General features: G+C 72.4%; 103 protein-coding genes, 3 pseudogenes and 1 riboswitch (2 of these 107 running past the window's edge). Of the genes and pseudogenes, 51 read left to right on the top strand and 55 right to left on the bottom strand.

Translation table 11 applies throughout. The features are described 5' to 3' along the window. Together ACNJ93_RS29540 and ACNJ93_RS29535 are read left to right on the top strand one after the other, a co-directional pair. Nucleotides 1-127, top strand: the 3' end of a protein-coding gene (locus tag ACNJ93_RS29540) for an antibiotic biosynthesis monooxygenase family protein (protein WP_360641535.1). 221 nt of this gene lie to the left of the window's left edge; the window shows 127 of its 348 coding nt (coding positions 222-348); the start codon falls outside the window, past its left edge; it ends in the stop codon at nt 125-127. A gap of 64 nt (nt 128-191) precedes the next feature. Further along, a pseudogene (locus tag ACNJ93_RS29535) lies at nt 192-428 on the top strand (IS1182 family transposase); the annotation flags it as partial. A 109-nt stretch (nt 429-537) separates the two neighbouring features. Here the strand turns inward: ACNJ93_RS29535 and ACNJ93_RS29530 are convergent. Both ACNJ93_RS29530 and ACNJ93_RS29525 read right to left on the bottom strand, forming a co-directional pair. After that, nucleotides 538-1209: a DUF2238 domain-containing protein gene (locus tag ACNJ93_RS29530; RefSeq protein ID WP_418960510.1), complete on the bottom strand. Its 672-nt coding sequence runs from the start codon at nt 1207-1209 to the stop codon at nt 538-540. Nucleotides 1210-1454: 245 nt separating this feature from the next. Continuing rightward, nucleotides 1455-2390, bottom strand: coding sequence for a LysR family transcriptional regulator (locus ACNJ93_RS29525; RefSeq protein ID WP_418960509.1), 936 nt, complete (start codon nt 2388-2390; stop codon nt 1455-1457). 102 nt (nt 2391-2492) lie between these two features. Between ACNJ93_RS29525 and ACNJ93_RS29520 the strand changes: the two genes are divergently transcribed. The 7 genes and pseudogenes from ACNJ93_RS29520 to ACNJ93_RS29490 all read left to right on the top strand — a co-directional run bounded on the left by ACNJ93_RS29520 (nt 2493) and on the right by ACNJ93_RS29490 (nt 10493). Beyond that, nucleotides 2493-3437, top strand: a complete 945-nt coding sequence (locus ACNJ93_RS29520) for a DMT family transporter (RefSeq protein WP_418961574.1) — start codon at nt 2493-2495, stop codon at nt 3435-3437. Between the two features lie 41 nt (nt 3438-3478). Continuing rightward, complete coding sequence (locus ACNJ93_RS29515) at nt 3479-5053, top strand: leucyl aminopeptidase (protein WP_418960508.1); 1575 nt, start codon at nt 3479-3481, stop codon at nt 5051-5053. Further along, nucleotides 5050-5949, top strand: coding sequence for a PhzF family phenazine biosynthesis isomerase (locus ACNJ93_RS29510; RefSeq protein WP_418960507.1), 900 nt, complete (start codon nt 5050-5052; stop codon nt 5947-5949). The genes ACNJ93_RS29515 and ACNJ93_RS29510 overlap by 4 nt, the downstream gene beginning before the upstream one ends. A gap of 347 nt (nt 5950-6296) precedes the next feature. Beyond that, nucleotides 6297-8167 (top strand): annotated as a pseudogene (locus tag ACNJ93_RS29505) (ATP-binding cassette domain-containing protein). A gap of 10 nt (nt 8168-8177) precedes the next feature. After that, nucleotides 8178-9146 carry a class I SAM-dependent methyltransferase gene (locus tag ACNJ93_RS29500; protein WP_418960506.1) on the top strand — a complete coding sequence of 323 codons (969 nt, stop codon included), beginning with the start codon at nt 8178-8180 and terminating at the stop codon, nt 9144-9146. Next, nucleotides 9043-9735, top strand: a complete 693-nt coding sequence (locus ACNJ93_RS29495) for a class I SAM-dependent methyltransferase (RefSeq protein ID WP_418961573.1) — start codon at nt 9043-9045, stop codon at nt 9733-9735. The genes ACNJ93_RS29500 and ACNJ93_RS29495 overlap by 104 nt, the downstream gene beginning before the upstream one ends. A gap of 50 nt (nt 9736-9785) precedes the next feature. Further along, on the top strand, nt 9786-10493 hold the full coding sequence (locus tag ACNJ93_RS29490) for a hypothetical protein (RefSeq protein ID WP_418960505.1): 708 nt from the start codon (nt 9786-9788) through the stop codon (nt 10491-10493). A 580-nt stretch (nt 10494-11073) separates the two neighbouring features. On the opposite strand, the gene ACNJ93_RS29485 is transcribed toward ACNJ93_RS29490, so the two are convergent. Both ACNJ93_RS29485 and ACNJ93_RS29480 read right to left on the bottom strand, forming a co-directional pair. Further along, nucleotides 11074-11631, bottom strand: a complete 558-nt coding sequence (locus ACNJ93_RS29485; protein ID WP_418960504.1) for a GNAT family N-acetyltransferase — start codon at nt 11629-11631, stop codon at nt 11074-11076. Between the two features lie 103 nt (nt 11632-11734). Further along, nucleotides 11735-11946 (bottom strand): annotated as a pseudogene (locus ACNJ93_RS29480) (IS256 family transposase); the annotation flags it as partial. A gap of 226 nt (nt 11947-12172) precedes the next feature. Here ACNJ93_RS29480 and ACNJ93_RS29475 point away from each other — a divergent pair. Then, nucleotides 12173-12904, top strand: a complete 732-nt coding sequence (locus tag ACNJ93_RS29475) for a dienelactone hydrolase family protein (RefSeq protein ID WP_418960503.1) — start codon at nt 12173-12175, stop codon at nt 12902-12904. Here the strand turns inward: ACNJ93_RS29475 and ACNJ93_RS29470 are convergent, their stop codons facing one another. Both ACNJ93_RS29470 and ACNJ93_RS29465 read right to left on the bottom strand, forming a co-directional pair. Then, nucleotides 12905-13045, bottom strand: a complete 141-nt coding sequence (locus ACNJ93_RS29470; RefSeq protein WP_418960502.1) for a hypothetical protein — start codon at nt 13043-13045, stop codon at nt 12905-12907. Next, complete coding sequence (locus tag ACNJ93_RS29465; RefSeq protein WP_418960501.1) at nt 13042-13422, bottom strand: tautomerase family protein; 381 nt, start codon at nt 13420-13422, stop codon at nt 13042-13044. The genes ACNJ93_RS29470 and ACNJ93_RS29465 overlap by 4 nt, the downstream gene beginning before the upstream one ends. A gap of 64 nt (nt 13423-13486) precedes the next feature. Here ACNJ93_RS29465 and ACNJ93_RS29460 point away from each other — a divergent pair, with 64 nt between their 5' ends. After that, nucleotides 13487-13975 carry a MarR family winged helix-turn-helix transcriptional regulator gene (locus tag ACNJ93_RS29460; RefSeq protein ID WP_418960500.1) on the top strand — a complete coding sequence of 163 codons (489 nt, stop codon included), beginning with the start codon at nt 13487-13489 and terminating at the stop codon, nt 13973-13975. A gap of 149 nt (nt 13976-14124) precedes the next feature. Here the strand turns inward: ACNJ93_RS29460 and ACNJ93_RS29455 are convergent, their stop codons facing one another. Both ACNJ93_RS29455 and ACNJ93_RS29450 read right to left on the bottom strand, forming a co-directional pair. Then, nucleotides 14125-14589: an ArsI/CadI family heavy metal resistance metalloenzyme gene (locus ACNJ93_RS29455; RefSeq protein ID WP_418960499.1), complete on the bottom strand. Its 465-nt coding sequence runs from the start codon at nt 14587-14589 to the stop codon at nt 14125-14127. 32 nt (nt 14590-14621) lie between these two features. Beyond that, entirely contained in the window at nt 14622-16019 is a 1398-nt protein-coding gene (locus tag ACNJ93_RS29450; RefSeq protein ID WP_418960498.1) for an FAD-dependent oxidoreductase, read from the bottom strand. Between the two features lie 378 nt (nt 16020-16397). Here ACNJ93_RS29450 and ACNJ93_RS29445 point away from each other — a divergent pair, with 378 nt between their 5' ends. From ACNJ93_RS29445 to ACNJ93_RS29425, 5 genes are all read left to right on the top strand, one after another. Then, on the top strand, nt 16398-17135 hold the full coding sequence (locus ACNJ93_RS29445) for a dienelactone hydrolase family protein (RefSeq protein WP_418960497.1): 738 nt from the start codon (nt 16398-16400) through the stop codon (nt 17133-17135). Between the two features lie 117 nt (nt 17136-17252). Continuing rightward, nucleotides 17253-17618, top strand: coding sequence for an ArsR/SmtB family transcription factor (locus ACNJ93_RS29440; RefSeq protein WP_418960496.1), 366 nt, complete (start codon nt 17253-17255; stop codon nt 17616-17618). Nucleotides 17619-17629: 11 nt separating this feature from the next. After that, nucleotides 17630-18115, top strand: a complete 486-nt coding sequence (locus ACNJ93_RS29435; protein WP_418961572.1) for an N-acetyltransferase family protein — start codon at nt 17630-17632, stop codon at nt 18113-18115. A 111-nt stretch (nt 18116-18226) separates the two neighbouring features. Further along, complete coding sequence (locus ACNJ93_RS29430) at nt 18227-19039, top strand: TSUP family transporter (RefSeq protein WP_418960495.1); 813 nt, start codon at nt 18227-18229, stop codon at nt 19037-19039. A 257-nt stretch (nt 19040-19296) separates the two neighbouring features. After that, the gene (locus ACNJ93_RS29425; RefSeq protein WP_418960494.1) at nt 19297-19875 is read left to right on the top strand and encodes a hypothetical protein; all 579 of its coding nucleotides are present in this window, start codon (nt 19297-19299) and stop codon (nt 19873-19875) included. A 58-nt stretch (nt 19876-19933) separates the two neighbouring features. Here ACNJ93_RS29425 and ACNJ93_RS29420 read toward each other — a convergent pair whose 3' ends face one another. The 3 genes from ACNJ93_RS29420 to ACNJ93_RS29410 are packed head-to-tail and all read right to left on the bottom strand — an operon-like array spanning nt 19934 to nt 22609. Then, nucleotides 19934-20962: an NAD(P)/FAD-dependent oxidoreductase gene (locus ACNJ93_RS29420; RefSeq protein WP_418960493.1), complete on the bottom strand. Its 1029-nt coding sequence runs from the start codon at nt 20960-20962 to the stop codon at nt 19934-19936. Further along, nucleotides 20959-21507, bottom strand: a complete 549-nt coding sequence (locus ACNJ93_RS29415) for an isoprenylcysteine carboxyl methyltransferase family protein (protein ID WP_418960492.1) — start codon at nt 21505-21507, stop codon at nt 20959-20961. Before ACNJ93_RS29415 ends, ACNJ93_RS29420 begins: the two co-directional genes overlap by 4 nt. 7 nt (nt 21508-21514) lie before the next feature. Further along, nucleotides 21515-22609 (bottom strand): type III polyketide synthase, encoded by a 1095-nt coding sequence (locus ACNJ93_RS29410; RefSeq protein WP_418960491.1) that lies wholly within the window; start codon nt 22607-22609, stop codon nt 21515-21517. 78 nt (nt 22610-22687) lie between these two features. On the opposite strand from ACNJ93_RS29410, the gene ACNJ93_RS29405 reads away from it, so the two are divergent. From ACNJ93_RS29405 to ACNJ93_RS29395, 3 genes are all read left to right on the top strand, one after another. Further along, nucleotides 22688-23602, top strand: coding sequence for a UbiA family prenyltransferase (locus ACNJ93_RS29405; RefSeq protein ID WP_418960490.1), 915 nt, complete (start codon nt 22688-22690; stop codon nt 23600-23602). 192 nt (nt 23603-23794) lie between these two features. Further along, nucleotides 23795-23936: riboswitch (SAM riboswitch) on the top strand. Between the two features lie 226 nt (nt 23937-24162). Next, entirely contained in the window at nt 24163-24885 is a 723-nt protein-coding gene (locus tag ACNJ93_RS29400; protein WP_418960489.1) for an IclR family transcriptional regulator, read from the top strand. A gap of 114 nt (nt 24886-24999) precedes the next feature. Continuing rightward, complete coding sequence (locus tag ACNJ93_RS29395) at nt 25000-25311, top strand: hypothetical protein (RefSeq protein WP_418960488.1); 312 nt, start codon at nt 25000-25002, stop codon at nt 25309-25311. A gap of 45 nt (nt 25312-25356) precedes the next feature. On the opposite strand, the gene ACNJ93_RS29390 is transcribed toward ACNJ93_RS29395, so the two are convergent. Next, complete coding sequence (locus ACNJ93_RS29390) at nt 25357-26058, bottom strand: helix-turn-helix domain-containing protein (RefSeq protein WP_418960487.1); 702 nt, start codon at nt 26056-26058, stop codon at nt 25357-25359. A gap of 111 nt (nt 26059-26169) precedes the next feature. On the opposite strand from ACNJ93_RS29390, the gene ACNJ93_RS29385 reads away from it, so the two are divergent. Beyond that, on the top strand, nt 26170-27804 hold the full coding sequence (locus ACNJ93_RS29385) for an amidohydrolase (protein ID WP_418960486.1): 1635 nt from the start codon (nt 26170-26172) through the stop codon (nt 27802-27804). 54 nt (nt 27805-27858) lie between these two features. On the opposite strand, the gene ACNJ93_RS29380 is transcribed toward ACNJ93_RS29385, so the two are convergent. Beyond that, nucleotides 27859-28332 (bottom strand): MerR family transcriptional regulator, encoded by a 474-nt coding sequence (locus ACNJ93_RS29380; protein ID WP_418961571.1) that lies wholly within the window; start codon nt 28330-28332, stop codon nt 27859-27861. Nucleotides 28333-28393: 61 nt separating this feature from the next. Between ACNJ93_RS29380 and ACNJ93_RS29375 the strand changes: the two genes are divergently transcribed. Then, a complete protein-coding gene (locus tag ACNJ93_RS29375; RefSeq protein WP_418960485.1) occupies nt 28394-29164 on the top strand; it encodes a methyltransferase domain-containing protein in 771 nt (256 codons plus the stop codon). A gap of 151 nt (nt 29165-29315) precedes the next feature. Continuing rightward, entirely contained in the window at nt 29316-31982 is a 2667-nt protein-coding gene (locus ACNJ93_RS29370) for a SpoIIE family protein phosphatase (RefSeq protein WP_418960484.1), read from the top strand. 58 nt (nt 31983-32040) lie between these two features. On the opposite strand, the gene ACNJ93_RS29365 is transcribed toward ACNJ93_RS29370, so the two are convergent. From ACNJ93_RS29365 to ACNJ93_RS29355, 3 genes are all read right to left on the bottom strand, one after another. Beyond that, entirely contained in the window at nt 32041-32625 is a 585-nt protein-coding gene (locus ACNJ93_RS29365; protein WP_418960483.1) for a DinB family protein, read from the bottom strand. Between the two features lie 106 nt (nt 32626-32731). Next, nucleotides 32732-32950, bottom strand: a complete 219-nt coding sequence (locus ACNJ93_RS29360; protein WP_418960482.1) for a hypothetical protein — start codon at nt 32948-32950, stop codon at nt 32732-32734. Between the two features lie 331 nt (nt 32951-33281). Further along, the gene (locus ACNJ93_RS29355; RefSeq protein ID WP_418960481.1) at nt 33282-33755 is read right to left on the bottom strand and encodes a hypothetical protein; all 474 of its coding nucleotides are present in this window, start codon (nt 33753-33755) and stop codon (nt 33282-33284) included. Between the two features lie 102 nt (nt 33756-33857). Between ACNJ93_RS29355 and ACNJ93_RS29350 the strand changes: the two genes are divergently transcribed. The 3 genes from ACNJ93_RS29350 (at nt 33858) to ACNJ93_RS29340 (ending at nt 35634) form a co-directional block, all read left to right on the top strand. Beyond that, a complete protein-coding gene (locus ACNJ93_RS29350) occupies nt 33858-34313 on the top strand; it encodes a VOC family protein (RefSeq protein ID WP_418960480.1) in 456 nt (151 codons plus the stop codon). 37 nt (nt 34314-34350) lie between these two features. Beyond that, on the top strand, nt 34351-35049 hold the full coding sequence (locus tag ACNJ93_RS29345) for a nucleotidyltransferase domain-containing protein (RefSeq protein ID WP_418960479.1): 699 nt from the start codon (nt 34351-34353) through the stop codon (nt 35047-35049). A gap of 144 nt (nt 35050-35193) precedes the next feature. Beyond that, on the top strand, nt 35194-35634 hold the full coding sequence (locus tag ACNJ93_RS29340; protein WP_418960478.1) for a DUF6892 domain-containing protein: 441 nt from the start codon (nt 35194-35196) through the stop codon (nt 35632-35634). Nucleotides 35635-35704: 70 nt separating this feature from the next. On the opposite strand, the gene ACNJ93_RS29335 is transcribed toward ACNJ93_RS29340, so the two are convergent. Both ACNJ93_RS29335 and ACNJ93_RS29330 read right to left on the bottom strand, forming a co-directional pair. Next, nucleotides 35705-37525 carry an ABC transporter ATP-binding protein gene (locus ACNJ93_RS29335; protein ID WP_418960477.1) on the bottom strand — a complete coding sequence of 607 codons (1821 nt, stop codon included), beginning with the start codon at nt 37523-37525 and terminating at the stop codon, nt 35705-35707. An 85-nt stretch (nt 37526-37610) separates the two neighbouring features. Beyond that, entirely contained in the window at nt 37611-39530 is a 1920-nt protein-coding gene (locus ACNJ93_RS29330; RefSeq protein WP_418960476.1) for an ABC transporter ATP-binding protein, read from the bottom strand. Between the two features lie 135 nt (nt 39531-39665). On the opposite strand from ACNJ93_RS29330, the gene ACNJ93_RS29325 reads away from it, so the two are divergent. Beyond that, nucleotides 39666-40301 (top strand): TetR/AcrR family transcriptional regulator C-terminal domain-containing protein, encoded by a 636-nt coding sequence (locus ACNJ93_RS29325; protein ID WP_418960475.1) that lies wholly within the window; start codon nt 39666-39668, stop codon nt 40299-40301. Between the two features lie 158 nt (nt 40302-40459). On the opposite strand, the gene ACNJ93_RS29320 is transcribed toward ACNJ93_RS29325, so the two are convergent. From ACNJ93_RS29320 to ACNJ93_RS29300, 5 genes are all read right to left on the bottom strand, one after another. Next, entirely contained in the window at nt 40460-41836 is a 1377-nt protein-coding gene (locus tag ACNJ93_RS29320) for a hypothetical protein (RefSeq protein ID WP_418960474.1), read from the bottom strand. Further along, the gene (locus ACNJ93_RS29315; RefSeq protein ID WP_418960473.1) at nt 41833-44241 is read right to left on the bottom strand and encodes a hypothetical protein; all 2409 of its coding nucleotides are present in this window, start codon (nt 44239-44241) and stop codon (nt 41833-41835) included. Before ACNJ93_RS29315 ends, ACNJ93_RS29320 begins: the two co-directional genes overlap by 4 nt. A 96-nt stretch (nt 44242-44337) precedes the next feature. After that, a complete protein-coding gene (locus tag ACNJ93_RS29310) occupies nt 44338-44562 on the bottom strand; it encodes a hypothetical protein (protein ID WP_418960472.1) in 225 nt (74 codons plus the stop codon). A 120-nt stretch (nt 44563-44682) separates the two neighbouring features. Next, nucleotides 44683-45858, bottom strand: coding sequence for a serine hydrolase domain-containing protein (locus ACNJ93_RS29305; protein WP_418960471.1), 1176 nt, complete (start codon nt 45856-45858; stop codon nt 44683-44685). A gap of 43 nt (nt 45859-45901) precedes the next feature. After that, a complete protein-coding gene (locus ACNJ93_RS29300) occupies nt 45902-46996 on the bottom strand; it encodes an alpha/beta hydrolase (protein WP_418960470.1) in 1095 nt (364 codons plus the stop codon). Nucleotides 46997-47145: 149 nt separating this feature from the next. On the opposite strand from ACNJ93_RS29300, the gene ACNJ93_RS29295 reads away from it, so the two are divergent. Further along, nucleotides 47146-49791, top strand: coding sequence for a helix-turn-helix domain-containing protein (locus ACNJ93_RS29295; protein WP_418960469.1), 2646 nt, complete (start codon nt 47146-47148; stop codon nt 49789-49791). A gap of 61 nt (nt 49792-49852) precedes the next feature. Here ACNJ93_RS29295 and ACNJ93_RS29290 read toward each other — a convergent pair whose 3' ends face one another. Together ACNJ93_RS29290 and ACNJ93_RS29285 are read right to left on the bottom strand one after the other, a co-directional pair. Next, complete coding sequence (locus tag ACNJ93_RS29290; RefSeq protein ID WP_418960468.1) at nt 49853-50383, bottom strand: GNAT family N-acetyltransferase; 531 nt, start codon at nt 50381-50383, stop codon at nt 49853-49855. 76 nt (nt 50384-50459) lie between these two features. Further along, nucleotides 50460-51683: a PQQ-binding-like beta-propeller repeat protein gene (locus tag ACNJ93_RS29285; protein WP_418960467.1), complete on the bottom strand. Its 1224-nt coding sequence runs from the start codon at nt 51681-51683 to the stop codon at nt 50460-50462. 299 nt (nt 51684-51982) lie between these two features. Between ACNJ93_RS29285 and ACNJ93_RS29280 the strand changes: the two genes are divergently transcribed. Then, nucleotides 51983-52555, top strand: coding sequence for an antibiotic biosynthesis monooxygenase (locus tag ACNJ93_RS29280; RefSeq protein WP_418960466.1), 573 nt, complete (start codon nt 51983-51985; stop codon nt 52553-52555). A 31-nt stretch (nt 52556-52586) separates the two neighbouring features. Here ACNJ93_RS29280 and ACNJ93_RS29275 read toward each other — a convergent pair whose 3' ends face one another. From ACNJ93_RS29275 to ACNJ93_RS29255, 5 genes are all read right to left on the bottom strand, one after another. Continuing rightward, a complete protein-coding gene (locus ACNJ93_RS29275; RefSeq protein ID WP_418960465.1) occupies nt 52587-53255 on the bottom strand; it encodes an MSMEG_1061 family FMN-dependent PPOX-type flavoprotein in 669 nt (222 codons plus the stop codon). Nucleotides 53256-53375: 120 nt separating this feature from the next. After that, nucleotides 53376-54467: a LacI family DNA-binding transcriptional regulator gene (locus tag ACNJ93_RS29270; RefSeq protein WP_418960464.1), complete on the bottom strand. Its 1092-nt coding sequence runs from the start codon at nt 54465-54467 to the stop codon at nt 53376-53378. Between the two features lie 123 nt (nt 54468-54590). After that, nucleotides 54591-55424 (bottom strand): ATP-binding cassette domain-containing protein, encoded by an 834-nt coding sequence (locus ACNJ93_RS29265; RefSeq protein ID WP_418960463.1) that lies wholly within the window; start codon nt 55422-55424, stop codon nt 54591-54593. Beyond that, complete coding sequence (locus tag ACNJ93_RS29260) at nt 55421-56416, bottom strand: ABC transporter permease (RefSeq protein WP_418960462.1); 996 nt, start codon at nt 56414-56416, stop codon at nt 55421-55423. The genes ACNJ93_RS29265 and ACNJ93_RS29260 overlap by 4 nt, the downstream gene beginning before the upstream one ends. 70 nt (nt 56417-56486) lie before the next feature. Beyond that, nucleotides 56487-57503, bottom strand: coding sequence for a sugar ABC transporter substrate-binding protein (locus ACNJ93_RS29255; RefSeq protein ID WP_418960461.1), 1017 nt, complete (start codon nt 57501-57503; stop codon nt 56487-56489). Nucleotides 57504-57820: 317 nt separating this feature from the next. Here ACNJ93_RS29255 and ACNJ93_RS29250 point away from each other — a divergent pair, with 317 nt between their 5' ends. Both ACNJ93_RS29250 and ACNJ93_RS29245 read left to right on the top strand, forming a co-directional pair. Continuing rightward, the gene (locus ACNJ93_RS29250) at nt 57821-58792 is read left to right on the top strand and encodes a carbohydrate kinase family protein (RefSeq protein WP_418960460.1); all 972 of its coding nucleotides are present in this window, start codon (nt 57821-57823) and stop codon (nt 58790-58792) included. Between the two features lie 215 nt (nt 58793-59007). Next, entirely contained in the window at nt 59008-61563 is a 2556-nt protein-coding gene (locus ACNJ93_RS29245) for a GH32 C-terminal domain-containing protein (RefSeq protein ID WP_418960459.1), read from the top strand. A 321-nt stretch (nt 61564-61884) separates the two neighbouring features. On the opposite strand, the gene ACNJ93_RS29240 is transcribed toward ACNJ93_RS29245, so the two are convergent. Together ACNJ93_RS29240 and ACNJ93_RS29235 are read right to left on the bottom strand one after the other, a co-directional pair. Further along, nucleotides 61885-63840, bottom strand: coding sequence for an amino acid transporter (locus ACNJ93_RS29240; RefSeq protein ID WP_418961570.1), 1956 nt, complete (start codon nt 63838-63840; stop codon nt 61885-61887). A gap of 403 nt (nt 63841-64243) precedes the next feature. After that, on the bottom strand, nt 64244-64663 hold the full coding sequence (locus ACNJ93_RS29235) for a MerR family transcriptional regulator (protein WP_418960458.1): 420 nt from the start codon (nt 64661-64663) through the stop codon (nt 64244-64246). A 115-nt stretch (nt 64664-64778) separates the two neighbouring features. Between ACNJ93_RS29235 and ACNJ93_RS29230 the strand changes: the two genes are divergently transcribed. Both ACNJ93_RS29230 and ACNJ93_RS29225 read left to right on the top strand, forming a co-directional pair. After that, a complete protein-coding gene (locus ACNJ93_RS29230) occupies nt 64779-65828 on the top strand; it encodes an aldo/keto reductase (protein ID WP_418960457.1) in 1050 nt (349 codons plus the stop codon). A gap of 175 nt (nt 65829-66003) precedes the next feature. Beyond that, nucleotides 66004-66948 (top strand): SMP-30/gluconolactonase/LRE family protein, encoded by a 945-nt coding sequence (locus ACNJ93_RS29225; protein WP_418960456.1) that lies wholly within the window; start codon nt 66004-66006, stop codon nt 66946-66948. A 31-nt stretch (nt 66949-66979) separates the two neighbouring features. Here the strand turns inward: ACNJ93_RS29225 and ACNJ93_RS29220 are convergent, their stop codons facing one another. Then, nucleotides 66980-67924 (bottom strand): LysR family transcriptional regulator, encoded by a 945-nt coding sequence (locus tag ACNJ93_RS29220; protein WP_418961569.1) that lies wholly within the window; start codon nt 67922-67924, stop codon nt 66980-66982. Between the two features lie 114 nt (nt 67925-68038). Between ACNJ93_RS29220 and ACNJ93_RS29215 the strand changes: the two genes are divergently transcribed. Next, the gene (locus tag ACNJ93_RS29215) at nt 68039-68881 is read left to right on the top strand and encodes a serine hydrolase (protein WP_418961568.1); all 843 of its coding nucleotides are present in this window, start codon (nt 68039-68041) and stop codon (nt 68879-68881) included. Between the two features lie 84 nt (nt 68882-68965). Beyond that, nucleotides 68966-69982, top strand: a complete 1017-nt coding sequence (locus ACNJ93_RS29210) for an MBL fold metallo-hydrolase (RefSeq protein WP_418960455.1) — start codon at nt 68966-68968, stop codon at nt 69980-69982. 4 nt (nt 69983-69986) lie between these two features. Here ACNJ93_RS29210 and ACNJ93_RS29205 read toward each other — a convergent pair whose 3' ends face one another. Genes ACNJ93_RS29205 through ACNJ93_RS29195 form a run of 3 tightly spaced genes read right to left on the bottom strand, consistent with a single transcriptional unit; the run spans nt 69987 to nt 73403 of the window. Beyond that, on the bottom strand, nt 69987-70733 hold the full coding sequence (locus tag ACNJ93_RS29205) for a succinate dehydrogenase/fumarate reductase iron-sulfur subunit (protein ID WP_418960454.1): 747 nt from the start codon (nt 70731-70733) through the stop codon (nt 69987-69989). Then, on the bottom strand, nt 70730-72676 hold the full coding sequence (locus tag ACNJ93_RS29200; RefSeq protein ID WP_418960453.1) for a fumarate reductase/succinate dehydrogenase flavoprotein subunit: 1947 nt from the start codon (nt 72674-72676) through the stop codon (nt 70730-70732). Before ACNJ93_RS29200 ends, ACNJ93_RS29205 begins: the two co-directional genes overlap by 4 nt. 1 nt (nt 72677) lies before the next feature. Continuing rightward, nucleotides 72678-73403, bottom strand: a complete 726-nt coding sequence (locus ACNJ93_RS29195; protein WP_418960452.1) for a succinate dehydrogenase — start codon at nt 73401-73403, stop codon at nt 72678-72680. Nucleotides 73404-73475: 72 nt separating this feature from the next. Here ACNJ93_RS29195 and ACNJ93_RS29190 point away from each other — a divergent pair, with 72 nt between their 5' ends. The 3 genes from ACNJ93_RS29190 (at nt 73476) to ACNJ93_RS29180 (ending at nt 75843) form a co-directional block, all read left to right on the top strand. Continuing rightward, nucleotides 73476-74381: a LysR family transcriptional regulator gene (locus ACNJ93_RS29190; RefSeq protein ID WP_418960451.1), complete on the top strand. Its 906-nt coding sequence runs from the start codon at nt 73476-73478 to the stop codon at nt 74379-74381. A 144-nt stretch (nt 74382-74525) separates the two neighbouring features. Further along, nucleotides 74526-75293 carry a S1 family peptidase gene (locus tag ACNJ93_RS29185; protein WP_418960450.1) on the top strand — a complete coding sequence of 256 codons (768 nt, stop codon included), beginning with the start codon at nt 74526-74528 and terminating at the stop codon, nt 75291-75293. Nucleotides 75294-75435: 142 nt separating this feature from the next. After that, on the top strand, nt 75436-75843 hold the full coding sequence (locus ACNJ93_RS29180) for a hypothetical protein (RefSeq protein ID WP_418960449.1): 408 nt from the start codon (nt 75436-75438) through the stop codon (nt 75841-75843). A gap of 109 nt (nt 75844-75952) precedes the next feature. Here the strand turns inward: ACNJ93_RS29180 and ACNJ93_RS29175 are convergent, their stop codons facing one another. From ACNJ93_RS29175 to ACNJ93_RS29165, 3 genes are all read right to left on the bottom strand, one after another. Further along, nucleotides 75953-78127, bottom strand: coding sequence for a putative bifunctional diguanylate cyclase/phosphodiesterase (locus tag ACNJ93_RS29175; protein WP_418960448.1), 2175 nt, complete (start codon nt 78125-78127; stop codon nt 75953-75955). Beyond that, nucleotides 78124-78936, bottom strand: a complete 813-nt coding sequence (locus ACNJ93_RS29170; protein ID WP_418960447.1) for an SAM-dependent methyltransferase — start codon at nt 78934-78936, stop codon at nt 78124-78126. The genes ACNJ93_RS29175 and ACNJ93_RS29170 overlap by 4 nt, the downstream gene beginning before the upstream one ends. 211 nt (nt 78937-79147) lie before the next feature. Further along, nucleotides 79148-80131, bottom strand: coding sequence for an SCO0930 family lipoprotein (locus ACNJ93_RS29165; RefSeq protein ID WP_418960446.1), 984 nt, complete (start codon nt 80129-80131; stop codon nt 79148-79150). Nucleotides 80132-80375: 244 nt separating this feature from the next. Between ACNJ93_RS29165 and ACNJ93_RS29160 the strand changes: the two genes are divergently transcribed. The 3 genes from ACNJ93_RS29160 (at nt 80376) to ACNJ93_RS29150 (ending at nt 82532) form a co-directional block, all read left to right on the top strand. Further along, nucleotides 80376-80951 (top strand): hypothetical protein, encoded by a 576-nt coding sequence (locus ACNJ93_RS29160; RefSeq protein WP_418960445.1) that lies wholly within the window; start codon nt 80376-80378, stop codon nt 80949-80951. A 93-nt stretch (nt 80952-81044) separates the two neighbouring features. Continuing rightward, the gene (locus tag ACNJ93_RS29155) at nt 81045-81809 is read left to right on the top strand and encodes a hypothetical protein (protein WP_418960444.1); all 765 of its coding nucleotides are present in this window, start codon (nt 81045-81047) and stop codon (nt 81807-81809) included. A 165-nt stretch (nt 81810-81974) separates the two neighbouring features. After that, nucleotides 81975-82532 carry a hypothetical protein gene (locus ACNJ93_RS29150; RefSeq protein ID WP_418960443.1) on the top strand — a complete coding sequence of 186 codons (558 nt, stop codon included), beginning with the start codon at nt 81975-81977 and terminating at the stop codon, nt 82530-82532. 81 nt (nt 82533-82613) lie between these two features. On the opposite strand, the gene ACNJ93_RS29145 is transcribed toward ACNJ93_RS29150, so the two are convergent. Then, nucleotides 82614-83129 (bottom strand): hypothetical protein, encoded by a 516-nt coding sequence (locus ACNJ93_RS29145; protein ID WP_418960442.1) that lies wholly within the window; start codon nt 83127-83129, stop codon nt 82614-82616. A gap of 324 nt (nt 83130-83453) precedes the next feature. On the opposite strand from ACNJ93_RS29145, the gene ACNJ93_RS29140 reads away from it, so the two are divergent. Then, nucleotides 83454-84113, top strand: a complete 660-nt coding sequence (locus tag ACNJ93_RS29140) for a class F sortase (RefSeq protein ID WP_418960441.1) — start codon at nt 83454-83456, stop codon at nt 84111-84113. A 34-nt stretch (nt 84114-84147) separates the two neighbouring features. Here ACNJ93_RS29140 and ACNJ93_RS29135 read toward each other — a convergent pair whose 3' ends face one another. Together ACNJ93_RS29135 and ACNJ93_RS29130 are read right to left on the bottom strand one after the other, a co-directional pair. Next, complete coding sequence (locus ACNJ93_RS29135) at nt 84148-85023, bottom strand: polysaccharide deacetylase family protein (RefSeq protein WP_418960440.1); 876 nt, start codon at nt 85021-85023, stop codon at nt 84148-84150. 118 nt (nt 85024-85141) lie between these two features. Next, nucleotides 85142-86341, bottom strand: coding sequence for a CapA family protein (locus ACNJ93_RS29130; protein WP_418960439.1), 1200 nt, complete (start codon nt 86339-86341; stop codon nt 85142-85144). Nucleotides 86342-86626: 285 nt separating this feature from the next. Here ACNJ93_RS29130 and ACNJ93_RS29125 point away from each other — a divergent pair, with 285 nt between their 5' ends. From ACNJ93_RS29125 to ACNJ93_RS29115, 3 genes are all read left to right on the top strand, one after another. After that, entirely contained in the window at nt 86627-87187 is a 561-nt protein-coding gene (locus ACNJ93_RS29125) for a sigma-70 family RNA polymerase sigma factor (protein WP_418960438.1), read from the top strand. Between the two features lie 4 nt (nt 87188-87191). Continuing rightward, nucleotides 87192-87620, top strand: a complete 429-nt coding sequence (locus tag ACNJ93_RS29120) for a PaaI family thioesterase (protein WP_418960437.1) — start codon at nt 87192-87194, stop codon at nt 87618-87620. Between the two features lie 199 nt (nt 87621-87819). Next, complete coding sequence (locus ACNJ93_RS29115; protein ID WP_418960436.1) at nt 87820-88368, top strand: hypothetical protein; 549 nt, start codon at nt 87820-87822, stop codon at nt 88366-88368. Nucleotides 88369-88385: 17 nt separating this feature from the next. Here ACNJ93_RS29115 and ACNJ93_RS29110 read toward each other — a convergent pair whose 3' ends face one another. The 4 genes from ACNJ93_RS29110 to ACNJ93_RS29095 form a co-directional block, all read right to left on the bottom strand. Then, nucleotides 88386-89594, bottom strand: a complete 1209-nt coding sequence (locus tag ACNJ93_RS29110) for a histidine kinase (RefSeq protein WP_418960435.1) — start codon at nt 89592-89594, stop codon at nt 88386-88388. Beyond that, nucleotides 89591-91333, bottom strand: coding sequence for a cation acetate symporter (locus tag ACNJ93_RS29105; protein WP_418960434.1), 1743 nt, complete (start codon nt 91331-91333; stop codon nt 89591-89593). Before ACNJ93_RS29105 ends, ACNJ93_RS29110 begins: the two co-directional genes overlap by 4 nt. Before the next feature lie 7 nt (nt 91334-91340). Beyond that, nucleotides 91341-91691 carry a hypothetical protein gene (locus ACNJ93_RS29100; protein WP_418960433.1) on the bottom strand — a complete coding sequence of 117 codons (351 nt, stop codon included), beginning with the start codon at nt 91689-91691 and terminating at the stop codon, nt 91341-91343. Between the two features lie 65 nt (nt 91692-91756). Then, the gene (locus ACNJ93_RS29095; RefSeq protein WP_418960432.1) at nt 91757-92503 is read right to left on the bottom strand and encodes a LytR/AlgR family response regulator transcription factor; all 747 of its coding nucleotides are present in this window, start codon (nt 92501-92503) and stop codon (nt 91757-91759) included. Between the two features lie 75 nt (nt 92504-92578). Between ACNJ93_RS29095 and ACNJ93_RS29090 the strand changes: the two genes are divergently transcribed. The 4 genes from ACNJ93_RS29090 to ACNJ93_RS29075 all read left to right on the top strand — a co-directional run bounded on the left by ACNJ93_RS29090 (nt 92579) and on the right by ACNJ93_RS29075 (nt 95771). After that, complete coding sequence (locus ACNJ93_RS29090; protein ID WP_418960431.1) at nt 92579-93181, top strand: hypothetical protein; 603 nt, start codon at nt 92579-92581, stop codon at nt 93179-93181. Nucleotides 93182-93246: 65 nt separating this feature from the next. After that, on the top strand, nt 93247-94008 hold the full coding sequence (locus tag ACNJ93_RS29085; RefSeq protein WP_418960430.1) for a maleylpyruvate isomerase family mycothiol-dependent enzyme: 762 nt from the start codon (nt 93247-93249) through the stop codon (nt 94006-94008). Between the two features lie 84 nt (nt 94009-94092). After that, complete coding sequence (locus ACNJ93_RS29080) at nt 94093-94902, top strand: alpha/beta fold hydrolase (protein ID WP_418960429.1); 810 nt, start codon at nt 94093-94095, stop codon at nt 94900-94902. A 23-nt stretch (nt 94903-94925) separates the two neighbouring features. Then, entirely contained in the window at nt 94926-95771 is an 846-nt protein-coding gene (locus tag ACNJ93_RS29075; protein WP_418960428.1) for a helix-turn-helix domain-containing protein, read from the top strand. Here ACNJ93_RS29075 and ACNJ93_RS29070 read toward each other — a convergent pair. The 3 genes from ACNJ93_RS29070 to ACNJ93_RS29060 all read right to left on the bottom strand — a co-directional run bounded on the left by ACNJ93_RS29070 (nt 95764) and on the right by ACNJ93_RS29060 (nt 98530). Then, nucleotides 95764-96624: an Fpg/Nei family DNA glycosylase gene (locus ACNJ93_RS29070; protein WP_418960427.1), complete on the bottom strand. Its 861-nt coding sequence runs from the start codon at nt 96622-96624 to the stop codon at nt 95764-95766. The genes ACNJ93_RS29075 and ACNJ93_RS29070 overlap by 8 nt on opposite strands. A 96-nt stretch (nt 96625-96720) precedes the next feature. Continuing rightward, nucleotides 96721-97383 carry a response regulator gene (locus ACNJ93_RS29065; protein ID WP_147977719.1) on the bottom strand — a complete coding sequence of 221 codons (663 nt, stop codon included), beginning with the start codon at nt 97381-97383 and terminating at the stop codon, nt 96721-96723. Next, nucleotides 97358-98530: a sensor histidine kinase gene (locus ACNJ93_RS29060; protein WP_418960426.1), complete on the bottom strand. Its 1173-nt coding sequence runs from the start codon at nt 98528-98530 to the stop codon at nt 97358-97360. The genes ACNJ93_RS29065 and ACNJ93_RS29060 overlap by 26 nt, the downstream gene beginning before the upstream one ends. Nucleotides 98531-98705: 175 nt before the next feature. Here ACNJ93_RS29060 and ACNJ93_RS29055 point away from each other — a divergent pair, with 175 nt between their 5' ends. Further along, nucleotides 98706-100970, top strand: coding sequence for an MMPL family transporter (locus ACNJ93_RS29055; RefSeq protein ID WP_418960425.1), 2265 nt, complete (start codon nt 98706-98708; stop codon nt 100968-100970). A 101-nt stretch (nt 100971-101071) separates the two neighbouring features. Here ACNJ93_RS29055 and ACNJ93_RS29050 read toward each other — a convergent pair whose 3' ends face one another. Further along, entirely contained in the window at nt 101072-102850 is a 1779-nt protein-coding gene (locus tag ACNJ93_RS29050) for a M14 family zinc carboxypeptidase (protein WP_418960424.1), read from the bottom strand. A 344-nt stretch (nt 102851-103194) separates the two neighbouring features. Here ACNJ93_RS29050 and ACNJ93_RS29045 point away from each other — a divergent pair, with 344 nt between their 5' ends. Beyond that, on the top strand, nt 103195-104160 hold the full coding sequence (locus ACNJ93_RS29045) for a helix-turn-helix transcriptional regulator (RefSeq protein WP_418960423.1): 966 nt from the start codon (nt 103195-103197) through the stop codon (nt 104158-104160). A gap of 61 nt (nt 104161-104221) precedes the next feature. Here ACNJ93_RS29045 and ACNJ93_RS29040 read toward each other — a convergent pair whose 3' ends face one another. From ACNJ93_RS29040 to ACNJ93_RS29030, 3 genes are all read right to left on the bottom strand, one after another. Continuing rightward, nucleotides 104222-105562: a wax ester/triacylglycerol synthase family O-acyltransferase gene (locus ACNJ93_RS29040; RefSeq protein ID WP_418960422.1), complete on the bottom strand. Its 1341-nt coding sequence runs from the start codon at nt 105560-105562 to the stop codon at nt 104222-104224. A gap of 77 nt (nt 105563-105639) precedes the next feature. Continuing rightward, on the bottom strand, nt 105640-107649 hold the full coding sequence (locus tag ACNJ93_RS29035; protein ID WP_418961567.1) for a SpoIIE family protein phosphatase: 2010 nt from the start codon (nt 107647-107649) through the stop codon (nt 105640-105642). Between the two features lie 168 nt (nt 107650-107817). Then, a complete protein-coding gene (locus ACNJ93_RS29030) occupies nt 107818-108972 on the bottom strand; it encodes a DUF6777 domain-containing protein (RefSeq protein WP_418960421.1) in 1155 nt (384 codons plus the stop codon). A gap of 154 nt (nt 108973-109126) precedes the next feature. On the opposite strand from ACNJ93_RS29030, the gene ACNJ93_RS29025 reads away from it, so the two are divergent. After that, nucleotides 109127-110551 (top strand): lipase maturation factor family protein, encoded by a 1425-nt coding sequence (locus ACNJ93_RS29025; protein ID WP_418960420.1) that lies wholly within the window; start codon nt 109127-109129, stop codon nt 110549-110551. Nucleotides 110552-110648: 97 nt separating this feature from the next. Here ACNJ93_RS29025 and ACNJ93_RS29020 read toward each other — a convergent pair whose 3' ends face one another. Together ACNJ93_RS29020 and ACNJ93_RS29015 are read right to left on the bottom strand one after the other, a co-directional pair. Beyond that, the gene (locus tag ACNJ93_RS29020) at nt 110649-110819 is read right to left on the bottom strand and encodes a hypothetical protein (RefSeq protein WP_418960419.1); all 171 of its coding nucleotides are present in this window, start codon (nt 110817-110819) and stop codon (nt 110649-110651) included. 273 nt (nt 110820-111092) lie between these two features. Continuing rightward, nucleotides 111093-111335, bottom strand: the 3' portion of a protein-coding gene (locus ACNJ93_RS29015) for a hypothetical protein (RefSeq protein WP_418960418.1). The gene runs 615 nt beyond the window's last position; only the last 243 of its 858 coding nucleotides appear in the window; its start codon lies beyond the right edge, outside the window; the stop codon is at nt 111093-111095.

Raw genomic sequence — 111335 nt, 5'->3', positions numbered from 1 at the left:
CTGGCGGGGTCACGCGGAGCACGCGCTGACCCGTGCACACGGGCGCGAGCACTGGTATGCCTCGTTCGCGGTCCACGTGGCCAAGGTTGAGCGCGCCTACGGGTTCCTCCGCCCGGCAGATCTGTAGGTGCCACGGCCCGCCCTCGTCATCTTTCGCGTGGAATGATGACGGTATGCGTGGTGGGGACGGGCTGTTCGAGGTCGAGCCAGTCGGGAAGAAGCCGCAGGTCCGTCCGGCGGCGGACAAGCGGTTCAGGGCGTTCGACCCGCACCAGGTTCTGCTGCTGCCACCGTCGCTGGACGACTGGCTGCCCCAGGACCACCTGGCCCGGTTCGTGGCCGAACTGGTCGACGAGGCCCTGGACCTCGGGCCGGTCCCGGCCGACCACACCGACAAGCGCGGCTACCCGCCCTACGACCCGAGGCTGCCATCGATCACGGCCAGCTGACCGCTTACCCGTTACTGGGGCACGCTCCTAGAGGTTGGGCACCAGGGCGTGCTCGGGTCCGTACACCGCTCCAGGCCGAGGGGGCGGTTCAGTCCTTCACGGGGGGCGTGAGGCGGCCGAGGCTGCGGTCGTGCAGGCGGCTGAGGAGTATCAGTGAGCAGGTGGCGCCGATCAGGGCGCAGAACATGTCCCACTGGGTGTCCCACACGTCGCCCTGGGTGGCCAGGAACGCGTCGGCGGCCTGTCCGCCGATCACGGCCGCCGCCCACTCCAGCATCTCGAACACGGCGCTGAAGGCGAGGCAGCCGCAGACGGCGAGCGGGGCGAGCCAGCGGCTGCCGCGCAGCGGTGAGGTACGGACGAGGAGTTCGCGGACGAGGACGGCCGGAACGAAGCCCTGCATGAGGTGGCCGAAGCGGTCGTAGGGGTTGCGCTCCAGGCCGAGCCAGTCGCGCACCCAGTCACCTGCCGGGACCTCCGCGTACGTGTAGTGCCCGCCCACGACCAGGACCAGAGCGTGCACTGCCAGCAGACCGCACAGCAGGCCGCTCAGCGGAAATCTCCGACGCAGCAGGATCACCAGCGGCAGGCCCACCATCACCCACACCGTCTCCAACAGCCACGTGGTCGAGTCCTTGGCACCCCACGCGGACAGCGCAAGCGCCGCGGCGACGCCGACCGCGAGAACGGCAGGCAGCCGGCGGCCGGGGTGCGGTCGTGCGTCCTGCACCGGGCTGACGGTCGGGTGGGTGGCGGACATCGTTGGCTCCTCGTGATTGGGGTGTGCTCATCCTTGGGTCAGCCGCAAATTCCTGCCATGAGTGCACGTACTCAAGCGCCCGGCGCGGGTACCCAGTTGGAGCTCAACAAGAAGCGGGGGAAGCACCCAGGCTCGCGAACCGGCCTCACGGCCTGCTGACCCAGAAACCGACGGAGGTGCTCCCGTGCTGGGTTCAGCCGGTACCCCGCGCGGGGTGTGCGGGCCGGGTCCGGTCCGAATGGTGACTACGAGGCTTGTTCCTCGCGGCCTTCGCCCCTGGCCGCGCTTCCCGGACCGGCCGACTCTCGGAGGGCGTCGAGGAGTGTGCGCAGGACGGGCTGGTCCAGGGAACCGGTCCGGATCACGGCGTGGATCGCCCTGGCCGGCTCGGGGTGTCGAACGCGGCGGACGGCGACGCCGGGGTGACGGGCGCTCAGTCCGAGCCGCGGGACGAGGCTGACGCCGAGGCCCGCGGCGACGAAGCCCTGCGCAGTGGCGTAGTCCTGCGACGTGGCCGCGAAGTCCGGGCTGAAGCCGGCCGCGGCGCAGGCGTCGGTGACCGGGGTGAGGCAAGGGCCCGGAGGCTCGCTGCGTACCCAGGGCTCACCGGCGAGGTCGGCGAGGTCGAGGACGCGCTTGGCGGCGAGCGGATGCCCGGTGGGCAGCACCGCGCGGTACGGGTCGTCGAGCAGGTGCACGACCTGGACGCCCTGCCGGGACGCGTCGGGCGGCGGCTGGACGACCAGGGCCAGGTCGGCGTCGCCCCGGTACACCTCCGCCAGCGCGTCGTCGGGATCCGCCAGCCTCGGGTCGATCGCCACCGCCGGGTGCTCGCGGCGCACGCGGGCCAGGGCGGGCGCCAGCAGGGTCGGCCCGACGGAGGCGAAGTAGCGGACGGTCAGGCGGCCCTCGCGCCCGGCGCGCAGATCGGCCAGGGCGGTCTCGGCCTGGGCGAGGTGCTCGCTGATGACGGCCGTGTACTGGGTGAGCAGCAGTCCGGCCGCCGTGGGCCGTACCCCCCGGCCGACCCGTTCGAGCAGCGCGATCCCCGCCTCCTTCTCCAGCGCCGTGATCTGCTGGCTGATCGCGGAGGGCGTGTAGCCGAGATGCGCGGCCGCCGCCGTCACCGAGCCGCTGGTGATCACGGCGCGCAGGACCTGCATACGTCTCACATCAATCATGTAGCTCAGCTTAAGGGAGCTGCAGAACCTTTCGCTTGTCCTTCGGGGTCGGCTACGGGAGCGTTCGTAGGGACCGATCGGGAGGTGGTCGTGAACGGTGTCATGGACAGAAGCCGGGCCTGGGTGCGCATCGGCGTGCTCGCGCTGCTCTGGGGCTCGACGTTCCTCTGGATCGAGGTGGCCCTGGAGGCGCTGACGCCGGTGCAGGTGACGTTCGGCCGGTGCCTGCTCGGGGCGGTCACCCTGCTGGCCCTGTGCCGGGTCTCCGGTCGCCGGCTCCCCCGCAGCCCGGCCGTCTGGGGCCGGGTCTTCGTTGCCGCCTTCTTCTGCAACGCCCTGCCGTTCGCCCTCTTCAGCTTCGGACAGCAGAGCATCGACTCGGGTGTCGCCGGCGTCCTGAACGCCACGACCCCGTTGTGGTCCCTCCTGCTGGGCGTGGCCGTCGGCACCGAGGGCGGTCCGAGGCCGGCGCGACTGGCCGGACTGCTCCTGGGGTTCGCCGGAGTGGTGCTGATCTTCGCGCCGTGGCAGGCCGGGGAGTCGGTCGGCTGGGGAGCCCTGGCCATCGTCGGCGCGGCGGCCGGTTACGCGGTCGGTTTCCTGTTCATGAGCCGCCGGCTGGTCGGCAAGGGCATCCCGACCATCGCGCTGTCCGCGGCCCAGCTCGCCGCCGCGACCGTCCTCACCGCGCCGACCCTGGCGGTGGGCGGTCTGACACCGATCGACATCACCCCGAGGCAGCTGATCGCCACCGTGATCCTCGGCGTCGTCGCCACCGGCGTCACCTTCCACCTCACCTACCGGAACATCGCGGCCGAGGGCGCCACCAACACGGCCGCCGTCGGCTACCTCCTGCCCGTGGTCTCGGTGGCCCTCGGTGTCGTCGTCCTCCACGAGGACTTCAGCCTCCGGATCGCCCTCGGGATGGTGGTCGTCCTCGCCGGCGTGGCCCTGACGCGTCGATCGGCATCGGCCGGGCGGTCGTCGCCGGCCGGCCCTCCGCTTCCCCGTCCTCTCTCCCGACACGAACAAGGCGTACGACAGTGACAGCAGAGATAGGAGCGACAGCAGAGATGGACACGCCGTCGATGGCAGAGCCGACGGTCGCCGTCGAGTCCGTCCCCTCCGTGCCCGTCGATTGCGTGGTGATCGGCGTCGCACAGAGCGCCGACGGGCCGGGGCCTGTGCCGGTGCTGGGCGCGTGGGTGAAGGAAGCGTTCGGCGACAGCCCGCCCCGACTCCTCGCCGCGTTCGGCGTCACCGGCGCCCAGGGCGAAGCGGTCCGGCTGCCCGCCCCCGCCGGTGTCCAGGCCGGCCTGGTCCTCGCGGTCGGCCTCGGGCCCGTGGTCCATGACGGTGCCGGCTACGACGCCGAGGTGCTGCGCCGGGCCGCCGGAGTCGCCGCACGCACCCTGGCCGGCGCGGACCGGATCGCCCTCGCGTTCCCGGTCACGACCGGCGAGGCCGTGGAGGCGGTGGCCCTGGGCGCCCTGCTGGGTGCGTACGAGTTCACCACGTACCGCACCACCCGTCGGACAGCACCGGTCCGTGAGGCGACCGTCCTCGTGGCCCCGGCCCTCCGGACGTCCGCGGAGGACGCCGTCCGGCGCGCCCGCATCCTCGCAGAGGAGCTGAACCGGGCCCGCGACCTCGTCAACACCCCCGCCAACGACCTCTATCCGCAGACTTTCGCCGACGCCGTGGCCGCCGCGGGCCGGGAACACGGAGCGGCCGTCCGGGTCCTGGACGAGCAGGCCCTCGCCGCGGGCGGCTACGGCGGAATCCTGGGCGTCGGCCAGGGGTCGGTACGACCCCCGAGGCTGGTACGGATCGCCCACACCCACCCGGAGGCCTCGACGACCCTGTCCTTCGTCGGCAAGGGCATCACCTACGACTCGGGCGGCATCTCGCTCAAGCCCGTCGGGGCCAACGAGATCATGAAGCGCGACATGTCCGGCGCGGCAGCCGTGTTCGCCGCGGTCCTGGCCGTCGCCCGGCTCGGCCTCGCCGTCGACGTCACCGGCTGGCTCGCGCTGGCCGAGAACATGCCCTCCGGCTCCGCCTTGCGCCCCGGGGACGTCCTGCGGATGTACGGCGGCCGTACGGTCGAGGTGCTCAACACCGACGCCGAGGGACGCCTCGTGCTGGCCGACGCGCTCGTACGGGCAGGCGAGGAACAGCCGGACGCCCTCGTGGACGTGGCCACCCTGACCGCCGCGACCCGGTTCGGCCTGGGCGACCACGTCTTCGCGGTGATGGCCGACGACGACGCCTTCCGCGAGCACGTACTGGCCGCCGCTCGAGCGGCCGGCGAGCGGGCATGGCCGATGCCGCTGCCACCCGAACTACGCCCCAGCCTGGACTCGGGCGTGGCCGACCTGGCCAACTACGGGGCCCGGATGGGCGGCGGGCTGGTGGCCGGTCTCTTCCTGCGGGAGTTCGTACCGCCCGGCGTCCCCTGGGCGCACCTCGACATCGCCGGACCGGCCTTCAACGAGGGCCGGCCGCACGGCTACACACCCAGCGGCGGCACGGGCTGCGCCGTGCGCACCCTGGTCCGGCTCGCAGCGGCCGCCGCGACCGGATTCCCCACGCCCGAGAACGGCATCCCTGGGCGGTGGCTCCAGCCGGCGACTCCCGGCCGCGGAACGGAGGACCGATGAGCGTCCTGTACCAGGTCGACGCCTTCACCCGTACACCCTTCAGCGGCAATCCGGCCGGGGTGGTGCTGACCGCCGACGGCCTGACCGACGCGCAGATGCTCGCGGTCGCGCGCGAACTGAACAACTCGGAGACCGCCTTCGTCCTCGGCTCCGACGGCCCCGACCACGATGTGCGGGTACGGTTCTTCACACCCACGACGGAGGTGCCGACCTGCGGACACGCCACAGTGGCCACGCACTTCGCCCGCGCCGTCGAGTACGGGCTGTCCTCCGGCTCCCTGGTGCAGAAGACCGGTACCGGCCTGCTCCAGCACGTACGGGTCCACCGCGACGGCGACCACGTGCGGATCACCATGCGGCAGGGCGAGGCCGTCTTCGGTCCCGAACTGGACGGCGACCAGGTCGGAACGCTCCTGCGCGCCCTCGGCGCGGCCCGTCGGGACCTCGCGGACGCCGGCCCCGTGCAGATCGTCTCCACCGGACACGCCAAGGTCCTGGTCGAGCTCCGCGACCGCTCCACTGTGGATTCTCTGCGGCCTGACCCCGCCGCGCTGACGGCCCTGAGCCGCGAGATCGACACCAAGGGCTTCTTCGTCTTCACCCGGGACACCCGCGAGGAGCACCTGCTGACCTGGTCCAGGATGTTCGCCCCGGCGATCGGCATCCCCGAGGACCCCGTGACGGGAAACGGCCACGGCCCTCTGGGGGCGTACCTACTGCGACACGGCATCGTTCCCGCTCCGGACGGCAGACTGTCCTTCACGGGGCGGCAGGGAGCGGCCATGGGACGGCCCGGGGACGTGCGTGTCGATGTCGAGACGGCGGCCGACGGGGGGCTCCTCGTCTCGATCAGCGGAACCGCGGTGACGGCGTTCCGCACGGAGCTGCCTGTGTGAACCGGCGGCGGCGAGGAGGCAGATGGCCGGCTCAAGGTGGCCCGCGCGCCCGCACGCCCCCCCCGCGCGCCCGCACGCCCGCAGGGGCTTGATCGGCGTTTCGGCCAATCACCGTTCGCCGTACTCCTGTTGTGGGTGGCGGGTCGATGTACCCCTCACGCTCCCTCGGCCCCACCATCCCGGGATTTCGTGCCCGACCGAAATACACACGTTCGATATCCCAGCCGGCTCGTTGAGCTTCGTGAACCGCCCCGCCGACGAGACAGGGGGACAGCTTGACCGTGGAAAGCGGATCTCAACAGGCGCAGGCAGGCGAAGCGGAGGGAACTCGCGCGGACGACTCGGGCATCGCGCAGGAGGAGGAGTTCCGGTTCCGGGACGAGTCCCGGCTGCGTGCCGGCGAGCAGATGACGACCGCCACGATGGCACGGCGCCTGCCCTCCTTGGTACGGCGGTCGTTGGCCATGGCCTGGCAGGTGGACCGGGCTGCGACGGCCGGGCTGCTGGCGTGCCAGGTCGGCTCCGGCGTGCTGGCCGCCCTGGGCCTTTTCGCCGTCACCGGGACGCTTACGGCGCTGATCGCCTCCGGTGACATCACGGAGCGGCTGCGGGAGGCGGCTCCGCAGCTGGCTGTCATCGCCGCGGCCACCGGCCTGCGCGCCCTGTTGGGGATCACCGTGACGTGGCTGACCGGCCGGCTGCGTCCGGTGCTCGCGAGGGCCGCGGAGGTGAGCATGGTCGAGGCGGCGCTGGGCGCCGAGGCCGCGGCGAACAACAAGCCCGGTTACAACGACTCGTACGACATCGCCGACCGTGGCGCCCAGGTCACCCCGGATCTGTGGAGGAGGCCCAGGACGTGCTGGCCGCCACCGCGAGTCTCGCCGCCGGAGCGACCGTCCTCGCCGTGATTCACCCCGTGCTCCTTCCCCTGCTGCTCCTGGCGTGCCTGCCGCAGGCCGCCGCATACGTGCGGGCCGCGCGCGTGGTGTACCTGGCGGGTCTGGAGACCTCGGGGCGCCGGCGGATGCTGCACAAGTTGCGGTGGCACATGTCGTACATGGAGTCCAGCGAGGAGATGCGTGCGTGCCTGGCCGGTCCGTTCCTCCTCGGCCGCTACCGGCGCCTTGCCGCGTCGGTCAACGCCGCCGAGCGCAAGGCCGCCGGCACCGGGGCCTGGATGGGCCTGGTCGGGGCGGCGGCCGGCGGAGTCGCGTCGGCGGCGGTCTGGGCGACGCTGCTGTGGCTCCTGGTCTCCGGCCGGATGGATCTGGCGGCCGGGGGCGGCGCGGTCTTCGCCCTGCAGACGGCTACCAGCTCCGTGCGGGGCATCATCAACGGCGGGGCCCGGCTGGTGCGCACCGGCTGGTACGTGCAGGACTGGCAGAACTTCCTCGACAACGCCCACGGGCAGGCGATGACGGCCTCGCGCGGTTCCGAACTGCTGCCGGCGGCGCCGGAGCGGTTCGAGGTCCGTGGCGTCACCTACCGGTACGACGGCGCGGAGAAGGACAGTCTCACCGGGGTGTCGCTGCAGGTGCGGCGCGGGGAGATCGTGGCACTGGTCGGGGAGAACGGGTCGGGCAAGACGACGCTGTCCCGGTTGATCTGCGGCCTGCTGCTGCCGACCTCCGGAGAAGTCGCCTGGGACCACGCGACCACGGTGCGGCTGGAGCCGTGGGAGGCGTGGAAGCACGTCGCGCTGGCTCCGCAGAGGTTCACCTACCTGCCGCTCACCCTCCGGGACAACATCACTCTCGGGCAGGGCGACACGAGTGACGCCGCCCTCATGGCGGCCTGCGAGGCGTCGGGGGCCGCGGACATGCTGCCAGAGCTGCGGTCCGGGCTCGACACGCTCCTGACGTCCGAGTGGTTCGGCGGCCACCAGCTGTCCGGCGGGCAGTGGCAGCGCGTGGTCCTGACCCGGGCGTTCCACCGGCAGGCCGCCCTGCTCGTGATGGACGAGCCCACGGCCGCTCTCGACGCCCGTGCGGAGCACCATGTCTTCACCGGCCTGCGGCAGTTGGCGAAGGACCGGGCCATCCTCCTGATCACGCACCGGCTCGCCAATGTCGCCGTCGCCGACCGGATCGTCGTACTCGACCGGGGGCGCCTCGTGCAGGAGGGGACGTACGCACAACTCACCCGGGAACCAGGGCTGTTCCGGACACTGTGGGAGCTCGAACGGCGCACCGGCCATGAGGTGAACCGCCCTGCGTGACCCCAGGGCCATGGCTCTGGGCCTGCGCCGGGGACGGGGCCTGGGCTTGGGCCGCCCCAGCCGGCAACGGCCGGGGGCTCTGCGCCGCGATGCCCGTCCGCGCGCCCGTGCCGCCTCCCCGCGAAGGAGCCTCATGACCACCATGTCCACCGCGGCCGCAACCTACTGGGAGCGGCTCTGGTCCGCGGGCCGCCGCTACCGGCAGCTCGACGACACCGAGAGCCGGCTGCTGGAGGACCACCTCGGCCCTGGCCGAGGCCGCCCGGCCCTCGACCTCGGCTGCGGCGACGGTTCGCTGGCCCGACGCCTCACCCGGCTCGGCTACCGCACGACCGGCGTCGACTGCTCCCCCACCGCCGTCGCGCTCGCCGCGGCCCAGGACACCGAGGTCGGCCACGAACCGGTCTGGAGGTGCATGGACTTCGTCACCGACGACCTCAGCGCCCTCCCGGAGCCGGCGTACACGGTCATCACCTGCCGCCTGGTCTACCGATGGATCGACGACAAACCGGCCCTCCTCGACCGCGTCCGCCACCTCCTCGCCCCGGGCGGCACCTTCTGGGTGTCACCGAGATCTCCGGGCGCCGCGCCGATACCGACCCCCTGCAGGACCTCGGAATCACGCCCGCCCAGGCCGAGATGCTCGCCGCGGGGTGGTCCGCCGTCCACACCGCCGACCTCGACGTCCTCCGCTGCTACGCCCTACGCCCCTGACCCGCACCCACCCCGGCCACCCGAGCCACCCGAGCCACCCGAGCCACCCGAGCCACCCGAGCCACCCGAGCCACCCGAGCCACCCGAGCCACCCGAGCCACCCGAGCCACCCGATGGAGAACCCTGTGAACACCGACTCGGACACCGTCGAGACCTGGAACATCTACGGCGCGCACCAACTCGCCCGGAACGTACAACTGCCCGAGCTGGACCGGTGGGACTGGGGCATCCCGGACGCCGGCCCCGGCATCGAAGCCCTCGGTGACGTGAGCGGGCTGCGCGTACTCGATCTCGGCAGCGGGCTCGGCCGGCACGCCGCCCACCTCGCCGCCCTCGGTGCCGACGTCACCGCCGTGGACGCCTCCCCCGCCCAGCACCAGCGCGCCACCACCCGCTACCCGAACACCCCGGGCCTGCGCCTGGTGTGCGCCGACGCCATGGCCCACCTGCGCGACGCCGACCCGTACGACCTGATCTACTCCGTCGGCTCCATGCCGTACTTGGACCCCGACCGGCTCCTCCCCGTCCTGGCCAACGGCCTCAAACCGGGCGGACGCCTGGTCTTCTCGGCACTGCACACCAACTCCCACGGCACTGGCCCGTCGGCCCAGGTGGCCCCGCGGCCCGAGATCCTGCGGCTGCCCGGCACCACCGACGACCACCCCGTGGACATGTGGGTCCTCACGCCCCAGCTGTGGGAGGACCTCATGCTCCAGCACGGCCTCACCATGGACTCGGTCACCGCGATCGACTCCCCGAAGCCGGACAACCACGTCTCCTACCGGCTGTACGCCGCCCACCGCTCCGATCGCGTACCGAGCCGCCCCCGCCGAGAGCTCGGTGAGGAAGCCTGACTCGTGCCGCGGGACGCACTGCCCGGCCCGCGGTCCGTACCGAGCGACCAGTGCCTGACAGCGTGGATCCCGGCCCTTCCTCTCGACCACGGGGCCATCCCGACTGGTATGAACCGGATCGTGCCGCCCGTGGTCTACGTGCCCTTTCCGAGGCATCGAACCTGGTACAGGCGGCAGAGGCCGGCTCGCAGCTCCGCGGCGGTGGAATTGTTCACGGCCACAGCGCCGCGGTGTTCCCAGCCGCTGTGGTTGCGGCCCCGCTGCTCCTGGACATCGCCCAGCGGGGTCACCCGGCGGCACAGGACACCGCATTGGGGCTGCTTGATGAGGCTCTGTCGTGCTATCCGCATGCCGGGTACACACGGGTGGCGGCTCCTGACGGCACCGCGGTTCCCGTCTGCTGTGCCATCGCCCACCATCTGCGAGATCACACCGATTTCCTTGTCGGGCTGGGCAAGAGGGGGAAGTCATTGCCGGCCGACTCGGCCGCGCACGGGCGCTTCGAGGTCCGAGAGTGCGTCGCGGACGGCGGCGACATGGCGGCCTTCGGCATCTTGGCCGGCTGCCTCCCCGACGGCGTACACGCGGCGGAAATGCATCTCGCTGGCGCCATCACCGTGCTGAGCGAACTTGCCCTCGAGTACCCGCCCGCCGAGGGCTCTCTCGAAGCATGCCTGCGGGTGTTCGCCCGGCATCCGGGCGAACTGCCGCCGGATGCCGTGCTGTTTCCGGCGGAGTGTGGGGACCGCGTGCACTGACTGGCTTCACTGCTTCAGCGATCTTCCGGTGCAGGGACCGGCTGCTGTCGCGACGCAGCAAGCCGCCTCCAGCAGATCAGGGCGCATCCGAGGGTGAGGGTGGCGAAGCCCTGTTGACCGGGGCAGGGACGGCGGCGCCGAGGGCGGCCGCGCGGACGGAGTTCTGAGCCCGGCGACCACGCCCCCGCATTCGAGAGAAAGGCACGACCATGACCCCGCCCCCACCTGGTGCATTCCGCCCGTCCCTTGTGGGCGCCTTCGCCCAGCATGCCGCTGCCGGAGCCCGCTTGGCGGTCGTCACCGCCACCTGGGCCCGGACAGCCGACGCTCACACGAACTCGCCGACACCGGCATCGCGGCGGGCGACTCCTGTGTTGTGGACGACCGGCGTCCGCCGAGTAGAGCCACCGTTAGTGGGCGGCAGCAAGGACAGAGACGATGTCCTGCTCTCGTGATCGATGAACCGGCCTATCTGCCGCTGCGCGGCGACGACGACCCGTTCTCTTCCAGGTGATCAACCAGGGGTACCCGAAGTCGAGCACGATCCTCGTTCAAGAGTTGTGGACGGGGTCGTCGAGATCTACCGCTGTTCCCATTGGGTCCGGGTGAGTGCGTACTCGACTTCACCGTGTTCGGAGCCCTCGATCGCCTCCGGCCAGTCCCCGGTGAAGGTCCGGACGAAGGACAGGCCCGACTTCTCCATGACACGGCGGGAACGGGTGTTGACGGCCATCGTGTTCGCCGTGACCCGCTCGACCTCCAGGTCCGTAAAGCCCTTGTGGATCAGTGCCTGGGACCCCTCGGTGGCATAGCCGTGCCCCCAAGCCGCCCGGTTCAAGCGGTAGCCGAGTTCGACCACGGCGGAACTGTGCTCGTCCAGCGGCCGGAAGTGGAACCAGCCCAGGAAGGTGCCGGTGGTCCTCTCCTGCGCGGCCCAGTAGCCGCGGGTATTCCAGCACGGGTAGTCATGCATCAGTCGTGGCAGGACCCGCGTCTCCATCGCCTCGCGGCTGGTGGGGCGACCTCCGTTGATGAAGCGCATGACCTCGGGGTCGCCGTCCAGGGCGAGCAGGTGGTCGGTGTCGGCCGTCGTGAACGCGCGCAGGACGAGCCGGTCGGTCTCAAGGAAGTAGGTCATGCCGTGATCTTCACCGCTGGTCGGCCCGGCCGGCCACCGGTTTCTCGGCCGACGGTCGTCGGTGGTTTTCATGGCGCGCGGGCCGCGCATCGCTCGTCGGGATACCCCGCTCGAAGCGGGCTCCTGCACGGACCAGTGCGACGCGATGCGGCGCGCTCACTCCACGAGTTCGAAGACCATGACCGAGGCAGCGGCCGCACTGCCGGCGCCCTTCGTGACCTACGTGACCTACGTGACCTTCGTTCGGAGCCGAACCACCGCGAAGGCGGACTCGATGGGGTTCGTGGTGCGCAGGCGGGTCCAGCGTCTACAAGGGAGCATCGGGATTCGTCGCGCACCGAGACCGTTTCATCAAACAACGCCTCCCTGTCGTCGTCACCAGCCCCGGACCACGGTGGAGGCCTTCGTGATAGGTTCCTGCCGCCGTGCATCCATGCGAACTGAGGAGGTGAGACCGATCAACGCTGTGACAGGTCGGACCTCCCTCCCTCGCATGGCCTAGGGAGCGTCCGCAGAGGCATCCCGAAAGGCATGAACCGCTATGCGCTTCATCTCTGAGACGTCGTCCGACGGCGTCCGCGAACAGCTCTTCACCCTCGGCGAGATTCCTGGCGTGCTGTGGACGCCGGAAGGCGCCGTCGGCACTCGTCCGCTCGTCGTGATGGGACACGGGGGCGGTCAGCACAAGAAGGCCCCCGGCGTTCTGGCTCGTGCACGCCGCTTCGTGACCGATCTCGGTTACGCGGTCGTCGCGGTCGACGTTCCCGCCCATGGCGACCGGCCGAAGGTCGAGGAGTACGACCGGATCGTGACCGAGAACCAGGCACGGGTGGAAGCCGGTGAGGATCTGGCCCCGCTGATCGCCGGCTTCCAGGCGCTCGTGGCCCGCCGGACCGTGCCGGAATGGCGGGCGGTCCTGGACGCGGTCCAGCAACGCGAGCACGTCGGCACCGGCCCCGCGGGCTACTGGGGCGTCTCACTGGGCTGCGGACTCGGTGTTCCGTTCGTCGCTGCCGAACCGCGCGTCCGCGCGGCGGTACTGGGCCTGGGCGGGGTGGCGGCGTCGGCCGAGGCCGCCGCGCGGATCACCGTCCCGGTGGAGTTCTTGGTGCAGTGGGACGACGAGCGGGTGCCACGGGCTCAGAGCCTGGCGCTGTTCGACGCCTTCGCCTCGACCGAGAAGACGTTGCACGCCAACCCGGGCAAGCACGGGGAGATCCCGGCGTACGAGCTGGAGAGCACGCTGAGGTTCTTCGCCAGGCACCTCGGCTAGTCACGGCCCACCACGCGCCGATCGGGACCGGATCCCGATCGGCGCGTTCAACGCATCGTAGGGACCATCCGCCGCCGGCACCGGGCCTGTGCTGAAGAAGCCTTGGTTGTTACCCCAGAGGCTCAGCAGCGCGAACGTCACGCGGCCAGGGTGCCGCCGACGAAGGTTCGTTCCGGCGGTGACGCCACGAGTTCGACCATGGTCCCGTCGCGGAGGTCCTCGCCGACGACGCGCGTGATCGCGTCGGTGAGCCCGGTGCCGAGACTCTGGGTGATCTGGGCGGCGTCGGGGCGGTCGAAGACGCCGGCGCGGACGCCCAGGACCACCGAGGCGTTCGTGTCCACGGCCTTGCCTCCCTGCGCTGAACGGCCCGCGGGTACTCCGGCCAGGCGGACGCTCACGAGGTCGCGGGCCCATGCGCCGTAGACGTCGACGATCGCGTCGGTCAATGCGGCGATGAGCTCGGGCTCCTTGCCGGTCAGCCTGTTCTCTGGAAGGTGGACGGTCAGATGCGGCATAGTGGACCTCGTTCCCTTTGGCTCCAAAGGCTTTGCACTTAAAGGTATCTGCAGGAGGTCTTGGATGTCCACGGAATCGGACGGTCCCGCCGTGAACGAGGCCGTCCGCACCCTGCTGTTGCTCATGCCACGGCTCGTCGGCCGCGCCAAGCGCCTGCCCATCCCTCCGGCGCTCCAGGGCCTGGACCTGGCACCGCGGCATCTCGCGCTGCTGGCCCACCTGGAGTACGACGGCCCCACCAGCGTCAACGACCTGGCCGCCCGGCTGGAGGTCGCCCCCACGACCGTCAGCCTCATGGTCAGCGAGCTGTCGCGGCCGGGCGTCCTGCAGCGCACCGCCGATCCCGCCGACCGCCGCCGCCGCATCATCGCCATCGCCCCCGCCTACGCCGCGCCGATCGGCGAATGGCTCTCCGGCAGCGCCTCCGCCTGGGAACGCGTCATGCACGGCCTCGCCCCCGCGGACCGCGCCACCGTCATCAACGCCCTGCACGCCTACGAGGCCGCCTTGGAGCAGGCGAGCGACCAACACGGGAACGCGCAGCCGCGTTAGTGGGACGGTGCGTCGTACGGCGCACCTCGGCTCGCCGGTCGGATCCTCGGCGCCGCTGCCGTCCCACGGGCAGCACGGCGCGGGGCCTCGGCCGGTCCCCGGTTCCGGTCGTGACCCCGCGGGTGTGGTGTCGTTCGGTCGTCGCAGGGTCAGCAGCAGCCGCCTGCGGAGAGCGGTGGGCGCTCATCGGCGCCGGCGTCGGCCGGACCGGTGCAGCACGCACTGTCCTTCTGCTTGGTCAGGGTGTCGGCGTCGGCTTTGACGACGTACACCTCCCACGGCTCGCGGCCGGGGCCGTGGACCCAGACCTTGTCCTGGAGGGCATAGCAACAGCGGGTGTCGTTCTCCTCCGTCGTCGTCAAACCCTCTTCGTTCAGCCGGGTGGTGGCGGCGTGGACGGCGTCGGTGCTGTCGACTTCCACGCCGAGGTGGTCCATGTGCGTGTCCTCGTCGGCGGTGCCTTCGATGAGGACGAGCTTGAGCGGCGGCTCGGCCACGGCGAAGTTGGCGTAGCCGTCGCGGAGTTTGGCCGGCTCGGTGCCGAAGAGCTTGGTGTAGAAGGCGACGGACGCCGCCAGGTCCGGGACACGCAGGGCGAGCTGTACGCGGGACATCACGTTCCTCCTGGAGTGGTTGAGGGGGCGAGTCAGCAGCCGCCCGGGGCGGCCGGCGCATCGACGCCGAGCTGAACCAGGGCGGGGGCCGGAGCGCAGCAGCCGCCGCCGTCCGGCGCGGCATCGGCTTCCGCCTGGTCGAAGAGGCCGGCTCCGCCGCACACGCCGGTCTCCGGCAGGACGAGTTCGACGCGCTCGGCGGACTCGCGGTCGCCGGCGATCGCGGCGACGACGGAGCGGACCTGCTCGTAGCCGGTGAGGGCGAGGAAGGTCGGGGCGCGGCCGTAGGACTTCATGCCGACCAGGTAGACGCCCGACTCCGGATGCGAGAGCTCGTTCACGCCGTGCGGGTAGACGGTGCCGCAGGAGTGCCGGTTGGGGTCGATCAGCGGGGCGAGCGCGAGCGGGGCCTGCAGTCGCTCGTCGAGGCCGAGGCGGAGTTCGTCGAGGAAGGAGAGGTCGGGGCGGAAGCCGGTGAGCACGATGACCTCGTCGACCGGAGCGAGGCGGCGGCCGTCCTCGGCGACGAGGACCAGGCGCTCGCCGTCGCGGTGGATCGCCTCGGTGCGGAAGCCGGTGACGGCGTCGGCGTGGCCTTCGTCGACGGCGGCCTTGGCGGCGAGGCCGAGGGCGCCGCGGGCGGGGAGTTGGTCGGCGGTGCCGCCGCCGAAGGTGGAGCCGGAGATGCCGCGGCGCAGGATCCAGGTGGCGTGAGTGCCCGCGCCGTCCGCGGACTTCGCGAGGTCGGCCAGGGAGGCGAGCGCGGTGAACGCGGAGGCGCCGGAGCCGATGACGGCGACGCGCTTGCCCGCGTAACGGGCGCGGACGGCCGGGTCCTTGAGGTCGGGGACGCGGTACGAGATCCGGTCCGCGGCCGCGCGCTCACCGAGGGCCGGGAGGCCGTCGCCGCCGGCGGGGCTCGGGATGCCCCACGTGCCGGAGGCGTCGATGACGGCGCGGGCGAGGATCCGCTCCTCGCGGCCGTCGGCGTACGTGACGTGGACGGTGAACGGCTGCGTGTCGCGGTCGGCGTCGACGATCCGGTCGCGGCCCGAGCGGGAGACGCCGGTGACACGGGCGCCGACGCGCACCACCTTGTCGCCCAGGGCGTCGGCGAGGGGCTGCAGGTACTGCTCCGTCCAATCACCGCCGGTGGGGTACGTCTCGGCGTCGGGCTTCGCCCAGCCGGTCGGGGCGAGGAGCTTCTCGGCGGCCGGGTCGGTGACCTCGCCCCAGGTGGAGAACAGCCGGACGTGCGCCCACTCGCGCACCGCCGCACCCGCCTGCTCGCCGGCCTCCAGGACCAGCGGCTCCAGGCCCCGCTCGACGAGGTGTGCCGCGGCGGCCAGACCGACGGGACCGGCCCCGATCACGAGGACGGGGAGCTGGTCGGCGGTGGCGGTGGCGGTGGCGGTGGCGGTGGCGATCATGGCGAGTCCCCTTGTGTTTCGACGTCTGTCGATCTCTTGCACTCTCAGCATGGCATCGCATATCGATGAACGTCAACATAGACCTCTATCGAATTAGGGCGCCGATTCGCAGAGCACGTCGTTGTCGCCGACGTCATCCGGGTGGACAGTCGGGCTTTGCCTCACCCCACACTCGCCCGCCAGTCGCCGCCATGCCGAGGCTCTGGGCACCGACATCCCCATCAGCAGCAGAGCCACCGCGCCCATAGGCCCGGCCGGCGACGGCTTCGTGACGGCTTTTGTGAGCCCTCGCCGTATTTCAGAGAGACCCCGCGCCGCTCTCTGCCTGCGGCAGAAGAACGACCGGAGCGGGCTCGACGATCACTACAGTCCCGTCTCATGACGACGACGATCACGACACGTACGGTCGAGTACCCGGCGGACGGCTTGACGATGATCGGGCACCTCGCGCTCCCGGCCGGCACCGACCGCCGGCCCGCGGTGCTGCTCGGACCAGAAGGCATGGGACTCAGCGACGTCGAGCGCCGCCGGGCCGATGCTCTCGCCGAGCTGGGATACGTGACGCTGGCCTTCGACCTGCACGGCGGGCGCTATCTGAGCGATCCCGAGGAGATGCTGGCCCGTTGCCTGCCCCTACTCGCCGACCCCGACCGGATGCGGGGCATCGGCCACGCGGCACTCGACGTGCTGCGCACCGAACCGCGGACCGACCCCGACCGGATCGCCGCCGTCGGATACGGCACCGGAGGCGCCATCGGGCTGGAACTCGGACGTGACGGCGTCGACCTGCGCGCGATCGGAACGGTCAACGCAGTGACCACGGGCCGACCGGGCGAGGCAGCACGCATCCGCTGCCCCGTGTGGGCCGGAGTCGGGTCGGAAGACCCGATCATGCCGCCCGCACAACGCAACGCGTTCACCGCCGAGATGCAGGCCGCAGGCGTCGACTGGCGCCTCGCCGTCTACGGCGGCGCCCTGCACGCCTTCCACCACCCGACCGTCGACCACCCCACCGTCCCCGGCGTCGGCTACCACCCCCAGCACGCCCAGCGCGCCTGGCGCGACATCGTCGACCTCCTCGCCGAGTGCCTGCCCGGTGACGGAGTGAGGATCTAGGGGCATGACCCGGCCCCCGCCATCGGGCCGGCGCCTTGCTCATCCACCCCCTCACCCCCGTCGGGCGGCCCGCCCCCCTGCTCCCTACCCTGGTTCGACATGTGTCAACATAGATGCATGTCGAATGCGAAGGCGTTGCCGCTGCTCCAGCCCGGCGAGGTCGAGCCGTGCTGCCCGCCGCTCGCCGAACGCCCGTTGACGGCGGACGAGGCCGAGCGGACGGCGAAGATGTTCAAGGCGCTCGGCGACCCGGTCCGACTGCGGCTGTTCTCGGCGGTCGCCTCCCACGAGGGCGGGGAGGCGTGCGTCTGCGACATCTCCGATGTCGGCGTCTCGCAGCCCACGGTCTCGCACCACCTGAAGAAGCTGAAGGAGGCCGGGCTGCTGTCCTCGGAGCGGCGCGGCACCTGGGTCTACTACCGCGTCGAGCCGGCCGTCCTCGCCGCGATGGGCCAGCTGCTGACCAAGGCGGCGGCCGCGTGACCGCCTCCGTCATGGTCGTCCCCCTCACCGCCGCGCACGCCGACGAGGTGCTCGCGATCTACCAGGCGGGGATCGACGAGGGCGACGCCACCTTCGAGACCACCGCCCCGACCTGGGCGGAGTTCGACGCGGCCAAGCTGCCCGAACACCGCTTCGCCGCCGTCGACGAGACCGGCCGCGTCCTCGGCTGGGTCGCCGCCACGGCGGTCTCCGACCGCTGCGTGTACGCCGGCGTGGTCGAGCACTCCGTCTACGTCCACCCCGACGCCCGCGGGCGCGGCGTCGCGTCCGCCCTGCTCAAGGCGCTCGTGGACTCCACCGAGGCGGCGGGGATCTGGACGATCCAGTCCGGGATCTTCCCGGAGAACGCGGCGAGCCTGGCCGTCCACGAACGGGCCGGCTTCCGCGTCATCGGCCGGCGCGAACGCATCGGCCGCCACCATGGCCGCTGGCGCGACACCGTCCTCGTCGAACGCCGCAGCAGCACCGTGGCATAGGCCCCAGGGTTCGGAGCTCCCCACCAACTGCGCGGGGGTTGCCGGTGTCTTCGGCCGAAGGAGGAGCCGGCCCATGGCGAGCGGGGCATGAGGCAGGCAAGGATCATGGCCATGGCCGTGGACAAGGACCTCGTCTCGACGCCGACGTACTCAGCCCCATGGGTGTTCGCCGCGGGCGGGGCCGTGGGCGTGCTCGGCGGGATGATCGGCCTGGGCGGCGCGGAGTTCCGACTGCCGCTGCTGATCGGCGTGTTCGGGTTCGCCGCGCTGTCAGCCGTGATCCTGAACAAGGCGATGAGCCTGGTCGTCGTTCTCGTCGCGCTTCCCGCCCGTTTCGCGGCGGTGCCGCCTCCCGAGGTCTTCGGGCACTGGCCCGTCGTGGTCAACCTGCTGGCGGGGAGCCTGCTGGGCGCGTGGGCCGGGGCGTCGTGGGCGGTACGGATGCGGAGCGCCACCCTGTACAGGGTCCTGGCCGCGCTGATGGTCGTCATGGCTGCGGCGCTGGTGGCGACCCACGCCACGACCCTGGGATCGCTCGTCTTGCCCCTGTGGGCCCAAGTGCTTTGCGGCGTCCTGGCCGGCTTCGGCATCGGGGTGGTCGCGGCGCTCATGGGCGTGGCCGGCGGGGAACTCCTGATCCCCACGATCGTGCTGCTGTTCGCGGTGGACGTCAAAGCGGCGGGCAGCCTGTCCCTGCTGGTGTCCCTGCCGACCATGCTGGTCGCGTTCGCCCGCTACAGCCGAGACGGCAGTTTCGCGGTGCTCGGTACCCACGTCCGCTTCGCGCTCACCATGATCGGCGGCTCTGTCGCCGGTGCGCTGGTGGGCGGGCTGCTGCTCGGGGTCGTCCCGGATGCGGTACTGATTCCCGCCCTGGCCCTGGTCCTGCTCGTCTCCGCCGTCAAGGTCGCCCGGCACGATTGACCGCTGCCGCGATGTCGCCCTGCTTCCGTCGCGAACCAGCTGCACGAGAAGCTGCGTTCGGTCTCGACCGGATCCGAGTGACTGCCCGGCGGGGCCGGGAAACGATCCATGGGGGCACAGGGGCACATGCACCCGACACCATGCGCACTCGCTGGTCAGCGAGTTCCGCCGATGACCCGCGATGCCATCCCGATCCAGAAGCCAGGCCCCCGAAATCCCGTGGTCCCCCTGATGCACAGGGCGCAGAATCCGTCGGTATGGGAACCGACATACACGGCTTCTTGGAGTGCCGTACCAACTACCGCACGCTTGACGCCGAGGACATGACCGGCTGGCACGGGGCCGTCGACCTGGACCTGCTGTACAGCGGGCGGGACTACGACGCCTTCGGCTGCCTGTTCGGCGTACGGAACCTCGCGGGCTTCCGGCCCCTGGCCGCGGAGCGGGGGCTGCCGGGGGATGTCTCTGAGGAGGCCCGGCGGAGGTACGAGGGCTGGGGGCGGGACGCGCACGACGCGACGTGGATCGGGTGGGACGAGCTGTCACGGGTGGATGGGGACGAGTTGGCCGAGCAGGTGGACGAGCGCGTCCACATGTTCACGCGCGTGGCCTCCGGAGACTGGGTGCTGACCGGGAAGGGGTTCTGGGATCACGCCGACAGGCCGGAGGGTGACGAGTGGATCCAGGACGGCCGGCTGTTCCGCGTCGTACGCACGAGCCGACGGGATGCCGTACCGGAGGGCGGCGAATGGGCTCCGGTATGGGCGACGATGCGGGCCTTGGCCGACGTCCACGGCGACGAGCACGTCCGGCTCGTCGTCTGGTTCGACAACTAGCGCCCTCTAGGACGACGTTCGCCCTTTCCGCCGAGCAGGTCGCCCGGGGTCGGTCCCGTCAGCCGATCAGGTTCACGGCGCTCTGGAACAGGCCGGGAAAGCGGGCGGCGGCGGGCGTGATCAGAGGGGCCAAGGGTGGCTGGTTCCGCGCCCAGAGGAGAGAACTCGTCAGGAGGCGGTAGCTGCGGGACAGGCGGAGCCAGGCGGATTCGTACGCCTCCGGGCGGCCGTCGTGGAGGCAGCGTACGAGGGTGTCCGCCGCTGTCAGGGCGAGGGTGAGGCCCTCGCCGGTCAGCGCGTCGACGTACCCGGCGGCGTCGCCCACGAACAGGACCCGGCCGGCCACCCGGGTGCGGGCCTGCTGGCGCAGCGGTCCGGCGCCCCTGACCGGTGTGCCCTCGGCCGTGCGCAGACGGGCGGCCAGTGCGGGGAAGCGGGTCAGCTGGTCGTCGAAGGGCAGGTGGCGGGAGGTGAGGATGGCGACGCCGAGCTGCCGGGGTCCGAGCGGAGTCACGTATGCCTCGCAGTCGGCGGACCAGTACACCTCGACCAGGTCGGTCCACGGCTCGACGGCGTAGTGCCGCCGCAGGCCGTAGCGCGGCACGTGTCGCCGGGTGGCCGGCCGCACGGTCAGGCCCAGGGTGCGCCGGATGGGCGAGTGCAGTCCGTCGGCCGCCACGAGGTAGCGGGCGGTGATCCCGTCCGCGGTCACGTACCCGTCGGAGGGGGTCACCCGTCGGATGCGGTGCGGGATGACCGGGACACCGAGCTGGGCGGCCCGGGCGGCGAGTGCCTGGTGCAGCGTGGTCCGGCGGACGCCGAGACCGGATCCCGTGCGGAAGCGGGCTTCGGCGCGCCGGTCGCCGGCGGCGTCGACGTAGCGGATGCCCCGGAGGTGCGCGCCCGGCACCTGCACGCCGAGGGAGCTCAGGGCGCGTACCGCCGTCGGCATCAGTCCCTCGCCGCAGGCCTTGTCGATCGGCGCGGGCCGGGGCTCGGCGACGACGACGTCGAAGCCCCGCCGTGCTCCGTGGATCGCGGTGGCCAGGCCCGCCGGGCCGCCGCCGACGACGAGGATGTCGATCACGACACGGCACCGGTGGGCGGCAGCGCGCGTGAAGGCGCCAGGGCCGAGTTCTCGCAGCGGATGCGGACGGTGATCAGCGCCGCGTTGAGGAGGGAGAAGGCCAGGGCGGTCAGCCAGGCGGTGTGGACGAGCGGCAGGGCGGCGCCCTCGACGACGACCGCGACGTAGTTGGGGTGCCGGAGGTGGCGGTACGGGCCCGAGGCGACGAGAGGAAGGTCCGGGACGATCAGCACCCGCGTGTGCCAACGGGGCCCGAGCGTGCCGATGCACCACCAGCGCAGCGCCTGGGCGGCCAGCACGAGGGCGAGGGCGACCCAGCCGAGCAGCGGCACGAAGGGCCGGTCGGCCGCCCAGGGTTCGACGAGGCAGCCGAGGAGCAGTGCGGTGTGCAGGACGACCATGACCGGGTAGTGCCCCGCACCGTACTCGCGGGCGCCCCGGGCGCGGCTCCAGGCGCCGTTGCGGCGCGCCACGGCGAGTTCCGCGAAGCGTTCGGCGGCGACCAGCAGGACCAGCACGGTGTACGACGTCTCGGTCAGGGTCACGGCAGCCTCACCAGGCCAGGAGGACGAGTTCGGACGAGAAGCCCGGCCCGAAGGCGATCATCAGGCCGATCGTTCCGGGTGGCGGCCCGTCGGCCTGCGTGGCCTGCAGGATCTGCAGCACCGACGCGGACGACAGGTTGCCGTGGCCGGCCAGGGCGCGGCGGCTCGCCGCGAGCGCCGCGTCCGGCAGGCCGAGTCCGTCGGCGAGCGCGTCCAGGATCTTCGGGCCGCCGGGGTGGCAGATCCACGCCGTGACGTCCGCGGGCTTGAGGTCGTGCTCGGCGAGGAAGGACTCGACCTCCTCCGTCACGTGCAGCCTGACGAGCTCGGGGAGTTCCGGGCCGAGGACCATGCGGAAGCCCCAGTCGCCGACGTCCCAGCCCAACAGGTGCTCCGTCCCCGGGTACAGGCGGCTGCGCGTCGCCGCGACCGTCGGCCCGGGAGGACCGGACGCGGGGTGGGACGCGGGGTGGGACGCGCCCGGTTCCGTACGGGGCCGGTCACCGCCGACGGCCACGAGTGCGGCGGCCCCGTCGCCGAACAGGCCGCCCGCCACCAGGTTCGCCGTCGACAGATCGGCTCGCTGCAGGGTGAGCGAACACAGCTCGGTGGACAACAGCAGCGCGGTGCCGCCGGGCCGGCCGTCGAGGAAGTCGTGCACCCGGGCCAGGCCGGCCGCGCCCGCCGAGCAGCCGAGCCCGAACAGCGGCACGCGCCTGACATCCGGGCGCAGACCGATCCGTTCGGCCAGACGCGCCTCCAGGGAGGGGGTCGCGATGCCGGTCACGGTCGTCGAGACGACCAGGTCGACGTCTTCCGCGCGCACGCCGGCATCGCGGAGCGCCCGCTCGACGGCTTCGGCGCCCAGCGCGGTGGCCCGTTCGACGAACAGGCGGTTGGTCTCGCCGAAGGTGCCGAGAGCGCGGTAGCGGTCGAGGGGCAGCGCGAGATGACGGCTCTCCACGCCGGCCGCCGCATGCAGCCGGCGCACGAGATCCCTGCCGGATCCCGGCGGCAGACCGGAGACGAGGTCTTCGGTGATCTCGTGCTGCATGTGGCGGTGCGGCGGGAAAGCCGTGCTCACCGCGAGGACGCGGGTCATTGCTCCAACATAGGGACGGTAGGACGCCGACGCCCTCAACCCGGCGGTCGTGGGCGCGCCGTCGCCTAGCGTGGTGCGGTGCGCCCCACCACGGACAAGGGAACTCCCCGCCTCGCCGCTCCGGCCGCCGTTCCGGGTTCGGAGCAACGCCGAACTGTCGTCGGCCTGCTGAAGGCAAGTCACCCCGTGCCGGCGGCGGCGGTGACGGTCCTCGCCGCGCTGCTGGCCGTCGCGTCCGGCCTCGGCGCGGCCTCGGCGGCCGAGGCGGTGGCGGCGGTCGCAGCCGGTCAGCTGTCGATCGGCTGGTGCAACGACCTTCTGGACCGGCGGCGCGACCGGGCCGCGGGCCGCCGTGACAAGCCGCTGGCCACGGGCGCCGCGCGGCCGGGCGCGGTGGAAGCGGCGGCCGTCGTCGCGCTGCTGCTCTGCGTGCCGCTGTCGCTCGGTTGCGGGCTCCTGGCCGGCGTGGTGCACCTCGTCTGCGTCGCCTCAGGCTGGACGTACAACCTGTGGCTCAAGCGGACGGTCCTCTCCTGGCTGCCGTACGCGGTCGCCTTCGGGCTGCTGCCCGCGTTCCTGACACTGGCGCTCCCCGGCCGCCCGTGGCCACCCCTGTGGCTGACCGCCGCGGCGGCGCTGCTGGGGACCAGCGCCCACTTCGCCAACGTCCTGCCGGACCTGGACGACGACCTCGCGGGCGGGGTGCGCGGGCTCCCGCAGAGAGTGGGTCGGCGCGGGTCCGTGGCGTCGGCCGCGGTCCTGGCCCTCGCCGCCTCCGTGGTGCTGACGGCCGGCCCGGCGGGGCCGGTGTCCCCGGCGGGAATGGGCCTGACGGGAGTGACCTCCGCGCTCTGCCTCGTGGCGGTGGCCGGACCGTCCGCGTGGGTGCGCGGGCGCGTGCCCTTCGTCGCCATCATGGTCATGGCGGGCCTCGACGCCACGCTTCTGGTACTGGCCGGAGGCGCGCCGACCGGCGGTCAGGTCTGGCCCTGACCGAAGCCGACGCCGCCGGGTCCTGTCCCCGCGCGGCTCGCTCGCGTACTGCTGCACCTCGTCACAGGCCCGCCCCGGCGTCCGAACGGATTCGGTTCCGCCGCCGGCGGCGTCGCGGGCCGCCTGACCTGCCGCTCGCGGAGCCGGGCAGCCGTTGGCAGGGAGCGCCCGGAGTCTTGTATGGTTCCTCGCGAATCATCCAGAGGGGTGGAGGGACCGGCCCTACGAAGCCCCGGCAACTCCCCGTTCGACCCGGCGCTCCATGTTCGCGCCGCGCCGTCGGGATCAGTGCCAACTCCGGCCCGCGCCAACGTGGCGCGGGAAAAGATGAGGAGACACGGTGCTCTCTGTGCTGACCTTCGCCCCGCTTCTGTCTGCCCCGGGCTTTCCGCGTACCCGCGTATCCGTCTCGTGATCACCGCGGCGCATCGGCCGACCGCTTCGGCCCTTCCCCACTGATCTTCCCTGCCCTCCGCCTGGGCGCGGTTCCCGCGACGCATGCCTCGCATGCCTCGCACGCCTCGCATGCCTCGCGGGTCGAGACTGGAGCACCTCTTCTCATGGATATATCGGATATTTCTAGCGGTGTCGGCGTCCTCGACAAGACCGCAGTGATCCTGGGCGCGCTGGCGTCAGGGCCCGCCACACTGGCGGGGTTGGTCACCGCCACGGGACTGGCCCGGCCCACAGCCCACCGGCTCGCCACCGCCCTCGAACGCCACCGCCTCGTCGCCAGGGACCTGCAGGGCCGCTTCGTCCTCGGCCCCCGGCTCGCCGAACTCGCGACCGCGGCGGGCGAGGACCGCCTGCTGGCCGCGGCGGGCCCGGTACTCACCGCCCTGCGTGACACCACCGGCGAAAGCGCGCAGCTGTACCGCCGGCAGGGGGAGATGCGCGTCTGCGTCGCCGCCGCCGAACGCGCCTCGGGCCTGCGTGACATCGTGCCCGTCGGTTCCGCACTCCCCATGAAGGCCGGCTCCGCCGCCCAGGTCCTGCTGGCCTGGGAGGAACCCGAGCGCTACCACCACGGTCTGCAGGGGGCCCGCTTCACCGCCACCACCCTCAGCGGCGTACGACGCCGGGGCTGGGCCCAGTCGACCGGCGAACGCGAACCCGGCATGGCGTCCGTCTCGGCGCCGGTGCGCGACGCGGCCCATCGCGTCGTGGCCGCCCTCACGGTCACAGGCCCGATCCAACGCCTCACCCGCAACCCCGGCACGCTGCTCGCCCAGGTCGCCGTCGACGCGGCCGAACGCCTCACCGAAGCCATCCGCCACCCCTGACACCGGCAACGCCACCAAGCCCTGCGCCCTCCCCCGGCTCAGGCCCGGCACGCGGTGCACCCACGCACGCACCTGGCCTCCGCATCCCGTGCGCCGACGATGTTGGATGGCTCCATGGGGAAACGACCGCAGGCCAAGAAGAAGCGGACTCCCTTCGGCATGCCGAAGGCCGTCGTCCTGCTGGCGACGCCGGAGGGCTGGCGCCACACGGTCCTCACCGCCGAAGGCGGAATGCTCTGCGGGCGGCTTCCCGACGCGCCGATCGACGCCGACCCCGCCGAGGCGCGGGGCCGCGCGGAAGCCATGGTCGTAGGACTCGCGCGCGACTTCCACGAAGTCGACGTCGAAGTGGTCTGGGATTCGCCCCAGGAACCCTCGTCCTGGACCGGTCACGTCACCCCCCACCGAACGCCGGGGACTGCCTGAAGCATGGCGTCGCCGAGTCCTCTTCCTGGAATTCGCCATCAGGCGTCAGGCGTCAGGATGGAGTGTTGCCGCCGCCGCGAGGGTGAGTTCGAGGGCGAAGGGGTAGCCGCTGTGCCGCATTTCGGCGGCGAGCAGCGGGTACGTGGCCGCGATGTTCGGGTGGGTCCGGGCGGGCAGGCGGCCGTACGCGGCGTGCCAGACTTCGGCGTCCGCCTCCGCCGCCGCCTCGGGCAGGGCCGCGGCCGCGGCGTCCTGGGCGGCGAAGGCCAGGGCCTGGTCGACGAAGGCATGGTAGATCCGTACGGCCAGGGCGTCGGGGAAGCCGCCGTCGCGCAGGATGCCGAGGATCGTCTCGACGGCCCGTGTCTCGTGCGGGCGGCCGGTGGTGCGGTGCGCGGCCAGCAGGGCGGCCTGCGGCTGGGCCAGGTACGCGGCGTGGATGCGCAGGCCCAGGGCGCGCAGGTCCGCGCGCCAGTCGCCGGTCGGCCGCCAGCCCTCCTGGGCGCGGCCGATCATCTCGTCGGCCAGGGCGAGGAGCAGGGCGTCGGTGTTGCGGAAGTAGCGGTACAGGGCGCTGGGGTCCGCGCCGAGGGCGGCGCCCAGCCGCCGTACCGACAGGGCGTCCGCGCCGTGTTCGGCGACCAGGCGCAACGCCGTCTCGACGATGAGGCGTTCGGACAGGACGGCGCCCTGCTTCGTCGGCCGGCGCCGCCGCCGGGCGCCTTCGGGGACCACGCGATCGGACATGGCCGCACCTTATGTCAACACCATTGACCTGTAAACCGCCGACAGGCTTGCATGGCGTCCTGTCCGCCGCCCCGCGCCCGCCCGGCGCGCCGCACGCAAGGGAGCCGCCGTATGCCCCACGCCGATCTGGTCTTCACCGGAGGACCCGTCCTCACGATGGACTCCGCCCGGACGCGCGCGAGTTCGCTCGCGGTCACCGGGGAACGGATCACGGCCGTCGGCCACGACGAGGTGCGCGAGCTGATCGGCCCCCGGACCGAGGTCGTCGACCTGACCGGCCGGCTGCTGCTGCCCGGCTTCCAGGACGCGCACATCCACGCCGTCGGCGGCGGCAGCGAGCTCGCCCAGTGCGACCTGACCGGTGTCGTCGACGTCGACTCGTGCCTGGAGCGGATCCGCGCCTACGCCGAGGCGCACCCGGACCGGGAGTGGATCACCGGCGGCGGCTGGTCCCTGGAGACCTTCGCCGGCGGGCTGCCGACCCGGCACCTGCTCGACACGGTCGTACCGGACCGGCCGGTACTGCTGTCCAACCGGGACCACCACGGCGCCTGGGCCAACTCCCGCGCCCTGGAGCTCGCCGGGGTCACCGCCGCCACCCCGGACCCGGCCGACGGGCGCGTCGAGCGGGAGGCGGACGGGTCGCCCAGCGGCATGCTGCAGGAGGGTGCGACGGGACTGGTGTCGCGCCTCGTGCCGCCGAGCACCCCTGAGGAGCGGCTCGCGGCTCTGCTGCGGGCGCAGAGGCTGCTGCACTCGCTGGGCGTGACCGGCTGGCAGGACGCGCTGCTCGGCGCGTTCAACGGCATGCCCGACCCTTCCGGCGCGTACCTGGCCGCGGCGCGGGACGGTTCGCTGACCGCGCGGGTGACGGGGGCGCTGTGGTGGGACCGCGAGCGCGGCGCCGAGCAGATTCCCGAACTCGTGGCCCGCCGCGAGGAGTTGACGTACGGGAGGTTCCGGGCCGGCTCGGTCAAGATCATGCAGGACGGCATCGCGGAGAACTTCACCGCCGCGATGACCTCCCCGTACCTGGACGGCTGCGGCTGCGCCACGGCCAACTCCGGGCTCAGCTTCGTCGACCCCGTCGCCCTGCGCGACCACGTCACCGCGCTCGACGCCCTGGACTTCCAGGTCCACTTCCACGCCCTCGGCGACCGCGCCGTGCGCGAGGCGCTCGACGCGGTGGAGGCCGCCGTGGCCGTCAACGGGCGGCGCGGCAACCGCCACCACCTGGCCCACCTCCAGGTCGTCCACCCCGACGACGTGCCGCGGTTCGCGGCGCTCGGCGCCCTCGCGAACATCCAGCCGCTGTGGGCGGCGCACGAGCCGCAGATGGACGAGCTGACCATCCCGTTCCTCGGGCCCGAACGCGCCGCCTGGCAGTACCCGTTCGGCGATCTGGTCCGCGCCGGGGCCACCCTCGCCGCCGGCAGCGACTGGCCCGTCTCGAGCCCCGACCCCCTCGCGGGCCTCCACGTGGCCGTCAACCGCCGCGAACCGGGCACCGACGACCACCGGGTCTTCCTGCCCGAGCAGCGCCTCGACCTGCCGACGGCCCTGGCCGCCTACACCGCGGGCGCGGCGCACGTGAACGGCCACGACGACGCCGGCAGCCTGCGCCCCGGCCACCTCGCCGACCTGGTGGTGCTCGACCGCGACATCCTCGCCGCGCCGCCGGAGGAGATCGCCGAGGCCCGCGTGGAACGCACGTACGTGGGCGGCGCGCTCGTCCACCAGGTCTGAGCTACCGACGCGGCGTCGACGACCGCTCGCGCCAGGGGCATGCGGGCGGCTCTCTCATGAGGTCGGTGTCGCCGCCTCCCTCACCGGCTCTCCGGCCGGAGCTCGGGAGGCGGTCCGCTCGGCGATGAGCCGCCCGTAGTTCGGGCACTGGGTGACGTCTTCGTGCGCGCAGTTCATGCCGCCCTCGATCAGCTCCAACGAGGCCTGGGCCGCGGCGATCCTGGCCCGGAGCTCCTCGGCGACGGGGCGCAGGATCTCGTGCCGGGTGGTGCGGTCCGCCGTCGCGGAGAGACTCCTGATGGTGTCCAGGCCGAGGCCGGCCTCCTTCATGACGAGGATGGTCGCCACGCGGGTGACGTCGTCCGGGCCGTAGCGCCGCCGCCCGCCGGCGTCCCGTACGGGGTGCAGCAGGCCCACGGCTTCCCAATGGCGCAGCACGTGCGTGGCCAGGCCGAACCGGGCCGCGAGGGCCCCGATGCTCACCATGCCGACGCCGGTGCCCACGACGCCGACGCCGGTGCTCACCATGCCGACGCCGCTGCCGGCTTCGCTTGACTTCATGTCGACATTAAGTCGCAGCATGGCGTCCATGTCCATGAACCCCGAAGCGGTGGCAGAGCACCGCGACATCGCATCCATGCTGGCCGTACTCGACGCCGCGGACCGGCTGCCGGACGCCACCCGGCTCCGGGCCCGCTCCTACGAACTGCTGTCCCTCGTCCCGGACTCGACCGTCCTGGACGTCGGCTGCGGCGCCGGACGAGCCGTCGCCGAGCTGGCCGAACGCGGCGTGCGCGCCGTGGGTGTGGATCCGAGCCCGGTGATGCTGGCCGCGGCCCGGAAGCGGTGGCCGGAGGCCGAGTTCCTGGAGGCCGGGGCGGAGGAGTTGCCGTTCGCCGACGGAAGCGTGCGCGGCTACCGCGCCGACAAGGTCTTCCACGTCCTTCAGGAGCCGGCGCGCGCCGTGGCGGAGGCGCGACGGGTCCTCTGCCCGGGCGGCAGGATCGTCCTGGTCGGCCAGGACTGGGACGCCATCATGATCGACTCGGACGACCCAGCGCTCACCCGCACGATCGTGCACGCCCGCGCCGACCTCCTGAACGCGCCCCGCGCCGCCCGCGAGTACCGCAGCCTGCTCCTGGCCGGCGGCTTCGACGACGTCACGGTCGAGGCGCACACCAGCGTGTTCACCGACCCCGCGATGCTCTCGCTGCTCGCGAGGCTCGCCGAGCCGGTCTGCGCCGCCGGCACCGTCGACCGAGACCGGGCGGAGGAGTGGCTCGCCGAACAGCGCCGGCGCGCCGAGACCGGCCGCTTCCTCGTCGCCCTTCCGTTCTTCGTGGCCTCGGCCTCCGCCTGAGCGACCTCCGGCGGGGAGCGGCCACGACAAGGGGGATCTATCGTCCGCTTATAGCCCCATCAGCATGTCGGATGCTAAAAAGGACAGCGTGATCAGGCGCTTCGACCGCATACGGGGCGTGTCGCTTCCGCCACTGATCGACAGACGCCCCATGAGCGTCGCCGGACAGGTCTTCGCCCTCCAGGTGGCGGTCGTGGTGTTGCTCGCGCTGGGGGCGATCCTGGCGCTGGTGCTGCAGACGCAGCAGTCCAGCCAGCGCGAGGCGCGGAATCGTTCCGTCTCGGTCGCGCAGACGTTCGCCCACTCCCCCAGCCTCCTGGACGCGCTGAAACAGCCGGATCCGTCCGCGGTCCTGCAGCCGCTCGCCGAGGAGACCCGGCGGACCGCCGGGGTCGACTTCATCGTGGCGATGGACACCCGGGGCATCCGCTACACGCACCCCCAGCCGGAGCGCATCGGAGGCCGTTTCGTCGGCTCCATCGAGCCGTCCCTGCGGGGCGAGGTCCTGACCGAGAGCGTGGACGGCCCGCTCGGCGAGGAGGTGCAGGCGGTCGTCCCGGTGCGGGATCGCAGCGGAGAGGTCGTCGCCCTCGTCTCCGCGGGGCTCACGGTCGCGCACGTGAGCGCCCCGGTGCACCAGCAGCTGCCCGTCATCCTCGGCACCGGCGCGGCCGGCCTCGCCGTGGCCACGGCCGGCACCGCGCTGACCGCCCGGCGGCTCAAGCGCCAGACCCGCGGCCTGGGCCCGGCCGAGATGACCCGCATGTACGAGCACCACGACGCGGTCCTGCACTCGGTACGCGAAGGCGTGGTCATCGTCGGGGGCGACGGCCGGCTGCTGCTGGCCAACGACGAGGCCCGACGGCTGCTGCACCTGGGGCCCGACGCCGAGGGCCGGCCGGTCGAGGAGTTGGCGGACCTCGAACCGAGCGTGGCCGAGCTGCTCGCCTCGGGCCGGTGCGCCACCGACGCGGTGCTGCTGGCAAACGGGCGCCTGCTGGTGATCAACCAGCGGCCGACGGACGCCGACGGCGGCCCGAAGGGCACGGTGGCGACCATCCGCGACTCCACGGAGCTCCGGGCCCTGGCGGGGCGGGCCGAGGGCGCGAGCCGGCGGCTGGAGCTGCTGTACGACGCCGGTGTGGTCATCGGTACCACCCTCGACGTGCGGCGGACCGCCCAGGAGCTGGCCGAGGTGGCCGTCCCGCGGTTCGCCGACTTCGTCACCGTCGATCTCGCCGCCCCGGTCCTCACCGGCGAGGAACCCGAGGGCGGCGAGCTGGACCTGCTCCGCGCCGCCGTCCACGGCATCCGGGACGACCACCCCCTGTACCCCCAGGACCGGCTGATCCAGTTCCTCCCCTCGACGCCGATGGCCCGCGGCTTCGGCACCGGCCGGGCGGTGCTGGTCGAGGACCTGTCGAGCGCGCCGGGCTGGCACGCCCAGGACCCGGAGCGGGCGAGCCGGATCGTCCGGTACGGCATCCACTCCCTCATCACCGTGCCGCTCCAGGCCCGTGGGGTCGTCCTCGGCGTCGCGAATTTCTGGCGCTCGGAGAAACCCGGGCCGTTCGAGGCGGAGGACCTGACCCTCGCCGAGGAACTCGTCGCCCGCGCCGCCGTGGCCGTCGACAACGCCCGGCGCTACACCCGCGAACACGCCCTGGCCGTCACGCTGCAACGCAGCCTGCTGCCCCGTACGCTGCCCGAGCACAGCGCCGTCGAGGTCGCGCACCGCTACATGCCCGCGCAGTCCGGTGTGGGCGGCGACTGGTTCGACGTCATCCCCCTGCCGGGCAGCCGCGTCGCGATGGTGGTGGGCGACGTCGTGGGCCACGGCCTGCACGCCGCCGCGACGATGGGCCGGCTGCGCACCGCGGTGCACAACTTCTCCACCCTCGACCTGCCCCCGGACGAGCTCCTCGCGCGCCTCGACGACCTCGTCGGCCGCATCGACCAGGACGCGGCCTCCGGCGACGGCGCCCTCGCCATGACGGGAGCCACCTGCCTGTACGCGGTCTACGACCCGGTGAACCGGCGGTGCGCCCTGGCGCGCGCCGGACATCCGCCGCCCGCCCTGGTCCGTCCCGACGGCCGGGTCGAGTACCCGCAGCTTCCGGCCGGCCCGCCGCTGGGCCTCGGCGGCATGCCGTTCGAGACGGCAGAACTGGAGCTGGAGGAAGGCAGCCAGCTCGTCTTCTACACCGACGGCCTGATCGAGGACCGCACCAGGGACATCGACGTCGGGATGGACCTGCTGCGCACGGCCCTCTCCCACGCCGGCAGCTCACCGGAGGAGAAGTGCCGGGCCGTCCTGGAAGCGCTCCTGCCGACCCGGCCCAAGGACGACGTGGCCCTGCTCATCGCCCGTACCCGCGCCCTCGGCCCCGACCACGTCGCCCAGTGGGACGTGCCCAGCGACCCCAGCGCGGTGTCCGAGATGCGGGCGGCGGTCGTCAAGCAGCTGGAGGTCTGGAACCTGTCCGAGCTGGTGTTCAGCACGGAACTGATCCTGAGCGAACTGGTGACCAACGCCATCCGCTACGGCACGCAGCCCATTCGCGTACGCCTGCTGCGGGACGAGTACCTCACCTGCGAGGTGGCGGACGGCAGCAGCACGTCCCCGCACCTGCGGTACGCCGCGACGACGGACGAGGGCGGCCGCGGACTCTTCCTGGTCGCCCGACTCTCCGAGCGCTGGGGCACCCGGTACACGCCCGAGGGGAAGATCATCTGGGCCGAGCAGCCCGTCGACGGTTCGGCGCAGGACCCGGACGGCATGCCCCAGCTCGACTTCTTCGCCGAGGAAGGGCTCTGACGGCTCTGACGCGGCTTTCTGACGCGGCACGACCGCCAACATGTCGCATGGGCAACCTCTAGGCCTTGATCGGTGCGGCCGATCTGGCGGCCTGCTCGATCTTCGCGCAGTACGCTGCGCGGGCTTCCTCGTCGATCGGCTGCTCGTGTTCGGGGCGCACCCCGGTCCGGCCGTCGAGGCCCTCGCGCAGGATGTCGGCGTGCCCGGCATGCCGGACGGACTCGCCGAGGACATGCACCATGACGGCGAACAGGTTCGTGTGGGGATACGGCTCCGGCCACCACGGCACGTGGCCGGGGGCGTCGAGGGGAAGCTCGTTGATCGTCGCGTCCGAGTGTTCCCACGTGCGCCGGTAGAACCCGATGATCTGATCGCGGGTCTCGTCCTCGGTCGCCCACAGATCGCCGCCGTCGTGGTCCTGCCACCGGGGCAGCGGTTCCGGGGAAGGGCGGTCGAAGACCTCGCCGAAGTACCTGGCCTCGACGGTGGCCACGTGTTTGACCAGCCCGAGGAGGTTGGTCCCGGTCGCGGTCAGAGGACGGCGTGCGTCGTATTCGGACAGGCCGTCGAGCTTCCAGAGCAGCGCCTCGCGGTCCCGCCGCAGTCTCCGGTGCAGGTTGTCCTTCGCGAATCCATCGATCATGCGGCACGAGCCTGCCACGGGCTGCGCACAGCCTCAAGATCCCGTACGCAGCCCGTCGGCGACGACCGGCAGAGCCGAGGCCCGACCATGCCCGCCATCCTGACCGCTACAAACGTGGGTCCGGCGGGCCCATGAAAGCGTCGAGCTCGTCGACGATCTTGCGGAGCTCGCGGGCTCCGCGGCGCGACATTGCTCGCATCGCGCTGTCGAGGAGGGCCCGGCCTTCGAGAGGGTTGCCGCAGCAGTACCAGTGCACGTTGCCGAACTCGTCGTCGTGCCAGAGATCGCGGGTGGGCCTGTGGACGTAGGCCTTCCACAGGCGCAATGCCGCGTCGATGTCCCCCGGTCGGAGGTAGTTCCGCGTACGTTCGAGGCGAACGATCTCGGACAGTGCTCGCGGGGAGAGGCGGTCGATGGCCGGCCTCGGGCGGTGTGACTGCTGCCGGTCCGGCATTGCGGCCCGGATGCGTCCTGGCCGTCTACGCGGCATGGGCCTTTCGGTCGGTCGTCATGCCGCACATGGTGCCACAAGGTCGAACGGCGTCTCGAACGAATTCGCTCGCCTGAGATCGGTCCGCCGTGGAGGCGGCCTCGGTCCGATCACGTGCTCCGACCAACGAGCTTGTTGATGGCCTCCCAGAGGATTCCGGTGTGCCTCAGGCGGTGTCCACGCCCCAGCGCCAGAGGAGTTGCCCACCCACGGGGACCGCTGCCCAGCGGGCGCCGGCGGCGTCCAGAGGCGGTCCCGTCCGCGCCAGGGACTCCTCGTCCAAGGGAGCCGGTCCGACGCCGCGGCCCTGGGTGGGCAGGCCGCGCCACACCCGGTAGGCCCAGTTCACGGCGAGCTCGGCGGCCATGACGGCGTCGCCGCCACGGCGCAGCACCTTGAGCCCCGACCGACGGTGCCGGCCCGGGGTGACGAGCTCGAAGCCCTCGAACGTGGCACCGCGCGCCATCGCCCCCCAGAAACCGTCGTCGATGCCGAGGGCGGTCTCCACGACGGCGTGGACCAGGTCGTGCGGCATGGTCGGGCCGACGGGCTGGGCGGGCAGCCTGACGTCCGGCCCTTTGCGGGCCCGGACGATGATCTCGTGCTGATTGTCCGGCAGCTTCCGGAATTCCATCTCCATCAGGGGTGACAGTAGGACCGGGAACGCCCGATGCCCATCGGATTATCCGTGAGCACACCGCCTTCACGGTCGTCTGTCGGACCTGGGTGGGATGCTCCGAGCATGGAGATGACCGTGCAGCTGACGATCGACTGCTCCGATCCTCAGAGAATGGTGGCGTTCTGGGCCGAGGCCCTGGGCTATGTGCCGGAGCCGGCGCCGGACGGACACGCCACGTGGCGTTCCTACTGGGCGGCGATGGGGGTGCCCGAGGCAGAGTTGCCCGCCGGTGCGGGGGACGTACCGGAGTCCATCATCGATCCCGCAGGGCGCGGACCCCGGGTGTGGTTCCAGCAGGTTCCCGAGGCGAAGGTCGCCAAGAACCGGTGGCACTTCGACCTGAAGGTCGGCGGCGGCCGTGACGTACCGCTGGACGTCCGCGCTCAGCGGGTCAACGCCACGGTGGGACGACTGGTCAAGGCCGGTGCCACCGTGCTGCGGATCAGGGACGAGCCGGACATGGGGTTCTACGCCGCGGCCATGCAGGACCCCGAGGGCAACGAATTCGACGTCGTCTGAGGGGCATCGCACCGAGGGCGGCACTTAGGCTGCGATCATGGCTGACCCCGTGCTCACCGCCCGCGAACTGGTGCGGGACCGATTCCCTGCCGCCCGGGCGGCCTTCCTTGCCGGCAGCGTGCTGACCGATCGCAGGACGCCCACCTCCGATCTGGACATCGTGGTCCTCCTGGACGGGCCGCCCGCCCCCAGCCGGGAGAACCTGGTGTACCGCGGCTGGCCGGTGGAGCTGTTCGTGCAGACGGAGGCCGTCTGGCGCAGCTTCGCCGACCGGGAGACGGCGAAGCGGAGTTCGCCGCTGCTCGCCATGTGTGCGGGCGGGATGCTCCTGGTGGACTCGGACGGGCTGGGCGCTTCTCTCCAGGCGGAGGCGCGAAGGCGTTGGGCCGCCGGCCCGCCGCCGCTCTCGGAGGGTGAGCGTGACTACCAGCGGTACATCCTGACCGACTTGCTCGACGACCTGCGCGGCTGCACGGACGCCGCGGAGCGGATGTACCTGGTTTCGCACATGCTGCAGCGCGCCTCTGAACTGGTCCTCCTGGTCGGTGGGCACTGGCTCGGCGGAGGCAAATGGCTGTCGAGGCGGCTGGCAGCCGCGGACCCCGCGAAGCACCGCGCGTTGTCCGAAGCCGCCCCGCAGGCGATCGCCGGGGATGTCACTGCCTTCGCCGCGGCCGTGGCAGACGTGCTCGACCTGGCCGGCGGCCCCTTGTGGGACGGGTACGCCATCCGATGAGTCGGTGCGGCGCCGACACACCACCAGGGGGTAGCCGAGTGCCGGAGTTGCTTGGCTGCCTGCCCTCGGTGGCGGTCCGTGCCGAGTGCCGGAGGACGCGGGATGCCGGGCAGCCGTGTCGTAGCTCCGTGGTACTCATGTCGCATGAGCCAGTTCCGCGACTTCAACCTCAAGCTGCTCGTCATCGAGGAGCTCATGTACGGCCCCGAGCCGCTCCTTCCGGTCTTCGACCTGCGCGCGCGGCTGGCCGAGCGGGGCATCGGCGACCCCGCCTCCTATGTGCTGGGGAACGGGCTCCACGCGGAGGTGCTGCCGGAGGCCCGGGCCCATTTCGAGGCCCTGGAGATCCCGGCCGAGCTGCTCGCCCGCGTCGAGGAGCTGTGCTTCGACGCCGGAGCGGAGGTCTTCCGGCACTGCGCCCCCGCCTGGGACGGCGAGGACGACCTGTTCGACGTCCGCTCGCTCGACGACCTCGCCCTGCTGCCGAGCCTCCGCGAGGTCACCTTCGTGGAGGACGGCGTCCTGGCCGTACCGGACGCGGCCGAGGTCTTCGCCGCACGCGGCATCGACGCCGACTTCGACTGACCCCGGCCGGCGGCCCGCCGCCCCGGCGGGGCTTCGGAGGCACGCCGGAGCAGGCCGGACACACCTGCCGTCACGCGGATGCCTCAGCGTCGACGGCAGCTCCGCCGCGTTCACCGGCGTCGGCACCGGACCGCAGGCGTCGGCGCCCGCCGGCGCCTTCCGTCGGCTCGGAGATCCCCGTCGTCGCCGTCGTCGCCTGGGACAGGTTCCAGAAGTCGGCGTAGCGGCGGCCGAGGCCCAGGAGTTCGTCGTGGGTGCCCTCCTCGACGATGCGGCCGGCGTCGAGGAAGACGATGCGGTCGGCGTGGCGGACCGTACGCAGCCGGTGGGCCACCATCACCACCGTCCGGCCTGCCATCAGGCGCTCGATGCCGGCGTGGACGGCCGCCTCGTTGACGGGGTCGAGCGCGGAGGTGACCTCGTCCAGCAGCACGATCGGCGCGTCCTTGAGCAGCGCCCTGGCGATGGAGACGCGTTGGCGCTCGCCGCCGGACAGTCGTGCGCCGCCCTCGCCGACGTCCGTCGCCCATCCGTCGGGCAGGCGCTCGACCACCTCGTCCAGGCGCGCGGCGGCCGCGGCCTCGCGTACCTCGGCGGCGGTGGCGTCGGGACGGCCGAGCCGTACGTTGTCCTCGATCGTGCCGTCGAAGAGATAGACGTCCTGGAAGACGATCGCGAACTGCGCCATCAGCGCCTCCGGGCCGATCGCGCGCACGTCCGCCCCGCCGACGCGCACGGTGCCGGCGTCCACGTCGTAGAACCGTGCGAGAAGCTGCAGCAGGGTGCTCTTGCCCGCACCCGACGGCCCCACCACGGCCAGCCGTTGCCCCTCCGGGACGGACAGGGACAGGTCGTCGAACACGGTGTGTCCGTCGTGCCGGAAGGTGACGGCCTCCACGTCCAGTGCGTGGCCGCTCTGTTGGGCCGTTCCCGGGATCTGCGGGAGCGGTTCGGTGCTCAGGACCGCTTCGAGGCGGGACAGTTCGCCGCGCGCGGCGCGCAGTTTGCCGCTGAGGTCGGCCAGGGACAGCAGCGGATCCGCGCAGCGGGCGGCAAGCACCAGGATTGTCAGCAGCTCCGCCGCACCGACGTTCCCGCCGAGCGCTTGGTACGCCCCCAGGGCGAGCACCGCGGTGAAGACCGCCTGCACGGTCAGGGTCAGGCCGAGCACGCCGGGCAGCGCCGACAGCGTCGAACGGCGGGAGGCGCGCTGGACCTGCTGCAGGGCGTCGTCGAGGAGCCGGAAGCGCTCGGCGGTCCGGCCGCCGGCGCGCAGCACAGGTTGGGCCTGGAGGTATTCGACGACCCTCGCGGTGGCCTCGCGGTCGCGCGTGGCGCGCTCCTCGTCCTCGGCCGCCGTCGAACGTCCGGTCAGGATCTGGATCACGGCCACGACGGGGACTGCGGTCAGCGCCGCCAGGCCCAACTGCCAGTCGAGGGCGAGGATCACGGCCACGATCGTCAGGGGCGTCACGGCGGCGGAGACGAACGGTGCCAGCAGGTGCGCGATCACGCTCATGGCCTGCAGGACGCCTGGGCCCGCCAGGACGGACACCTCTCCCACGCGGGCCGAGCCGTACCAGCCGAGCGGCAGCCGGGCCAGGTGGTCGCCGAGCCGGTGGTACACGCCGCGCAGCAGCGCGGTGCCGACGCGGAAGCCCGACAGGTCACTGAGGTAGCGCAGCACCGCGTAGGCCGCCAGCGCGGCCCCGAACGCGGCCAGCCAGGGCCAGGCGCGCTCCGGTGTGCCGCCGAGCAGGGCGCGCAGCACGGGTGCCAGCAGGGCGTACGACAGACCCTCCACGACCGCGGTCGTGGTCATCAGGGCGAGGGTGCGCTGCATCGGGCGGGAGTACCGGGGGCCGAGTACGCGCAACAGCATGCGGATCATCGAGGGTCGTCTCCTTGCGGGTCGAAGGGGGTTCGCGGGCGCGACTCGTGCGGGTCGTGCGGGTCGTCCGGGCCGTGGGTCGTCGTCACAGCCGCTCGCCCTCTTCCACCTCTGCTGCCACTGCTGCCACTGTTGCCGCTGCTGCCTCTGTTGCCTCCGTTGCCTCCGTTGCCTCTGCTGCCGCTTCTCCGGATTCCGCGGAGTCCGCGGCGTGCCTGGTGCGCCACAGCGCCGCGAACCTGCCGTCGGCGGCGAGCAGTTCGCCGGGCCTGCCGTGTTCGACGATCACACCGTCCTCCAGGACCGCGACGGCGTCGGCGCCGGCGACGGTCTCCAGGCGGTGCGCGATGACCAGGACCGTCCGGTCCGGCCGCTGCGTGCTGAGGGCGCGGCGTACCGCCTGCTCGGTGGCCGGGTCGGCGAACGAGGTCGCCTCGTCGAGGACCAGCACGGGGGTGTCGGCCAGCAACGCGCGGGCGAGCGCGAGCCGTTGGGCTTCGCCGCCCGACAGTCGTGCGTCCTCGCCGATCACCGTGTCGTAGCCGCGCGGCAGTTCGAGAATGCGGTCGTGGATGTTCGCCAGTCGGGCGGCGCGGACCACCTCGTCCGGGTGGGCGTCGGGCGCCGCCAGGGCGATGTTGTCCGCAACGGAGGCGCGCAGCAGGCGGACGTCCTGGAAGACGAAGGAGACGTGCCGGTACAGCTCCCGGCTGCTCAGCTCGCGCAGGTCGACGCCGCCCAGCCGGACCGAGCCGCTCGTGGGGTCGGCGAACCGCGGCAGCAGCTGGACCAGTGTGGACTTGCCGCCGCCCGACGGGCCGACGAGCGCGGTGACCGTTCCCGGCTCCAGCGTGAGATCCACGCCGCACAGGACGTCGTGGCCGGGTTCGTAGGCGAAGCGGACGCCGCGCAGCTCCACCCGGTGGCCGTGCGGCGCGACGGGGTTCGCCGGCTCCGGCAGCGGCGGCACCGCGAGCACGTCGCGGATGCGGCCGACGGCGCGGCGGGCGGCCTGCAGTTCGTCGAAGCCGTGGCCGAGCGCGGCCACCGGGGCGGTCAGGCCGATTCCCAGGAGAAGGAACGGCAGCAGGTCGGCCGGTGGCATGCCGCCGCCGGTGATCAGTGCCGCGCCGCCGATCAGGACGATCAGCAGCACGAACGGGGGCGACAGGGCGAGTTGCATCCCCGCGGCGATCGGGGAGATGCCGTGCACCCAGCGGCGGAAGGCTCCGACGAAGTCGTCGGCGGCATCGCGGAACGCGCGGTGGGCGCGCTCGCCGCCGCCGAATGCCTTGACCACCGCGATGCCCTGGACGAACTCCACGGCAGAGCTCCCGATCCGTGCCATCGCCGCGTCGAAGTCGGCCTGTTCGCGCAGGCGGGCCGGAGTCATCATCAGGGGCACCAGCGCCAGCGCCGTGACGACCGGGATCAGCGTGATCAGCGTCAGCCGCCAGTCCACGGCGAACAGGTAGACCAGGGAGATCAGCGGTACGACGAAGGCCGAGGCCAGCTCGCCGGGCGTGTGGGCGATGAACGGGTGCACCGCTCCGACGTCCTCACCCACGAGTTTGGCCAGCTCACCGCTGCGTCGGCGCGAGAGCCAGCCGATCGGCACCCGTCCGAGCCGCGCGGCCAGCCGGCGGCGTAGCGTCAACTGCACGCGCCCGTCGAGCAGATGACCGAATCCTGCCGAAGCTGCCGTGAACAGCAGCTTCACGAACAGGCCGGCCGCGCCCGCGACCACGACGAACCGGACATGGCCGGGGTCGATCGGCCCCGGCGCGAGCAGGGCCCGGCCCAGCTCGACGACCGCGAGCAGCGGCGCCAGCCCCGCCGCCGCGCCGATCACCTGCAGGCCGACGACGGCGGCGAAGCCCGCGGCGTACGGTCGCAGCGCCGCCGCCAGACCCCGCTCGCGCGGAAGCGGCTCCTGCGCGGGACGCGCGTCGTCCGGCGATCGCGTGAACTGGTGTCTCGCCTCGGCGAGTTCGTTGGTGGTCATCGCCCTCTCGTCCTCGTCAGCCCTGGGCGACCCTCAGGGATTCTTACGATGTAAGACAACGCGAGGGACGTTATACTTACGGCGTAAGAATCGTCAATCGGATCGCGCGGCGGCCGGAACGGAAAGCGAGGCGCCATGGCAGCCAACAGGGCCCGCGGGCAGCGCGCGGGGCTCACCCGGCAAGCAGTCCTGGAGGCGGCCCTACGGCTGGTCGACCGGGAAGGGCTGAAGGCCCTGTCCATGCGGCGGCTGGGCGCCGAACTGGGCGTGGAAGCGATGACCCTCTACCACCACGTACCGAACAAGACCGCCCTGCTCGACGGGGTCATCGAACAGGTCGTCGCCGAGGCCCTGCCCCCGCAGTTCGGCGCCGCCACCTGGCGGGCGGACCTGAGCGCCTATGCGCACGCGCTGACCTCCGCGCTGGACGCCCACCCGAACGCCGTGCCGCTGCTGCTCGCCCAACCCGCCATGACGCCCCGTCTCCTGGGGACGATGGAGGCGGTGGTGGGGATGCTGCACGAAGCGGGGTTCCCGCTGCCCAGGACGCTGGACGTCATGTACTCGCTGACCAGTTTCGTCGTCGGCCACGCCGCCGCGCAGGCGGGTGGGGTCGGCGGGGCCGACAGCATGGCCTCGCTGGACCCGGACACGTACCCGCTCCTGGTCGGCGCCGCGCGCGAGTCGGGCGACGACGCGGCCCGGGCCCGGTTCGACTTCGCACTCGACGCGCTGCTGACCGGATTCGAGCGCGAACTGGCCCGTGGCTGACAGCCCCGCCCCCTCGCCCTCCAGCCGACGCTCGGCCGGCGCGGACGAACGACCCGTGCCGCACAAGCACTCATCGTGCGGCACAGGCCGTCGTTCGGGTCACGTCACCGTCACCGGAGGTTCAGGAGGGGACGGTCACCGTCACGCCTCGCGACATGTCACGTTCGGTCACCGGGTACGGGGCTTCCCGGCGGCGTGGGCGTGGCGAACCACGTGGTGGACGTGCGCGAGATCAGCAGGACGAAGACGGCGACGCATCCGACGACGGCGAGAGCGGAGCTCAGGTAGACGGCGGAGTACGACCACTCGGGGTAGATCTCGTCGATCCTGGGGAACGGGTCCTCATATCGGACCCCGGCCAGGCTGTCCTTGAGTCTCTGCGAGTCCGCCGCGATCCGCCGCAACGTGGCCTGTGTCGTCATGCTCAGCAGGGCCCGGGCGGTGGCCAGCGGTGCGAGGAGCCCGACGGCGACGAGCGCGACCGTACGGGCCTTCGGCCGGGGCGACCCGATGGCGTGTGCGAGGGCGCCCAGGGCCGTCGCGATCGCCACGAGGGCTCCGACCACGATGACGGTCGGCCCCACGGCAGAACGCGGAAGCCGGGGAAGGGCCACGTCGGCGCCCCACTGGGAGGCGAGCCGCTGGAGGTCCCTCTCGTACGTGTCGAGCTGGTCCACGAGCGCGCGGTACGTCTGGATCTCCACCACGGCAGCCGCGATCGCGAGCAGGGCCATGCACAGCAGGACGACCATGGCGGCCGTGACGGCAACGGGCCGGCGTGTCCCCCGGGGCGTCCGGGGCGTCCGCGGTGGGTGACCGGGCGCGGGCGGGTAAGCCGGCGGCGGGTACGCGGGAGGGGGCGGGAGGGGGCGGACTGGATGCGGGGCAGGCACTGCGCGTGTGACAACCCACGGCTGCCCAGGGCGGTGGTCCGGCGGGTGCGGTGTGACCGCCGGCTGCCCAGGGCGGCGGTCCGGCAGGGGCGGTGTGGCCCACGGCTGCCCAGGACCTCGATCCGGCAGGGGTGGTGTGACCCACGGCTGCCCAGGACCGCGATCCGGCAGGCGGACTCGGAAGTACCCGTGCGCCGAGGGAAGAGCCAGAAGGGTGACCGAACCGGTGGTGAGCAGGAGCATCCCGACGGCCACGGTCCGGGTCATGCCCGCGTACCAGGGCACCGGCTCGTAGGCGTCGACGGCGAGCAGTCCCACGTTGAAGCAGACGGCCAGAGCACCGACGATCCAGGTGAGGACCCGGGCCGGGTTCTTCCCGCGTCCGTCGAGGAGAGCCAGGAGCAGGCAGACGGCGCCGAAGGCGATCGTCAGCACGGCGAACGCGGTCAGCGCGACCGCGGCGAGCGAGCCCGCCGTGCCGTCGCCCGCCTGCTCGCTCCGGTAGTGGCTGAACTCCGGGATGGCGAAGCACGTGCCGACCGCGGAGACGAGGGCCAGCGCCGCCACGCCGGCGAAGAGGTAGCTCGCGGCGAGCACGGTGCCCGGAGCCGCCGGCGGCCGTTCCTGACGTGCTGTGGTCATCGGACCGCTCCCGTCGGCTCGGCCGCCCGGCGGCGGCGCAGGAGAACGGCGCCGGCGGTGAGCCAGCCGAGCAGAGGCAGGGCCGCCAGGGCGTGGAACCATGGGTTCGATGTCGCCGGTACGGGTCGGGCGTACGCCTCGGGCAGTGGCTTGGAGCTGGTGAGGCCGCCGAGCCAGACCTCGCGGCCGGTCCCCGTCGGCGCGTGCAGCGCGTTGCGCGTCGAAGTCGCCAGCCCGGGATGGCGCTTCGCGAAGGCGGCGGCGGTCAGCCGGTTCTGGTCGATCCGGGTGAAGTCCACGCCGCCGTAGACGTAGGTGCTGGTGTAGATGTAACGGCCCTTCGTGGTCCGGTGCCTGACCTTGAACTCGCCGTTCTTGTACGACTGGACGTAGCGGTCGAAGACCTCCCGGGGCGTCCACTTCTCCCGCGACGCCCAGCGGCTGATGTCGCCCTTGCCGATGACGTCGGAGTACGCGGTGTGCTTGGTGGCGCCGCGCTTGCGGAACCACTCGGCGGCGACCCGGCTCGCGTAGACCCGGCGCAGATCGGCGTACTCGGGCGCGGAGTTCACCGCCTTCCGGACCTGCGGCAGGATCGTCGTGCGGTAGAGGGACTCGTTGTGCGCGGTGGTGGCCTTGTCCTGGAGGGGACATCCGTTGGCGCCCGCGACACCCGCGGCCTTGACGACGTCCGATTCCATCTTCACCTGCAACGGTGCGTCCAGGATGTACAGTTCGTCGCCGTTCTCGCGGACCGTGGCCGTGTCGGGCACGATCCACTGGCGCATCTGCAGGCATTTGGTCTTGCCCCGCAGCGATTCCCAGAACTTCTTGCCGCCGGGGGTGTCGGGGTGGATGAACTTCGCGACCGACTTCTTCATGGCCAGGTCCGCTTCCAGCAGCACCCGTCCGGCGTCGGTCCTGCCGAACCTGGCGTCGATGATCCGGTCGGGCTCGTCCGGGTTGAGGTTCACGGTGAAGGCGGTCGGCGGCAGCGCCAGCCAGACGAAGAACGAGTCCGAGGCGAGCCGGGCCGCACGTCGCCCCCCGAAGGACTGCCGGCCGGTGGTCACTCGGTCGGCCTTGAACGCGTACTCCACGCCGGAGCCGTTGTGGTAGGTGTCGGAGACGTAACGCAGTTCGAGCGTGGAGAAGTCGACACCGCCGAGGTCGGGCTGGGTGACCGCCGGGACGTCACCGTCCGCGGCGAGGTTCTCGGTGTGCCAGTCCTGGATCAGCCCGGTCCGGATCGCCTGCTGCAGCGAGTCGGGAGAGGCCTCGACGGCCTCGGTCATCGGGCTGTCGGCGGGCAGCTGGCCGGGCGCGGCAAGGACGTCCGGGACGGCCGCGTCACCGGCCGGTCCGCCCTGCGGCCCGCCGGGCGGGGTGGTGGGCGCCGGGGCGGCGGCCCCGCCGTCGGGGCTGGGGGCCGGCGAGCCGTTCAGGGAGCCGGGCGGCACTTTCTGCCCGACCGCGGGAAAGTACCGGACGTCGACCTGGACGCGGTGCTTCGCCGCCAGCTTCTCGATCATCGTGACCGATTCCGGGGTGGGCCGCTCGCCGAACACGACGATCACCCGGCAGCCGGTCGCCTTGGCGATCTTCATCAGGTCCTGGAACTGCTTCCGGCCCTCCTTGGTGTCGACGTCCTTGCCGGACTTGATCTCGAGGATGACCTTGAGCCTCTCGAAGTCCGCCGCGTCGAGCGGGCGGTCCTTCTTGTGCAGCCGCAGGCGCGCGAGCAGCGGGAGGAGCTTCCGGGGCACCCGCTGGCCGAAGCGCCAGTGGCCCTCCGGGTTCAGTCCCTCCTTCTCGACGTACTCGGTCCGGACCAGGGGCTCGAACGCCGCGCCCTTGCGCTTGCTGTTGAAGGCGTTCACGTACCCCGTGCGCCATTCCTTCCAGTCCGGTACCGAGCTGCCCTCCTTCTGCACCTTCCAGTGCGCGAACATGAAGTTCGTGGTGGCCCAGGTGTATTGGTCCGGGGCTCCGATGCCCTTCAGCACCTGCTCCGAGGGCTCGGGGACCGAACCGAGCACGCCGGGTTCGTTGAAGACGATCTTCTCGAACCGCGCGCGGAACTTGTCCCAGGTCGTGCCCTTCTTGCTGTACGTCTTCCAGCGCGCGAACAGGTGCTCCCGCGTGCCTCGGGTGTAGTTCTTCTTGTCCCCGATCGGGGCGAGGTCCGCCTGCGTGGGCTCGGGGACGGTGTGGAGTGCGTCGGCGCTCTCGTACGTGTACACGCCCCTGGAGTGCGTGTCCTGCGTCGGCTCGACGCCCGGGAGCGGGAAGTCCTCGGCCGCCGCGGCGGTCGGCGCGGACGGGCCGGCGAGGCCCGCCAGGGTGACCAGTGTCAGGCCCGCCGCAAGGGCGAGCGTACGGATCCGGAGCATCGACTCGGTCATGCTGATCCCTTCGCTGGATGGGAACGTCCATGAGCGCGTCCATGAGCGCGTCCATACGTGCGTCCATGAGCGCGTCCGCGGACGGCGGTCCGCGTGCTACCTCTGGCACGAGGCGATGATCAGGAACAGGAAGAACGCGACGCCGAGCACCGGAAGGCAGCCGGGCGAGTGGGGGTTCTTTCTGTTGACCTCGACGCTGCCGCCGGGAAGGAGTCCGGGGTGGCGGTCGGCGTAGTGCGCGATCGCCAGGTCCTCGGCCTCGGATTCGGTGCTCCAGCGGGTGGAGAACCCGCATTCGCCGCACCGGTAGCGGAATGCCATGTGTCGACTCCTAGTCGCGCGATCGGACGGGGCGGGGCGCGGCAACGGCGCCCCGCGAACGCGCCGGCCGGGTTCGCGGGGGCGCCGCCACTGCCGCGCCGAAGGGATGGATCCACCGGGTCAGGGGCTCGGTACGGTGTCCTTGCACAGGGCCGTGTCGAGGAGGGCGTGGAACTTGCCGTCCGGTCGGTTGACCTGGAACAGCACGTTGGTCATGACGGATGCGTGCCGGCCGTCCTCGGTGACGAGGGTCTGCGAGAAGTAGCCCGGCACTCCGCCGCTGTGGCCCCAGGCCACGGCGCCGCAGGAGAGCGTGAACTTGCCGAGGCCGAGGCCGAGGCCCATGCCGCTGTCGCCGCCGGTCCCGGGTTCGGCCTCCCAGATCTTCTGCATCTCGGCCAGGCTCGCGGCCGAGACGACCTTGCCCGCGAGCAGCGCCTGGTTGAACGTGGTGAGGTCCTTCAGCGTGGAGATGATCGCGCCGGCGCTGCTGTAGAGGGACGGGTCGTAGGTGAGGGCCGGGGTCCAGAAGTAGAAGCCTCCGACCCGGACGCCGTGGTAGCCGTTGACGGCGGGGGTGGGCAGGGCGCGGTCGCCGGGGGCGGGGAAGACGGTCCGGGTCAGGCCGAGCGGCTTGATGACGCGGTCCGTGATGGCCTGATGCACCGGCTGCTGGGTCACCTTCTCGATGAGCATGCCGAGGACGAGGTAGTTGGTGTTGGAGTACGTGATGCCGGCGCCGGGTGCGGAGACCGGCGGCCGGCTCAGGCCCTTGCGCACTGATTCGGCCAGGTCGTACGTGCCGTCCGGGTTGGCCTTGGGGGTCTCGGTGACCGGGTACGGGTTGTAGGCGGCGAAGCCGCTGGTGTGCTGGAGCAGGTGGCGCACGGTGACGCGGGTGCCGTCGTAGCCGTTGCCGGTGACGACGCCGGGCAGGTGGTCCGCGATGGGGGCCTCCAGTGCGACCTTGCCCTCGTCGACGAGTTGCAGGACCACCGCCGCGGTGAAGGTCTTGGTCTGGCTGCCGATGCGGAAGTGCTCGTCGGCCTGGATGGGGCGGTTGGCGTTGACGGTGCCCGTGCCGGCGGACAGCGTCCAGGAGCCCCGGGCGTCCCCCGCGTGGACCGCCGCGCCCGGGCCCGCTTCCGCCTGGAACGCCTTGAGAGCCGCGAGGGTGGCCGGGTGGTCGTCCGCGGCCGTCCCGGCGTACGCCGCCGGGCTCGACAGCGTCAGCAGGGCCGCGCATGCGGCGCCGACGACGACGGGAAGGCGCTTTGCGGAACGTTTGATCGCCATGGTGTGTGTTCTCCTCGCTCGGTGAAAGGCCGCTGTGTCGTCGTCAGTTCGTCGCGGACGCGGCGAAGGCCGCTTCCAGGCGCGGGACGTAGTCCGCGAACGCGGGTGCCCAGCAGCCGTAGTTGTGGCCGCCGTCGCAACTGGGCGAGAGGGACGTACCGTTGGTGTAGTTGACGAGGCGGCTGGGGATGCCGATCCGGTCCAGACGGGCCTTGACGGTGGCGGCGGCCCTCGCGGTGTTGGCGTCGATCACGCCCTGGTCGCCGGTGTAGAGGGTGATCTTCGTGTCGGCGAGCTTGGACAGGTTCGCCGGAGCAGCGGGGTCGTACGCGTTCCAGATGCGGTCGGCGCCGAACACCGGGTACGGGGAGCCGAAGATGGCGTCGCTGTCGACGTACGGGCCGTAGCCGGTGCACGTACCGCTGCCGGAGGTGCTGGAGGAGTTGCTCACCGCGCACCAGGCGCCGGTGAGGTTGAGCTCGGTGGCGAGGACGGCGGCGCGCACCTCGGCCATGCCGAAGTCGATCCCGCCGGACAGCGAGGCGGCGTGGCCGAACAGGTCCGGCCGGGCCTGGGCGTAGTGCAGCGCGCCGGAGCCGCCCATGGACAGACCGGCGACGGCTCGCTGCGTCCGGTTCGGGACGGTGCGCAGGTTGGCGTCGATGAACGGGACCACCTGCTCGAGGTGGAACGTCTGCCAATTGGCCTTGCCGACCGCGGTGTTCTGCATGAGCCAGTTGGCATACCAGCCCTTGAGCCCGCCGTCCGGGACGACGGTGATCATCTTGTCGGAGCGCAGGGCGGGGGCGGCCGCCGCGTCGTCCACGTTGCCGCCGCCTCCGTGCAGGAAGTACGTCACGGGCCAGCGCTTGTCCGGCTGGGCCGCGTATCCGCTCGGCAGGAAGATGCGGATCCTGTGCGGGCCGGCGACCTGCGGTGTGGTCACGGTGATCGTGAAGTCGGTGCTGGAGCGCACCTCGGTCGCGGCATCGACCTGTGTCAGCCCGAAGCCGTCGGCGAAGTCCGGTATCGGGGGCGGCGTCTCGGCCCGTGCGGCGGGACCCATGAGCGCGGTCAGCCCCAGGGCCGCGAGGAGCGCGGCGGCGGTACGAAGCCGGCGAGGCAGTGGTGATCTCATCGTCCGTGTCTCCATGCTCGTGATGTGACCGGCGAGGCCGCCGGCTCGACCACCATGGAGTTTTCGCAGCTCAGACAACAGGCCAGACGACCGGCCATACGTGACCGGTCGTCGCGCTACGCTCGGGGCTGCCGCCGTACCCGTACGACGTGGGAGCCGAATTGACGGACGAACTGGGCACGCTGCTGCGCCGCTTACGCAAGCGGGCGCGACTCACCCAGGAGCAGTTGGCGGAGCGGTCCACGGTGAGCGTGCGCACCATTCGCAGACTGGAGACCGGCAAGTCGGCCGACCACCGGATGACGACCCTGCACCTGCTGGCGGACGCTCTCGGTGTCGACGCGGAGGAACGACGGCAGCTCACCGATTCATGGAGCGGGCCGGCGTCGGACGTTCCGTCCGGTGGGGCGGAGCGGCGGGGCGGGGCGTCGGCCGGCGTGTCGGGCGGGGCGACGGTGGGTGCGTCGGGCGGTGAGAGGGGGGCCGTATCGGGCGGTGAGACGGCGGTTGCATCGGGCGGTGCAGCGGCGGTCGCATCGGACGAGCAGTCCGTCGTCCCGCCTCCCCCCTCCCCGCCGGCTGCTCCGCAGGTACCTCCGGCCGTCGCCGCGACCGTCGCCGCGACCGTCGCCCCAGCCGTCCCCATGCCGCGCTCCCCCACGCCCGTCCTCGCGGACGCAGCCGCGTCGCTGGCCAGTGAGGTCGGGCGTCGCTGGCGACGCGAGGAGGGGCAGCGACGCGTCCACGATCCGTTTCCGCTGCCCGTACGGTGGCAGCCGCTCGCCCGCGAGTTGACGGACCATCCGGAGAACGTCCAGCGTCTGCAACCGGGCCACGTGGCCGACGGCCTGGACCTGACCGGCGACGTACGGAGCGTCGTCGACACCTACCGGAGCATCGCGTCCGGCAGGCTGGTGATCATCGGGCGGGCGGGCTCGGGCAAGTCGATCCTGGCCATCAGGTTCGCCCTCGACCTCCTCGCCGCCCCGGAGGCTCCCGCCAGGGTTCCGGTGATCTTCAGCCTCGGCTCCTGGGACCCGGCGGCCACCACGTTCCGGGACTTCCTGATCGACCGGCTGCTCCAGGACCACCCCCACCTGGCCCGCCGGGTCGCCAGCGGGTCCACGCTGGCCGCCGCGCTGGTGGACGCCGATCTGATCCTGCCGGTCCTCGACGGCTTCGACGAGATCGCCGAGGGGCTGCGCGGACCGGCGCTCGACGCCCTCAACGCCACGTCCCTCCCGCTGGTCCTGACCAGCCGCCGGGACGAGTACGCGCGCGCGGTCCGGGCAGCGCACACCCCCCTCGTATGGGCCGCCGGCATCGAACTCACCGACCTCACGGTCGAGGACCTCGCCGCCTACCTGCCCCGGGCCGACCGGTCCGTCCCCGCCGACACCGACACCGACACCGGCACCGGTCGCGCGGGAACGTGGGACGCGGTCCTCGACCGGTTACGGAGCGGCGACGCGCCGGAGAACGTCCGCCTCGCCGAGGTGCTGCGCACCCCCCTCATGGTCGTCCTGGCGCGGACGCTGTACAGCGAGGTACCGGGGAAGGACCCGGCGGAGCTGCTCGACGCCGCACGGTTTCCCACGACGAGCCACCTCGAGGAGCATCTGCTGGCCGGCTTCGTCCCGGCGGTCTACCAGTACCGCGCTCCGGAACGGAACGACGACGGCACCAGGCAGCGGAACTGGGACCCGGACCGGTCCGAGCGCTGGCTCGGCTATCTGGCCCACAGCCTGACCCAGGGCGCGTCCGAGCGGCGGGACCTCGCCTGGTGGAGGCTCGGCCACACGCTGCGGGTCCCGTCGCGCATCGTGTACGTCACGCTGGTGTGCGCGCTGTGCATGGCCGTGGCCACCTGGCTCGTGCAGCTGCTCGCCCTCCCCTCGGGCGCCCTCGGACCGATGCGGGTGGAAACCGTGTTCCTGCAGGGAGCGCTGGTCGGGCTGCTCACCGGCGTCGCCTTCGGCCTCGCGTACTCCCTCCTGAACGCGTTCCGCCGGACGGATGCAGTCCCGTCCCGGGTACGGCTCCGGCTGCCGGCGGCGGACCGCCGGATCGGAGGACGGCCGGTCCGTGCGTTCACGGTCCGCTTCGGGTTCATGATGCTGGGCGGCTCCGTGCTGGGGGTCGGGTACGCCTGGGCGGTCGCGCTGCTGCGGGCGCTGGACTACGGGCTCCCCCGGTCGGACACCGCGTTGGTCAGGGACGCGCTCGTCAACATGCTGCTCTTCGCGCTGATCTTCGGCCTGTCGTCCGGGCTGGTCTTCGGGATCCTGGCGGCGTTCGAGGCCCCCATGGACATCACCGCCGCGGCCACTCCGCTCCGGATGCTGTCCGTCAACCGCGCGACCGTGGGCCAGCAGTTCCTCGTGCTCGTACCGATGCTCACCGCCGGGATCGCCCTCTGCGGGTACGTCGTGACCGACCTGCTCCAGGACCTGGTCGGCCCACTGCTCTGGCCGCTGGAGGGCGCGCTGCTCATCGGGGCGGTCGCCGGGTTGGGCGGCTCGACGTCGTACGTGTTCGCCTTCACGGCGTGGGGGCAGTGGCTGACGCTGTCCCGGGTCTGGCTGCCGCTCACCGGCAAGCTCCCCTGGGACACGGTCGCCTTCCTCGAAGACGCCTACCGCCGCGGCGTCCTACGGCAGGCGGGCGCCGTCTACCAGTTCCGCCACATCCGACTCCAACGCCACCTGGCCCACACCTACCGTCACCGTCACGGGCACGGTTCGCACGGCGCCTCCCCGTCAAAGGAGCCTGCGGCGTCCCGTCTCCCCTCTTGACCGGCGGTACGGAGCGGCATCGCCTCCCTGCCGCTCGGCGGTGCCGCACTGCCCCGCGCCGTCAGTCGACTCGTTGGGCCAGTACCTGGCCCGGCCAGGAACCGGACAGAAATGGGTCGGTGGGGGTGAAGCCGTTGCGCTCGTAGAAGGCGACGAGTTCGCCCCCGCCGCCTGCCCAGCAGTCCACCCGAAGCAGGTCCACGCCGGCGCGCCGCGTCTCCTCGACGGCATGGGCCAGCAGCGCCGCCCCGATGCCACGTCCGGCGAGCTGTCGGTCGGAGACCAGCAGTCGGACGTAGCGCTCGGGTTCCTCCGCCGGCGCGATCGGCATCTGCGGACTGGGCCCGGAGTCCAACACGAGGGCACCGACGGGTGTGCCGTCCAACTCTGCGATGTAGGGGGTGTTCTCGGTCATGTACCGCTCGACCCGTGCCACCCCGCCGGGCTTCTGCGAGTACGGTGTCGTGCCCCACTGCTCGGTGTTGCCTCGTGCGTTCATCCAGGCCACGGCGGAGTCGAGCATGTCCAGAATGGCCGGTGCGTCGGCCAGGCCGCCCGGGCGGATTCGTATGCCGCGTGTCGTGTCGTTCACGGCGGAAGCTTAGGACGTCCCCTTCCCGAGGTCTTCGGCCGCGACGACCACTGTTCGACGGCCGGCCGGCGGGACGTCAGGCGGGCAGGGCGTGCAGTTGCTTGCCGTGGAGGGCGAAGACGTGCTTGCCGTCGGTGGCCACGAGCCAGGAGTGGAAGTCGCCGGAGCCGTCGTTGAACGTCCAGCGCAGGGCGCCGGTCTTCGCGTCGAAGGCGTGAATGCCTCCGCGCTGGTCGAGGTCGGAGGCTCCGTAGAGGGTGCCGCCGACCTTGACGAAATGCCGGGGCACCGGCGCGCCCGCGTCCGCGAGACCCTTGGCCTGCCAGATCTTCTTTCCGCTGAGGGGATCGAGGGCCCAGAGCGTCTTGCCGCTGTCCGCCGTGTAGAGCACGTCGTCCACGACGGTCGGTTCCTTGAAGGAGTCGAACCGCTCCGCCTGCACCGTCCACTTCTCCGCCCCGTCCGCCAGGTTGAAGGCCTTGAGGTCGCGGCCCTGCGGGACGACCACCAGGTCCTGGTGGACGGCGAACACGCCGTAGTTCGTCTTCGTCGTCTTGTGCGTCCACACCTGCCGGCCCGTGGCGGTGTCCCGGACCGTGAGGTTCTTCTTGAAGTCGGTGTAGACCAGGTGGCGGCCCCGGACCGCGGCGTGAACGCCCGTCTGCTCGGTGCCCAGGTCCCGCTGTTCCTTCCACACCACCTTGCCGGTGCGGCTGTTCAGCGCCGCGATCACATTGGTGTGGGAGGAGCCGTCCTTCTCCAGGATCTCGGCGATGACGTACACCTGCTTGTCGTCCACCGCGATGGGCCGCGGCTGCCGGTACTCCTTGCCCAGGCGGCTGCGCCAGGTCTCCTTGCCGGAAGCGGGGTCGTACCCGGCGACAGTGCCGTCGAACTTGCCGCTGGCCAGGTACAGGGTGCCGTTGCCGAGCAGCAGGGGCGCGCCGGGGGTCGCGCCGTCCGGAAGCGACCACCGCTGCGCGCCGTCGGCCCCGCCGAGGGCGGTGAGCGGCTCGCCACTGGCGATGACCACGCCCGCCGTGGCGACGAGTTCGTCGTTGTCTCCGAACGTCATGGCGGTGGTCTGCTTCGTCCACACCGGTTTGGGCGCCCGTCCGTCCACGGGGGCGGCGCTCTTCGAGGGCGTACCGCCTCCGGAGCCCGCGCCGTCGGGCACGTCCTCCGCGCGGCAGCCGACCGCTCCCGCTCCCAGAACCGCCAGCGCGAGCCCGCCGCCGGCCAGCCGAAGCGCCTGACGCCGGGAGGCTCTGCCGTCGAATGCGCCATTCCTCTTGGACATGTCGTACCCCCGTGGAGTTGCTCGATCAGAAGACGGACAGACCTGCCGCACACGTGTGCGGGCCTGCGAGCAGGCACGCTAGCCGCCCGGCGGTGGCATCGGGCTCGACGGTGCGCGCCGGGGACGAGACCGTGAACCAATCGAGACACCGACTGTCGCGGGCTCCGTCGGGTACGGGCCTTCACCGAGCCCGTGCCCCGGAGGCGTCACCTGGCTCGACGCCGGGCCGGGGCGCTGACGTCCGCCTCGTGCGGCGCGTAGAGTGGGTGCGGGCGCGGCGCGATCATGAGGAGTCTGTCTTGACCGCGGTCAGCCTTGAGCACGCCACCGTCCCCGCCGACAGTGGGGAGGTCACCCTCCTGATAGCCCGGAGAGTGGATCCCGGCCACGAGGTCGCCTTCGAGCGGTGGGCGAGGGGCATTCTCGACACGGCGGCACAGTTTCCCGGGCACCTCGGGTACGGGTTCTTCCGTTCCTCCGGCGGTGACGCCCCCTGGTTCCTCGTCCACCGCTTCCGGGACGCGGAGGCGTGCCGGATCTGGCAGGAGTCGCCGGAGCGCGCCGCCTGGTTCGCCGACTGCGCCGGGCACCATCACACCGAGATCGCCCGCCGGCAGCTGACCGGCATGGAGACGTGGTTCGCCGAGCCGGGGTCCACCCGGCCCGCGCCGCCCCGGTGGAAGATGGCGATCAGCGCGACGCTGGCCATCTACCCTATCTCGGTCCTCGGCAGCCTCTTCCTCCTGCCCCACCTGACCACGCTCCCCCTCCTTGTCAGCAGCGCGGTCGTGGCCTGCGTCTTCAACGTGCTCATGACCTACGTGGCGATGCCGGCCGTCAGCAGACTGCTGCGGGGCTGGCTGACCCCGTAGGCGGCCCGGACGTCCCGCGCCGCGTCCGGAGTCACTCGTAGCGCAGGCGCAGCGACTCCCGTTCGGCTTCCTCGATCTGGGCGATGGTCAGGTCCGGCAGGTTCAGCTGGGACAGTGTCACTTCGGCGCTCGTCGGCTGGGCGTCGGCGGGGATCCACCGTTCCGGTTGCCAGGCGTTGCCGCGCATCAGCGACTTCGGGCAGTGCGGGTAGACCTGTTCGACCTCCACCACGATCGCCGTGACCGGCGGTTTGCCCACGGGCGTGAGCTGGGCCAGCAGTTCGGGGCGCGCGGAGACGCAGGCGCGGCCGTTGACGCGGAGGGTGGTCGGGCGGCCGGGTATGAGGAAGAGGAGGCCGACGCGGCCGGTCTCCAGCACGTTGTGCATGGTGTCGAGCCGCTTGTTGCCGGTCGCGTCGGGGATGACCAGGGTCCGTTCGTCCAGGACCGAGACGAATCCGGCCGGGCCGCCGCGCGGTGTCACGTCCGCCCGGCCCTCGGCGTCCGCGCTGCCGATGAACACCAGCGAGGAGCAGCCGATCAGCGCCCGGGTCTCCTCGGTCAGGCGGTCGATCTCCTTGCGGAGCGCGTGCGGGTTCGGCTGCGGGTAGAGCTCGCGCAGCTGGTCCGGGCTGGTGAGGGCGTCCGCCCGGAGGGCTTCGAAGAGCGGGCCGCCGGCCGCCCCAGTGTTGATCATCATATGGTGACCCTAGAAGCTGACCCGGGTGGAATCGAGGCCCCTCGGTCGCCGGGCCGGTCGGTCCGCGCGCGTCGGTCGGTCCAGGCGCGTCGCGCGGTCCAGGCGGCAGCTCCGAGGCGGTTACGCGGGTCCCCTGACGCCCGGGAGCGTCAGGGCCCCCCGCTGCTCGCCTCCCGCGCCGCGTCTACTCGGCCGGTACGGGGCGGGCAGCTCGCTGGAGGCGCGGACCACCAGACGGGTGGGGACCATGAGGGTGCGGGCGCGGGTGCGGTCACCGTCCAGGCGGGCGAGGGCGGTGCGGGCCGCGGTCTCGCCGATGGCCGCCGGGTCCTGGGCCACGACGGTCAGGGCCGGTTCGAGGACCTCCGCGAGCGGGAGGTCGTCGAAGGTGACCAGGGCGACGTCCTTGCGTCCCGCGCGGGTGAGCTGCCGGACGACCCCGAGGGCCATGATGTTGTTCGCCGCGAACAGGGCGGTGGGGGGATGCGGCCGGTCGAGGAGGGCGGTGGTCTCGGCGGCGGCCTCGGCCTGGGTGTGCGCGCCGGTCACCAGGGCCCGGTCGTAGGGCAGTCCGGCCTCGTCGAGGGCCGAGCGGTAGCCGGCGAGCCGCTCGCGCCGGGTGTAGAGCTTGGCCGGGAGGTCACCGATGAAACCGATCCGGCGGTGGCCGCGGGCGATGAGGTGGGAGACGCCCTCGTGGACGCCCGTGCGGTTGGAGCTGACCACGCAGTCGGCCGACAGGCCGACGCCCGGCCGGTCGAGGAACACGACGGGCAGACCGGTCGCGCGCGGCGCCTTGAGATGGCTGTGGTCGGCTCCGAACGCGGGCACGACCATCAGCACGCTGACGCGCCGGGCGAGGAACGTCTGGATCAGCGCCCTCTCCCGGTCGGGGTCCTCGGCCGACGAGCCCATGAGCAGGGTCAGGCCCCGGCCTCGTACGACGTCCTCGATGGCACCGGCCACGGTCCCGAAGAAGGGGTTGCCGAGGTCGGGTACGACCAGGCCGACGGTGGTGTCGGGGCCTCCGACGCGGATGTTGCGGGCCATCAGGTTCGGCTGGAAGCCGAGCTTCGCGACCGCCGCGAGCACCCGCTCGCGGGTCTCCGGGGAACTCGGGCCGTCCTCGTTGAGGACCCGGGACACCGTCTTGGCGCTGACGCCCACTTCTCTGGCGACATCGGCCAGTGTGGGGCGGCGGTTCGCGGCCATGTACCACCGTTCCGTTCCTGTGCGTTCGCCGGCCCGGCCCCCTGCCGGAGGCCGGGGGCCGGGCCCGCTGTGCTGACTGACGCGGCGGCCGTGCGGCCGGCGCGGCGTCGCCCCCGCGGCGACTCAGTGGGCGGACACGCCTGCCGCCTGGGCGGCATCCGCGTCGGCAACGACCGTACCTCCCTCGTCGCTCACCCTGAGCGCCCCCGTCATGATGGCGACGACTTCCGCCATGGAGTGGTCGGACGGTTTGATCAGCGCTTCGCGACGGCCGAGCCGGTGGATGTGGATGCGGTCGGCGATCTCGAAGACGTGCGGCATGTTGTGACTGATCAGGACCACCGGCATGCCCTTGTCGCGGACCCGGCGGATCAGGTCCAGGACCTGCCCCGACTCCTTGACGCCCAGCGCGGCGGTGGGCTCGTCCATCACCACGACGCTCGTGGCCCAGGCGACGGCCCGCGCGACCGCCACGGCCTGCCGCTGACCGCCGGAGAGCGTCTCCACCGGCTGTGTCAGCGACCGGAGTCCGATCTTGAGGTCGGCCATGTGGGCCGCCGCCTCCTGGCGCATGCGCTTCTTGTCGAGCATCCGCAGCGCGCCGCCGAGGAAGCCCGGCCGGCGCAGCTCGCGCCCGAGGAACATGTTGGAGGCGATGTCCATGGAGGCGGCGACTGCCAGGTCCTGGTAGACGGTCTCGATGCCGTGCTGCCGGGCGCTCTGCGGCCCGGAGAACCTGATGGGTTCGCCGTTCAGCCGGATCTCGCCCTCGTCGGGGGTGATCGCGCCGGTGAGGGCCTTGATCAGGCTCGTCTTTCCGGCGCCGTTGTCGCCGATGACGGCCAGGACCTCGCCGGGCATCAGGTCGAAGTCGGCGCCGTCGATGGCGGTGACGTGGCCGTACCGCTTGACCAGGCCGCGGGCCTGGAGCACGGGTGTGACATCGGCGTTTGTCATCGTGCCTTCCTCCGGGAGATCTGGTCGACGGTCACGGCCAGGACCACCAGCACGCCGGTGATCAGGGTCTGGTAGATGGAGGCGACGCCCATCAGCTGGAGGCCGTTGCGGAACACACCGACGATGAGGACGCCGATGAAGGTGCCGAGGACGGCGCCCCGGCCGCCGAAGAGGCTGGTGCCGCCCAGGACGACGGCGGTGATGCTGTCCAGGTTGTCGGTCTGCCCGGCCTGCGGGTCGCCGACGCCGGTGCGGGAGACCAGGAGCAGGGCGGCGATGCCGTAGACGAGCCCGGCCAGGGTGTAGATGCCGATCGTCAGCCGGGAGGTGCGGATGCCGTTGAGGCGGGCGGCCTCGGGGCTGTTGCCGAGGGCGTACACGTGCCGGCCCCAGGAGGTGCTGCTGAGCGCGTAGGCGAAGAGCAGGAACAGGGCGATGGTGACGATCGAGCCGTACGTGATGTCGGTGTTGCCGAGCGGGAACGTCTCGCCGAGCGCGGTGAGCGGCCCGGGGAGGTTGGTGACCGTCTGCTCGGCGGAGTAGATGTGGGTCAGGGCGAACGCCACATTGAGCATGCCGAGGGTGACGATGAACGGCGGCAGCGGGATCAGCTGCACCAGCAGGCCGTTGACCAGGCCGAAGCACGCGCAGACGGCGAGGCCGAGCGCGATCGCGACCAGCGGGGGCAGGCCGCCCTCGGCGGCCGTCTTGGCGATGACGATGCTGCCGAACGCCATGACGGCGCCGCAGGAGAGGTCGATGCCGGCGGTGAGGATGATCAGGGTCTGACCGATGGCCAGCGTGCCCACGACCATGACCTGCTGGACGATCAGCGAGAAGTTGCCTCCGGTGAGGAACTGCTCGGTCGTCAGGGAGAAGAACACGCAGGCCAGCAGCAGGGCGACGAGCGGACCCGTGGTGGGCGTGGTGAGCAGCCGGCGGACCGTGGTCGGCCCTTTCAGCTGGTCGTAGGGGAGGGTGGTGGCTGTCATGGCGGTCCTTGCCGGGTGGGTGGGCGGTCGGCGGTGCGGGGGGCGTCGGCGTGGCCCCGGGTGCCGGGGCTCAGCCCCAGCACTTCTCCAGGCCGTACGCGGTGTTCTCGGCCTCGACGCCCGCCGGGGCCGTGTCGGTGATGAGGGTGACGCCGGTGTCGGTGTAGCCGGAGGCCTTCTTGCCGCCCTTGGCGAAGTCGGCGACCGCCTTGACGCCCTGGGAGGCCATCTCGAGCGGGTACTGCTGCGAGGTCGCCGCGATCTTGCCTTCCTTCACGGCCTTCGTGCCGGTGCAGCCGCCGTCGACGGAGACGACCAGCACCTTCTTCTCCAGGCCCTTCGCCTTCAGCGCGGTGTGGGCGCCCAGTGCGGCCGGTTCGTTGATCGTGTAGACGACGTTGATGTCCGGGGACTTCTGGAGGCAGTTCTCCATCGCCGTCTGGCCCTTGGCCTGGTCGCCGCCGGTGTCCTGCATGCACACGATCGACGGGTCGCCCTCCGCGACGCCGAAGCCCTTCAGGAAGCCCTGGTGGCGCTGCACGCCCACCGCGACGCCGGGCGCGAGGTCCAGGGTGGCGATCTTCGCCTCCTTGCCGGCCATGGCCGCCTTGGCGTACCGGCCGATGAGCTCGCCCGCCTTCACGTTGTCGGTGGCGAAGAGGGCGTCGGTGGCGTCCTGTGGTTCGGTCGGGCTGTCGAGCGCGATGACGAGGACGCCCTTGGCACGTGCCTTCTCGAGGGCGGGGACGATGGCCTTGGAGTCGTTGGGCGTGATGAGGATGCCCTTCACGCCGGAGTTGACCATGTTCTCGACCGCGGTGACCTGGCCCGCGTTGTCGCCGTCGAACTTCCCGGCCGCGCTGACGAGTTCGACGCCGTTCTCCTTCGCGGCCCGCTCGGCTCCCTCCTTCATCTTGACGAAGAACGGGTTGGTGTCGGTCTTGGTGATCAGCCCGACCTTGGTTCCGCCGCCTCCGGATCCGCCCTGCGCGCCGGCGCCGCAGGCCGTCAGGGTCAGCGCCGAGACGGCGGCGAGAGCGGTGAGGCCGGCGGAGGAGGCGCGGAGGGCGCGGTTTCTGCGAAGCATGCTGATCTCCTGCTGGACGATGCTGAAGGGGGCTGAACGAGCGGAACGGTCGCGTGGACCGAAGGGGCGGCGGCAGGGGGAACTGCTGTCGTCGGAACGCTTGCGGGGCGGTGTCATCGTTGACCGATGTCATCGTTGACACCGCTTGCGGAGGATGATGAACTCCGTCACCCGGAAACGTCAATGCCTTGGCGCCGTCACAGAACGGCAACACCGCCCGCACCGCCTCACAAACGAGAGCCGCGCTCCTCCGTGAGCGTGCTCAAGTCCCGCGCCCCCGCAGCCTTCTCGCGCTGCCCGCCTGGAGAGAACGAGTCATGCGCCTGCCTCTGGTCACCGTCCTCGGAGAATGCGTCGCGGACGCCTTCACCGTCCCCGCACCCGCCCAGGACGAACTCGCCCTGCGGGTCCTGCCGGGCGGCGGTCCGGCGAACACGGCCGTGGCGCTCGCCCGGCTGGGCACCCCCGCCCGCTTCCTGGGGCGGCTGTCCGACGACGTCTTCGGCCGCCTGTTCCGCGGCCACCTGGAGGCCTCGGGCGTCGACCTCTCGGCCGCCGTACGCGCGGCCGAACCCAGCACGCTGGCCGTCGCCGAACTCGACGCCCAGGGCCGGGCGGCGTACTCCTTCCACGCCCAGGGCACCGCGGACTGGCAGTGGACGGCGGACGAACTCTCCGGGGCGGACCTGGCCTCCACGGCCTGCCTGCACTCCGGCTCCCTCGCGCTGGTGCGCGAGCCCGGCGGCACGGTCGTGGAGGAGTTCCTCGCCCGCGCCTCCGCCACGGCCACGGTCTCCCTCGACCCGAACGTCCGGCCCCTGCTCGTCACGCCGGAGGTCTACCGGGAGCGCCTGCCGCGCTGGTGCGCGCTCGCGGACGTCCTCCGGCTGAGCGAGGAGGACCTGGAGCTGCTGCTGCCCGCGTACACGGTCGAGCGCGCCTGCGACGCCTGGCACGCGGCGGGCGTCCCCCTCGTGGTGATCACCCGCGGCGAGCGCGGCGCGGTCGCCTCGCTGCACGGCGAGCGGGTGTTCGTGCCGACGCCTCCGACCGACGTGGTCGACACCGTCGGCGCGGGCGACTCCTTCACCGCCGGCCTCCTGCACCACCTCGGCGCCAAGGGGTTCCTCGGCGGACGGCTGACGGACCTTCGGATCGGCGACGTCTTCGACGCCTGTGCCTTCGCCGCCCGGGTGGCGGCGCTGACCTGCGGCGTCGTCGGGCCGAACCCGCCGTGGGCGGACCGACTGCGGCTTCCCGAACCGACGGCCGGACTCACCGCCGGCTGAACCGCCGACTGAACCGCCCGCTGCACCGGCGGCTGAACCGTCGCAGAACCGCCCGGCCCGACGAACCCGGCCCGGCCCATTGACGCACCGCCCGAAGCCCGCCCATCATCACTCCCCAGCGGATGTCATCGCTGTCACATGTCATCGTTGACACTCCCTTCCCGGGGCGCCCCCACCGCCCGGCACCGCGCATCCCACCCGTGCCAGGAGAAACCATGAGCAGAGTCCCCGCACGCCGCCGTGTCCCCCTCCGCCTCGCCGCCGCAGCGGCCGCGACCTGCGCGCTCGCCGTCGCCTCCGTCGCCCCGCCGGCGGCGGCCGAGGCCGGCCGGCCGTACTCGGAGACGTACCGCCCCCAGTTCCACTTCAGCCCCGCGAAGAACTGGATGAACGACCCCAACGGGCTCGTCTGGTTCAAGGGCGAGTACCACCTCTTCTACCAGTACAACCCCAACGGCAACACCTGGGGCGACATGTCCTGGGGTCACGCCGTCAGCAAGGACCTGGTGCACTGGCAGGAACTCCCCCTCGCCCTCCCGCACGACGACGAGGAGATGGTCTTCTCCGGCAGCGCCGTCGTCGACCACGGCAACACCACGGGGTTCGGCACCGCGGAGAACCCTGCGATGGTGGCCGTCTACACCAGCCACTTCAAGGACGGCGGCAAGCAGGCCCAGTCCCTGGCGTACAGCACCGACCGCGGCCGTACGTGGACCAAGTACGCGGGCAACCCCGTACTCGACATCGGGTCGACCGAGTTCCGCGACCCCAAGGTCCAGTGGTACGCGCCCACCAAGAGCTGGCTGATGACGGTCTCGCTCTCCACCGAGCACAAGGTCCGGTTCTACTCCTCCAAGGACCTCAAGAACTGGACCCATCTCAGCGACTTCGGCCCGCAGAACGCGGTGGGCGGCGTCTGGGAGTGCCCGGACCTCTTCCCCCTGCCCGTCGACGGCGTCCCCGGGCGCGTCAAGTGGGTGCTCGTCGTCAACATCAACCCGGGGGGAATCGCGGGAGGTTCGGCCGCCCAGTACTTCGTGGGCGACTTCGACGGCAAGCGTTTCACTCCCGACGACGACGGCTCGTACACACCGCCGCCCGGTGTGGTGGTGCAGGACTTCGAGGGGACCGACTACGGCACCTGGCGGACGACCGGCACCGCCTTCGGCTCAGGCCCCGTCCCGGTCCCCGCGCCCGGGACGTCGGGCATGAGCGGCGTTGAGGGCCGGGGACTCGTCGACAGTTTCCACACCGGCGACCACGAGACCGGCACCCTCACCTCGCCGCCGTTCACCGTGACCAGCCCGTATCTCAACTTCAAGGTGGGCGGCGGCCGGCACCCGCACGTCCCCGGCTCCGTCATGGGTGACGCGCCCGCCCCCGCGGGAGAGGTCCTCGCCGACTTCGAGCAGGACGGCTACGGCTCCTGGACGACCACGGGCACCGCGTTCGGCGACGGGCCCGCGTCCGGCACCCTCCCCGGGCAGCACGAGGTGTCCGGACACGAGGGCGGCGGCCTCGTGAACACCTTCCTGGGCGGCGACGCCACCACCGGCACCCTCACCTCACCCGAGTTCACGATCACCGCGAAGCACCTCAACTTCCTTGTCGGAGGCGGCAACCACCCCTCGGGGGCCGAAGCGCCCACCGCCGTCCGGCTAATCGTCGACGGACGGATCGTCCGGAGCGCCACCGGCACCGACTCCGAACAGCTCAACTGGGTCTCCTGGGATCTCGGCGACCTCGCCGGCCGGACCGCGCGCATCGAGGTCGTCGACGAGAACACCGGTGGCTGGGGGCACATCCTGCTGGACCAGGTCATGCTGTCCGACACCCCCGGACAACCCCGCTCGACGGAGACCGCTGTCAACCTCCTCGTCGACGGGAAGGTCGTCGCCAGCGCGACCGGCGCCGACAGCGGACACCTGGACTGGGCGTCCTTCGACCTCCGCCCCCATCAGGGCAAGCAGGCCACCGTCCAGATCGTCGACATGAACCGGGCCGGCTGGGGCCACGTCATGGCCGACCACTTCGTCGCCGCCGACCGGCCGGCCGTCCCGGCCGTCCGGCGGGCCGACTGGGTCGACCACGGCAAGGACTACTACGCCGCCGTCTCCTGGGAGAACGCCCCGGACGGCAAGCGCCACATGATCGGCTGGATGAACAACTGGCAGTACGGCAACGCCGTTCCGACCTCCCCGTGGCGCGGCGCGCAGAGCATCCCGCGCGAGATGGCGCTGCGCACCGTGAACGGCCGGATCCGGCTCACGCAGCGGCCCGTGTCCACCGTGGAGTCGCTCCGCGGCCCCTCGGTCGGCGTCCACGACCTCAGGATCGCGGAAGGCTCCGTGCCGCTGGCGGCGGGCCGGGCCGACGGCACGGCGCTCGACATCCGGGCCACCTTCACCCTCGCCGACGCCGAACGCTTCGGATTCACGGTCCGCACGGGCGAGGGCCAGGAGACCGTCATCGGCTACGACAAGCTGACGCAGGAGCTGTACGTCGACCGGACCCGCTCGGGCGCGGTCGACTTCCACGGCGACTTCCCCGGCGTCCAGCGCGCACCCCTGACGGCGAGGAACGGCAAGGTCGAGCTCCGGATCCTGGTCGACCGGTCCTCGGTCGAGGTGTTCGGCGGCGACGGGGAGGCCGTGATCACGGACCAGATCTTCCCCAGCCCCGACAGCGACGGCATCCGCCTCTTCGCCGAGGGCGGCACCGCCCGCCTGGACAGCGCCAGGGTCTGGCAGATGCGGTCGTACCACGACTGACCGGGTTCGCCGCACCACGACCGACCCGGTTCGCCGTACCACGACCGACCGGGTTCAGCGGAAGGCGTCCGCGTTCTCCGACGCCCACTGACGGAACGGGCGGGCCGGCGTTCCGGTGACCCGGGGAACCGTGTCGCGCACCCTCAGCCTCCTTGAGCAGGGCGCTGCCTATGTTGCCGGTGGCTCCGGTCACGAGGATCATGCGTGTTTCCCGTCGTCGGACGATCACGTGGGCGACACGCTAGAACCTCGATCTTGCTTGAGGTCAAGGCGCCTGATCGTGCTTTCGGCGAGACGCCGCGTGCGCATGCGGCGGGGTCGTCAGCCGCCGACGTGGATGCCGGGGCGGCGGGCGGGGTCGGGTTCGTGGCTGCGGATGATCTCGCGGGTGACCGGCGCGGTGTCACCGCGGCCCAGGAGGAAGTACCGGACCATGTGCACGAGCGGGCTGCCTTCGGCCCAGGCGAAGTAGCAGTGCGGCTGGACACCGGTGGCGTCCCGCAGGGCCAGCAGGATCGCGGCGATGGCGTTGGGCGCGGCCGGCGCGGAGGCGCGCAGGACGCGGTATCCGTCCACGTCGACGCCGTGGACGGTGAGGGTGTCGCTGAAGTCGGAGGGGTCGACGACGTCGATCTCGAGGAAGAGGACGTCGGCGGCGCCGGGCACCGGGTTGACGCCGCGCTGTTCGCGTTCCTTGGCGCTGTACTCCCCGACGTCGCCCGCCTGGCGGCGGTTGGCGATGACGTTGATGGCGTTGTCGTGGGCGAGGGTGTCGTCGATGAACCGGCGGGCCTCGCTGTCGAAGACGATGCGGTCGGCGCGCAGCTCGGTGGTGCGGGAGACGCGGGAGATCAGCGACACGACGATGATGCCGGCGATGAAGAAGGCCGAGATGACGATGCCGTCGGGCTTGTCGACGATGTTGGCGATCAGGGCGTACAGCAGGACCGCGGTGAGCAGGGCGAAGCCGACCGTGGTGGCGCGCCGCCGGTGGCGGGCCGCGGAGACGGTGACGGCGAAGGCGCCGGAGACCATCATGGCGAGGATGCCGGTGGCGTAGGCGCCGGCCTGGGCGTCGACGTCGGCGTCGAAGGCGATCGTGATGACGACGCACAGGGCGGTGTACACGATGACGACGGGCCGCAGGGCGCGCCCCCATTCGGGCGCCATGCCGTAGTCGGGCAGGTAGCGGGGCACGATGTTGACCAGTCCGGCCATGGCGGAGGCCCCGGCGAACCACAGGATGAGAATGGTGCTGATGTCGTAGACGGTGCCGAACGCCTCTCCGACGTGTTCGTGCGCCACCCACGCCAGGGCGCGTCCGTTGGCGGCGCCACCCGGCTCGAACTGCTCCTGCGGGATGAGGACGGTGGTGACGAAGCTCGCCGAGAGCAGGTAGACGCTCATGATGAGGGCCGCGGCGGTCAGCAGCTTGCGGGTGTTGCGGATCCGTGCGCGCAGCCGCTGCTCCGCGTCGGCGCCTTCCGCCGCGACGAGGGGCATCATGCTCACACCGGTCTCGAACCCGGACAGGCCCAGCACCAGCAGCGGGAAGGCCAGGAGCGCCGGGCCCATCAAGTCACCGAAGCCGCCGGTGGAGGTGAGGGCGTCGGTCCAGGCCGACCAGGCGGCGGGGGTCGTGACCACGTGGGCCAGGCCGACGCCGATGACGACGGCGTTGAGGGCGAGGAACACCGCGACGAGCGGGATGGCCACGCTCACCGCTTCGCTGAAGCCGAGCAGGAACACCCCGCCGAGGACCAGGAGCAGCGCCACGGTGAGCGCCACTTCGTGGCCGTGCAGTGCGGCGGGGAAGAAGGGGTTCTCCACCACGTGGACAGAGGCGTCCGCGGTGGACAGGGTGATGGTGATGATCCACGAGGTGGCGACGAAGCCGAGCAGGATCAGCACGAACAGCTTGCCCCACCAGAACGGGAGCAGGTCCTCCAGCATCGCCACCGAGCCGGCCCCGTGCGGGCTCTCTTTCGCCACCCGCCGGTACATCGGCAGCATCCCCAGCAGCGTCAGGGCCACGATCAGCAGCGTCGCCAGCGGGGAGACCGCACCGGCCGCCAGTGCGGCGATCGCCGGGACGTAGGCCAGGCTGGAGAAGTAGTCCACTCCGGTCAGGCACATCACCTTCCACCAGGCGTGCGGTACGGCGTGCCCCTCGCCGGCCGCCGGCCCCACCGGCTGCACCCGGTGCCGCAGCAGCCACTGGGCCAGCCGCCCGGACGGCTCCGCGCGCAGGGTAGGGCTGTCCACCACCTCCGGCATCGCCGGCTCGTCCCGTTCCGTCACGGCCCTGTCAACCTTCCTCGCCATCCCTGGCCGCCGACGACGACTCGTTCAGCGCCCACAACGATCACCGAGTATGCGCCCGCGACCGGCAAGGGCCACATCGGGCATAACGGGCTCCCGATGCCTCGTGGACGTCACTTTCCGGTACTCCCCCGCCACCCCGAGCGGACCTTCGAACCGCAACAGACAGCAAGGGAACGGACAAAACGGTAGCCAAAAGGCCGCCGACGCGGTGTGTCGCGGGCGCTCGGCCCGGCCTCTCCGCTCATTCCGGCCGCCGGAAATCTTGATGCGTTCCTAGCAGGGCCCCGGACCCGGCAACGGCCTCGGAGTGCAGCCCGTCGGTCAGTGCGGCCCGTCGGTCAGTGCGGCCCGTCGGTCAGTCGGCGGGCGCGTGGCACGGGCGGACGGTGGCCGGGTCCTGGTCGATCAGGTCCTCGTACACCGCGACCTTGTGCGCGATCAGGTCCAGTGACTGCGTGAGCCGGCCGATCTCGGCGGTGACGCGCGCGTGGTGTTCGCGCATGAGCGCGAGGCGTTCCCGCTCGTTGCCCGCACCGTCCCGGACGAGGTCGGTGTAGCGGCGCAGCGCGGGGAGGGGCATGCCCGAGGCGCGGAGGATGATGCAGACGGTCAGCCAGTCCACGTCGTCCTCGCTGTAGACGCGGCGCCCGCCGGGTCCGCGTCGCACCGCGTTCAGGAAGAGGCCCTCGCGCTCGTAGAAGCGCAGGGTGTGCACGCTCAGACCGGTGCGCTCGACGACCTGTCCGATGCTCAGACTCGCGGTGGTATCGGCCATGCCGGTCAGGGTAACGGGCTTGATCTAGAGCCGACTCCAGTTCCTAGGGTGCCTCGTGCGGTCGGCGCCCGTGCCGGCCCGCGTCATCGGTCGAACCAGCAGAAGGAGTACGACGATGCGCTATCGCACGCTCGGCAGGACCGGTATCGAGGTCAGCGTCCACTGTCTCGGGACCATGATGTTCCAGGACGGCTGCAACTCCGACCACGACGACTGCGTCCGCATCATTCACGCCGCCCTCGACCAGGGCGTCAACTTCGTCGACACCGCCGACATGTACGGGCAGGGCGAGTCCGAGGAGATCGTCGGCAAGGCGCTGCGGGGGCGCCGTGACGACGTCGTGCTCGCGACGAAGGTGCACTTCCGGATGGGTGAGGGCCGCAACCGCAGCGGCAACTCGCGGCGTTGGATCCTGAAGGCGGTCGAGGACAGCCTGCGGCGGCTGGGCACGGAGTGGATCGACCTCTACCAGGTGCACCTTCCCGACCCGGCGACGGACATCGAGGAGACGCTCTCGGTGCTCAGCGACCTGGTGCGCCAGGGCAAGATCCGCGCCTTCGGCTGCTCGAACTTCCCGGTCGAGGACATCGTCGAGGCGCACCACGTCTCCGAGCGGCGCGCCCTCGGACGCTTCCGTACCGCGCAGCCGCCCTACTCGATCCTGGCCCGTGGGGTCGAGACCTCGCTCCTGCCCGTCTGCGAGCGGTACGGGATGGGGGTGCTGGTCTGGAGTCCGCTGGCCTTCGGCTTCCTGACCGGCAGGCACCGGAAGGGCCGGCCCGTCGACATGGCGACGGGCCGGGCGGCGCTCCGGCCGGCGTTCTTCGATCCCGCGCTCGCGGAGAACGCCGCCAAGCTCGACGCCGTCGAGCAGCTCGTCGAACTGGCGGAGGACCTCGGCTGCACCCTGCCGCAGCTCGCCGTGGCCTTCACCGTGACCCACCCCGCCGTGACGTCGGCGATCATCGGCCCGCGGACGATGGCGCAGCTGGAGGACCTGCTCAAGGGCGCCGCCCTCACCCTGGACGACGCGGCCCTCGACCGGATCGACGCGATCGTGCCGCCCGGCGTGAACCGTTACCACCCCACCGCCGCGTTCCCTCCCCGCTCCCTGACCGACACCGCCCTGCGCCGCCGGCCCCTCGCCGACCGCGCCGCGGCCTGAGCGACCGGGCCTGCGGGCCCGGGTCCTGCCGGAGCCGGGCCGGCAGCGCCCGGTCGATGTGATCCACAACTCTCCATCCGGCATTCGCTGTTCACGGCAGTACTTCATCCTGCACCATGCGACTGAGGCCGATTCATATTCGGCGTACCGGATGGTTGGACGAGGAGTGGACTCCATGAGCGGCGAGCGCCCGGGGCTGTACGAGATGCTGGACGACCGGTTCCGTACCGGACGGTGCATGAACGGCGACAGCGCACTCGAAGTCCTCTACAGCGGCTGCCGTTGGGCCGAGGGCCCGATCTACGTGCCGGCCTGGCGCCAGGTGGTGTGGAGCGACATCCCCAACGACCGGATGCTGCGGTGGGACGAGGAGACCGGCGCGGTCGGCGTCTTCCGCCGCTCGGCCGGACACACCAACGGCAACACCCTCGACCGCGAGGGCCGGCTGATCACCTGCGAGCAGGGCAACCGCCGGGTGACCCGGACCGAACACGACGGCACGGTCACGGTGTTGGCCGACCGCTGGCAGGGCAAGCGCCTGAACAGCCCGAACGACGCGACCGTGAAGTCCGACGGCTCGATCTGGTTCTCCGACCCGGACTTCGGCATCACCAGCGACTACGAGGGGCACCGCGCCGAGAGCGAGATCGGCGCCAACAACGTCTACCGCATCGACCCCGCCACCGGTGACGTACGGCTGGTCGCGGACTGCTTCGGCGCGCCGAACGGGCTGGTCTTCTCGCCCGACGAACGGCAGTTGTTCGTCTCCGACACCCGCGCGGGCTTCATCCGGGTGTTCGACGTCCGCGACGACGGCACCCTGTCCGACGGCAAGGTCTTCGCCGAGGCCGGGGCGCGGGAGAACGCCCGCTTCGACAACCTCCGCTTCGACGACGGCGGCCGGCTCTGGGCCGCCGCGATGGCCGACGGCGTGCACTGCTACGACCCCGACGGCACCCTGATCGGCCGGCTCGACGTCCCGGAGACGGTCGCCAACATCTCCTGGGGCGGCCCCAAGCGCAACCGCCTCTTCATCACCGCCGAGACCAGCCTCTACTCGGTGGTCATGGGCGTCACCGGCACGCACCCGGCCGGACCGGGCCGGCGGCCCCGGCGGTAACCGGCACCCACGTGCTCTCCAACGCCCCTGGTCAGCCGAAGACGACCGACCAGGGCCGGGGCGCCTCGGTGTCGTCGTCCCTCGGTGCCGCCGTCGTGCGGTCGCGGGCAAGGACGTCCGACGCGACGGCGGCGAACAGCGGCGCGGCCGGGTGGGGCGACTGGCGGGGCCAGGCCGTCTGGACGCGCTGGGTGAGGGGGCGGCCGGCCAGGGGACGCCAGGCGACCCTGGGTTCCTTGCGGGCCACCTGGCCCTGGTCGAAGGCCACTCCGTGGCCCGCGGTGACCAGGCCGATGAGGAACTCGGGGTTGCGGGCGTGGCGCACCCGGGCGGGGACGAAGCCCGCCGCGCGGCAGATGTCGAGCGTCCTGTCGTACCAGCCGGGCGCGGCGGAGCGCGGGAAGAGCACCAGGTCGTGGCCCGTGAGCTCGGCGAGGGCGACCTCGGGGAGCCGGGCGAGGGGTGAGGTCCGGGGCAGGACGACGCCGAGGGCGACGCCCGCCTCGGGACCGAGGACGAGGTCGGTGGCGTCGACGGGGGCGTGCAGGAGGCCGACGTCGAGCCCGCCGGACACCAGCAGGCGCAGCTGCTCGTCCGTCGTGACCTCCTGGAGGTCCACCCGCAGGGCCGGCGCCCGCTCCGCGCACGCGGCGAGCAGCGCGCCGAGCGTCGCGGCGGAGGTGTCCGGCGGTACTCCGGCGCGCAGGGTGCCGAGGTCGCCGTCCCGGGCCCGTCGTACCAGGGCCCGGGTGCGGTCCTCGCGGGCCAGCAGGTCGCGCGCCTCGTCGAGGAGGACCGTGCCGGCCGGGGTGAGGCGGATCTGGCGCCGCGAGCGGTCGAAGAGTTCCGCGCCGAGGTCCTCCTCCAGTCTGCGGACGGCGCGGCTGAGGGGCGGCTGGGCCATGCCGAGCCGCTCGGCCGCCCGCCCGAAATTCATCTCGTCGGCGACGGCGAGGAAAATACGCAGGTGGCGCAGGAGATCCACGGGACGACAGTAGGCGACGGCGGCGGGAGAGGGGAGCGGGGGTTCGAGGTGGAGGGTGGGGAGAGGCTCACCGCGTTGTTCGCGGCGGCGGGGGCCCAGGGCGTGATGCACGCGGTGGACGTCGACTCCGGTGCGGAGGCGGGGGTGGGCGCCGACGAACCGGTCGTGCTCGCCTCGGTGTTCAAGGTGCTGCTGGTGCTGGAGTTCGCCCGCCAGGCGGCGGCCGGTCAGCTCGATCCGCGGGAGCGGGTACGGGTCACCGCCGGGTACCGGCTCGGCGGCTGGGGCACGGCGGGCTGTCTGGACGACGTGGAGATGTCGCTGCGCGACCTCGCGCATTTCGCGATGTCGGTGAGCGACAACACGGCCGCGGATCTCCTGCTGGAGCGGGTGGGGGTGGACACCCTGAACCTGCTGGCGGAGGAGCTGGGGCTGGTGCGCACCCGGATCGTCGGCGGGCCCCGGCAGCTGCTGGAGTCGATGCTCGCGGAGGTGGGGGCGGGCGACGAGCGGGAGTTCGCGGCCCTGTTCCCCACGCTGACCCCGGCCGAGGTCGCCGCGCTCGGCGTCTTCGACCCGGCCCGGACGAACGCGAGCACGCCCCGGGAGACGACGCGGCTGCTGCGGATGATCTGGCGCGACGAGGCCGGTCCCCCGCAGGCATGCGCCCAGGTAAGGGCGCTGATGGCGCGTCAGGTGTTCCGGCACCGCCTGGCGGCGGGGTTCGGGGACGGCGTGCGGGTCTCCGCGAAGACGGGCACGCTGCCCGGGTTGCACAACGAGGCGGGGGTGGCCGAGTACGCGGACGGCGGCCGGTACGCGGTCGCGGTGTTCGCCCGTACGCCCGAGCCGGTGGCGAACGCCACCCGGACGGACGTGGCGATCGGCACGGCCGCCCGGACGGCCGTGGATCTGCTGCGTGCCTCGTCCCCGCGCCACGCGGGCTGACCTGGTGTCATACACCTTGCGGTATCGATCGGGGACGGCTTCGGTCTTGGACGGGCACGGCTCCGAGCTGATCTTCTGCCTGCCATGAGTGAATTCGAAAGGACCACTGAAGCACGCTCGTTCGTCCGCCGGACGCTGCTGCGCGGCGCCGCCGTCGGAGCCGCCGTGCCCCTGCTGCCCGCCGCCGCGCAGGCGACGGCCGCGGAACGGGGCGACGGCCGCGCGGGAGCACGCGTACCGGCGGACAGCGCGACGCTGCGGTGGCTCGGCACCTCCGGCTGGCGCATCGACGTCCGCGGGCGCGGGGTGCTCTTCGACCCGTACATCACCCGTTTCCCGACCGGGCTGTTCGATCCGCAGGGGACGTTCGATCCGGCCACGGAGCTGACCTGCGACGAGGAGCTGGTGGCCCGCCACGCGGGGCGGCCGGAGCTGATCCTCGTCAGCCACACCCACTGGGACCACGTCAACGACGTTCCCTACCTCGCGAAGTCCACCGGCGCGCGGATCGTCGGGACGGAGACGACGTACCACGTGCTGCGCTCCCTCGGCGTCGACAAGGCGCAGATCAGCGTCGTCAAGGGCGGCGAGGTGCTGGACTTCGACGGTTTCACGGTCGAGGTCGTGCCCAGTCGGCACAGCCGCAACGCCAAGTGGTCGTACTTCGCCCCGGGCACCCTGAACGCGCCGCCGTCGCCCGCCCCGCGGACGATCTCGGACCTGCCGGAGGGCGACACGCTGGCGTTCCAGCTGTCGGTGGCGGGCGGGCCGTCGATGTTCCTCATGGGGGCGAGCGACTTCGACGAGCGGGCGGCGGCCGGGCTGCGGCCGGACGTCCTGATGGGAGCGGTGCAGTCCAGCAAGGCCACGTACCGCTACGTCCCGCGACTCCTCGGCGCGCTCGGCAGGCCCGCGACCGTGGTCCCGGTGCACTGGGACCACTTCGAGCGGCCGCTGACCGGGGCGCCGCTGCGCGACTCGGGGATGGACCTGGACGGTTTCGTCGCCGAGGTCCGACGCTGCAGTCCCACGTCCCGGGTGGTCGTCCCGGACTACACGACGCTGTACGGGGCGGACCTGCGGCCGGTGTCCCCCGCCTGAGCCGTCACCGGCGGGCCGTGCGCCGGGCGCGCAGCCACTCCTTGTTCATCGCGGCGATGGACGGGAGCGGGATGCCCTTCGGGCAGGCCGTGGCGCATTCCCCGGTCAGGGTGCAGCCGCCGAAGCCCTCGGCGTCCATCCGGGCGACCATGTCGAGGACCCGGGTCTCCCGCTCGGGAGCGCCCTGGGGCAGCACGTTGAGGTGGTTGACCTTGGCGGAGGTGAACAGCATCGCCGAGCCGTTGGGGCAGGCGGCGACGCAGGCGCCGCAGCCGATGCACTCGGCGTGCTCGAACGCCGCGTCGGCGTCGGCCTTGGGCACCGGGGTGGCGTGGGCCTCGGGCGCGGAGCCGGTCGGGGCGCTGATGTAGCCGCCGGCCTGGATGATCCGGTCGAAGGCGGAGCGGTCGACGACCAGGTCCTTGACGACCGGGAAGGCGGCCGCCCGCCAGGGTTCGACGTCGATGGTGTCGCCGTCGCGGAAGGACCGCATGTGGAGCTGGCAGGTGGTGGTCCGCTCGGGGCCGTGGGCGTCGCCGTTGATGACGAGGCTGCAGGCGCCGCAGATGCCCTCGCGGCAGTCGTGGTCGAAGGCGACGGGGTCCTCGCCCTTGAGGATCAGCTCCTCGTTGAGGGTGTCGAGCATCTCCAGGAAGGACATGTCCGGGGAGATGCCGTCCACCTCGTAGGTGGTCATCGCGCCGTCGGCGCCGGCGTTCTTCTGCCGCCAGACGCGCAGGTTGAGCCTCATGCGTAGCTCCGCTGGGTGGGGTGGACGTACTCGAAGGTCAGGGTCTCGCGGTGCAGGACGGGCGCCTCGCCGGTGCCGGAGAACTCCCAGGCGGCGGCGTACGCGAACTCCTCGTCGTTGCGGGCGGCCTCGCCGTCCGGGGTCTGGGACTCCTCGCGGAAGTGGCCGCCGCAGGACTCCTCGCGGTGCAGCGCGTCGAGGCACATCAGCTCGGCGAGCTCCAGGTAGTCGACGATGCGGTTGGCCTTCTCCAGCGACTGGTTGAACTCCTCGCCGGTCCCCGGGACCTTGATGCGGCGCCAGAACTCCGCGCGGATCTCCGGGATCCGGGCGAGCGCCTTGCGCAGGCCCTCGTCGGTGCGGGCCATGCCGCAGTGGTCCCACATGAGTTCGCCGAGTTCGCGGTGGAAGGAGTCGGGGGTGCGGTCTCCGTCGACGGCGAGGAGAAGGTTCAGCCGGTCCTCGGTCTCCGCCAACGCCTCGCGGACGACGGGGTGCTCGTCGGTGAGGGGCTCGGCCTGCGGGTGCCGCGCCAGGTAGTCGTTGATGGTCGACGGCAGGACGAAGTAGCCGTCGGCGAGGCCCTGCATGAGCGCGGAGGCCCCGAGCCGGTTGGCGCCGTGGTCGGAGAAGTTGGCCTCGCCGATCGCGAACAGGCCCGGCACCGTGGTCTGGAGGTCGTAGTCGACCCACAGTCCGCCCATCGTGTAGTGGACGGCCGGGTAGATCCGCATGGGCGTCTCGTACGGGTTCTCCGCGGTGATCCGCGCGTACATGTCGAAGAGGTTGCCGTACTTCTCCTCGACCTTGTCCCGGCCCATGCGCCGGATCGCGTCGGCGAAGTCCAGGTACACGCCCTGGCCGCCGGGGCCGACGCCGCGGCCCTCGTCGCAGACGTTCTTCGCGGCGCGGGAGGCGATGTCGCGGGGCACGAGGTTGCCGAAGGAGGGGTAGATGCGCTCCAGGTAGTAGTCGCGCTCGTCCTCGGGGATCTCGTTCGGCGGACGCGTGTCGCCCTGCGCCTTGGGCACCCAGATGCGGCCGTCGTTGCGCAGCGACTCGCTCATCAGGGTGAGCTTGGACTGGTGGTCGCCGGTGCGCGGGATGCAGGTGGGGTGGATCTGGGTGAAGCAGGGGTTGGCGAAGTACGCGCCGCGGCGGTGCGCCCGCCACACGGCGGTGGCGTTGGAGTTCATGGCGTTCGTCGACAGGTAGAAGACGTTGCCGTAGCCGCCGCTGGCCAGCACCACGGCGTCCGCGAAGTGGGTGGAGATCCGGCCGGTGATCAGGTCGCGGGCGACGATGCCGCGGGCGCGGCCGTCGACGACGATCAGGTCCAGCATCTCGGTGCGCGGGTGCAGTTCGACGTTGCCGGCGGCGATCTGGCGGCTGAGCGCCTGGTACGCGCCGAGCAGCAGCTGCTGGCCCGTCTGCCCGCGGGCGTAGAAGGTGCGGGAGACCTGGACGCCGCCGAAGGAGCGGGTGTCGAGCAGTCCGCCGTACTCGCGGGCGAAGGGGACGCCCTGGGCGACGCACTGGTCGATGATCTCGACGGAGATCTGGGCGAGGCGGTGCACGTTGGACTCGCGGGCGCGGAAGTCGCCGCCCTTGACGGTGTCGTAGAAGAGGCGGTGGACGGAGTCGCCGTCGTTGCGGTAGTTCTTCGCGGCGTTGATGCCGCCCTGCGCGGCGATGGAGTGGGCGCGGCGCGGGGAGTCCTGGTAGCAGAACTGGACGACGCGGTAGCCCTGTTCGGCGAGGGTGGCGCCGGCGGAGCCGCCGGCGAGGCCGGTGCCGACGACGATCACGGTGTGCTTGCGCCGGTTGGCGGGGTTGACCAGCTTGGCCCGGAAGCGGCGGGTGTCCCAGCGTTCGGCGATGGGTCCGTCGGGGGCGGCGGTGTCGGCGACGGGTGCGCCGGTGGTGTAGTCGAGGAAGCTCATGTCAGTCCACCAGTCCGGTCATCACGGCGAGGGGTACGGAGACGAAGCCCGCGGTGAGCACGAGGGCGAGGCCGTTGGCGGCGGCCTTCAGGACCCGCTCGCGGCGGGCGTTGCCGACGCCGAGGGTCTGCGCGGCACTCCAGAAGCCGTGCCGGACGTGCAGGCCGACGGCCAGCATGGCGACGAGGTAGATCACGTTGCCGTACCAGGTGGAGAAGGTGTCGACGACGTTCTGGTAGGGCCGGCCCTCCTCGAAGCCGCCGGGGTGCACGGTTCCGGTGGTCAGGTCGAGGACGTGCCAGACGATGAACAGGGCGAGGATGATCCCGCCCCAGCGCATGGTGCGGGTGGCGTAGGAGGCGCCCTTCCGCTTGTGGACGTACGCGGTCGGGCGGGCCTTGATGTCGCGGCGGCTGAGCTGGTACGCGGAGACGGCGTGGGCGAGCACGGCGGTGAGCAGCACGATCCGGACGAGCCACAGGGCCCAGGAGTGGTGCAGGACGGGTGCGCCCATCACGCGCAGCCAGTGGCCGTAGGCGTTGAACTCCTCCGGGCCGAAGAAGATCTTCAGGTTGCCCATCACATGGGCGACGAGGTAGCCGAGCATGATCAGGCCGCTGACGGCCATGACGGTCTTCTTGCCGAGGGTCGAGGCCCAGAAGCCGCCCGACGGTCGTGGAGATCCTTGGGGGGACGGCCGTCGGTCCGTCCTCGTTGCCAGAGCCATGGGGACGACGCTAGGGGCGGCACCCCTGAGAGGTCCAAGACATGGTTCTGCTGATCTCGATAGGCTGAGCCTATGCAGCTGCAGCAGCTCCAGTACTTCGTGGCCGTCGCCGAGACCCGGCACTTCACCAGGGCCGCCGAGCGGGTGCACGTCTCGCAGCCCTCGCTCTCGCAGCAGATCAAGGCCCTGGAGAAGGAGCTGGGCGCGGAGCTCTTCAGCCGCGCGCGCGGCAACATCGCGCTCACCGACGCGGGCGAGGCGCTGCTGCCACTGGCCCGGCGCATCCTCGCCGACACGGACACGGCGCGGCACGAGGTGCAGGAGCTGGTGCAGCTGCGGCGCGGCCGGGTCCGGCTCGGCGCGACGCCTAGCTTGTGCACGGGCCTGCTGCCGGACGTGCTGCGCGCCTACCACGACCGCCACCCCGGGATCCGGCTGCTCATCGAGGAGGGCGGCTCCCACGACCTCGTACGGCAGCTGGCGCGCGGCGCGCTGGACCTGGCGCTGGTGGTCCTGCCACTGCCGACGGCCTCGCCGGCGCTGACGACCGTGGAGCTGTTCCGGGAGGACCTGGTGACGGTGTCGGCGGTCACGGCCCCGCCCCCCGCGCCGGACGGCCCGCTGCGCGTCGCGGACCTGCGGGACCGGCCGCTGGTGATGTTCCGGCACGGCTACGACCTGCGGGAGCTGACGGTCGCGGCCTGTCGGGCGGAGGGCTTCGAGCCCTCGTACACGGTGGAGGGCGGCGAGATGGACGCGGTGCTCGGCTTCGTACGCGCCGGGCTCGGCCTGGCGGTGGTCCCCCGCATGGTCGCCGACGCCGCGGCGGGCGCGCTACGGGTCACCCCCCTCGCGCCGCCCGGCCTGCGCCGCACCATCGCCCTGGCCCACCGCTCCGACGTCGCACCACCCCGCGCCGCCCGCGAACTGCAGCGCATGCTCCTGGAGACCCGGGGCGCGCGGCCCGATCTTCCCTGAGGACCCGGCCGCAACAGGGCGGCGCACGACCGCGAGTTCGGTCCCGGCTCGGTTCTGCTCTGCTCTGCTCTGCTGGCGGAGCGGAGCCGGGCGCGCGAGACTGGTCGAGGGCCGTTCTGAAGGGCGGGGAGACGAGGACGGGCCATGCCTCTCACACGTCACAGAACTCTCGGACGTTCGCTGCGGCTCCTTCTGGCCGGCGGTCTGATCAGCGCGGGACTGGCGGGCCTCGCCCCGCCCCACGCCCAGGCGATCACCGGCGGCAACGCGGTCACCGACAGCTCCTTCGACTTCGTCGCCAAGGTCTCGTACGTCGGGGGAACCTTCTGCACCGGCACCCTCATCAGGGCGGACTGGGTGCTCACCGCGGCCCATTGCGTGGGCGGCGTCACCGATCCCGGCGACATGAGCGTGCGGGTCGGCACGAATCAGCGGGACAGCGGCGGGCAGGTCAGGAAGGCGATCGAGCTCCACTCCTATCCCGCGTACACCGGCGGGCACAACGACATCGCCCTTCTGAAGCTGGAGACTCCGGTGACCGGCATCGCGCCGATCAGGCTGGCCGATTCCGGCCAGCGCCACCGGTGGGACGGCCGGCAGGGCGGCCCGTTCACGCAGTACGACGACGGCGTCGTCGCGGGATGGGGCCAGAACAGCGCCGGGCAGCTTCCCGACCGGCTGCAGTTCAAGGGCGTGTCCATCAAGCCCGCAAGAGCGGACCGTGCGGGGCTGAAGACGATCCCCACCAGCGGCGGCCCGTGCCGCGGCGACAGCGGAGGCCCGCTGATGGTCAGCATCAACGGCGAGCTGTTCCAAGTGGGCGTGATGAAAGGCCAGAACTGCTCCACCAGCGCGAGCTACAGCGAGGTGGGCGCCGGCTACCTGAAGAGCTGGATCCTGAGCCACCTCTGATCGCCATGAGCCGAATCACGAGCCGGTGGTTCCGCTTCGGCTGCCACCAGAGCCGCCGACGGACGGCCTTGCGACCGCGGGCCTCCGCGAGCGGCGCGACGGCCCAGCTCTTGGCACGGCGCGCCGTTCGTATGATCGGCGGGTGATCTGGAAATGGGTGGGGGCTGCGCTCAATGCGGCCGGAATGTCGGTCGTCGCATGGGGCCTGACCGGCTTGGTCGAGCTGGGCTGTGGCTACTCGCGGCGCGGCGGCTGCGGAGTGCCGGAAGGCGGGGAGGCCCATTTCTGGGCCTTCTTCGTGACGGCGGCCCTGCTGTCCCTCCCCTTCAAGGCGGACGGCTACGCCTCCGACTGGCGCCCTTCACTGGGCCTTTCCGCCGGCGCGCTGGCGGGCTGTGCCCTCGCGCTCTCGCAGGGCACGTCGCTCGGGTTCTGGCTGCTGGCGCTCGGACTGGTCGCCTTCGGTGTCGTCACGCCTTGGGCGACCCGGCGTCACAGCACCGCCGCCCTGCGGCGGGCCGGGCATGCGGACACGACACGCTCCGGATGACCTCGGCGGTGGATCACGCACTCGTGATCCACCGTCATGCGGTGTCCGCGGCCGAGCGGGAGTCCGCCCGCGCGGAGGGGACGCCACGGCCGGTGTCCCCTCCCCCGGTTCAGACCGCGTCCGCCAAGGACAGGGTGTGGAGGCGGTCCGGGGGGCCGGGGCGGGCGTAGTACCAGCCCTGGGCGGTGTCGCAGCCGAGTTCGCGGAGCTGTTCCGCCTGTGCGCCCGTCTCCACGCCCTCCACCGTGACCGCCAGCTCCAGGCTGTGCGCCAGGGCGACTATGCCCTCGACGATCTTCAGGTCGACCGGGTCGGCGGGCTGCTGCTGCATGCTCCGGGTGAAGGAGCGGTCCAGTTTCAGGACGCTCACCGGCAGGCGACGCAGGTTCGCCAGGTTCGAGTAGCCGGTGCCGAAGTCGTCGAGCGCGATGTCCACGCCCATCTCGGCCAGCTGGCGCAGCGGCTTGAGCAGGTCCTCATCCGCGCCGATCAGCGCCGACTCGGTCAACTCCAGGCAGAGCGCGCCGGGTTCGAGACCGGAGCGCTCCAGTACGTCGACGGTGTCGGCGACGAGCCGCGGGTGGCGCAGCTGGGCCGGCGACAGGTTGACGTTGATGCGCAGCGGGCCGCCGTCGGAGTGCCGGGTCTGCCAGAACCGGGCCTGGCGGACGGCCTCTTCGAGCACCCAGCGGCCGAGCGGCACGATCAGCCCGGTGTGCTCGGCGAGCGGGATGAACCGGTCCGGGCCGAGCACGCCGTGCTGCGGATGGCACCAGCGGACCAGCGCCTCCGCGCCGTGCACGCTGCCGTCGCCGAGGTGGACCAGCGGCTGGTACTCGATGAAGAACTCGCCGCGCTCCAGGGCGGCCGGCAGCGCCGTGGTCAGCCCGTGCCGGGTGATCGCCCGGGCGTCGGCCTCGGCGTCGGCGAACTCGAACCGGTTGCCGCCCGCCGACTTGGCCCGGTACATCGTGATGTCCGCGCTGCGCAGCACCTCCGCCGGGGTGCGTTCGCCGGCCGGCCCCTCGACGATGCCGATGCTGCCGCGCACGGTCAGCTCGCGGCCCTCGATCCGGATGGGCGCGGCGAGGGCGTGGAGGATGCGGTGGGCGAGTTCGATGACGCCCTCCGCGGTGCCCGGCCCGGTGGTGAGCGCCACGAACTCGTCGCCGCCGAGTCGGGCGACCATCTCGCCCGGGGCGGTGACGCAGCTCTGCAGCCGGTCGGCGACCTCCACGAGCAGCCGGTCGCCGGCCGAGTGGCCGAGGCTGTCGTTGATGGCCTTGAAGCCGTCGAGGTCGAGGTAGCACAGGCCGAAGCGGGAGCCGTCCGCGGGGGCGAGGGCCTTCTCGAGGCGCTCGAAGAACAGCGTCCGGTTGGGCAGTCCGGTGAGCGCGTCGTGCGTGGCCTCGTAGCGGAGCCGGAGGTTGAGCAGCCGGCGCTCGGTGGTGTCCTCCATCAGGGCCAGCTGGTACTGCGGCCGGCCCTCGGCGTCGCGGAGCAGGGACACCGTCAGGTTGGTCCACAGGACGGTGCCGTCGGTGCGGTAGTACGGCTTCTCGACGCGGTAGTGGTCGCGTTCGCCGCGCACCAGCTCGCCGTAGAGCTTCCAGACGTGCGGGGCGTCCTCGGGGTGGCCCCAGTCCTGGACGTTGCGGCTGCGGACGGTGTTCTCCAGGCCGCCGAACATCCGGGTGAGGGTCTCGTTGACCTCCAGCACGTTGCCGTCGAGGTCGGCGATGCCGATGCCGACGGCGGCGCCGTCGAACACGGCGCGGAACCGGGTCTCGGTCGCGTGCAGGGCGATCTCGGCGGCGCTGCGGGCGGCGAGCGCCGAGTGCGCGATGGCCTCCTGCTCGCTCAGGGTGCGCTGGCGCAGCGCCTGGGCGAAGCCGGCGGCCATGGCGTGCTGGAGCCGGGCGCAGCGGGCGCGGGCCTCCTCGGAGATCTGGCCGCCGTCCGCGCCGCAGTAGAGCACGAGGTACGAGTCGACGACGGCGAGGCTGCGCTGGAGCGCCTCGGGGTCGGTGCAGTGGGCGGCGACGAGTCCGGCTCCGGCGCGCTGCGCGGCGGCGGTGGCGCCCTGGTCGTAGGTCCGCGCGTGCAGCGCGTCGCAGAGTTCGCGGGCGAGCGGAAGCAGATGTTCCGCGACCTCGGCGCGGGTCAGCGACGTGGCGGTGACCGGGAACACGGCCCGGCTCCAGATCGTCGTGAACCGCCGGAGTCTGTCCTCCGGGTCGTCCGGCTCCGCACCGGCGCCGGAGGTCTGCGGGGGCAGCTTCACGCCTTGCGCCCCACCCCTGCGAAGCCGGAGAAGGCGAAGGGATCCTCCTGGTCCAGGGGGCCCTCGGGACGCCATCTCGGCATGGAGACCAGACCGGGCTCGACCAGCTCCCAGCCGGCGAAGAACGCGGCGATCTCCTCGTGACTGCGCATCACCAGCGGGTTGCGGGTCTCGCGGTAGACGCCGACCGTGCCGGACGCCTGCTCCTGCGGGACGGGGACGCCCTCGTACGAGGCGTGGGTGAGGACGAGCAGGCTGCCGGGGGCGAGCGCGTCGGTCAGCTCGGCGACGGCGCCGTACGGGTCGTCCTGGTCCTCCAGGAAGTGCAGGACGGCGACGAGGAGCAGGGCCACGGGCCGGTCCAGGTCGAGGAGTCCGGCGACCTCGGGGCTGCCGAGGATGTCGCGCGGCTTGCGCAGGTCGGCGGCGACGACGGCGGTGCGCTCGTCGCCGTCCAGGACGGCGCGGCTGTGGGCGACGGCGACCGGATCGTGGTCGACGTAGACCACGCGGGCCTCGGGGCTGGCCTGCTGGGCCACCTCGTGGACGTTGCCGAACGTCGGTATGCCGGAGCCGATGTCGAGGAACTGGGTGACGCCCTCGGCGACGGCGTGGCGGACGGCGCGGCGCATGAACGCCCGGTTCGCCTGCATGACCTTGGGGAGTCCCGGCATGAACTCCATGGCCTTTCGGGCCGCTTCGCGGTCGACCTCGAAATTGTGCGAGCCGCCCAGATAGAAGTCGTACATTCGGGACACGCTCGGCACCGAAATGTCGATACCGGGCGGAGCCCAGGCGGGACGCTCCATCGATGTCTCCAACAAGTCGCCTCGGGATGCGGCCAGATGTTCGTGACCGTTGTTCGAGCCGAGGCTACTGATCGCCCGCCCTGAGAGCGAGTGGAAACGGAAATTACCGGTCCGTTCTTGGTCACACACCAATGGCATGTGCGACCGGCCCGCCTTCGCACGTGGGGCTGCGAAGGCGGGCCGGCGGGCCGGAAGCGCGGCGGCGGGGGACCTACTTGGGCGCTCCGACCAGCTTTCCCGAGGGGGAGACGGCGTACCAGGTGCCGCCCACGCCCTGGCCGTTGGTGTCTCCGGGGTTCTCGTCGCCGGCGAAGGTGTAGAGCGGCCAGCAGTCGATGGTCTGCTGCTTGATGCCGTCGGGGCGGGCGAAGGTCACGAAGCCCTTCTTGAGGATCCCCTCGGTGTCGTTCTTGTCGACCGGCGCGACGACCGGCCACTTCTCCAGGCAGGCGCCGGTGCAGGCGGTCTTCATGGGCCAGGCGGAATCCTTCTTGAAGCGGTAGACCGTCATTCCGCGGGAATCCACCACGATCTCGCCGAGCTCCGGGTCCTTGCGCACGGAGAGACCGGGAAGGTCCCCTCCGGATTCCTGGCCGGAATCCTTCCCTCCGGCTTCTTCCTCGCCGGCGTCCTCCTCGCCGCCCGCGGCGGCCTTCTTGCCGTCGGGGGCGGCGGCGAACCAGGTGCCGCCCACCCCGTGCCCGTTGACGTCGCCGGGCGCGGTGTCCTTGGCGTAGCGGTACATCGGCCAGCCGTCGACGGTGAGCTGCTTGGTGCCGTCGGACCGGGTCACCTCCCCCAGCAGCGACTGGTCGACCCCCGCCGGGGCCTTGGCGCCGGCGGGCGTGACCACCGGCCAGGCCTTGGCGCACTCGCCCTCGCAGGTGGCCTTGGGCGGGCTCGCCGAGTCCTTGTCGAAGCGGTAGAGCGTGAAACCCTCCGCGTCGGTGAGCACCTTGCCGAGCTTGTCGTCCTCCTGCACGCCGAGTTGGCCCGCCGCCTTGGACCCGCCGGCCGCCGCTCCCCCGCCGTACGCGTCGCCGTAGCCGCCCTCGCCCGGCGCGGCGGCCGGGTTGGCCGCTCCGGCGGGCGAGCCTCCGAGAGACTGCTCGCCCTGCTCCTGGCCGCACGCCGTGGTGAGCGCGAGCAGGGCCGCGGCGGTCGCGGCGAGCGAGATCTTCCGCCAGTTCTTCATGACAACTCCCGTGCGAATCAGGCCGGTCGGTCCGCGGCCCCGTCAGCGCCGCTTCTGGTCCTCAAGTACGGAGCGGACCCCGCGGGGCACTCAACGCGCCGCGAAAATTCCTTCCGGGCCGTCATCCGGGCCGTCAATCGGAACCCGGCCCCGTCAAGCCCCCGGGTGCAAGATCCGCTCCTTCCGGGGAATCCGGGGCCGTTCGAGGCGTCGCCGGGGTCCGGCAGTGATCATGCTCATCGGCGTGTCTGTCCAAATTTCCCGCGCCGTACGGCCGTTGACCGCCGCGACGCTGCTGTGGCTGCTCGCCGCGCCGGCCCCCGCGGCCGCCGACGCCTGCGCCCACGCGAGCGTCGGCCCCGGCGGCACGCACGCGGTCGCCACCGCCGGTCCGGGCGCCTGCAAGCCGCCCAAGCCGGGCCCGAAACCGCCCTCGTGGCCGAAGCCGCCGAAGCCGAAGCCGAAGCCACCGAAGCCCGCTCCCCCGCCGGAGCCGAAGCCCGAGCCGCCCGCGCCGAAGCCGCCGGAGCCGGGGCCCGAGCCCCCCGTACGGCAGGACCCGCCGCCGGTACCGCCCGCGCCCGTCCCGTCCGCCCCGCCGACCCCGCGCGCGCCGGCCGCCGAACCGCCGCCGCCCGCGGGCCCCACGCCTCCCCCGGCCCGGCCGGCGCCGCCGCGGGCCACGCCCGTCGCCCTGCCCGCGTACCGCAACGCGGCGCGCAGGGAGCCCGAGAGCGGCGGATCGGTGGTCTCCACCACCCTCGTGATCATCGCGCCCGCGATGCTCGCCGCCGCGATCCTGCGCCCGCGCTCCCGCTGACCGCGCCGCGCCGCGCCACGCGCCACGCGCCCCGCGAACCGCGCCCGCGCGCGTCGCGCCCGCCCCCAACGACCCGTCCAGTGAAGGATTCCCATGTCGGAATGGCTTGTTCTCACCCTGGCGATGGCCGCTGCCTGCGCCGTCGTCCTGACCATCGTGGTCATCAACAACCGGCGGATCGGCGAGGACGACGATCCGAACGAGACGCCGGACGTCATCGAGTACATGACGATGATGATCGGCGTGGTCTACGCGATCGTGCTCGGTCTGGCCATCGCCGGCGTCTGGGAGGCCCGCGGCGCGGCCCAGGAGACCGTGCGTCAGGAGGCCCAGGCCCTGCACGAGATCTCCGCCCGGGTCGAGGTCTGGCCGGTGGAGGTCCGCGAGAGGATCCGCTCCGACGTGGACGCGTACGTGGCGTACGTGGTCGACGAGGAGTTCCCGTACATGAAGGAGCATGGCGAGCTCGGGGAGCGCGGCGCCGAACTGCTCGGCAAGGTGCGCCGCTCGGTGAGCGACTACCAGCCGGCCACGGACCACGAGGGGCAGGCGTACCAGCCGCTCGTCGACCTGGTCGGCGCCGCGGACGACGCGCGCAACGCGCGCGGCGAGAGCGCGGGGGCGACGATGCCGGGTGTGGTGTGGTTCGGGCTGATCACCGGGGCGCTGGTGGCGGTGGGCCTGATCTTCACGCTGCAGATCCGGCGGACCGGCCGGGAGCTGCTGCTGGCCGGCCTCTACAGCGCGCTGATCGCCTTCCTGCTCTTCCTGATCTGGGACTTCGACGCGCCGTTCGGCCGAGGGCTCTCCGCCACGGCCGGCCCGTTCTCGAGCCTGTTCCCGCAGGTCACGGGCTGACGCGAGACGCCGTATGGGCCGCTCGGGTGACCTGCGTGACCCGTTCGCGCGTCTGGGATCGCGGCTGTGATAAAGCGCTCCTAGCGTGACGGTCATCGGGGCGCACGACCTGCCTCATGTGGAAATCCGTTCCGCAGGTGCGCCTCGGGACCCGGAGGATTCACCATGCGCGCGATACGTGCCGCGTCCACCGCAGTGCTGGGGGCGGCCGCCCTCGCCCTGACCGCGCCCGCCGCCGTCGCGGCGGACGGCGCCCCAGCTCCGAACAACGAGCAGCGCCGGGCGGCCAAGGCCCCCGGCGACTTCGTCATCACCCCGTCGACCGTGGCCCCGGGCGGGCGGATCACCCTGCGCGCCCCCGGCTGCGCCAGCACCGCGACCGCCTCGGCGGGCATCTTCGACACGGTCACCATCCCGCCGGGCTCCTCGGCGACGGCCACCGTCGACTGGGACGCCAAGCGGGGCGCGGTGTACACGGTCGCGTTCAACTGCACCGGCGGCGTCACCGACACCGTGGACCTGACCATCACGGGCGGCGCCACCGCCTCCCCGACGACCAGCTCCACGATCCTGACGCCGCCGCGCGGCGTCCGGGGCGGTCTGGGCGGTTCGGTCGACGGCACGGACGCCGTCGCGCTGGCGGCGGGCGGCGGCCTGGTGCTCGCGGCCGCGGCGGGCGTCGTGTACGTCGTACGCCGGCGCTCCACCGGCCGGCAGCACTGAGCCGTACGCCCGTCGCCCCCGGGTCCTGACGAGGACTCGGGGGCGACGGGCGTATTCGGCCGGACCGGGAGGTTCGGCCGGTCAGACCTTTCCGCTGCTCATGTGGCGGCGGCGGACGATGAACAGGCCGCCGCCCAGCGCGGCCGCGGCGACGAGGGAGCCGCCGACCGCCATCTCGGTGGAGCTCGGGGTGAGCGAGCCGCCGATGCCGCCCATCGCGCCCCGGGCCTCCAGGACGGTGAACTGGCGGGTGGCGACGTTCGGGTTGTCGTGGCACCGGACGGCGAGGTTGTAGTTGCCCGGGGTGGCGTGGTTGAAGACCCGGGCGATCGCGGTGGAGATGCCGTTGGGGTTCACCGACAGGTTGGTCTGCGGGAAGGCGTTCGAGGTCACCGTGCCACCACGGGTGCAGCCCTTCACGGTGATGGTGAGGGTCGAGCCCTGGTGGACGGCCGCGGGGCTGATCGTGACGTCTCGGGGTCCGCCGCCGTTTCCGCCTTGCCCGCCGGGGTTGCCGTCGGCGGCGGCGAGGGGGGCGGCGAGCCCGATCGCCGCGAATGCGGCGGCGGTCACCGCCAGAGTGCGTGCAGCACGCATGGTTGAACCTCCATCGGAAGACGCCCCGAAGCGGTGCTCCAGGAAATTCGACGAGTACGCCTCCCATGACGAACCCTCACAAGCGCTCTGAAAGCTCGCATTTCGGCACTGCGCCACCTCGGTGAGCCGACACGCCGGGGCGCGCGACCGGTGATCTGACGGATCCGCAGGTCACGTCCCATCAGCACGTTGATATGACGATGACTCGTATGGTCGATCACCCGGACGCCGCCCCGGCCCCGCGCACCACCCGTTCGCCCCGCTCCGATCGCCGGACGCCCGCACCGGACTTAACGTTCCCCACGACGCCGCGAAGGGAGAACCATGGGCCCCAAGGACTTCAGCACCGGCGAGACGAGGAGGCGCCAGCCGTGGGGCGTCCTCGCGCTCGTGATGCTGTCCGGCCTGGCGATGATGCGGAACGGGGTGGACGTCGAACTGGGACCGCCCCAGCCGGCCGCGGCGGCCGCCCCCGACACCCGGCCGATCGGAGTGGCCCCCGAAGCGCCCGCGGGACTGCGCCCGCTGCCGTTCGCCCCGGCGTCCCGGGTGCGGATCCCCTCCATCGACGTGAAGGCCCCGATCATGGACGTGGGCCTGGACGCGGACGGCTGGATCGAGGCCCCGCCGCCGCAGGACGCGAACATGGCGGGCTGGTACCAGAACGGCATCTCCCCGGGCCAGCGGGGCACGGCGGTGATCGTCGGCCACGTCGACAACGACGCGGGGCCGGCGGTCTTCTACAACCTCGGCTCGATGGAGAAGGGCCGGCGGATCGAGGTCGAGCGGTACGACGGCCGGGTCGCGGTCTTCGAGGTGTACGGGGTGGAGGTCTACTCCAAGCAGAACTTCCCCGGTGTCCGCGTCTACGGCGACACCGGGGCTCCCGAGCTGCGGGTGATCACCTGCGGCGGCGGCTACACCAAGTCCGACGGCTACGCGGGCAACGTGGTGGTCTTCGCGCGTCTGGTGCAGACCCGCTGACGGTCGCCGCCGGCGGGTCCCGCGCCGCCCCGGCTCAGCGCCGGGGCACCGTCGTGCGGTAGCCCGCGTCGAGCAACGCGGGCAGGTACCGCTTCAGGGCGGCGACGCTCTGCGAGCGGTCGCCGCCCGCGTCGTGCGAGAGCACGATCGCGCCGGGCTCCGCGCCGTCGAGGACCCGGTCGACGATGAAACCGGTGCCCGGTTCCTTCCAGTCGAGGGTGTCGACAGTCCAGGCCAGCGGCTCCATGCCCAGTTCGGCGCCGATCTCGAAGGAGTGCCGGTTCCAGGCGCCGAAGGGGGCGCGGTACCAGAGCGGGGCCGCGCCGAGCGTCCGGTCGATCACGTCGCTGGTGCTGCCGAGTTCGTCGCGGATCCTCGACGGCGGCAGCTTGGGGATGAGCGGGTGGGACCACGAGTGGTTGCCGACGACGTGCCCGTCGTCGGCCATCTCGCGCAGCAGGTCCTGGTTCTCGACGGCCATCTCGCCGCAGACGAAGAACATCGCCCGGCAGTCGTACCGGCGCAGGGTGCGCAGGATCCCGGGGGTGTAGCGGGGGTCGGGCCCGTCGTCGAAGGTGAGCACCATCGAGCGGCCGACGCCGGACAGCCGCAGGAAGGGCCGCCGCCGGACCGGCGGGAGGGCCCTGCGGTACGCGGTGGGCGCGGCGGCGGTCATCGGTTGGAGCCGGTACGCGCTGGGCTTCAGCCGGGGCGCGGCGGGCCCGGCGGCCGCCCCGGCCGCGGGCCCCGCGGCGGGCGGGGGGACGGGGCGGGGCGGGGAGCCGGTGGCGGTGCCTTCGGGTGCGCCGAGGCGGTCCGCCGTGAGGACTCCGACGGTGGCGGTGGCCCCGAGCGCGGCGAGGAGACGCAGCACCGAACGCCGAGCCGTGGGCATCTGATCCTTTTTCATGACCAATGGCTCGCACGGCCGTCGCCCCGCCGCCGCTCCGACACCGGGCCGGACGCCGGAATCCACCCGGCCGGACCAGACGACGCGGCGGACGGACCGGCGCGCGGCTCCGACGGCGCTACCGGCCCATCGTGAGTCCGTCCTTCGCCGCGCCGCGGGAAAGGGCCACCTCGCGGATGCGGTCGCGCAAGGCGGCGAGCGGGGCGCCGTCCTCGACGGCGGCGTTCAGGTCGACGACCCGGCCGGCGGCGGTGTCGAACCACAGGGGCACGAACTCGGCGCGGCCGACCTCCCAGCGCCCGCCGGGCGTCCGGGGCGGTGCGAAGGTGAAGCGGGCGAGGGTGCTCTGGTTGCCGCGGGGGTCGTGGGCGCCGGAGTGGTTGACCATGTCGCCGGCGATCTGGTCGCCCATCCCGTACACGATCCAGGTGCCGTTGACCTTCTCGTACGCCTGGGGGACGTGGGCGTGGGTGCCGATGATCAGGTCGATGTCGGGCCGGCCGCCGGTCTTCGAGGCGGTGAGCGCACGGCCGAGGGCGAGCTGCCGCGCGTCGGGCGCGGTCTGCCACTCGGAGCCCCAGTGCGGGGAGACCACGACGATGTCCGCGCCGGCCTTCCGGGCCGCCCGGGCGTCGGCGATGATCCGCTGTTCGTCGAGCAGGTTCACCGCCCAGGGCTGTCCCTGCGGGAGCGGGTAGCCGTTGGTGTCGTAGGTGTAGGCGAGGTGGGCGACGGTGGCGGTGCCGGCCTTCATCAGGGTGGGCCGGGCGGCCTCCTCGGCGGTGCGGGCCGAACCTGCGTGCCGTACGCCGGCCTTGTCGAGGGCGTCGAGGGTGCGGGCGATGCCGGCGGCGCCGTCGTCGAGGGTGTGGTTGGAGGCGGTGGAGCAGCCGTCGTAGCCGGTGGCCTTCAGGGCGGCGGCGACCTCGGGCGGGGACTTGAAGGCGGGATAGCCGGTGTAAGGGCCGCCGGACCGGCCGTACACGGTCTCCATGTGGCACAGGGCCAGTCCGGCGCCGGATACCTGGGGCTTGACGGCGGCGAACATGGGCCGGAAGTCGTAGCCCCGGCCGCCCGCGTCGGCGGCGGCCCGGCGGATGATCGAGTCGTGCGGCAGGACGTCGCCGGTGGCGACGAGGGTGAAGCCGGTGCCGGCCGAGGCGCCGCCGGCGGCGGCCGAGGGGACGCGGGGGCGCTCGGCGTCCTGGGGCGGGGGCGCGGCGGTGCGGGGCGGGCGGTCGGCGGCGCTGCAGCCGGTCGCCGCGGCGAGGAGCAGGGCGGCGAGGGCGACCGCGCCGGGTCTGGTGCGCTGGGACATCGTGCGGGCTCCGGAGGCTCGACGGTTGCGGTATGACAATCCGATCTTCGATCTGGTGATCAAGCTCCGCACGGGAGAATCCGGCAGTCAAGGGTCAAGGCCGCACAGGCCGTGAAACGCACCAGAACGGACCCAGCGCCTCCGGATGACCGCTCATCGCACCATTCGTCGCGCGGTGCGACCGCTCGGCGCAGACCGTTGTGCGTCACCTGTCGCTTCGCGTCCGGATGCGCTCGTATACGGCCCGGAACGACCAGCCGCGCCGGTGAGCGAAGAGGTGTGAGCATGACGACGGCCACGACCGACGAACGGGCCCTGGAGGAGCTGCAGCGCGAGCACGGGACCGCCCTGCTCGGCTTTCTGCTGACCCTGACGTACGGGGACCGGCAGCGCGCCGAGGACCTGGTCCAGGAGACCCTGGTCCGGGCCTGGCTCCACCCCGAGGCCTTCCAGGGCCCCTACGAGTCGATGCGCCCCTGGCTGTTCACCGTGGCGCGCCGGCTCGCCATCGACGCGCGCCGCTCCCGGCTCGCCCGCCCCGCCGAGATCGGCGACGACGCGCTGGCCGCGACCCCCGACCCGGCCGACGCCACCGAGTCCGCGGTCGCCGCGCTCGACGTCCGCGCCGCCGTACGGGGGCTCAGCCCCGAGCACCGCGCGGTCCTGGAACGCCTGTACTTCCGCGGGCTCACCGTCAAGGAGGCCGCCGACGACCTCGGCATCCCGGCCGGCACCGTGAAGTCCCGCTCGCACTACGCGCTGCGCACCCTCAGCCACTGCCTGCCGGGCTACAGCCGGCCGCGCCGCCACGCCCTTTCCAGCCCGGCCGCCCGAACCCCACAATGATCCCGTGACGACGCAGACACAGCCCCTGACCCCCGCCGCGGCGCAGCAGATCCTCGCGGACAACTTCGCGCCCTGGGTACTCGATCTCGGCCTGTCGGTGGTCTCCACCGGCGCGGGCGAGGCGGTGCTGCGGCTCCCCTGGTCCGACCGGCTCGCCCGGGAGGGCGGGGGCCTGTCCGGGCAGGCGCTGATGGCGGCCGCGGACACCGCGACCGTCATCGCGGTGGCGTCGGCGCGCGGCGGCTTCGTCCCGATGACGACCGTGCAGCAGTCGATCAGCTTCCAGCGCGCGGTCCTCGGGACCGACGTCCTCGTCCGGGCGCGGCTGACCAAGGACGGCAAGCGGATGGCGTTCGCCGACATCACCATGACGGCGGAGGGCAGCGACGCCCCGGCCGCGCACGCGACCGCCGTGTACGCGCTCCTGGGCTGATCCGGCCGGCCCGCCGGCCGGTCTCCCCCGTCCCGGACGTCCCGCGTGTCAGCGCCCGTCCCACCGGTTCCGTACCGGCGGGCGAACGTATCCGAAACCACACACGCGAGTTGAGTAAAGAGCGACCCGCGCGCGTCTCCTTCGGTGGAGGCTCGTCGCTGAGGTTCCGCATCGAGACGTCCGGGAGAAGGTGGGAGCGTTGCTGCCCGACAGCACCGACGGCCCTGGCCGGGGCGACACGGCCGTCCCCATGGCCTGGCTGTGCGCCGAGTACACGGCCGACGAACTGCTGCGCGTGGGCAGCCTGGTGGAGCCCGGCTCGCTGGAGTACCGGGCCGGCCGGCAGGCGCTCGCGCTCACCATCCACCTGTGCGACGGGGCGGGTTCCGGCGACACGCTGTCCGCGGCGCGGCTCGACGAGTGGCTGAGCCGCACCTCGTACGACCACCCCTGGCCGGACTGGGTCCGCGCGCGGCTGGCCGAGCGAAGCGAGATGGGGGTCCCCCCGGCCGAAGGCTGGGGGAGGGCCGCGCGGCCCTCGGCCGATACGGACGCCGATCTGGCCCTGGCCCGGGAGACCTGGCGGCAGCTGGAGGCCACCCAGCTCCTCGCCGCGGACCTGCGCGGGCTCTCCGCCCCGGGGTTCGGACCCCTGGGCCTGGACGAAGTGGACGAGTCGGCGCAGATCTGGGTGCCGGCCTGGCAACTGGGGCTGCCGCTGGGGCACTTGGCCCTGCACCTCTACTGAGCCGGGCGTTCCCGCGTCTACGGAAGCTGCTGGCCCGGGTGGACGCCGGCCCGGTACTTGGGCAGCCGGACCGTGATCTTCATCCCGGCGCCCACCCCGGTCTCGATGACCAGCCCGTACGCGTCCCCGTACACCTGGCGCAGCCGCTCGTCCACGTTGCACAGCCCGACCCCGGACGAGGGCCGCTCCCCCGCCAGGATGCCGCGCAGCACCGCCGGGTCCATGCCGACGCCGTCGTCCTCGATGGTCACCACCGCCTCGGCGCCCTCGTCGCGGGCGGCGATGGTGACGCGGCGGACGCCCCGGGTGTCCTCCAGGCCGTGCTTGACCGCGTTCTCCACCAGCGGCTGGAGGCACAGGAACGGCAGGGTCACCGGCAGCACCTCGGGCGCGATCTGCAGGGTCACCTTGAGCCGGTCGCCGAACCGGGCCCCGGCCAGCGCCAAGTACTGCTCGATGGACTGCAGTTCGTCGGCGAGCCGGGTGAACTCGCCGTGCTTGCGGAAGGAGTAGCGGGTGAAGTCGGCGAACTCCAGAAGCAGTTCGCGGGCCCGCTCCGGGTCGGTGCGGACGAACGAGGCGATCGCGGCGAGCGAGTTGAAGATGAAGTGCGGGGAGATCTGGGCGCGCAGCGCGCGGATCTCGGCCTCGATCAACCGGGTGCGGGAGCGGTCCAGTTCGGCGAGTTCCAGCTGGACCGAGACCCAGCGGGCGACCTCCGTGGCGGCGCGCACCAGCACCGCCGACTCCTGCGCGCCGTAGGCGACCAGCGCGCCGAGGACGCCCTCCTCGCCGGTGAGCGGGGCGATCACCGTCCAGCGCAGCGGGCAGGCGAGGTCGTCGCAGCCGGAGGGCGCGCTGTGGCTGCGCCCGGAGTCGAGGACGGCCGCGACCTGCGCCATCACGTGCTCGCGGTGGTGGTCGCCGCCGGGCCCGTCCCAGGCGAGCACGGCCCCGCGGTCGGTCAGGCAGAGCGCCTCGGTGCCGAGCAGCGAGCGCAGCCGGCCGGCGGCCTTGCGCGCGGTGTCCTCGGTGAGCCCGGCGCGCAGCGGCGGCGCGGCCAGCGAGGCGGTGTGCAGGGTGTGGAAGGTGGCCCGCTCCACGGGGGTGCCGAGGTCCAGTCCGTCGCGGTCGCCGCGCCGGCCGGAGACCCGGCCGGCCGCGAACCCCACGGCCAGCAGCAGCACTCCGGCGACGGCAAGGGCCGCGTACCCGATCCCGCTCACCGCTCGGCCCTCTCCGCGCGCTCGTGCGGCGGCCGGTCGAGGAGGTCCTCCGGCAGGTGCAGACGGGCCAGGATCGCCGGGGTGCCCTGCGGTATCCGGTGCGGGGTCGCCAGCGAGACGAGGACCATGCTGAGGAAGCCCAGCGGCACGGACCAGACCGCGGGCCAGGCCATCAGCGTGTGCGGCCAGCCCTCGGGGGCGAGCCCCGCCCGCGTGGCCATCACGGCCGTCAGCGCCGAACCGCCGCCGAGCAGCAGCCCGGCGGTCGCGCCCGGCGGGGTCAGCCGCCGCCACCAGATGCCCAGCACCAGCAGCGGGCAGAAGGAGGACGCCGAGACGGCGAAGGCCAGACCGACCGCGTCCGCGACGGGGACCTTGCTGGCGAGCACGCTCGCGGTCAGCGGCACCGCCACGGACAGCACGGTCGCGAGCCGGAAGTGCCGCACCCCGCGGGACGGCAGCACGTCCTGGGTGATCACCCCGGCGACGGACATCGTCAGCCCCGAGGCCGTCGACAGGAAGGCGGCGAACGCCCCGCCGGCGAGCAGCGCGCCGAGCAGGTCGCCGGCGAGACCGCCGATCATCCGGTCCGGCAGCACCAGCACCGCCGCGTCGGCGGCCCCGGTGAGGGCGAGGTCGGGGGCGTAGACCCGGCCGAGCGCGCCGTACACCGGCGGCAGCAGGTAGAACGCGCCGACGAGGCCCAGCACGACGAGCGTGGTGCGGCGGGCGGCCCGGCCGTGCGGGCTCGTGTAGAAGCGCACGGCGACGTGCGGCAGGCCCATCGTGCCGAGGAAGGTCGCGAGGATCAGCCCGTACGTGGCGTACAGCTGGTGGCCGTCGCGGTCGCCGGCCAGCGGCTGCGACCAGCCGAGGGGGTCGTCCCCGGTGGCCGTCCGCTCCGGCACGGCGGCGCCCTCGGGGAAGGCGAGGGTGGTGCCGGACTCGATGCGGTGCGCGCCCGGGCGCAGCGTGGTCCGGCCGCCGTCGTACGCGGTGCCGTCGACCCGCCCGGTGACGTCGAGCGTGAGCGGTTCCTGAACCTCGACGCGCACGGTGTCGCCGAACCGTACGACGGTGTGCTCGCGGAACACGGCGGGCGCGTCGAACCGGGCCCGCGGGGCGTCGTCGCCGGCCCAGGCGGCGGCCAGGAACAGCGCGGGCACCAGCAGGGCGGTGAGCTTCAGCCAGTACTGGAACGCCTGCACGAACGTGATGCTGCGCATCCCGCCCGCCGCGACGATGCCGGTCACCACCAGCCCGACGACCAGGCCGCCGACCCAGTCGGGCGCGCCGGTGAGGATCTCCAGGGTGAGCCCCGCGCCCTGGAGCTGCGGCAGCAGGTAGAGCCAGCCGATGCCGACCACGAACAGGCTGGCCAGCCTGCGCACGTGCGGGGACTCCAGCCGGGCGTCGGCGAAGTCGGAGAGCGTGTACGCGCCGGAGCGGCGCAGCGGGGCGGCGACGAGGACGAGCAGCACGAGATAGCCGGCCGTGTAGCCGACCGGGTACCAGAGCATGTCCGGGCCCTGCAGCAGCACCAGGCCCGCGATGCCGAGAAAGGAGGCCGCGGAGAGGTACTCGCCGCTGATCGCGGCGGCGTTGAGACCGGGTTTGACGGTCCGGGAGGCCACGTAGAAGTCGGAGGTGGTGCGGGAGATGCGCAGGCCGAGGCCGCCGATGAGGACCGTGGCCACGGTGACGGCGGTGACCGCGACCACCGCGTACGTCTGGTTCACGGCCGGTTCACGTCTCGACGAGGCCGGTGAAGTCGCGCTCGTTGCGCTCGGCCCGGCGGACGTACCAGTGCGCCGTCGCCCAGATCACCGGGTACACGCCGACGCCGAGCGCCGCCCAGACCACGCCCTGCGGCGCGGGCAGCGCGAGCAGCAGCGGCAGCGAGCCGACGAGCAGGACCAGCGCGGCCAGTGCGGTGAGGGCGGCGCGCAGCTGGCTGCGCATCAGCGAGCGGACGTAGGTGTGTCCGATGGTGGTGTGCTCGTTGATCTCCGACCGCGCGGGCGGATGCCCCGGGGGCCGGCGCGCGGCGCGCGGCACTCCGGTGACGATCTCCCGGCGGGGCTGGGGCTCTGGCATCCAGCGGAGTCTACGCAGCGGTCCTCGGCCGGGACCAGGGGCCGTGACCGGACTGTTTCCGCCGGTCAGCCGCGCACGTGGCGCATGAGGAGGTCCCTGAGCTGACGGGCGTGGCGGCGGCTGACGGCCAGCTCGGCCGTCCCCACGCGGACGGTGGTCGCGCCGCCGTCCATGCGCAGTTCGTCGATCCGGTCGAGCGCGACGAGATGGCTGCGGTGGATGCGGACGAAACCGCGGGCCGCCCAGCGCTCCTCCAGGGTGGAGAGCGGGATGCGGACGAGATGGCTGGCGTCGGCGGTGTGCAGCCGGGCGTAGTCGCCCTGCGCCTCGACGTACGCGATGTCGCCGATGGGGACGAAGCGGGTGACGCCGCCGAGTTCGACGGGTATCTGGTCGGTCGGCGCGCCGGGCACGGTGCTCGCGTGGACCTGCTCGTGCACCCGCCGGACGGCCTCGGCGAGCCGTTCGCCGCGGACCGGCTTGAGCACGTAGTCGACCGCCTCCAGGTCGAAGGCCTGGACGGCGAAGCCCTCGTGGGCGGTGACGAAGACGATCAGCGGCGGGCGGGCGAAGCCGGCCAGGAGCCGGGCCACGTCGAGACCGGTGAGCCCGGCCATGTGGATGTCGAGGAAGACGACGTCGATGGCGTCCTCGCCGTCCGGGCCCGCCTCCAGCGCCCGGCCGATCCGCCGCAGTGCCTCCGTGGCGGCGGTGGCGCCCTCCGCGCTGCGCACCCGGGGATCGGAACGCAGCAGGTAGAGCAGTTCCCCGAGGGCCGGTTCCTCGTCGTCGACGGCCAGTACGCGCAGCATGGTGTCGGAGTGTAGGCGGCGGTGCGACGGTTGAGCACGGGGGCGGTCCGGTCCGTATTGCAAGGTGTGAGCGGAGTGAACGGGGCGGCCCCCGAGGGACACCGGGACGCGGCGGCGTACGCGCTGGGCGTACTGGAGCCCCAGGACGCGCTCCGCTGCGCCGAGCACCTGGCAGCCTGCAAGCCCTGCGCCCGCGAGCACGCGGCCTTCGCCGCGCTGGCGTCGGCCCTGGCGGAACTGGTCCCGCCGACGGAGCCGGCTGCGGGCCCGCCCCCGGTCACCGCCCGCGCGACGGTCCGGCGCAGACGCTGGGCGGCCCGCGCGGTGGCCTGGCCGTCGGTGGCGGCGGTGCTGGCGGTGGCGGTCCTCCTCGGCGACAGGACCCCGGAAGCGGTCCGCTTCACCACGACCGACCGCGCCACGGGCGTGACGGCCTCCGCCTCCCTGGAGGACCGCGGCTGGGGGGCGGAGGTGGGCCTGAAGGTGACCGGCCTGCGGGGCGTGTGCACCCTGTACGCGGTGGACGCCTCCGGCCACGAGCACCCCCTGGCCACCTGGCGCTCGGAGGCCGGCGAAGCCCCCGCGATCGAAACGGCGGCCCCGCTCCACCCCACGGACATCACCCACCTGACGGTCCGCGACGCAGCGGGAACCCACCTCGCGGACCTACGCCGCTGACTCCCGCGACCGACGGCCCGAAAAGCAGGGTGCGAGCGGCTGAGTCGGGGTGATAGGCAAGCGACGTGACTGAGACTCCCGCGTATTCCGCCCTGCTGCACCTGATCGACGAGCGGTCGGCCGCCTTCAGAAGCGCGGTCGCCGCCGCGCCCAGCCTTGACGCTCCGGTGCCGTCCTGCCCCGAGTGGACGTTGTTCGATCTGGTGCGGCACCTGGGTACGGGCCAGCGCTGGTGGGCCGCGATCGTCGCCGCGGGCCCGGCCGAGGCTCCGCCGGCCAAGGATGCCGCGGAGGTGCCGCGCGAGCGCGAGGCGCTGCTGGCCTGGTACGCCGAGTCGAACGAGCTCCTGCTGAACACGCTGCGCGAGGCCGGCCCGGAACGCGCGTGCTGGACGTGGTGGAGCGCCGGGGTGTCGCCGGCGAATGCCCGGGGCGTGGCCCGGCGCCGGGTGCACGAGGTGCTGGTGCACACGTACGACGCCCAGCTCGCGGCAGGCGCCGTCCAGCCGATGCCGGCGGACGTCGCGCTCGACGGCGTGGCCGAGTTCCTCGACACCTGCAACTCCACCCCGGCGGCCTGGCCGCACGAGCCCGCCACCATCCATTACCACGCCACCGAGGGCCGCTCCTGGCTCCTCACGCTGGACGGCACCGGCGCCTGGCCCGCACCCCTCACGGACGACGCCGCGCCCGCCTCCGCTTCGGCCACGGGCACGGCCGAGCAACTGCTCCTCTTCGTCTGGGGCCGCCTCACGCTGAACGACCTGAAGATCGAGGGCGACCACCAGGTGTTCGAGCGGCTGATCGCCTGGGAGCCCGAGGAGTGACCCGCCACCACCGGCGGACGGCCTCGACGCACCGACGACATTTGTACAAGACCGAGGTCCGGCAGCCCCGGCATCCTCCCGCGTATGGCTATCCACGACGTTCAGCATGTGCACGGGATGCACGTGACCCACGACGGCCCGCGGGAGGCGCCGCCGCTCGTGCTCATCCACGGGTCGGGGGCCTCGGGCAGCTCCTGGGGCCCGATCATGCCGGCACTGGCCGGCCGGCATCACGTCATCCGGATCGACCTCCCGGGCCACGGTCAGTCCCCGCCCGCGGCGTCGTACGACGTGACCGAGCAGGCGGCGAGGCTGGCCGAGGCGCTCGATGAACTCGGCCTTCGTCCGGTCACCGTGGCCGGGCACTCCAGCGGCGGGTACATCGCCACGGCCCTCGCCGAACAGCGCCCGGACCTGGTGGGTTCGCTCGCACTGATCAGCAGTGGCCCGAGTCCCGACGCTCTCCTGCCGCAGCCCGTCCTCCTTCGGGTCCTGATCGACCCGCCGCTCGGCCCGCTTCTCTGGAGAGTCCGTTCCGACGCGATGCTCCGCCGGGGGGTGACCGCGGTGTGCAACCGCCCGGTGGACGTCCCGGACGACCTGGTCGCCGACGTACGGGGCATCGGCTACCGCACGTTCAGGACGGTGCTGCGCCACAACGGCGCGTACATCGCCGAGAGGAGCGTACCCGCGCGCCTGACCGCACTCGACGTCCCTGTTCTGGTGATCTTCGGCGCTGCCGACCCTCGCTGGGATCCGTCTTCGGCGCACGACTACGACACGGTGCCGAACGCGCGAGTCGAGCAACTGCGCGACGTCGGGCACTTCCCCATGCTCGAAGCGCCGGAGGAGACGGCCGAGTTGCTGCTGCGCTTCGCAGAGACGGGCCGCTGACGCCCATCGCCTAGCCTGGTGCTGTGAAGTCCACCGCATCACCACCTGACTGGGCGTCGGTGGAGGTCGTCGTGCCCCGGCAGCCGGGTCGGCTGCCGGGGGTCAGCATGGCCGGCTTCCGCCTGAGTGCTCCGGCGCGCGCGGACATCGCCATGGTCGCGCACCCCTCGGTCACTCTGTTCGTGGACCTGAGCGACAGCCTCGTCTACGACGCCCACGGCCGGCGCGAAAGCGGCAGCGCGGTCGTCGGACTGGTACCGGGCGACCTTCGGCTCGGCGACCGGGCGGCCGGGGGGATCGAGTGCCTCCAGATCCGGTTGTCGCCGGTTCTGGCGGTCGCGGTGTTCGGCGCATCGACCGACCTCAGCGGGACGGTGGTCGCCCTGGAGGATGTCTGGGGCCGCGACGCCGGGCGAACCGAGGAAAGGCTGCGGGCCGCCGCGTCGTGGGACGAACGGTTCACGATCGCGGCGGATGCCCTCGGCCGACGGATGAGCGCCCGCCCGTCGCTCGATCCGGAGGTCGCCGCCGCCTGGTGGCTGATGCGCACCAGCCGGGGACGGGTGCGCGTCGACAGCCTTGCGAGCGAGGTGGGGTGGAGCCGTAAGCGCCTGTGGTCCCGCTTCCGGTCCCAGATCGGCCTCACCCCCAAGCACGCCGCCCGGCTGGTGCGCTTCGATCACGCCGCCCATCTCCTCGCGGCGGGTGACGCCGCCGCCCGGGTGGCGGCCGAAAGCGGCTACGTCGACCAGGCCCATCTCCACCGCGAGGTCAAAGCGTTCACCGGGCTGACACCCACCGCCGTGGCCGCTGCGCCGTGGCTCGCCATCGACGACGTCGCGTGGCCGACCTCGTTCGCTCCTACTTGAGAAGACGGGAAAGCCTTCGGTCGGCCAGCGGTTTGCCGCCGGTCTGGCACGTGGGGCAGTACTGGAGGGAGGAGTCGGCGAAGGAGACCTCGCGGATGGTGTCGCCGCAGACGGGGCAGGGCTCGCCCGTGCGGCCGTGGACGCGCAGGCCGCTCTTCTTCTCGGCCTTCAGGCGGCCCGCCGCGAGGCCGTGGGACCGGGTCACCGCGTCCGCGAGGGTGCTGCGCAGGGCCTCGTACAGCGTGGCGGTCTCCTCGTCGGTGAGGTTCTGCGTGGGCTTGAAGGGGGACATCTTCGCGGCGTGCAGGATCTCGTCGCTGTACGCGTTGCCGATGCCGGCGATCAGGCTCTGGTCCCGCAGGGCGCCCTTGAGCTGGCGGCGTTCGCCCTTCAGGAGCGTGGTGAAGGCGGCCAGGTTGAAGTCCTCCGCCAGCGGGTCGGGCCCGAGGCGCGCGACGCCGGGGACGTCGGCGGGGTCGCGGACGAGGTGGACCGCGAGGCGCTTCTGCGTGCCGGCCTCGGTGAGGTCGAAGCCGTCCCCACCGGTGAGCGCGACCCGCAGCGCCAGGGGGCCCTTGCCGGGCCGGGGCGTCCCGGAGGGCAGGACGTCCTTCCACTGGAGCCAGCCGGCCCGCGCCAGGTGGATCAGCAGGTGCAGTCCGCCGGCCTCGATGTCGAGGAACTTGCCGTGCCGCGCGACCGAGGTGACCTCGGCGCCCTCGACGGCGGTGAGCGGAGGGTCGTACGTCTTGAGCACGCTGATCGCGGCGGGCAGGACGCGGGCGATCTCCTTGCCCACGAGGTGGGCGTCGAGGAACTCGCGCAGTGCTTCGACCTCGGGCAGTTCCGGCATGTCTCCACCCTGCCGCACGGACGGTGCGACCGCTCTCCCCCGGCCTCCGGCCGGGGGTACCCCGCCCCTGTCATGCTCTGGGGCCCGGCACCCGGCTCAGGTTCCGGGGAGGATACGGCGCGTCTCGTAGGCCCACATCGCGATCTCGACCCGGTTGCGGGCGCCGAGCTTGGCCATCAGGCTCGCCAGATGCGTCTTCACCGTGCTGAGGCTGATGTGCAGCGCGTCGGCGATCTCGGTGTTGGTCAGCCCGCGGGCGACGGCGAGGAGCACCTGCTCCTCGCGGGCGGTGACGGGGGAGACCGGCTGGGCCGCGGGCCGGCCGGCGGGCAGGTCCGCGAACGCCTGGAGCAGACGGACGGTGACGCTGGGCGCGATGAGCGCCTCACCGTCGGACGCCGACCGTACGGCCTGGGCCAGAAGGTCCGGTCCCGTGTCCTTGAGGAGGAATCCGCGGGCGCCGGCACGCAGTGAGCCGTAGACGTACTCGTCGAGGTCGAACGTGGTGATGACGACCACGGCCAGCGGGTCGGCGACGCCCGGGCCGGCGACCAGCCGGGTGGCCTCGAGCCCGTCGAGCACGGGCATGCGGATGTCGAACAGGCAGACGTCGGGGCGCAGTTCGCGGGCCAGACGTACCGCTTCCCGTCCGTCGGCGGCCTCGCCGACCACCTCGATGCCGGGCTGCGCGTTCAGCATGATCCGCAACCCGGTGCGGATGATCGTCTGGTCGTCAGCGACGAGGACGCGAATGGACACCGCTCTCGCTCCTCGCTCTCGGCAGTTCGGCGTCGACATGCCAGCCCCGCTCGGTACCCGGGCCGGCTCGTAGTGTGCCGCCGAGCAGCGTCGCGCGCTCGCGCAATCCGGTAAGTCCGTATCCGTCGCGACCCCGGCCGGTGCGCCGGCCGTTGTCGCGCACGCTCACCCGCACCATGTGCCGTTCCGCGGCGACCCGGACGACAAGCTCGGTCGCGTCGACGGCGTGGCGCAGCGCGTTGGTCACCGACTCCTGCACGATCCGGTAGACGGCCGCGTCCACGGCCGGAGGCAGTGCGTCCAGTTCGCCGTCGAGCCCCAGGTCGACCCTGAGGCGACCACCCGGGGTGCGCACCAGGCGCTCCAGATCCGCGACTCCGGCAGGGGGCGCCAACTCGGCGCCGACCCCGCGGTCGCGCAAGGCGGCGACCATGGCGCGCATTTCCTCCAGCGTGCGCGCCCCTTCCTCCTCGACCCCCTCCAGCGCCTCGACGGCGGCGGACGGGTCGGCGCCCGCGAGCACCCGGCCCGCCTGGGCGATGATCACCATGGCCGAGACGTGGTGGGCCACCGTGTCGTGCAGTTCGCGGGCGAGCTGCTCGCGCTCGCGGGAGCGGACCTGCTCCAACTGCCGCTCGCGAGCGGTCACCCGGAACCGCACCGCGGCCCCGACCACGCCGGGCAGCAGCAGGAAGACGAAGCCCACGACCTTCTCGAAGACCGGGGTCCCGTCCGTGACGACACACAGCGCGCCGACCGCCATGATCACCGCGCCGCCCAGCACGATCTCGCGTCCCGACCCCCACCGGGGCAGCGCGTACACCAGCACGAGCACGACCGCGCCCGTGTACAGGCCGACGGGCTCGGGCGGTGCGGCGACGAGCGAGGCCACCGGAAGCAGGCTCACCGAGCCGAACGCCAGCGTCACCATCGCCAGCGGGCGGGTCCGACGCCAAAGGAGCAGCAGGCACAGCCATACGGCGAGCACCACCGCCACCGGCCGCCACACGACGTCCTCGCGCAGGGTGGCCTCCAGCACCACACCGGCAAGGCCCGCAGCGAGCAGCGCCCAGTCCCGCCACACCCGGGCGGGCGCGCCGGGCGGCCGGGGTTCGGTCCACAGGCTTCGCAGGTCGTCTCGGAGCACGGTTCTCAGCTTAGGGACCGCGCCGTGCCGCGCATCGGCCGAAAGGACGGGTCGTCACTCCGCCCCGGGGCCGACGGATCCGCGGCCCGCGGGCCGATGCCGCGGAGCGCCGTGGCGACGAGCCTCGGCATCGGCGGCCGTACAAGGACGGCCGACGAGGTGGTTGGAGGACCCCATGCTCTCGAAAGCCCTCTTGCGCCTGGGCGCAAGCGCCGCCCGCCATCCCTGGCGGGTGATCGCGGCATGGCTGGTCGCCGCCACGCTCGCCGTCCTCGCCGCCGTCGCCTTCGGGGGGCGGACCGCGGACTCGATGACCGCTCCGGGACTGGACTCCCAGCGGGCCGCGCAACTGATCGAGCGGGCCGGCACCGGCCAGGAAGGGATGACCGCCCAGGTGGTCGTCTCCCCCCTCGACGAGAATGCGACGTTCTTCGACAGCGGCAGTGCGCGCACCGCTCTCACACGGCTGCAGACCGAGGTGCGGCGGCTGCCGCACGTGCTCGGCACCAGCGACCCGGCGGGGGCCCTCGACGCGGGCGGGGACACCACCGTGCGCCGCGGGCTCGTCTCGGCCGACGGGCGGATCGCGGTCGTCCGGGTGCAGTACCCCGACCAGAGCCGGCTGTCGGCCGAAGACCTCGACGCCCTCGTCGATCTCGGCGACCGGCTGCGCGCCGAACTGCCCCTGCGCATCGAGATGGGCGGGAACCTCTTCTACGCCTTCTCCGACCCCGACGGCGGCGTGAGCGAGTTGATCGGCCTCCTGGCCGCGGCCGCGATCCTGTTCCTGGCGTTCGGTTCGCTCGTCGCCGCCGCGCTGCCGATCGGCATGGCGGTCTTCGGGCTGACCGTCGGGGTCGCCACGATGACGGTACTGGCGGGGGTCACGGACGTCCCCGCCTTCGCACCGGTCCTGGGCAGCATGGTCGGGCTCGGAGTGGGCATCGACTACGCGCTGTTCGTGCTCGCCAGGCACCGGGAGTACCTCGCGTGCGGGCTCGATCCGCGGGCGGCGGCCGGACGAGCGGTGGCCACGGCGGGGCGGCCGGTGGTCTTCGCCGGCGGCACCGTCGTCGTGTCGATCCTCGGCCTGGCGGTCGCGGACGTGCCGTTCATGACGGTGGGCGGGGTCGCCGTCTCGATCGTCGTCCTGATCATGGTGCTCGCGTCGGTGACGCTGCTGCCGGCCTTCCTCGGCGCCGCCGGCCCACGCCTGGCCCGGGCCGGCCGGATCGGCCGGGCTCTGCAGACCAGGAAGCCGGGCCGACTCGCACGGCGGCAGGCTCCGGCGGCAGGCGCCGCCCACGCCGCCGGGTGGCGCCGCTGGATCGGGCACGTCGGCCGGCACCCGGTGCCGTACGCGGTCGGCGCCGCGGCACTGCTGCTGACGGCGACGCTGCCCGTGCTCGGCCTGCGCGTCGGACTGCCCGACGACGGCTCGCTGCCCCAGAGCCGTACCGAGCGCCGGGCCTACGACCTCGTCGCCGAGGGATTCGGCCCGGGTACCAACGGTCCCCTCGTCATCGCCGCGGACCCCACCGGTGATCCGGGCGTGCTGGACCGGCTCGTCGGGGCGGTCGCGGCGGATCCGGGCATCGCATCCGTCGCGCCGACGCACATCGATCGGGCCACCGGCATCGCGACCCTCGTGGTGTTCCCGACCACCAGCCCTCAGGACAGGGCCACGGCCGACACCATCGCCCGGCTGCGCACCGACGTGCTGCCCACGGCGATCGGGCACGGCCCGGCCAGGGCCCACGTCGGCGGCGCCGCCGCGAGCCTGTCCGATGTCGGCCGACGCACCAGCCAACGCCTGCCGGGGTTCGTCGCCGCCGTGCTGGCGATGTCGTTCCTGCTGCTGATGCTGGTCTTCCGCTCGATCCTCGTACCGCTCAAGGCGGTACTGCTGAATCTGCTGAGCATCGGCGCGTCCTACGGCATCATGGTCGCGGTCTTCCAGTGGGGCTGGGGAGACACGCTCATCGGGCTGGAAGCGACGGTTCCGATCGTGTCGTTCATCCCGATGTTCCTCTTCGCCATCCTGTTCGGCCTGTCGATGGACTACGAGGTGTTCCTCCTCTCCCGCGTGCGCGAGGAGTACCTGCGCACCGGCGACAACGCCACGGCGATCGTGGAGGGCGTCTCGCGCACCGCCCGGATCATCACCTCGGCCGCCCTCATCATGGTGGCGGTCTTCCTGTCCTTCGCCGTCGCCGACGACCCCTCCACCAAGATGTTCGGGCTCGGCCTGGCCACCGCGATCCTCATCGACGCCACGGTCGTGCGCATGGTGCTGGTGCCGGCGACCATGACACTCCTCGGCCGGGCCAACTGGTGGCTGCCGAAGTGGCTGGACCGGCTGCTTCCCCGCGGCCCGGTCGGCACCGACGACACCCGCGCCGAATCCACGGGTGCGGCCCCCCTTCCAGGACGGGGATGAACCGCGGGCTGTCCGCTGGCCGACCTGAGGGACCGTCGGCTTCGCGAACCGGGTCCGTCGCACCAGTCGTGCGACGGACCCGGGGCAGCGGACCGGCAGGGTCAGAGGGTGAGCGTCCAGGTGTCGAGGGTGCCGGTGTCCTGGGCGGCGGTGTCCTGGACCCTGAGCTTCCAGGCGCCGTTGCGGACCTCGGACGAGAGGTTCGCGGTGTAGATCTCGTCGATGTTGTCGGCGCTGTCGTTGCCGGAGGCGCTCTTGAGCCGGTACGCGGTCCCGTCCGGAGCGACCAGGTCGACCGTCAGGTCACCCCGCCAGGTGTGCTTGACGTGGACCTCCACCTTGCTCGTCGCCGACGCACTGCCCGAGCAGCCCGAGATGTCGATCGTGCTCGTCACCGCGGCTCCCGCGTCGGGTATCGCCACGTCCCCACCGTTCGTACCGGTGCACCCGACCGGCGTCGGCGTCGTGCCGCCACCCCCGTAGGGATCGCCCGCCTTGTCCGCCGCATAGGTCAGCATCGGCTTGACCTGGTTCCAGAACGTGCTCTGGCAGGAGTATGCCGGGTGGAACCCGCCGCACGTGCCGCTGCTGGGCCCGACCTCCCAGGTGAAGCTGGGCACGCCGAGCTGGTCGTACGCCCAGTCGTCGTGGCCGCCGCTGGCGTCGTAGAGGATCTCGCCCGGCTGGCCGTACTGCCAGCCGCCGGCCAGCGTGGCCATCTCCTTGGCCATCAGCCGCAGTGCGGCGTCGTTGCCGCTGTCGGTGGCGGCGTCGAAGCCCCAGGGGAACAGCACCATGTTCGAGTAGCTGTGCATGGTGACGAACATGCCCTTGGTGTCGGCGGCGGCCGCCGTGCCGTCGCCCGTCCCGCGGGTGTCCGGGAACAGCTTGCGGTACAGGGCCTGGAGGGCCTTGTTCTCGGTCTCCGAATCCGCCGACGGGCCCTTGTAGACCTGGTCGCACGGGTTGGAGCTGGTGCTCGCGCCGCCCCAGTGACTGCCGTTGTTGCGGTTCAGGTCGACGCCGCTGCCGGAGCTCGGGCCTTCCGAGCAGGTGGTGGTCGAGTGGCTGTGGTCGGCGTTCTTCCTGTGCCACTGCTGGCCGGTGTTGCCGCCCATGAAGCCCTGCTGGACCATGTCGACGCCGTCGGGGTTGCCGATCGGCACCACCCAGACCTCGCGGGTGTCGAGGATCCTGGTCGCCGTCGCGTCGGTGCCGTAACCGTCGGTCAGGTAGTCGATCCAGCGGTAGGCCATGTCGCCGGTCGTCAGCTCACGGGCGTGCACCTGCGCCTGGACGAGGAAGCGCGGCTTGGTGGAGTTCGGCGTCAGCTGACAGTCGCCGGTCTGCTTCTTGGTGAGGCAGATGGCCTTGAGGTCGTACCCGTTCGGCCTGCCCGTGGCCTTGCGCCACGAGTCACCGACGTCATAGACCGTGGCGAGGGCGGCGTGGTCGGTGGCGACCTGGTCGAGGTGCGCGTACTGGGCGTTCACGGTGCGATAGCCGCCGTTGTACGTCTCCTCGACCAGCGCCTCCGTCAGTCGCGACGCCTGCCCGCTGCGCTTCGGCGGCTCCCACGGCGCGGGCGCCAGCTTCTGCTCCACCTTCACGTGCAGCCCGGCCGCCCTGAGGTCCATGGCGGTGGCGGCGTCACCGAGGACGAACAGGTCGTCCCCGTCGCGGTCCTCGATCAGATCGAAGCCGGCGAGCTTGTTCTGCGGCACATGCGCGCCGCCGGTGATGCGGTAGACGTACGCGTGAGCGTCCGGGGCGGCGGTGGCGGCGGCGGTCTTCTCGGGCGACGCCGCCATGCCGTAGCCGGTTCCGGCCACGACGGCGGCCGCGGTCGCGGCCGTGACGAGCCAGTGGGTGAACTTCACTTGCACAGGAACCTCATTCGCCATGAGAGGGTGCCATCGTGGTGACCGGGTCATCCGTGGCCCGTGGGGGGTTGACGGCGGGGCAGGCAGCCAGGCCCGGCAGGGCGGCGGCTGGGATTGCGCACAAGGATTGGTCACCGCTGAACTTCCTGTAAATCGCCGCGCGTTTCCGGTCTCGGACAATGTCCGAATGGGCCGGGACGAGGGGGGCAGGACGGGTCGAATCGCTCACGGTCACGGCTTCGGGTCCCTGGCTTCCCCTGGCCGGATCTTGACGTCTGATCGGACGCGCCCCTAGGGTCCCGATGCATCCGGCGCCCCACCCCCGACGTCGGGAGATTCACGTGTTCCTGTTGGAGCCGGTCGGCCTCGGACGGATCGAGAGCGACACGTACGTCGCCCTGCTCGACCTCAAGCGAGCGGACGAGGGCCAACTGGCCGCGAGCACGGGTGTCTCCCTCACGGACATGCGGCGCGCGATCCGGCGGCTCCTCGACGACGGACTCGTCCAGCAGCTCGGATTCGAACCCGCCCGCTATGCCCCCGTCGCGCCCGACGAGGCCCTCGCCGCTCTGATCACCCGGCGCCGCGGCGACCTGGCCAGAATGCAGCTGCACATCGAGGAGCTGGCGGACCGACTGCGCAGGGACACCCGGTCCGGCCGCCGGAACGCTCCCCCGGTGGAGCGGATCGAAGGCGAGGACGCCGTGTTCGCGGCGGTGGCCAGGATCCAGCTCCAGGCACGCGAGGAGATCATCGCCGTCGACTGTCCGCCCTACGTGGGCGGCCAGAGCAATCCCAACGACCTCGAACTCAGCCGCCTGGCAAACGGGGTGGCCTACCGGTTCATCTACTCCGACGAGGCACTGGCATCACCGGGGCACGTGGCGGACATGCGGCGGTGCACGGAGGCCGGCGAGCAGGCCAGGATCCTGCCGGACGTCACGCTGAAGATGGTCGTCGCGGACCGCCGCACGGCGCTGCTCCCCGTCTCCTACGACGATCCCGCACCCGACGCACGGCTGCTGGTGCACGACTGCGCGCTCGTCGACGTCCTCGTGCACTGTTTCGAGAGCCTGTGGGCCCGGGCCACGCCGGTCGACGCGCCCCACACGGAGTGCGGACCTTCCGCCCGGGACCGCCAGTTGCTCACCCTGCTGGCCTCGGGCATGAAGGACCGGACGATCGCACGGGCACTGGGCGTCACGGAGCGGACCGTCGGCCGGAGGCTGACGGAACTGATGGCCGTACTGGGCGCGGAGACCCGGTTCCAGGCGGGTGTGCAGGCGGCGCGGAAGGGCTGGATCTAGGAGTCCCGCGCGCCTCTTGCCTCACCCCGCCCCCGCTCGGGTGACGCCGGCATCGCTTCGCTCATCGTCCCGCGAGCGCGTCGAGTTCGGCGGCGAGGCCGTCCGCCAGGGCGTCCAGGTCCGGGACCGCCTTGCCGTCCGCGACCAGGCCGATGTGCACCTGTCCGGCGTACGGGGACATGGCCACGGCGAGGGCCTGGCCGCGGGCCAGCGGGGCCATCGGGAACAGGGCCCGCAGCGGCGCGCCGCCCAGGGAGAGCGCCGAACGGGGCAGCGGCACATTGGTGACCAGCAGGTCGAACAGCATGCGGGCCGCCCCGGAGGCGAGCGGCGCGCCGAAACGGTGCGCGAGGGGCGGCAGTTGGTCGGCGAGGACGGCGACCGCGCCGGCGCCGCGCAGCGGGCCCGCGGCCTTGTTGCGGTCCATCGCGGTGCGGACGGCCGCCAGCCGGGCGCGGGCGTCGGGTTCGGTGACCGGCAGCGCGAGGAGGTACGCGGAGAGCCGGTTTCCGGAGTCGGGGGCGGTGCCGGGGCGCCGGCGGGAGACGGGGACCAGGGCACGCGGGTCGCTCGCGGGCAGCGGTTCGCCGCGGCCCTCCATCCAGCGGCGCAGGGCCCCGGCGACGGTGGCGAGCAGCACGTCGTTGGCGGTGCCGCCGCAGACGCGGCGTACGGCGTGCACCCGCTCCTGGTCGAGGACGACGGTGGCGACGGCGCGGGTGCCGCTGGAAGCGGCGGCCAGGGCGTGGGTGCCGCGCGGGTCGAGGCGGCTGGCGCGGACCACGGAGGCGCCGACGCCGACGGCCCGGCCCAGCTCCTCGATCCGGCTGCGCGCGGCGCCGGCGAGCTGCCGGGGCCCGGGCATCCAGGAGCGCGGCGGCACGGAGCGCGGGCGTCGCCCCCCTGCCGTGCGCGCCGCGGCGATCTCGTCGAAGATCCCCGCGCCGATGGCGACGGCGCGCATGCCGTCGGCGAGGGCGTGGTGGAGCTTGACGAGCACGGCGAAGGCCCCGTCAGGTCCGCCGGTGAGCAGGTACATCTCCCACGGCGGCCGGCCGCGTTCCAGGGGCCGTTCCATCAGTTCGCCGGCGAGCCGGGCGGTCTCGGCGCAGAAGTCGGCGCCGGGCAGGGCGACGCGGTGGACGTGCCGGCGGACGTCGAAGCCGGGGTCGGCCTGCCAGGCCTTGCCGCCGACCGGGAGCAGGACGTCACGGACCCGCATGCGCAGCCGCGGGATGGCGGCGGCGCGGCGGGACAGCAGCTCGAGGAGGTCGGAGTCGTCGGGGGCGGGGGCTCCGGCGGCGGGGCCGAAGTGGGCGAGCGCGCCCAGGTGCATGGGGTGCTCGGTGGTCTCGAGGTGCCAGAACGCCAGATCGAGAGGTGCCAGAAGCTCGCTGCTCAACGGTTCCTCATGTCCTCGGAGGGCTGCGGGTTCCGCAGTCAACCCCGTTCGGTCGGTTACGGTCAAGTACGGTCAATTCACTCATTGTTAACGAGGAACTCGCACCAGACGCATTTGCCGCTTCCGCGTGATTCGACGCCCCAGACGTCGGAGAGCCGGTCGACGAGCAGCAGCCCGCGCCCCGACACCCCCGACTCCCCCGCGTCGCGGCGGCGCGGCAGCGCGCTGGAGCGGTCCTCGACCTCCACCCGCAGCCGCGGCTCGGAGCCGGTCAGCATCCGCAGGGTGACGATCGCTCCGCCGTCGGTGTGCATCAGCGCGTTGGTCGTCAGCTCGTCCGCGACGAGTTCGATCTCGTCGGCGCGCGAGCCCGCGCCCCAGGACCGGACCGCCGCGCGGACCATGTGCCGGGCGGCGCGCAGCGCCTCCGGATCGCTCTGGGCGACGTGCTGCTGGAGCCGGCCGCCGGACTTCGGGAAGTACGCGCCCCTGCGGCGCAGCAGCAGAATCGCCACGTCGTCGTCGCCGCCCCGCTCGTCGACGACCTCGCACAGATGGTCGGCCAGCTGGTGGAGCTCCCGCGGCCCGCGGCGCACCAGCTCGGAGAGCCAGTGCAACCCGTCGTCGAGATCGGCGCCGGGCTGCTCGACCAGGCCGTCGGTGTACAGCAGCAGGGTCTGTCCCGGGTCGAGTTCGAGGGCGGTGACCGGGTAGTCGAGCCGCCCGAACTCGGCCGACAGGCCGAGCGGCAGCCCGCCCTGCACGGTCAGCCGCCGGGGCGTGCCGTCGGTGTCCTGGACCAGCGGGTCGACGTGCCCGGCGCGGACGACCTGGACCACCCCGGTCGTCAGGTCCGCCTCCGCGTACGTGCAGGTGGCGAACCGGTCGGTGTCGAGTTCGTGCAGGAAGACCGACGCGCGGGCCATCACGGTCGCCGGGGTGTGGCCCTCCGCCGCGTAGGCCCGCAGCACGATCCGCAGCTGGCCCATGACGGCCGCCGCGTGCGTGTCGTGCCCCTGCACGTCGCCGATGACCGCGCCGACCCGGCCGCCGGGCAGCGGGATGACGTCGTACCAGTCGCCGCCGATGTCCCGGCCGAGCCGGGCGGAGCGGTACCGGACGGCGATCTGCGCGCCCGGCACGTCGGGGATCCGGCGCGGCAGCATGGCCTGCTGGAGCCCTTCGGCGAGGTCGTGCTCCTGCTCGTACAGCATGGCCCGCTGCAGGCTCTGCGCGATGCTGCTGCCGAGCGCCACCAGCAGGTTGCGCTCGTCGTCGGTGAAGCCGGTCTTGTCGCTGTACAGCAGTCCGAGCGCGCCGATCGGGCGGGCCTGGGCGATCAGCGGGAGGTACGCGGCCGCGGTGATCCCGAGGCCGCTGATATGCGGCCAGAGGATGGGGTACGACTCGGCGAAGTCCTGCGCGGTCTCGATGAACCGGGGCGTGAGCGTCCGGACGACCTCGCTCATCGGGTACTGCTCGTCCACCCGGGTGAACCGGGTGCCGGGCACGAACGCGCCGTCGGGCCCCTCCGCCACCAGGTGGATCCGGCCCGACTCCAGCAGACCCATGACGAGGCTGGTCGCGCCGAAGTACTCCAGGCCCTGGGAGTCGTTCAGGAGGTCGATGATGTCCTGCACGGTCCGGGCGTGGGCCAGGGCGGCCGTGGTGCCCTCGACGACGCTGGTGCGGTGGCGGCGGCCCTCGTCGACGACGATCCGGGCGGCGGACTCGGTCAGCTCGTTGGAGGCGTCGCGGACGATGCCGAGGATCCGGCGCGGCCGGCCGTTGCCGTCGCGCCGGATGATGCCCTGGGTGTGGGCCCAGCGCAGCGTGCCGTCGCGGCGGCGGACGCGGAAGTACGCGCCGTAGTCCGCGCTGCCATCCTTGAGCGCGTACGAGACCAGGGCGTCGAGCCGGCGGCCCTCGTCGGGCGGCACGCGCCGGCCGAGGGAGACCGGATCGCCGTCGTACTCGTCGGGGCGCAGGTCGAACACCGCGAGGGCGGAGTCGTCCATGGTCATCGTGCCGGTGTCGAGGTCCCAGTCGAAGCTGCCCATCCGGAACGCGGCGCCGTACTGCGCCATGAAGCAGGACGCCGCGCCCCCGGTCCACCCGTCGCGGCAGTGGTGGCCGGCCTCGTCCGCTCCCCCGTTGCCCGCGTTCATGGGCCCACGCTAGGCGCAGCCCGGTACCCGCGCACGGCGGGCTCCGTGGCGCGGCGGGACGGGGACGGGACGGTGCTCACGGTGGCCTCAGCCCTCGAAGGTCTCCGGCAGCCCGGGCGGGACGACGCCGCCGTCCTCCCCCTCCGGGGCGCTCGGGAAGAGGTCCTCGGGGAAGCCGGGCGGGACCTCGGACTCGGCGGGGCCCTCGGGCTCGGCGGGCGGCGCGTCGGGGGTCACCGGGCTCTCGGGCGACTCCGGCGCGTCCGGGGTCCTCGGGGCCTTGGGCGCCTTCGGGCTCGGCGAGCTGGGGGCGGGGCTCGTCGGCTTCTCGGGGGCGTCGGAGGTGTCGGGGGCCGGCGGGACGGGGACGAGGTCGCAGTCGTCGGGTTCGCACGGCGGGACGACGGCGGGCGACCGGTCCTCGTCGCCGTCGGTGCCGGTCTTCCGCTCGATCCAGGTGTCGTGGACGACGTCCACGATGACCAGGCTCGTGATGACCGTGGTCGTCGGCCGTACGACCACGACCCGGTCGGGGTGGTACGCGGGCCACGGCCGGCCGGTGTGCTTCGCGCCCCGTACGTCGACCGGGGAGCGCAGCGGGTTGCCGCAGGCGCAGCGGACGCGGGGCGTGCCGTACCGGTCGACGAGGACGGCGGTGCCGGCCTGCAGGACGGACTGGAACGCGACCGGCGCGCCGTCGCGGTAGCCGTGGTTGGTGACGCGGGTGTCGGCGCGCAGCACGACGGGGGTGAGTTCGCGCAGCCAGTTCGCGAGGTTCGCCTCGTTGATGCCGGCGCCCTCGGCGAAGGCGCGGGCCAGGGCGGGTTCGGCGGTGAGGTGGGCGACCTGCCGCTCGACGTCGCAGCTGGACTCCGCGCGGGTGCCGCCGTACAGGCCGGGGGTCGAGCCGGTGATCTCGCGCAGCACCTGCACGGAGGCGGTCGGCGAGGGCTCGGGCGTGCCCGGCGGCGGGGTGGGGGCGTCGGTGGAGACGGCGGAGTCGGTGAAGGGGTTGGGGCCCTGGTCGGCGAGCGGCTGCAGCAGGACGTCCCGGGAGTCGGCCGCGGCCGGCTGCTCGGTGACGCGTGCCGTCGCGCAGCCGCCGATCAGGGCCGCCGAGGCGAGCACGGCGAGGACGGCGACGTGGGGTCGGCGTACGGCGAGGGGAAGGCGTACGGCGTCGGGGCGGCGTACGACAGGGGGTCGGCGTACGGCGTGGGGCCGGCGTATCGATGCGCGCACGAGGGTCTCCAGCTCTGCCCGGCATTGCTCCCTCCTGTCTCTCCCATGACCGAACCCGCCGCAAGCGGGACGGTGCGCACGGGCGGCGCGCGGAACGGTCCCGGCGTCCGCGCGGGCGGCGCGCGGCCGGGCCCCGGGGTCGATACTGGAGGGGATGGAGTGGTTCACCGCACCGGACTACTGGCTGAGCCGGATCGTCTTCCAGCGCGGCCTCGCCGTCCTCTACTTCGTCGCGTTCCTGTCGGCGGCGCTGCAGTTCCGGGCGCTGATCGGGGAGCGCGGGATGCTGCCGGTGCCCGCGTTCCTCCGCCGGGCCCCGGCGCGCGCCACGCCCACCCTGTTCCGGCTGCACTACTCCGACCGGCTGTTCGCCGCGGTCGCCTGGGGCGGCGCGGCGGTCGCGCTGGCCCTCGCGGCGGGCGCGGGCGACGCGGTGCCGCTCCTGGCGTCGATGCTGCTGTGGGCCGTGCTGTGGGTGCTGTACCTGTCCATCGTGAACGTCGGGCAGACCTGGTACTCCTTCGGCTGGGAATCGCTCCTCCTGGAGACCGGCTTCCTCGCGGTGTTCCTCGGCAACGACGACGTCGGCCCGCCGATCCTGGTGCTGTTCCTGCTGCGCTGGCTGCTGTTCCGGGTGGAGTTCGGGGCCGGACTGATCAAGATCCGCGGCGACTCCTGCTGGCGGGACCTGACGTGCCTGTACTACCACCACGAGACCCAGCCGATGGCGGGCCCGCTGAGCTGGTTCTTCCACCATCTGCCGCGGCCGCTGCACCGCGTCGAGGCCGCGGCGAACCACGGGGTGCAGCTGGTGGTCCCGGTGCTGCTGTTCACCCCGCAGCCGGTGGCGACGGTCGCCGCGGGGCTGATGATCGCGACGCAGTTGTGGCTGGTTCTGTCCGGCAACTTCGCCTGGCTGAACTGGCTGACCATCGTGCTGGCGCTGTCCGCGGTGGACGGCTCGCTGCTGGTCGGCGACGACCACGTCCAGCCTCAGGCCCCGGTCTGGTACGTGGTGCTCGTCTGCGCGCTCACGGCGCTGGTCCTGGTCCGCAGCTACGGGCCGGTGCGCAATCTGCTGTCCCGGCGGCAGGCGATGAACCGCTCGTTCGATCCGTACCACCTGGTCAACACGTACGGCGCGTTCGGGACGGTCGGCCGGCTGCGGCACGAGATCGTGGTCGAGGGCACGGACGAGCCGGCGCTGCACGAGGGCACGGTGTGGAAGCCGTACGAGTTCAAGGGCAAGCCGACGGACGTGACGAGGCTCCCGCGCCAGTTCGCCCCGTACCACCTGCGGCTCGACTGGCTGATGTGGTTCGCCGCGCTCTCCCCCGGCTACGCCGAGGGCTGGTTCGGCGGCTTCGTGGAACGGCTGCTGGAGAACGACCGCGACACGCTGCGGCTGCTGCACCGCAACCCGTTCCCGGACGCTCCGCCGACGTTCGTGCGGGCGCGCCTGTACCGGTACCGGTTCACCACGTGGCGGGAGCTGCGGGCGACGGGCGCCTGGTGGCACCGCACGTACGTGCGCGAGTACCTGCGGCCGGTCCGCCTGAGCACGCCGGCGGACCGCTGACCCGACGGCGTGCGGCCTCGTCGCCCCGTCGCCCCCGGACAGACCTGTGCCCCCGGGCCTGGGCGGCCGGGGGCACGGGGCGAAGCGACAGTACGACTCAGTCGATGCCGGGCAGGATGTGCGGCTCCGCGAGGTCGTCCTCGTAGCCGGCCAGGCGGATCGGGGCCGCGTGGGCCCAGACTTCGAGGCTGCCCAGTTCTCCGGACCGGCGCTGCCGGTCCTTGGGATCGGCCGGCCGATCTTCCTGCTTCGTCAGTTCTGGTGTCACCGCGCACTCCTTTGGGTCGCGCATCTGTAAGGACTAGGCCGTCGGTCGCGGTGGCGCCGTGTTCGGGCGGGACCGCGGCCTTGATGCGGGCCAGTCCCCAGGCCGGCCGCAGGGGTCTGGGTGAAGCCCCGTTGGCGGACCGTGGCACCCAGACTAACCAGATGAGCGCCCTCGCGCTCGATGGGGCCCAGAAATGTGACGCATTCCGGACAGCTCACGCGCGGACGGTCGCTGGGGGCGGTGGCTGAGGACGCGGTCCCGGAGGCGCGCAGGTCAGCCGGTGTACACGTAATCGGCGTACCGCCCCTGGAAGGCGCCCACGACCAGGCCGACGACGAGGGCGTCGACGGCGAGGCCGAGGAGGAGGATGCCCGCGACGACGACCGTCAGCGCGGACGTGAGCAGCCACGACTGGCAGGCGACCACGGTGCCCGGCTTCTGCGGGTGGTAGGCGACGCGGATGGTCTCGGCGCGGCTCTGGGCGTACATGGCACGGCTCTGGCCGTGCATGTCCGT

Origin of the sequence: Streptomyces tritici (genome assembly GCF_048500665.1) — a bacterium.
In the GTDB taxonomy this organism is placed as follows: domain Bacteria; phylum Actinomycetota; class Actinomycetes; order Streptomycetales; family Streptomycetaceae; genus Streptomyces; species Streptomyces tritici.
The sequence above is the reverse complement of the archived record's forward strand: the minus strand, read 5'-3'. Positions and strand labels throughout refer to the sequence as shown.

What these genes read in the sequence shown, in the direction of transcription:
- ACNJ93_RS29530 (WP_418960510.1), bottom strand. Translation starts at nt 1,209, where the DNA reads ATGTCCGCCACCCACCCGACCGTCAGCCCGGTGCAGGACGCACGACCG.
- ACNJ93_RS29525 (WP_418960509.1), bottom strand. Translation starts at nt 2,390, where the DNA reads ATGATTGATGTGAGACGTATGCAGGTCCTGCGCGCCGTGATCACCAGC.
- ACNJ93_RS29520 (WP_418961574.1), top strand. Translation starts at nt 2,493, where the DNA reads ATGGACAGAAGCCGGGCCTGGGTGCGCATCGGCGTGCTCGCGCTGCTC.
- ACNJ93_RS29515 (WP_418960508.1), top strand. Translation starts at nt 3,479, where the DNA reads ATGGCAGAGCCGACGGTCGCCGTCGAGTCCGTCCCCTCCGTGCCCGTC.
- ACNJ93_RS29510 (WP_418960507.1), top strand. Translation starts at nt 5,050, where the DNA reads ATGAGCGTCCTGTACCAGGTCGACGCCTTCACCCGTACACCCTTCAGC.
- ACNJ93_RS29500 (WP_418960506.1), top strand. Translation starts at nt 8,178, where the DNA reads ATGGCTCTGGGCCTGCGCCGGGGACGGGGCCTGGGCTTGGGCCGCCCC.
- ACNJ93_RS29485 (WP_418960504.1), bottom strand. Translation starts at nt 11,631, where the DNA reads ATGACCTACTTCCTTGAGACCGACCGGCTCGTCCTGCGCGCGTTCACG.
- ACNJ93_RS29475 (WP_418960503.1), top strand. Translation starts at nt 12,173, where the DNA reads ATGCGCTTCATCTCTGAGACGTCGTCCGACGGCGTCCGCGAACAGCTC.
- ACNJ93_RS29465 (WP_418960501.1), bottom strand. Translation starts at nt 13,422, where the DNA reads ATGCCGCATCTGACCGTCCACCTTCCAGAGAACAGGCTGACCGGCAAG.
- ACNJ93_RS29460 (WP_418960500.1), top strand. Translation starts at nt 13,487, where the DNA reads ATGTCCACGGAATCGGACGGTCCCGCCGTGAACGAGGCCGTCCGCACC.
- ACNJ93_RS29455 (WP_418960499.1), bottom strand. Translation starts at nt 14,589, where the DNA reads ATGTCCCGCGTACAGCTCGCCCTGCGTGTCCCGGACCTGGCGGCGTCC.
- ACNJ93_RS29450 (WP_418960498.1), bottom strand. Translation starts at nt 16,019, where the DNA reads ATGATCGCCACCGCCACCGCCACCGCCACCGCCACCGCCGACCAGCTC.
- ACNJ93_RS29445 (WP_418960497.1), top strand. Translation starts at nt 16,398, where the DNA reads ATGACGACGACGATCACGACACGTACGGTCGAGTACCCGGCGGACGGC.
- ACNJ93_RS29440 (WP_418960496.1), top strand. Translation starts at nt 17,253, where the DNA reads ATGTCGAATGCGAAGGCGTTGCCGCTGCTCCAGCCCGGCGAGGTCGAG.
- ACNJ93_RS29435 (WP_418961572.1), top strand. Translation starts at nt 17,630, where the DNA reads ATGGTCGTCCCCCTCACCGCCGCGCACGCCGACGAGGTGCTCGCGATC.
- ACNJ93_RS29430 (WP_418960495.1), top strand. Translation starts at nt 18,227, where the DNA reads ATGGCCGTGGACAAGGACCTCGTCTCGACGCCGACGTACTCAGCCCCA.
- ACNJ93_RS29425 (WP_418960494.1), top strand. Translation starts at nt 19,297, where the DNA reads ATGGGAACCGACATACACGGCTTCTTGGAGTGCCGTACCAACTACCGC.
- ACNJ93_RS29410 (WP_418960491.1), bottom strand. Translation starts at nt 22,609, where the DNA reads ATGACCCGCGTCCTCGCGGTGAGCACGGCTTTCCCGCCGCACCGCCAC.
- ACNJ93_RS29400 (WP_418960489.1), top strand. Translation starts at nt 24,163, where the DNA reads ATGGATATATCGGATATTTCTAGCGGTGTCGGCGTCCTCGACAAGACC.
- ACNJ93_RS29395 (WP_418960488.1), top strand. Translation starts at nt 25,000, where the DNA reads ATGGGGAAACGACCGCAGGCCAAGAAGAAGCGGACTCCCTTCGGCATG.
- ACNJ93_RS29390 (WP_418960487.1), bottom strand. Translation starts at nt 26,058, where the DNA reads ATGTCCGATCGCGTGGTCCCCGAAGGCGCCCGGCGGCGGCGCCGGCCG.
- ACNJ93_RS29385 (WP_418960486.1), top strand. Translation starts at nt 26,170, where the DNA reads ATGCCCCACGCCGATCTGGTCTTCACCGGAGGACCCGTCCTCACGATG.
- ACNJ93_RS29380 (WP_418961571.1), bottom strand. Translation starts at nt 28,332, where the DNA reads ATGGTGAGCACCGGCGTCGGCGTCGTGGGCACCGGCGTCGGCATGGTG.
- ACNJ93_RS29375 (WP_418960485.1), top strand. Translation starts at nt 28,394, where the DNA reads ATGTCCATGAACCCCGAAGCGGTGGCAGAGCACCGCGACATCGCATCC.
- ACNJ93_RS29370 (WP_418960484.1), top strand. Translation starts at nt 29,316, where the DNA reads ATGAGCGTCGCCGGACAGGTCTTCGCCCTCCAGGTGGCGGTCGTGGTG.
- ACNJ93_RS29365 (WP_418960483.1), bottom strand. Translation starts at nt 32,625, where the DNA reads ATGATCGATGGATTCGCGAAGGACAACCTGCACCGGAGACTGCGGCGG.
- ACNJ93_RS29355 (WP_418960481.1), bottom strand. Translation starts at nt 33,755, where the DNA reads ATGGAGATGGAATTCCGGAAGCTGCCGGACAATCAGCACGAGATCATC.
- ACNJ93_RS29350 (WP_418960480.1), top strand. Translation starts at nt 33,858, where the DNA reads ATGGAGATGACCGTGCAGCTGACGATCGACTGCTCCGATCCTCAGAGA.
- ACNJ93_RS29345 (WP_418960479.1), top strand. Translation starts at nt 34,351, where the DNA reads ATGGCTGACCCCGTGCTCACCGCCCGCGAACTGGTGCGGGACCGATTC.
- ACNJ93_RS29340 (WP_418960478.1), top strand. Translation starts at nt 35,194, where the DNA reads ATGAGCCAGTTCCGCGACTTCAACCTCAAGCTGCTCGTCATCGAGGAG.
- ACNJ93_RS29335 (WP_418960477.1), bottom strand. Translation starts at nt 37,525, where the DNA reads ATGATCCGCATGCTGTTGCGCGTACTCGGCCCCCGGTACTCCCGCCCG.
- ACNJ93_RS29330 (WP_418960476.1), bottom strand. Translation starts at nt 39,530, where the DNA reads ATGACCACCAACGAACTCGCCGAGGCGAGACACCAGTTCACGCGATCG.
- ACNJ93_RS29325 (WP_418960475.1), top strand. Translation starts at nt 39,666, where the DNA reads ATGGCAGCCAACAGGGCCCGCGGGCAGCGCGCGGGGCTCACCCGGCAA.
- ACNJ93_RS29320 (WP_418960474.1), bottom strand. Translation starts at nt 41,836, where the DNA reads ATGACCACAGCACGTCAGGAACGGCCGCCGGCGGCTCCGGGCACCGTG.
- ACNJ93_RS29315 (WP_418960473.1), bottom strand. Translation starts at nt 44,241, where the DNA reads ATGACCGAGTCGATGCTCCGGATCCGTACGCTCGCCCTTGCGGCGGGC.
- ACNJ93_RS29310 (WP_418960472.1), bottom strand. Translation starts at nt 44,562, where the DNA reads ATGGCATTCCGCTACCGGTGCGGCGAATGCGGGTTCTCCACCCGCTGG.
- ACNJ93_RS29305 (WP_418960471.1), bottom strand. Translation starts at nt 45,858, where the DNA reads ATGGCGATCAAACGTTCCGCAAAGCGCCTTCCCGTCGTCGTCGGCGCC.
- ACNJ93_RS29300 (WP_418960470.1), bottom strand. Translation starts at nt 46,996, where the DNA reads ATGAGATCACCACTGCCTCGCCGGCTTCGTACCGCCGCCGCGCTCCTC.
- ACNJ93_RS29285 (WP_418960467.1), bottom strand. Translation starts at nt 51,683, where the DNA reads ATGTCCAAGAGGAATGGCGCATTCGACGGCAGAGCCTCCCGGCGTCAG.
- ACNJ93_RS29275 (WP_418960465.1), bottom strand. Translation starts at nt 53,255, where the DNA reads ATGATGATCAACACTGGGGCGGCCGGCGGCCCGCTCTTCGAAGCCCTC.
- ACNJ93_RS29270 (WP_418960464.1), bottom strand. Translation starts at nt 54,467, where the DNA reads ATGGCCGCGAACCGCCGCCCCACACTGGCCGATGTCGCCAGAGAAGTG.
- ACNJ93_RS29265 (WP_418960463.1), bottom strand. Translation starts at nt 55,424, where the DNA reads ATGACAAACGCCGATGTCACACCCGTGCTCCAGGCCCGCGGCCTGGTC.
- ACNJ93_RS29260 (WP_418960462.1), bottom strand. Translation starts at nt 56,416, where the DNA reads ATGACAGCCACCACCCTCCCCTACGACCAGCTGAAAGGGCCGACCACG.
- ACNJ93_RS29255 (WP_418960461.1), bottom strand. Translation starts at nt 57,503, where the DNA reads ATGCTTCGCAGAAACCGCGCCCTCCGCGCCTCCTCCGCCGGCCTCACC.
- ACNJ93_RS29250 (WP_418960460.1), top strand. Translation starts at nt 57,821, where the DNA reads ATGCGCCTGCCTCTGGTCACCGTCCTCGGAGAATGCGTCGCGGACGCC.
- ACNJ93_RS29245 (WP_418960459.1), top strand. Translation starts at nt 59,008, where the DNA reads ATGAGCAGAGTCCCCGCACGCCGCCGTGTCCCCCTCCGCCTCGCCGCC.
- ACNJ93_RS29240 (WP_418961570.1), bottom strand. Translation starts at nt 63,840, where the DNA reads ATGCCGGAGGTGGTGGACAGCCCTACCCTGCGCGCGGAGCCGTCCGGG.
- ACNJ93_RS29235 (WP_418960458.1), bottom strand. Translation starts at nt 64,663, where the DNA reads ATGGCCGATACCACCGCGAGTCTGAGCATCGGACAGGTCGTCGAGCGC.
- ACNJ93_RS29230 (WP_418960457.1), top strand. Translation starts at nt 64,779, where the DNA reads ATGCGCTATCGCACGCTCGGCAGGACCGGTATCGAGGTCAGCGTCCAC.
- ACNJ93_RS29225 (WP_418960456.1), top strand. Translation starts at nt 66,004, where the DNA reads ATGAGCGGCGAGCGCCCGGGGCTGTACGAGATGCTGGACGACCGGTTC.
- ACNJ93_RS29215 (WP_418961568.1), top strand. Translation starts at nt 68,039, where the DNA reads ATGCACGCGGTGGACGTCGACTCCGGTGCGGAGGCGGGGGTGGGCGCC.
- ACNJ93_RS29210 (WP_418960455.1), top strand. Translation starts at nt 68,966, where the DNA reads ATGAGTGAATTCGAAAGGACCACTGAAGCACGCTCGTTCGTCCGCCGG.
- ACNJ93_RS29205 (WP_418960454.1), bottom strand. Translation starts at nt 70,733, where the DNA reads ATGAGGCTCAACCTGCGCGTCTGGCGGCAGAAGAACGCCGGCGCCGAC.
- ACNJ93_RS29200 (WP_418960453.1), bottom strand. Translation starts at nt 72,676, where the DNA reads ATGAGCTTCCTCGACTACACCACCGGCGCACCCGTCGCCGACACCGCC.
- ACNJ93_RS29195 (WP_418960452.1), bottom strand. Translation starts at nt 73,403, where the DNA reads ATGGCTCTGGCAACGAGGACGGACCGACGGCCGTCCCCCCAAGGATCT.
- ACNJ93_RS29190 (WP_418960451.1), top strand. Translation starts at nt 73,476, where the DNA reads ATGCAGCTGCAGCAGCTCCAGTACTTCGTGGCCGTCGCCGAGACCCGG.
- ACNJ93_RS29185 (WP_418960450.1), top strand. Translation starts at nt 74,526, where the DNA reads ATGCCTCTCACACGTCACAGAACTCTCGGACGTTCGCTGCGGCTCCTT.
- ACNJ93_RS29170 (WP_418960447.1), bottom strand. Translation starts at nt 78,936, where the DNA reads ATGGAGCGTCCCGCCTGGGCTCCGCCCGGTATCGACATTTCGGTGCCG.
- ACNJ93_RS29165 (WP_418960446.1), bottom strand. Translation starts at nt 80,131, where the DNA reads ATGAAGAACTGGCGGAAGATCTCGCTCGCCGCGACCGCCGCGGCCCTG.
- ACNJ93_RS29155 (WP_418960444.1), top strand. Translation starts at nt 81,045, where the DNA reads ATGTCGGAATGGCTTGTTCTCACCCTGGCGATGGCCGCTGCCTGCGCC.
- ACNJ93_RS29150 (WP_418960443.1), top strand. Translation starts at nt 81,975, where the DNA reads ATGCGCGCGATACGTGCCGCGTCCACCGCAGTGCTGGGGGCGGCCGCC.
- ACNJ93_RS29145 (WP_418960442.1), bottom strand. Translation starts at nt 83,129, where the DNA reads ATGCGTGCTGCACGCACTCTGGCGGTGACCGCCGCCGCATTCGCGGCG.
- ACNJ93_RS29140 (WP_418960441.1), top strand. Translation starts at nt 83,454, where the DNA reads ATGGGCCCCAAGGACTTCAGCACCGGCGAGACGAGGAGGCGCCAGCCG.
- ACNJ93_RS29135 (WP_418960440.1), bottom strand. Translation starts at nt 85,023, where the DNA reads ATGAAAAAGGATCAGATGCCCACGGCTCGGCGTTCGGTGCTGCGTCTC.
- ACNJ93_RS29130 (WP_418960439.1), bottom strand. Translation starts at nt 86,341, where the DNA reads ATGTCCCAGCGCACCAGACCCGGCGCGGTCGCCCTCGCCGCCCTGCTC.
- ACNJ93_RS29125 (WP_418960438.1), top strand. Translation starts at nt 86,627, where the DNA reads ATGACGACGGCCACGACCGACGAACGGGCCCTGGAGGAGCTGCAGCGC.
- ACNJ93_RS29100 (WP_418960433.1), bottom strand. Translation starts at nt 91,691, where the DNA reads ATGCCAGAGCCCCAGCCCCGCCGGGAGATCGTCACCGGAGTGCCGCGC.
- ACNJ93_RS29095 (WP_418960432.1), bottom strand. Translation starts at nt 92,503, where the DNA reads ATGCTGCGCGTACTGGCCGTCGACGACGAGGAACCGGCCCTCGGGGAA.
- ACNJ93_RS29080 (WP_418960429.1), top strand. Translation starts at nt 94,093, where the DNA reads ATGGCTATCCACGACGTTCAGCATGTGCACGGGATGCACGTGACCCAC.
- ACNJ93_RS29070 (WP_418960427.1), bottom strand. Translation starts at nt 96,624, where the DNA reads ATGCCGGAACTGCCCGAGGTCGAAGCACTGCGCGAGTTCCTCGACGCC.
- ACNJ93_RS29055 (WP_418960425.1), top strand. Translation starts at nt 98,706, where the DNA reads ATGCTCTCGAAAGCCCTCTTGCGCCTGGGCGCAAGCGCCGCCCGCCAT.
- ACNJ93_RS29035 (WP_418961567.1), bottom strand. Translation starts at nt 107,649, where the DNA reads ATGGCGCAGTACGGCGCCGCGTTCCGGATGGGCAGCTTCGACTGGGAC.
- ACNJ93_RS29025 (WP_418960420.1), top strand. Translation starts at nt 109,127, where the DNA reads ATGGAGTGGTTCACCGCACCGGACTACTGGCTGAGCCGGATCGTCTTC.